General features: G+C 29.4%; 107 protein-coding genes and 1 pseudogene (2 of these 108 only partly in view). 95 read left to right on the forward strand and 13 right to left on the reverse strand.

Annotated elements, in window-relative coordinates:
- The 7 genes from L3B98_RS08380 to L3B98_RS08410 all read left to right on the forward strand — a co-directional run.
- Positions 1-616, forward strand: the 3' portion of a protein-coding gene (locus L3B98_RS08380) for a metalloregulator ArsR/SmtB family transcription factor (protein ID WP_238916282.1). The gene continues 335 nt to the left of window position 1, outside the view; the window shows 616 of its 951 coding nt (coding positions 336-951); its start codon lies beyond the left edge, outside the window; it ends in the stop codon at positions 614-616.
- Between the two features lie 243 nt (positions 617-859).
- Positions 860-1,606 (forward strand): MBL fold metallo-hydrolase, encoded by a 747-nt coding sequence (locus L3B98_RS08385; protein WP_238916283.1) that lies wholly within the window; start codon positions 860-862, stop codon positions 1,604-1,606.
- A gap of 544 nt (positions 1,607-2,150) precedes the next feature.
- Entirely contained in the window at positions 2,151-2,696 is a 546-nt protein-coding gene (locus tag L3B98_RS08390; protein WP_238916284.1) for a DUF5317 family protein, read from the forward strand.
- Positions 2,697-3,149, forward strand: a complete 453-nt coding sequence (locus tag L3B98_RS08395; protein ID WP_238916285.1) for a hypothetical protein — start codon at positions 2,697-2,699, stop codon at positions 3,147-3,149.
- 2 nt (positions 3,150-3,151) lie between these two features.
- Positions 3,152-3,772 carry an accessory gene regulator B family protein gene (locus tag L3B98_RS08400; protein ID WP_238916286.1) on the forward strand — a complete coding sequence of 207 codons (621 nt, stop codon included), beginning with the start codon at positions 3,152-3,154 and terminating at the stop codon, positions 3,770-3,772.
- A 31-nt stretch (positions 3,773-3,803) separates the two neighbouring features.
- Positions 3,804-3,929 carry a cyclic lactone autoinducer peptide gene (locus L3B98_RS08405; protein WP_015392343.1) on the forward strand — a complete coding sequence of 42 codons (126 nt, stop codon included), beginning with the start codon at positions 3,804-3,806 and terminating at the stop codon, positions 3,927-3,929.
- Between the two features lie 56 nt (positions 3,930-3,985).
- The gene (locus L3B98_RS08410; protein ID WP_238916287.1) at positions 3,986-5,701 is read left to right on the forward strand and encodes a diguanylate cyclase; all 1,716 of its coding nucleotides are present in this window, start codon (positions 3,986-3,988) and stop codon (positions 5,699-5,701) included.
- Between the two features lie 110 nt (positions 5,702-5,811).
- On the opposite strand, the gene L3B98_RS08415 is transcribed toward L3B98_RS08410, so the two are convergent.
- A complete protein-coding gene (locus L3B98_RS08415; RefSeq protein ID WP_238916288.1) occupies positions 5,812-7,200 on the reverse strand; it encodes a DUF4317 family protein in 1,389 nt (462 codons plus the stop codon).
- A 383-nt stretch (positions 7,201-7,583) separates the two neighbouring features.
- Here L3B98_RS08415 and L3B98_RS08420 point away from each other — a divergent pair, with 383 nt between their 5' ends.
- The 13 genes from L3B98_RS08420 to L3B98_RS08480 all read left to right on the forward strand — a co-directional run bounded on the left by L3B98_RS08420 (position 7,584) and on the right by L3B98_RS08480 (position 20,604).
- Positions 7,584-9,647 carry a methyl-accepting chemotaxis protein gene (locus tag L3B98_RS08420; protein WP_238916289.1) on the forward strand — a complete coding sequence of 688 codons (2,064 nt, stop codon included), beginning with the start codon at positions 7,584-7,586 and terminating at the stop codon, positions 9,645-9,647.
- A gap of 264 nt (positions 9,648-9,911) precedes the next feature.
- A complete protein-coding gene (locus tag L3B98_RS08425; protein WP_144053530.1) occupies positions 9,912-10,097 on the forward strand; it encodes a hypothetical protein in 186 nt (61 codons plus the stop codon).
- Positions 10,067-10,720 (forward strand): acetate CoA-transferase subunit alpha, encoded by a 654-nt coding sequence (gene atoD, locus L3B98_RS08430; RefSeq protein ID WP_015392347.1) that lies wholly within the window; start codon positions 10,067-10,069, stop codon positions 10,718-10,720. The genes L3B98_RS08425 and atoD overlap by 31 nt, the downstream gene beginning before the upstream one ends.
- Complete coding sequence (locus L3B98_RS08435) at positions 10,720-11,379, forward strand: 3-oxoacid CoA-transferase subunit B (RefSeq protein ID WP_015392348.1); 660 nt, start codon at positions 10,720-10,722, stop codon at positions 11,377-11,379. The genes atoD and L3B98_RS08435 overlap by 1 nt, the downstream gene beginning before the upstream one ends.
- A gap of 24 nt (positions 11,380-11,403) precedes the next feature.
- Positions 11,404-11,745 (forward strand): cupin domain-containing protein, encoded by a 342-nt coding sequence (locus tag L3B98_RS08440; protein WP_015392349.1) that lies wholly within the window; start codon positions 11,404-11,406, stop codon positions 11,743-11,745.
- 41 nt (positions 11,746-11,786) lie between these two features.
- Positions 11,787-12,572 (forward strand): SDR family oxidoreductase, encoded by a 786-nt coding sequence (locus L3B98_RS08445; protein ID WP_238916290.1) that lies wholly within the window; start codon positions 11,787-11,789, stop codon positions 12,570-12,572.
- 166 nt (positions 12,573-12,738) lie between these two features.
- Positions 12,739-13,674, forward strand: a complete 936-nt coding sequence (locus L3B98_RS08450; protein WP_238916291.1) for a cyclase family protein — start codon at positions 12,739-12,741, stop codon at positions 13,672-13,674.
- Between the two features lie 167 nt (positions 13,675-13,841).
- The gene (locus tag L3B98_RS08455) at positions 13,842-14,678 is read left to right on the forward strand and encodes a 3-keto-5-aminohexanoate cleavage protein (protein WP_238916292.1); all 837 of its coding nucleotides are present in this window, start codon (positions 13,842-13,844) and stop codon (positions 14,676-14,678) included.
- Positions 14,679-14,835: 157 nt separating this feature from the next.
- Positions 14,836-15,774 carry a 3-hydroxyacyl-CoA dehydrogenase NAD-binding domain-containing protein gene (locus tag L3B98_RS08460; protein ID WP_238916293.1) on the forward strand — a complete coding sequence of 313 codons (939 nt, stop codon included), beginning with the start codon at positions 14,836-14,838 and terminating at the stop codon, positions 15,772-15,774.
- Between the two features lie 590 nt (positions 15,775-16,364).
- A complete protein-coding gene (locus L3B98_RS08465) occupies positions 16,365-17,909 on the forward strand; it encodes a sigma 54-interacting transcriptional regulator (RefSeq protein WP_015392354.1) in 1,545 nt (514 codons plus the stop codon).
- Positions 17,910-17,976: 67 nt separating this feature from the next.
- Positions 17,977-18,798 carry a hypothetical protein gene (locus L3B98_RS08470; RefSeq protein WP_015392355.1) on the forward strand — a complete coding sequence of 274 codons (822 nt, stop codon included), beginning with the start codon at positions 17,977-17,979 and terminating at the stop codon, positions 18,796-18,798.
- A gap of 313 nt (positions 18,799-19,111) precedes the next feature.
- Complete coding sequence (locus tag L3B98_RS08475; RefSeq protein WP_015392356.1) at positions 19,112-19,783, forward strand: Mpv17/PMP22 family protein; 672 nt, start codon at positions 19,112-19,114, stop codon at positions 19,781-19,783.
- A 62-nt stretch (positions 19,784-19,845) separates the two neighbouring features.
- A complete protein-coding gene (locus L3B98_RS08480) occupies positions 19,846-20,604 on the forward strand; it encodes a sulfite exporter TauE/SafE family protein (protein WP_015392357.1) in 759 nt (252 codons plus the stop codon).
- 249 nt (positions 20,605-20,853) lie between these two features.
- Here L3B98_RS08480 and L3B98_RS08485 read toward each other — a convergent pair whose 3' ends face one another.
- Positions 20,854-21,189: a helix-turn-helix domain-containing protein gene (locus L3B98_RS08485; protein WP_015392358.1), complete on the reverse strand. Its 336-nt coding sequence runs from the start codon at positions 21,187-21,189 to the stop codon at positions 20,854-20,856.
- A gap of 144 nt (positions 21,190-21,333) precedes the next feature.
- Between L3B98_RS08485 and namA the strand changes: the two genes are divergently transcribed.
- The 21 genes from namA to L3B98_RS08590 all read left to right on the forward strand — a co-directional run bounded on the left by namA (position 21,334) and on the right by L3B98_RS08590 (position 39,903).
- A complete protein-coding gene (gene namA, locus L3B98_RS08490; protein ID WP_015392359.1) occupies positions 21,334-22,350 on the forward strand; it encodes an NADPH dehydrogenase NamA in 1,017 nt (338 codons plus the stop codon).
- Between the two features lie 536 nt (positions 22,351-22,886).
- A complete protein-coding gene (locus L3B98_RS08495; protein ID WP_015392360.1) occupies positions 22,887-23,804 on the forward strand; it encodes a LysR family transcriptional regulator in 918 nt (305 codons plus the stop codon).
- A gap of 80 nt (positions 23,805-23,884) precedes the next feature.
- Entirely contained in the window at positions 23,885-24,817 is a 933-nt protein-coding gene (locus L3B98_RS08500; RefSeq protein ID WP_015392361.1) for an NmrA family NAD(P)-binding protein, read from the forward strand.
- 232 nt (positions 24,818-25,049) lie between these two features.
- Positions 25,050-25,880: a methyl-accepting chemotaxis protein gene (locus L3B98_RS08505; RefSeq protein ID WP_015392362.1), complete on the forward strand. Its 831-nt coding sequence runs from the start codon at positions 25,050-25,052 to the stop codon at positions 25,878-25,880.
- 479 nt (positions 25,881-26,359) lie between these two features.
- Entirely contained in the window at positions 26,360-26,677 is a 318-nt protein-coding gene (locus L3B98_RS08510; RefSeq protein WP_015392363.1) for a metalloregulator ArsR/SmtB family transcription factor, read from the forward strand.
- 280 nt (positions 26,678-26,957) lie between these two features.
- Positions 26,958-27,953, forward strand: coding sequence for an NADH:flavin oxidoreductase (locus tag L3B98_RS08515; protein WP_238916294.1), 996 nt, complete (start codon positions 26,958-26,960; stop codon positions 27,951-27,953).
- A gap of 348 nt (positions 27,954-28,301) precedes the next feature.
- Positions 28,302-29,222, forward strand: coding sequence for an Rpn family recombination-promoting nuclease/putative transposase (locus L3B98_RS08520; protein ID WP_238916295.1), 921 nt, complete (start codon positions 28,302-28,304; stop codon positions 29,220-29,222).
- A 211-nt stretch (positions 29,223-29,433) separates the two neighbouring features.
- Complete coding sequence (locus L3B98_RS08525; protein WP_238916296.1) at positions 29,434-31,266, forward strand: sugar-binding protein; 1,833 nt, start codon at positions 29,434-29,436, stop codon at positions 31,264-31,266.
- 282 nt (positions 31,267-31,548) lie between these two features.
- Positions 31,549-31,722 (forward strand): hypothetical protein, encoded by a 174-nt coding sequence (locus L3B98_RS08530; RefSeq protein WP_238916297.1) that lies wholly within the window; start codon positions 31,549-31,551, stop codon positions 31,720-31,722.
- A 77-nt stretch (positions 31,723-31,799) separates the two neighbouring features.
- A complete protein-coding gene (locus L3B98_RS08535; RefSeq protein WP_238916298.1) occupies positions 31,800-31,937 on the forward strand; it encodes a hypothetical protein in 138 nt (45 codons plus the stop codon).
- 182 nt (positions 31,938-32,119) lie between these two features.
- Complete coding sequence (locus L3B98_RS08540) at positions 32,120-32,422, forward strand: hypothetical protein (RefSeq protein ID WP_238916299.1); 303 nt, start codon at positions 32,120-32,122, stop codon at positions 32,420-32,422.
- Between the two features lie 89 nt (positions 32,423-32,511).
- The gene (locus L3B98_RS08545; RefSeq protein WP_238916300.1) at positions 32,512-33,021 is read left to right on the forward strand and encodes an HTH domain-containing protein; all 510 of its coding nucleotides are present in this window, start codon (positions 32,512-32,514) and stop codon (positions 33,019-33,021) included.
- Between the two features lie 95 nt (positions 33,022-33,116).
- Positions 33,117-33,959, forward strand: a complete 843-nt coding sequence (locus L3B98_RS08550; protein ID WP_238916301.1) for a hypothetical protein — start codon at positions 33,117-33,119, stop codon at positions 33,957-33,959.
- A gap of 85 nt (positions 33,960-34,044) precedes the next feature.
- The gene (locus tag L3B98_RS08555) at positions 34,045-34,533 is read left to right on the forward strand and encodes a hypothetical protein (RefSeq protein WP_238916302.1); all 489 of its coding nucleotides are present in this window, start codon (positions 34,045-34,047) and stop codon (positions 34,531-34,533) included.
- Between the two features lie 330 nt (positions 34,534-34,863).
- The gene (locus L3B98_RS08560; protein ID WP_238916303.1) at positions 34,864-35,358 is read left to right on the forward strand and encodes a DUF4830 domain-containing protein; all 495 of its coding nucleotides are present in this window, start codon (positions 34,864-34,866) and stop codon (positions 35,356-35,358) included.
- Positions 35,359-35,460: 102 nt separating this feature from the next.
- Complete coding sequence (locus L3B98_RS08565; RefSeq protein WP_238916304.1) at positions 35,461-36,066, forward strand: DJ-1/PfpI family protein; 606 nt, start codon at positions 35,461-35,463, stop codon at positions 36,064-36,066.
- 97 nt (positions 36,067-36,163) lie between these two features.
- Positions 36,164-36,781 carry an HAD-IA family hydrolase gene (locus L3B98_RS08570; RefSeq protein WP_238916305.1) on the forward strand — a complete coding sequence of 206 codons (618 nt, stop codon included), beginning with the start codon at positions 36,164-36,166 and terminating at the stop codon, positions 36,779-36,781.
- A gap of 127 nt (positions 36,782-36,908) precedes the next feature.
- Positions 36,909-37,442 (forward strand): dihydrofolate reductase family protein, encoded by a 534-nt coding sequence (locus L3B98_RS08575; protein ID WP_238916306.1) that lies wholly within the window; start codon positions 36,909-36,911, stop codon positions 37,440-37,442.
- Positions 37,443-37,658: 216 nt separating this feature from the next.
- Positions 37,659-38,489 carry a 4Fe-4S binding protein gene (locus tag L3B98_RS08580; RefSeq protein WP_238916307.1) on the forward strand — a complete coding sequence of 277 codons (831 nt, stop codon included), beginning with the start codon at positions 37,659-37,661 and terminating at the stop codon, positions 38,487-38,489.
- 32 nt (positions 38,490-38,521) lie between these two features.
- The gene (locus L3B98_RS08585; RefSeq protein ID WP_238916308.1) at positions 38,522-39,100 is read left to right on the forward strand and encodes a DJ-1/PfpI family protein; all 579 of its coding nucleotides are present in this window, start codon (positions 38,522-38,524) and stop codon (positions 39,098-39,100) included.
- A 461-nt stretch (positions 39,101-39,561) separates the two neighbouring features.
- Positions 39,562-39,903, forward strand: coding sequence for a cupin domain-containing protein (locus L3B98_RS08590; RefSeq protein WP_238916309.1), 342 nt, complete (start codon positions 39,562-39,564; stop codon positions 39,901-39,903).
- Positions 39,904-40,092: 189 nt separating this feature from the next.
- Here the strand turns inward: L3B98_RS08590 and L3B98_RS08595 are convergent, their stop codons facing one another.
- A complete protein-coding gene (locus tag L3B98_RS08595; RefSeq protein ID WP_238916310.1) occupies positions 40,093-41,436 on the reverse strand; it encodes a PLP-dependent aminotransferase family protein in 1,344 nt (447 codons plus the stop codon).
- A 172-nt stretch (positions 41,437-41,608) separates the two neighbouring features.
- Here L3B98_RS08595 and L3B98_RS08600 point away from each other — a divergent pair, with 172 nt between their 5' ends.
- From L3B98_RS08600 to L3B98_RS08615, 4 genes are all read left to right on the forward strand, one after another.
- The gene (locus L3B98_RS08600) at positions 41,609-42,019 is read left to right on the forward strand and encodes a GNAT family N-acetyltransferase (RefSeq protein ID WP_077362319.1); all 411 of its coding nucleotides are present in this window, start codon (positions 41,609-41,611) and stop codon (positions 42,017-42,019) included.
- A gap of 140 nt (positions 42,020-42,159) precedes the next feature.
- On the forward strand, positions 42,160-43,119 hold the full coding sequence (locus tag L3B98_RS08605; protein ID WP_238916311.1) for an alpha/beta hydrolase: 960 nt from the start codon (positions 42,160-42,162) through the stop codon (positions 43,117-43,119).
- A 241-nt stretch (positions 43,120-43,360) separates the two neighbouring features.
- A complete protein-coding gene (locus L3B98_RS08610) occupies positions 43,361-43,639 on the forward strand; it encodes an autorepressor SdpR family transcription factor (protein WP_238916312.1) in 279 nt (92 codons plus the stop codon).
- Positions 43,626-44,036, forward strand: a complete 411-nt coding sequence (locus L3B98_RS08615; protein ID WP_238916313.1) for an SdpI family protein — start codon at positions 43,626-43,628, stop codon at positions 44,034-44,036. The genes L3B98_RS08610 and L3B98_RS08615 overlap by 14 nt, the downstream gene beginning before the upstream one ends.
- A 244-nt stretch (positions 44,037-44,280) precedes the next feature.
- Here L3B98_RS08615 and L3B98_RS08620 read toward each other — a convergent pair whose 3' ends face one another.
- Positions 44,281-45,105 carry a DMT family transporter gene (locus L3B98_RS08620; protein ID WP_238916314.1) on the reverse strand — a complete coding sequence of 275 codons (825 nt, stop codon included), beginning with the start codon at positions 45,103-45,105 and terminating at the stop codon, positions 44,281-44,283.
- A 210-nt stretch (positions 45,106-45,315) separates the two neighbouring features.
- On the opposite strand from L3B98_RS08620, the gene L3B98_RS08625 reads away from it, so the two are divergent.
- The 3 genes from L3B98_RS08625 (at position 45,316) to L3B98_RS08635 (ending at position 48,377) form a co-directional block, all read left to right on the forward strand.
- A complete protein-coding gene (locus L3B98_RS08625) occupies positions 45,316-46,650 on the forward strand; it encodes a PLP-dependent aminotransferase family protein (protein ID WP_238916315.1) in 1,335 nt (444 codons plus the stop codon).
- A gap of 168 nt (positions 46,651-46,818) precedes the next feature.
- The gene (locus tag L3B98_RS08630; RefSeq protein ID WP_238916316.1) at positions 46,819-47,742 is read left to right on the forward strand and encodes a YafY family protein; all 924 of its coding nucleotides are present in this window, start codon (positions 46,819-46,821) and stop codon (positions 47,740-47,742) included.
- 71 nt (positions 47,743-47,813) lie between these two features.
- Positions 47,814-48,377 carry an N-acetyltransferase gene (locus tag L3B98_RS08635; RefSeq protein WP_238916317.1) on the forward strand — a complete coding sequence of 188 codons (564 nt, stop codon included), beginning with the start codon at positions 47,814-47,816 and terminating at the stop codon, positions 48,375-48,377.
- A gap of 726 nt (positions 48,378-49,103) precedes the next feature.
- On the opposite strand, the gene L3B98_RS08640 is transcribed toward L3B98_RS08635, so the two are convergent.
- From L3B98_RS08640 to L3B98_RS08650, 3 genes are all read right to left on the reverse strand, one after another.
- Positions 49,104-50,099: an IS110 family transposase gene (locus tag L3B98_RS08640; RefSeq protein ID WP_238916318.1), complete on the reverse strand. Its 996-nt coding sequence runs from the start codon at positions 50,097-50,099 to the stop codon at positions 49,104-49,106.
- A complete protein-coding gene (locus L3B98_RS08645) occupies positions 50,100-50,318 on the reverse strand; it encodes an IS110 family transposase (RefSeq protein ID WP_238916319.1) in 219 nt (72 codons plus the stop codon).
- Positions 50,319-50,656: 338 nt separating this feature from the next.
- The gene (locus L3B98_RS08650; protein WP_238916320.1) at positions 50,657-51,511 is read right to left on the reverse strand and encodes an AraC family transcriptional regulator; all 855 of its coding nucleotides are present in this window, start codon (positions 51,509-51,511) and stop codon (positions 50,657-50,659) included.
- Between the two features lie 451 nt (positions 51,512-51,962).
- On the opposite strand from L3B98_RS08650, the gene L3B98_RS08655 reads away from it, so the two are divergent.
- From L3B98_RS08655 to L3B98_RS08710, 12 genes are all read left to right on the forward strand, one after another.
- Positions 51,963-53,255 (forward strand): sugar ABC transporter substrate-binding protein, encoded by a 1,293-nt coding sequence (locus L3B98_RS08655; protein WP_238916321.1) that lies wholly within the window; start codon positions 51,963-51,965, stop codon positions 53,253-53,255.
- Between the two features lie 76 nt (positions 53,256-53,331).
- Entirely contained in the window at positions 53,332-54,267 is a 936-nt protein-coding gene (locus L3B98_RS08660) for a sugar ABC transporter permease (RefSeq protein ID WP_238916322.1), read from the forward strand.
- A gap of 17 nt (positions 54,268-54,284) precedes the next feature.
- The gene (locus tag L3B98_RS08665) at positions 54,285-55,124 is read left to right on the forward strand and encodes a carbohydrate ABC transporter permease (RefSeq protein WP_238916323.1); all 840 of its coding nucleotides are present in this window, start codon (positions 54,285-54,287) and stop codon (positions 55,122-55,124) included.
- 42 nt (positions 55,125-55,166) lie between these two features.
- The gene (locus L3B98_RS08670) at positions 55,167-57,374 is read left to right on the forward strand and encodes an alpha-galactosidase (RefSeq protein ID WP_238916324.1); all 2,208 of its coding nucleotides are present in this window, start codon (positions 55,167-55,169) and stop codon (positions 57,372-57,374) included.
- A 554-nt stretch (positions 57,375-57,928) separates the two neighbouring features.
- Positions 57,929-59,227 carry a cellulase family glycosylhydrolase gene (locus L3B98_RS08675; RefSeq protein WP_238916325.1) on the forward strand — a complete coding sequence of 433 codons (1,299 nt, stop codon included), beginning with the start codon at positions 57,929-57,931 and terminating at the stop codon, positions 59,225-59,227.
- A 285-nt stretch (positions 59,228-59,512) separates the two neighbouring features.
- Positions 59,513-60,475 (forward strand): AraC family transcriptional regulator, encoded by a 963-nt coding sequence (locus tag L3B98_RS08680; RefSeq protein ID WP_238916326.1) that lies wholly within the window; start codon positions 59,513-59,515, stop codon positions 60,473-60,475.
- A 144-nt stretch (positions 60,476-60,619) separates the two neighbouring features.
- Positions 60,620-60,895, forward strand: a complete 276-nt coding sequence (locus tag L3B98_RS08685) for a hypothetical protein (RefSeq protein WP_238916327.1) — start codon at positions 60,620-60,622, stop codon at positions 60,893-60,895.
- Positions 60,896-61,150: 255 nt separating this feature from the next.
- Entirely contained in the window at positions 61,151-61,714 is a 564-nt protein-coding gene (locus tag L3B98_RS08690; protein WP_238916328.1) for a flavodoxin family protein, read from the forward strand.
- A gap of 253 nt (positions 61,715-61,967) precedes the next feature.
- Entirely contained in the window at positions 61,968-62,492 is a 525-nt protein-coding gene (locus L3B98_RS08695) for a GrpB family protein (RefSeq protein ID WP_238916329.1), read from the forward strand.
- 29 nt (positions 62,493-62,521) lie between these two features.
- Positions 62,522-62,812, forward strand: coding sequence for a hypothetical protein (locus tag L3B98_RS08700; protein ID WP_238916330.1), 291 nt, complete (start codon positions 62,522-62,524; stop codon positions 62,810-62,812).
- Between the two features lie 102 nt (positions 62,813-62,914).
- Entirely contained in the window at positions 62,915-63,154 is a 240-nt protein-coding gene (locus tag L3B98_RS08705; protein ID WP_077362357.1) for a hypothetical protein, read from the forward strand.
- Positions 63,155-63,285: 131 nt separating this feature from the next.
- Entirely contained in the window at positions 63,286-63,924 is a 639-nt protein-coding gene (locus L3B98_RS08710; RefSeq protein WP_077362359.1) for a hypothetical protein, read from the forward strand.
- A 23-nt stretch (positions 63,925-63,947) separates the two neighbouring features.
- On the opposite strand, the gene L3B98_RS08715 is transcribed toward L3B98_RS08710, so the two are convergent.
- Positions 63,948-64,796 (reverse strand): MurR/RpiR family transcriptional regulator, encoded by an 849-nt coding sequence (locus tag L3B98_RS08715; protein WP_238916331.1) that lies wholly within the window; start codon positions 64,794-64,796, stop codon positions 63,948-63,950.
- A gap of 54 nt (positions 64,797-64,850) precedes the next feature.
- Positions 64,851-65,702 carry a Cof-type HAD-IIB family hydrolase gene (locus L3B98_RS08720; RefSeq protein WP_238916332.1) on the reverse strand — a complete coding sequence of 284 codons (852 nt, stop codon included), beginning with the start codon at positions 65,700-65,702 and terminating at the stop codon, positions 64,851-64,853.
- 247 nt (positions 65,703-65,949) lie between these two features.
- On the opposite strand from L3B98_RS08720, the gene L3B98_RS08725 reads away from it, so the two are divergent.
- From L3B98_RS08725 to L3B98_RS08745, 5 genes are all read left to right on the forward strand, one after another.
- A complete protein-coding gene (locus tag L3B98_RS08725) occupies positions 65,950-66,951 on the forward strand; it encodes an ROK family protein (protein WP_238916333.1) in 1,002 nt (333 codons plus the stop codon).
- Positions 66,952-67,140: 189 nt separating this feature from the next.
- Positions 67,141-68,031, forward strand: a complete 891-nt coding sequence (locus L3B98_RS08730) for a PHP domain-containing protein (protein WP_238916334.1) — start codon at positions 67,141-67,143, stop codon at positions 68,029-68,031.
- A 142-nt stretch (positions 68,032-68,173) separates the two neighbouring features.
- The gene (locus L3B98_RS08735) at positions 68,174-69,412 is read left to right on the forward strand and encodes an MFS transporter (protein WP_238916335.1); all 1,239 of its coding nucleotides are present in this window, start codon (positions 68,174-68,176) and stop codon (positions 69,410-69,412) included.
- A 110-nt stretch (positions 69,413-69,522) separates the two neighbouring features.
- On the forward strand, positions 69,523-70,137 hold the full coding sequence (locus L3B98_RS08740) for a sugar O-acetyltransferase (protein ID WP_015392407.1): 615 nt from the start codon (positions 69,523-69,525) through the stop codon (positions 70,135-70,137).
- 242 nt (positions 70,138-70,379) lie between these two features.
- Positions 70,380-70,940 carry a nitroreductase gene (locus L3B98_RS08745; protein ID WP_238916336.1) on the forward strand — a complete coding sequence of 187 codons (561 nt, stop codon included), beginning with the start codon at positions 70,380-70,382 and terminating at the stop codon, positions 70,938-70,940.
- 92 nt (positions 70,941-71,032) lie between these two features.
- Here L3B98_RS08745 and L3B98_RS08750 read toward each other — a convergent pair whose 3' ends face one another.
- Positions 71,033-71,860 carry a MerR family transcriptional regulator gene (locus L3B98_RS08750; protein ID WP_238916337.1) on the reverse strand — a complete coding sequence of 276 codons (828 nt, stop codon included), beginning with the start codon at positions 71,858-71,860 and terminating at the stop codon, positions 71,033-71,035.
- 103 nt (positions 71,861-71,963) lie between these two features.
- Between L3B98_RS08750 and L3B98_RS08755 the strand changes: the two genes are divergently transcribed.
- The 7 genes and pseudogenes from L3B98_RS08755 to L3B98_RS08785 all read left to right on the forward strand — a co-directional run bounded on the left by L3B98_RS08755 (position 71,964) and on the right by L3B98_RS08785 (position 78,348).
- Positions 71,964-72,302: a multidrug efflux SMR transporter gene (locus L3B98_RS08755; RefSeq protein WP_238916338.1), complete on the forward strand. Its 339-nt coding sequence runs from the start codon at positions 71,964-71,966 to the stop codon at positions 72,300-72,302.
- A gap of 1 nt (position 72,303) precedes the next feature.
- Positions 72,304-72,618: a multidrug efflux SMR transporter gene (locus tag L3B98_RS08760; RefSeq protein WP_238916339.1), complete on the forward strand. Its 315-nt coding sequence runs from the start codon at positions 72,304-72,306 to the stop codon at positions 72,616-72,618.
- Between the two features lie 277 nt (positions 72,619-72,895).
- Positions 72,896-73,702, forward strand: a pseudogene (locus L3B98_RS08765) (zinc ABC transporter substrate-binding protein).
- Positions 73,703-73,844: 142 nt separating this feature from the next.
- Positions 73,845-75,473, forward strand: coding sequence for a permease (locus L3B98_RS08770; RefSeq protein WP_238916340.1), 1,629 nt, complete (start codon positions 73,845-73,847; stop codon positions 75,471-75,473).
- Positions 75,474-75,500: 27 nt separating this feature from the next.
- A complete protein-coding gene (locus tag L3B98_RS08775; RefSeq protein ID WP_015392414.1) occupies positions 75,501-76,283 on the forward strand; it encodes a TIGR03943 family protein in 783 nt (260 codons plus the stop codon).
- Positions 76,284-76,670: 387 nt separating this feature from the next.
- A complete protein-coding gene (locus L3B98_RS08780; protein WP_238916341.1) occupies positions 76,671-77,864 on the forward strand; it encodes a metallophosphoesterase in 1,194 nt (397 codons plus the stop codon).
- A gap of 160 nt (positions 77,865-78,024) precedes the next feature.
- The gene (locus L3B98_RS08785; protein ID WP_238916342.1) at positions 78,025-78,348 is read left to right on the forward strand and encodes a thioredoxin family protein; all 324 of its coding nucleotides are present in this window, start codon (positions 78,025-78,027) and stop codon (positions 78,346-78,348) included.
- Here the strand turns inward: L3B98_RS08785 and L3B98_RS08790 are convergent.
- Entirely contained in the window at positions 78,341-79,279 is a 939-nt protein-coding gene (locus L3B98_RS08790; RefSeq protein ID WP_238916343.1) for a DMT family transporter, read from the reverse strand. The two genes, L3B98_RS08785 and L3B98_RS08790, sit on opposite strands and share 8 nt — an antisense overlap.
- Before the next feature lie 589 nt (positions 79,280-79,868).
- Here L3B98_RS08790 and L3B98_RS08795 point away from each other — a divergent pair.
- The 4 genes from L3B98_RS08795 (at position 79,869) to L3B98_RS08810 (ending at position 85,931) form a co-directional block, all read left to right on the forward strand.
- Positions 79,869-81,737 (forward strand): beta-glucoside-specific PTS transporter subunit IIABC, encoded by a 1,869-nt coding sequence (locus tag L3B98_RS08795; protein WP_238916344.1) that lies wholly within the window; start codon positions 79,869-79,871, stop codon positions 81,735-81,737.
- Positions 81,738-81,820: 83 nt separating this feature from the next.
- Positions 81,821-83,227 (forward strand): glycoside hydrolase family 1 protein, encoded by a 1,407-nt coding sequence (locus L3B98_RS08800; protein WP_238916345.1) that lies wholly within the window; start codon positions 81,821-81,823, stop codon positions 83,225-83,227.
- A 250-nt stretch (positions 83,228-83,477) separates the two neighbouring features.
- On the forward strand, positions 83,478-84,326 hold the full coding sequence (locus tag L3B98_RS08805; protein WP_238916346.1) for a PRD domain-containing protein: 849 nt from the start codon (positions 83,478-83,480) through the stop codon (positions 84,324-84,326).
- Between the two features lie 69 nt (positions 84,327-84,395).
- Complete coding sequence (locus L3B98_RS08810; RefSeq protein WP_238916347.1) at positions 84,396-85,931, forward strand: FGGY-family carbohydrate kinase; 1,536 nt, start codon at positions 84,396-84,398, stop codon at positions 85,929-85,931.
- Positions 85,932-86,089: 158 nt separating this feature from the next.
- On the opposite strand, the gene L3B98_RS08815 is transcribed toward L3B98_RS08810, so the two are convergent.
- Positions 86,090-86,749, reverse strand: a complete 660-nt coding sequence (locus L3B98_RS08815; protein ID WP_238916348.1) for a FusB/FusC family EF-G-binding protein — start codon at positions 86,747-86,749, stop codon at positions 86,090-86,092.
- 288 nt (positions 86,750-87,037) lie between these two features.
- Positions 87,038-87,316 carry a CD3324 family protein gene (locus L3B98_RS08820; protein ID WP_238916349.1) on the reverse strand — a complete coding sequence of 93 codons (279 nt, stop codon included), beginning with the start codon at positions 87,314-87,316 and terminating at the stop codon, positions 87,038-87,040.
- A gap of 488 nt (positions 87,317-87,804) precedes the next feature.
- Here L3B98_RS08820 and L3B98_RS08825 point away from each other — a divergent pair, with 488 nt between their 5' ends.
- From L3B98_RS08825 to tkt, 19 genes are all read left to right on the forward strand, one after another.
- Complete coding sequence (locus L3B98_RS08825) at positions 87,805-90,177, forward strand: DMSO/selenate family reductase complex A subunit (RefSeq protein WP_238916350.1); 2,373 nt, start codon at positions 87,805-87,807, stop codon at positions 90,175-90,177.
- Positions 90,178-90,188: 11 nt separating this feature from the next.
- A complete protein-coding gene (locus tag L3B98_RS08830; protein WP_015392425.1) occupies positions 90,189-90,785 on the forward strand; it encodes a DMSO/selenate family reductase complex B subunit in 597 nt (198 codons plus the stop codon).
- Entirely contained in the window at positions 90,778-91,455 is a 678-nt protein-coding gene (locus L3B98_RS08835) for a molecular chaperone TorD family protein (RefSeq protein WP_015392426.1), read from the forward strand. Before L3B98_RS08830 ends, L3B98_RS08835 begins: the two co-directional genes overlap by 8 nt.
- Positions 91,456-91,725: 270 nt before the next feature.
- Positions 91,726-93,438 (forward strand): methyl-accepting chemotaxis protein, encoded by a 1,713-nt coding sequence (locus L3B98_RS08840; RefSeq protein WP_238916351.1) that lies wholly within the window; start codon positions 91,726-91,728, stop codon positions 93,436-93,438.
- Positions 93,439-93,911: 473 nt separating this feature from the next.
- The gene (locus tag L3B98_RS08845; RefSeq protein ID WP_238916352.1) at positions 93,912-95,048 is read left to right on the forward strand and encodes a deaminase domain-containing protein; all 1,137 of its coding nucleotides are present in this window, start codon (positions 93,912-93,914) and stop codon (positions 95,046-95,048) included.
- 372 nt (positions 95,049-95,420) lie between these two features.
- Positions 95,421-96,695, forward strand: coding sequence for a cation:dicarboxylase symporter family transporter (locus L3B98_RS08850; RefSeq protein WP_015392429.1), 1,275 nt, complete (start codon positions 95,421-95,423; stop codon positions 96,693-96,695).
- A 436-nt stretch (positions 96,696-97,131) separates the two neighbouring features.
- Complete coding sequence (locus L3B98_RS08855) at positions 97,132-98,112, forward strand: substrate-binding domain-containing protein (RefSeq protein ID WP_238916353.1); 981 nt, start codon at positions 97,132-97,134, stop codon at positions 98,110-98,112.
- Positions 98,102-99,598, forward strand: coding sequence for a sensor histidine kinase (locus L3B98_RS08860; protein WP_238916354.1), 1,497 nt, complete (start codon positions 98,102-98,104; stop codon positions 99,596-99,598). The genes L3B98_RS08855 and L3B98_RS08860 overlap by 11 nt, the downstream gene beginning before the upstream one ends.
- The gene (locus L3B98_RS08865; protein ID WP_238916355.1) at positions 99,576-100,913 is read left to right on the forward strand and encodes a response regulator; all 1,338 of its coding nucleotides are present in this window, start codon (positions 99,576-99,578) and stop codon (positions 100,911-100,913) included. Before L3B98_RS08860 ends, L3B98_RS08865 begins: the two co-directional genes overlap by 23 nt.
- 21 nt (positions 100,914-100,934) lie before the next feature.
- Entirely contained in the window at positions 100,935-101,942 is a 1,008-nt protein-coding gene (locus tag L3B98_RS29090) for a M28 family peptidase (RefSeq protein WP_238916356.1), read from the forward strand.
- 376 nt (positions 101,943-102,318) lie between these two features.
- A complete protein-coding gene (gene xylF / locus L3B98_RS08875; RefSeq protein WP_238916357.1) occupies positions 102,319-103,398 on the forward strand; it encodes a D-xylose ABC transporter substrate-binding protein in 1,080 nt (359 codons plus the stop codon).
- A 62-nt stretch (positions 103,399-103,460) separates the two neighbouring features.
- Positions 103,461-105,038, forward strand: a complete 1,578-nt coding sequence (locus L3B98_RS08880; protein WP_238916358.1) for a xylose ABC transporter ATP-binding protein — start codon at positions 103,461-103,463, stop codon at positions 105,036-105,038.
- A gap of 1 nt (position 105,039) precedes the next feature.
- Positions 105,040-106,221, forward strand: a complete 1,182-nt coding sequence (locus tag L3B98_RS08885; RefSeq protein ID WP_238916359.1) for a sugar ABC transporter permease — start codon at positions 105,040-105,042, stop codon at positions 106,219-106,221.
- Between the two features lie 293 nt (positions 106,222-106,514).
- Positions 106,515-108,236, forward strand: coding sequence for a methyl-accepting chemotaxis protein (locus L3B98_RS08890; protein ID WP_238916360.1), 1,722 nt, complete (start codon positions 106,515-106,517; stop codon positions 108,234-108,236).
- A gap of 125 nt (positions 108,237-108,361) precedes the next feature.
- Positions 108,362-109,681, forward strand: coding sequence for a xylose isomerase (xylA, locus tag L3B98_RS08895; RefSeq protein ID WP_238916361.1), 1,320 nt, complete (start codon positions 108,362-108,364; stop codon positions 109,679-109,681).
- Between the two features lie 236 nt (positions 109,682-109,917).
- Entirely contained in the window at positions 109,918-111,420 is a 1,503-nt protein-coding gene (gene xylB, locus L3B98_RS08900) for a xylulokinase (RefSeq protein WP_238916362.1), read from the forward strand.
- Positions 111,421-111,691: 271 nt separating this feature from the next.
- The gene (locus L3B98_RS08905) at positions 111,692-112,840 is read left to right on the forward strand and encodes an ROK family transcriptional regulator (protein WP_077362414.1); all 1,149 of its coding nucleotides are present in this window, start codon (positions 111,692-111,694) and stop codon (positions 112,838-112,840) included.
- A gap of 251 nt (positions 112,841-113,091) precedes the next feature.
- Positions 113,092-113,745 (forward strand): fructose-6-phosphate aldolase, encoded by a 654-nt coding sequence (gene fsa, locus L3B98_RS08910; RefSeq protein WP_015392441.1) that lies wholly within the window; start codon positions 113,092-113,094, stop codon positions 113,743-113,745.
- Positions 113,746-113,801: 56 nt separating this feature from the next.
- Positions 113,802-115,343, forward strand: the 5' portion of a protein-coding gene (tkt, locus tag L3B98_RS08915; protein ID WP_238916363.1) for a transketolase. The gene runs 450 nt beyond the window's last position; 1,542 of the gene's 1,992 nt are visible here — the first part of the coding sequence; its start codon is at positions 113,802-113,804; its stop codon lies beyond the right edge, outside the window.

The following is a 115,343-nucleotide window of genomic DNA, read 5'->3' on the forward strand; positions in this document are numbered from 1 at the left end:
AAGCCAATATAAGGACTTATTGGAATTGTTACAAAGGTTTTATATTGAAATATTTGCTGAAGAATTAAAATATATAGAACCGATGATAACTAGAATGTTAAAGAAAAAAGCCAAACTTGCAGAAGATATTGGAATCTTTAATTTTTTAGAAGCTATTCATGAAAGAATAAAGGTTGAAGAGGAAAAAATAAAATTCTATAAGAATAAAGAATATGTGGTAAAAAAAGCTGAAATCAAAACAATTACCATAAATCTATCAACTTTTATAAGTCCTCATTTAATGCTTGGAATAATAAATGATAATTTATATTTAACCTATTTAGTGGAACTAGATACTTATGAAAAAGAAAGTCCAAAGGATTTGGAAAGAACTTTAAAAGCTTTAGGAGATGGAACCAGATTACGAATTCTAAAAGAAATAAGCAGAAAAGGTAAGAGTACACAAGAATTAAGTACTTTACTAAATATATCAGAAGCAGCAGTATCTAAAGCTTTGAAACTTTTGCAGGAAGGTGAGCTAGTTAAAAAAGAAAGACAAGGAAATTATATAATATATACTGTTGATACAATTTCAATTGATTTTATTGCTTATAAAATATATGAATATATTTATTGAAGAGAGATAAGTGGCAATTATCTTTTGGAACATTGATTTTTATTTCAGAATTTAATAATTTGAGATATAATATTAATTAAAACTTATATAAAATGAATATATATATTGAAAAAGTATTACTTAAAATGTAAATATTTCCAAATGGAATGAAAATTCATTGATAATTGATGCCCTAAAAGGGTACCCCGTGGGGGATTGAACCTTGATAATTGCAATATATATATTTGAGAGGAGACTAAGTTCATGAAAATAGCAAATGGTGTTGAAATACTTGAATTAGCAGCTAGAAATATGCAAGGTGAACCTACTTCGATTTATCCAATACTAATATGTGATAAAGAAACAATTATTTTAGTTGATGCTGGATATCCAGGACAATTAGAGCAAATTCGTAAAGAAGTAGAAAAAACAGGAGTAAAATTTGAAACTGTGAATATAGTGCTAATTACACATCACGATATTGACCATATTGGAAGCCTTGCAAGCATTGTGAAGGAATTACCAGAAGTGAAAGTGCTTTGTCATGAGGAAGAAAAGGCATATGTTGAGGGTGAAAAGCAGCCACATAAATTGGCTATGCTAGAAGCTAATTTAGATAATTTATCACAAGAAATGAAAGGCTTTTATGAACATTTTAAGGTTGGCTTTGAAAAAGCGAGAACAAAAGTTGATAGAACCTTAAAAGATGGTGAAGAGTTACCTTATTGTGGTGGCATAACAATAATTTATACACCAGGACATACTATGGGACATAGCTGCTTATACTTTAAAGAAAGTAAAACTCTTATAGCGGGAGATCTTTTAATGGTTAAAGAAGGAGTTCTTGTTAAAGCTCCTGATTCAATTAATTTTGATGATGAGTTATGCTTAAAATCCCTAAAAAAGCTTATGCAATATGATATAGAAAATGTGGTTTGCTATCATGGAGGCATATATAACAGTAAAGTTAATGAACGTATAAAAGAATTAACAGATGCAGCAGTACAATAAAATAGGAAGGCTATTAGTAATATCTTGTCTAAATATAAACCTACAAAAATTTTTTGTAGGTTTATATTTTTAATTTAGTTATTATAATAGGTTATAATAACATTAATGTAAATTATAGTAAAAATATAATGATTAAATTACAGTTATATGTTATATTATATATAAAAATAATAGTTAAGATAAATGTGTGTAGGTGCTATTACCTTTTGGTGATTACTAAGATATGAAAAGTAGAAATGAAAACGTTAGAATATGTGGTTAAAAGTAAGTAGAATAAATGTATTTTTATTCAAATATTTAACAGCTGATTTAAATAAAAGGGAATTGATGGAGTATTCATCAGCATAGTACTTAAAGCTCCTGGTTTAAATTGATATGAGATCTCAATGGAATACCTTTTAGAGGTATAATATTATTTATTTGTAAGAAAAAAAGTGGATAAATATTATAAAAGATATTATAATGTATCATATTATGCATTTTTTACTATTATAGAATATATTCAAAGAATTTTAATAATTAATTGTGAATTTTAGGGGGAGACATGACAGAAACAATATTACTAGCATTACTATTTGCAAAAATAAGGAGATATGAAATAAAACCCCTTTTTAAAACATGGACGTTTTATCCTATAATCATCTTTGAAATAATTTTTTTGTTTGGACAGCTTAGTATTTTCTTAGGGCATTATGAATTTATTAGTTTTCTGAAAAGTTTGAATACATTTTATTTCTGCACATACTTATTATTAGTTTTTAAATATAGAATATACCTTCAATCAATAATAGGTTCTATTTTTATGCTTATAGGTGGAGGCTTAAATGATATTGTAATAAAAGCTAATGATGGTTTTATGCCAGTTTTTCCAACCTTATCCTATTTAACAGGATATGCTAAACCTGAAGCATTTGTTATAGTAAAAGACATTCACATGTTAGGAAATTCACAAACTAAACTAAAGATACTAACAGATTTTATTGATTTAGGTTATAGCATTCTTAGTATAGGAGACGTATTTATAAGAGCATTTGTATTTATAATAATCTACACTTCAATAAAGAAAATTAATAATCAAAGGAGAAAATAAATGTTAAGGTTAACAGTGTTTGAATTTATATTTAGGGGGATGCCAGAAGCATTTGTAGTAATGTTTGCAATGCTTATGTTATCAAATGAACGTATAGATCGTAATAGATACATAATTTCAAGTTTGTTATTGGGATTTGGTGAATATGGAATACGATTTCTACCTATAAGTTTTGGAGTGCATACTATATTAGGCATATTTATAATGATTATAATTATGTGGAGTATAGATAATGTAGATGTTATTTTTGCAATAAGATCTTCATTAATATTAACTATTACTATGTTCATAATAGAAGGGTTAAATATAATTGCACTAAAGCTTATTTTTAAGGATGGATTTGATACAATAATGCTAGATACCAAGTTAAGGACATTAACTGGAATTCCATCATTAATAATTTTAGTAATAATAAGTTATATTATTTATTATTTAAAAAAAAGGAAGAATTAGATATGTTTAAAATTGAAAGAATATGTGAAAAAATTTCAGGATATATTTCTCAAGAATTGAATTTTGATGATGATAAAAGGGCTGTAATCAATTATGGAATATTTGGTTTATTTCAAACAGGGATGTGTATTATTTTAGTTATTTTATTTGGGATGTTTTTTAATGTGACAATAGAAGCGCTTATAGTATCTTTTACTATAAGTATCTTAAGGAAAAGTTCAGGAGGGGTTCATGCAAAATCCCCAATGAGATGTGCAGTTATTGGTACAGCTTCAAGTATTGGTATGGCCCTATTAAGTAAAAATATTAATATGAGTTTGGTTATGGTTATATTAGTTGGAAGTGTAATTTTCATATGGTCATACTATATTATAAATAAAATTGCACCAGTAGATAGTATAGCAAAACCTATTAAAAATATTGAAAAGAGGAAAAGATTAAAAGGAACTTCAATTAAAACCTTGAGCTTTTATTTAATTACTATAATAACTATTATTTTAAGTTATCTATATTTAGAAAATCGAAATTTATTAAGTTACATATTATGTGTTTATATGGGTTTGTTATGGCAGGTATTTTCTTTAACTAAATGTGGACATATTGTATTAGGCAAGTTGGGATAATTAAAATTAATCACTGAGGGGAGGTGAAAAAATGAAGAGTAAAATTTTAATGGGTATAGCTACAATAGCAACTGTTTTTGCTTCAATTGTAGCTACTTCAGCATGTTGGTATGTTCATTATCAACCTGAAGAGCCAAAATGCTTGAGAGATGAATAAATTGAAAAATGAGACCAAATTATTGGTCTCATTATAGTAAGTATAAGGGGCAGTGTATGAAAAAAATAATAAATAATAAACAAAAACAAATTAATGATATAGTTTCAGTAGTTAAATTGTCTACACTTTTGCTTATTGGTATAATTTTATCTAAAACATTTGTTAAAAATAACTCGGCAATATGGGAATCTAGTACTTTTTATATTCTCATAATTTTATTTATACCATTAATGCTCTTCGTTTTAGTATACTTAGCATGGTCTTTTTCAGTTGAAAATAAAATTAAGAATAAATATAGAAATATTTTTAATATAATTGAAATAAATTTCTTTTTAATTGTATTTTCCGCAATTATATGGGTATGTGGAGTAAATGGAAGTCAATATAAAATTTTGTACTTATTTATAATTATAACGACAACAATTCAATACGGAATGAAGCGTGGATTAATAGTTTCAATCATATCGTCATTAATTATTTTAGGGATGGATATTATGGTTGTCCCAAATGCTTACTTAAATGATTTTTTTCAAGATGATTTAATTTTGGTAGGAATATTTATTTTAACAGCATGGCCCTTGGGGTTTTATGTAAAAATAGAAGGTGAACATATTAAAAGGTTAGAAGAACAAATAAATATCGATGGGCTCACTGAATTGTATAATCACAGATATTTTTGTGATACCTTAATTGAGAAAGTTAAAGCTGGAGAAAGGAATGATAAACCTGTATCCATGATTTTTATAGATATAGATTATTTTAAACAATATAATGATACATATGGGCATCAAAAAGGAGATTATGTACTTAGAAAAGTTGCAGAAATCATTAAAGGGAATATAAGGGAAGGAGATATTTCAGCTAGGTATGGAGGAGAAGAGTTTGCAGTGATTCTGCCTGATACTAATGAGAAGGAAGCCTTGAATCTTGCTGAGCATCTAAGAGAAAGAATAGAAAATACATATTTTGAAGGAGAAGATAGTCAGCCGAATGGTAAGATTACTGCTTCTATGGGAATATCTGTTTATCCTGATAAAGCAAAAGATGATATAGAATTAATAAAAAGTGCTGATGATGCTTTATACCGAGCAAAATTTATAAATAAGAATAAGGTTGAATCATATACTTCTATTTTAGATGAGATTAAAAGCAACATTGATGAAAAAGATGTTGAACTTGTTACATCTATAAAAACTTTAATTAGCGTTATTAATGCTAAAGATAAATATACATATGGACATGTAGAACGTGTGGTAATTTATAGTAGGCTTATTGCAGAAAAGCTTCAGCTAAGCAAAAGAAATAAAGAAATTTTGATTTATGGTGCATATATGCACGATATTGGAAAAATAAATACTAGGAAAGAAGTTCTAGTAAAAAAGATGAAGCTTACGGATGAGGAATGGGAAGAACTTAAGCAGCATCCTGCCAATGGGGCAGAGATAATCAAGTCTGTTGAATCTCTTAAAGAAATTACTCCATTAATAATAAGTCACCATGAAAGATATGATGGGAAAGGCTATCCTAATAAGTTAAAAGGTGATGAAATACCTTTCCTTGCAAGAATTCTTACAGTAGTAGATAGCTTCGATGCTATGACTTCAAATAGACCATATAATACAAGAAAGTCTTACGAAGATGGAATACAGGAACTTGAAAGATGCAGTGGAACACAATTTGATCCTGAGATTGTAAAAGCTTTTGTTGAAGTGGTTAGGAATGACATAGAAGTGTCAGATTTAAATGGTATGAACAGAAAGTATGCCAATTAAATGGTTATTTTTAAAATGATAATTGGCAATTAAACATTTATAATTTTAGCATATTATTAAAACCACCAGAAATAGCTTGTTTGCTATTTTGGTGGTTTTTAATATATAAACTAAAGTAAAGTATCAACACCATTTACATTAGCTTGTTCATTTTCATCAATTGGAATAACAATACATTTCTTTCCATCAATTATTTGTGATTTTATTTGAGCTACCTTTTGAGGTTTTACTTGAAGAATAATGTCATAATAAGAATTTGATTCTTCTTCAACAGCTAATTCATGATTAGAATTTTGTTCAAAAGTTCTATCTGAATCGTCATCTAATTTAATATCAGTCTTTGCTTCTAAAATTGTATCTGCTGCTGATTCTAAAGAACTCTCTTTTTCTATGCTTTCTTCTTTTTCTGAAACTAATTGAGAGCTTTGTTTTGTTTCTTCAAGTCGTTCTTCAAGAAATTTGACTTTCTTCTCAAGTCGTTCTTCTTTTTTTCTTTGCTCATTTGCTGTAAGTGCTTTTTTATCAATTAAATGATCAACTATAGGAGGGGTATCCCCAAATACGTCTATATAGGATTTTTCAATCTTAGCAGTGATTTCTTCTGAAATTCCACTTTCCATTAAAAGATCTTGAATATTATCATTTGATAGAAGTATAGGTTCAGCATTTTTGCCATTAACAGCAATGTGTTCTTCTGCCATGCTACTAAGAGTTTCTTGAATTTCCATAAATAAATGTTCTGATTTTTCCTCATCACAGCCAACAGCTTTACTAATAATAGTTTGGAATTTTTCCTTCTGTTCAGTTGCAGTTTCTTTTGAACTGCAGCCTAAAACTTCTTCCATTACTTCTGGATGTGAGTCTTTTGCGTTTTTTGCATAGTATATAATAGAATGAATATCAGTGCTTCGATCTATAAAAGCTGGAAATACAAATCCAAGGTCAGGAACTCCAACTATCCAGTCTCTAATACGTGCTCCGATTTTATGCTCATCTTCAAGATATCCAAGAGCTGGTTTTGCAAGTTCAACGGGACAAATTGCACATAAAATATATTCGTAAACTTCTTCGGATTCATCTAATTTAGAATTATCTGTAGTCTTTGTCATAACATCATAAGCATCGTGAAAAAGAAGTATTAGAAAATTACCAGTATAGTCATAGCTATCTATAATTGTATTGTAAAAGTCATCAAGCTTCGCATCATCTTTTAATCTGCTTTTTTTAAGCTCCATTAGAGAAAGTTGGTGGCTTCCCATACCTTCTTCCTCTAATGGGAAGTTAAGCTCTAAAAGATTATTGCCAATTGTTCCAGATAGGGTCTTTTTAGCAATTTCTAGATATTTATAAAATTCTTCATCTCTTAAATTTAAAAAAGTTTCCTTAAGCTTTAATACAATATTCTTTTGGCCATCTACATAGCAGCCACACATTCTGGTAAATGTACAATCATCCTTTTTTAAACGTCTCTTCAATTCTAATATGTCTTTTTTTCTCATATAGCGCCCTTCCATTTCGTGAATATTAATTTAGTACATAATAAGAATATGTTACCTAATATAGTATAGTTCGCAATTAAATAGCATGCAAGTATATAAATTAATTTCTAGTATTAATGCATTATATTGAATGTGAAAGAACATTTATATTTTAAAACTTTGAATAGTGATTTTTCTCCCAAACAATGTTTATTTTAAATTAAATTTTTATGTGAAAAGTTTTTTATGTATTACAAAATTAGATATATAATTCTATTGCGAAAAATAAATATATAATTATGTTTAAAAATTGTAAAAAACAAGTAAATATTAAAAGGAAAAATGTTGGAAGTGTCGAATTTTATTTATAGGAATATATATGGTAAAAGAGGAGAGGGTAATAGATGAAGAAGAGTTTTGGTGGGATAAAGGGTCGAATTTTAATAGCTACAGTTTTAGTTGTTTTAATAACTGTAGTAAGTATTAGTGGTATTTCAATTTATCAAGTCAATAAAAAGAATTACAATGATTATTTAATTAATTCTAAAGGACAAATGAATACAGTTTCACAGGCAATTAAAATTTTCTATGATCAAATAGATAAAAATCTTGATATGCTTGCAACAAATCCTTTAGTAATGTCGGCAGATAATAGTATAACAAGTTATAAAGGTACAACAGAAGAAACTCAAATGAAACCTTCTGTTAATGGAGAACTTGAAAAAGCAATTTACAAAGTATTTGAACAATATGGAAATAGTCATGAAGGAACAAACTATGTATATTTAGGAACTAAAGACGGAAGATACATACAATGGCCTGAAACTACAACCTTTGCAGGCTATGATCCAGTAATAAGACCTTGGTATGTTCAGGCTAAAGATAAAAATGGCAAAATTATTAGAACAGAGCCATATACTTTTAAGTCTGAAATGCTTACAAGTAATGCACGTTCATTTACAGATAAAGATGGGAACTTAATTGGAGCTATAGGTCTTGATGTTAAGCAATCTAAAATCAGTGAAATGTTAAATCAAATGAAGATTGGTGAAACTGGATTTTCAATGATAATACATACTACAGGTGCTATAATGGCAGACGGGAAAAATCCTGATAATAATTTTAAGAAAGTACAAGAAATTGGAATTGCTGGCTTGGATAGACTTTTAACTGATCAAACAAATGCATTTGAGGTTGTAATCAATGGTGAAAAATATCTTGTAAATCCTTATAAAGTAGAAGGTACCGATTGGATTTTAGCATCGCTCATAACTCAAAAAGAGTTAACAGGTAATGCAAGAGAAATAATGAAGGTGGTAATTATCTCAGCATTGATAATACTAGTATTAGTAAGTATTTTAATTAATTTTATTTCTAGCAGTATAACAAAACCTATAGTAGCCGTTACAGGAAGAGTAAAAGAATTTGCTAATTTAGATTTTTCATCAACTAATCAGTTAAGTTCTGCTTACATAAATAGAAAGGATGAAACTGGTGAGATGATAAGGGCTCTTAAAATTATGAGAGAAAATGTAGCAGACTTTATTCGAAAAGCAGCGGATACAACGGAACACATTGCTGCATCATCAGAAGAACTAACTGCTACTTCAGAGCAAGCAGCTACTGCATCAGAAGAAGTTGCAAAAACTATTGAAGAAATTGCAAAAGGAGCTTCGGATCAAGCTAAGGATACAGAAATAACAGCTAATAACATAGGGGAACTAGGAACTTTGTTAGAGAAGGAATTAAATTATACAAAAGAACTTAACGTGGCAGCAGTTCGAATTGAAAAGCAAAAAGAAGATGGTTTCTTGATTTTAAAAGAACTTATCAATAAGACACAGAAAAATAGTGATGCATCTAGTAATGTTTATAATATTATAATGAGCAATAATGATAGTGCAGAAAAAATTAATAGTGCCAGCACTATGATTCAAAGCATTGCAGAACAAACTAATCTTTTAGCTTTAAATGCTGCAATAGAAGCAGCAAGAGCAGGTGAAGCAGGGAAAGGCTTTGCAGTTGTTGCAGATGAAATAAGAAAACTTGCAGAGCAATCAAATAATTTTACAAATGATATTAAAACTATAATAAATGAGTTAAAAACTAAATCTCAAAATGCAGTTGATTTAATGCAGGAAACAAAATATGTTGTTGAGGAACAAGCTACTAGCGTTAAAGAAACTGAAGGAAAATTTAAAGGAATAGCCGAAGCAATAGATATAATAAAAAATATAATTGAAAAACTCAATCAGTCTACAAGTTTGATGGTTGAAAATAAAGATAAAATTATTGATTTAACACAAAATCTATCAGCAATTTCTGAAGAAAATGCTGCAGCAACGGAAGAAACAGCAGCATCTATGGAGGAACAATCAGCAACAATCCAAGAAATAGCTAGTGCAGGTGAAAGGTTAGCTACAATTGCAGAAGAGTTAAAGGTATCAATAGATAAATTTAAATTTTAGTTTCAAAGATAAATTATAAAATTAGTGAAAAAGCAAACTACTTAATCAACTAGTAGTTTGCTTTTTTAGTTCTAATAATTTAAGAAATGAATTATGGTTAATAAGATGTAATACAATATTGTATTAATCAATGCGATATTGTATTGATTAAGAAAACGTTTAAACAAGTTGATTAATAAGTTTTTTTATTAATTTTAATACATTTTTGTATTAAAAAATGTACTATTTCTAATAACGTTTTCAAAAAAGTAATGTTAATTAAAGTTGAAATTTAAATTTATTAGCAGCAAGAAAACAAGTGAAATAGGGGGACTTAGAGATAAAACAAAGAATAAAAAAGCTTCAATAATAAAAGTTGGCATGCTAATTGCTTTAAATATTAGTGTTGAAAGATACAGAGTAAGAAGAAGGTGTATTAAGTGGACAAGGTTAAAAGTATCGATGAAGTAATGGAATATATCAAAGATGGTATGACTATTATGGTAGGTGGTTTTATGGGAGTAGGTACTCCTGAAATGCTTATTGATGCAATTGTTAAGAAAAATGTTAAAGATTTAACTATAATTGCCAATGATACTGGACTTCCGGATAAGGGAGTTGGAAAGTTAGTTGTAAATAAGCAGGTTAAAAAAGTAGTAGCATCCCATATTGGATTAAATCCAGAAACAGGGAAGCAAATGAATACTGGAGAAATGGAAGTAGATTTAGTACCACAAGGTACTTTAGCTGAAAGAATTAGATGTGGTGGAGCTGGAATTGGAGGTTTTTTAACTGAAACAGGCATAGGAACAGCTGTTGAAGAAGGAAAACAAAAACTGAAATTAAATCACAAAGAATACATTTTAGAATTGCCTTTAAGAGCAGATATGGCACTAGTTGGAGGTTCAGTAGTAGATAAGAAGGGGAATATTTTCTATAATGCTTCAACAAGAAATTTCAACCCATTAATAGCAACTGCAGCAGATTTAGTTATTGTTGGAGCTGAAAAAATAGTTGAGGTTGGGGACTTAGATCCAAATCATGTTATGACACCAGGTATTTTTGTTGATTATATTGTTGGAGGTGACAATTAATGGATAGTAAAAATGCAAAGGAGTTTATTGCTAGGAGAATAGCAAAAGAACTTAAAGATGGGGATGTTGTAAATTTAGGAATTGGATTGCCGACCATGGTAGCAAATTATTTACCACATGGAATTGATGTGACATTTCAATCGGAAAATGGTTTTGTAGGATTAGGCAATGCGCCTGAAGAGGGAAAAGAAGACAAAGATATAGTTAATGCCGGAGCACAGTATGTGACTATTAACAATGGGGCAGCTTTTTTTGACAGTGCAACCTCTTTTGGAATAATTCGTGGTGGACATGTTGACGTTACTGTTCTTGGAGCCTTGGAGGTTGATGAAAAAGGTAATCTTGCAAATTATATGATACCAGGAAAGATGGTTCCAGGTATGGGTGGGGCTATGGATTTAGTAAGCGGTGCAAAGAAGGTAATAATTGCAATGCTTCACACTGCAAAAGGTGAATCAAAAATACTTAAAGAATGTAGACTTCCTCTTACAGCTGTAGGCAAGGTTAGTTTAATTGTTACAGATATGGCTGTTATGGAAGTCACGAAAGAAGGTCTTTTATTAAAGGAAATAGCAGAAGGTTTGACAGTTGAAGAAGTATTAAATGCAACAGAGGCTGAATTAATTATACCTGACGACTTAAGAGTCATAGCAGTTTAATAATATTTTAGGAGAGTGGTTTAAATGAAAAAAGTAGAATTAAAAAATGTAGCTCCATACAATGCTCCAAAGCATTTTGATATGAAGGCAATGAAATTACACGGAGAAGCAGAAACAGGTGCAAAGCAATTTTGGATGGGAATGTCATATTTCTTACCAGGTGGAGGAGCAGAATATGCTTATGAAGATTCTCCAACTGAAAAGATTTATTTCGTATTAGATGGTGAAATAACAGTAAAATCAAAAGATGAAACTTTTGTACTTAAAAAGGATGATTCTATCTTTATTGGACCAAATGAAGGAAGAGAAATGATTAATGAAACTAATAAAGTAGCTACTGTTTTAGTAGTTGTAAGCAATAATTAATATATTTCTAAAGACCCAATTAGCAGGAAGGTGGAGAAAAAATGGATTCTAAATTTATTAATAATTTATTTGATGTTAAAGGAAAAGTAGCAGTAATAACTGGTGCAACAGGTGCTTTAGGAAAAGCTGTTTCCTTTGGATATGGGTTAGCTGGCATGAAGGTTTTTGTTACAGGAAGAAGTGATAAAAAGTGCCAAGAACTTTGCAGTGAGTTAGAAGCTCAAGGAATTGAATGTGGATATTCTACAGGGGATCCAGCAGTTGAAGCTGATGTAAAAAAAGTTGTTAATGATGCAGTAGCTAAATTTGGTGAAATAAATGTGTTAGTAACAGCAGCAGGGTATAATAACCCTCAACCAATTGTTGAACAAGCTTTAGAGGAATGGAAGAAAATCATGGATTCAGATGTTCAAGGTACATGGTTATTCTGTAAATATGTTGGAGAGAAAATGATTGCTCAAGGTAAGGGTGGAAAAGTTATACTAGTATCTTCAGCTCGTTCTAAAATGGGAATGGCAAATTACACAGGTTATTGTACAGCAAAAGGTGGTATTGACCTTATGGCTCAATCTCTTGCTTGTGAATGGACAGCAAAATATAAGATCAATGTTAACACAATTAATCCAACAGTGTTCCGTTCAGATTTAACTGAATGGATGTTTGATCCAGAAAGTGCTGTTTATCAAAACTTCTTAAAACGTCTTCCAGTTGGTCGTCTTGGTGAACCAGAAGATTTCGTAGGTCCATGTATCTTCCTTGCATCAAGTGCTAGTGATTTTATGACAGGAGCTAATGTTGCTACTGAAGGTGGATATTGGGCTAACTAATAAGTATTTTATAAAATAATGTTTCCATAAGACAATTAAAATGACAGTAATGTGATTTTTATAAATTATTAATTTGAAAATTATTAATATACTCATAATCTTAAAAAAAGCAGCTATGCTGCATATAGAAATATTTAATAATAAATGATATTTGGAGGAATTTAAAATGGGAAAAAAAATATATGTAGACTTAACTCATCCTTTTAGTGCGGATATACCAAGATGGCCTTATTTCGTTAAGCCAGTAATTGATTCTATGCATACTTTAGCTAAAGGTGGAGTTCTTACACAAAGAATAGATTGTGTTCAACATACAGGAACACACTGTGATGCACCACGTCACGTTATGGAATATGAATTTGATGGTAGACGTGCTCGTTACACTCATGAAATGCCAGTAGATGCATATATGGGAGATGCAGTATGTTTAGAAATCAGCATTGAACCTTGGGGATTAATATTGCCAGAACATCTTGAAGATGCTTGCATACGCGCAAACATTAAGCCAGAAGAATTAGAAGGAATGGTAATTTGCTTAAATACAGGAATGCATCGTAAATTTGATGATTCAAAAGAATACTATCATTACTCATGTGGTACAGGTGTTGAAGCAGGAAAATGGTTTGTAAAACATAAAGTTAAATGTGTAGCTATGGATATGCAAGCTTTAGATCATCCACTTCATACTGCTATGGGTAATAATGGTGGTACTCGTATGAACTTAATAGGTAATTCAGGAAGATCTATTACAGAAGAATACAAAGAAAAATTCGGTGAAGAAGCATATGCTGAATTTGATAAAGATGAATACATCAGAATTCATGGTAAAGAAGCATATGATGCTAAATTTGGTGATTTAGAAGCAATTGGCTGCTGGGGAACATGGGAACCATGCCATAAGCAAATGTTAGGACATGGTATTGTTGGAGTTGAAAACCTTGGTGGAAATTTAGATAAAGTATCAGGAAAACGCTTCAGATTCTTATGTATGCCAATTAGATGGTACATGGGAGATGGATCAATGGTTCGTTGCGTTGCAGAAATCGATGAAGATGATGTAAATGATGTACCAGATAGAACTTACACTTACGGTGGATTTTAAGTAGTTTACAGTTCACAGTGTACAATTTACAGTTTGCGCGCTTGAGGGTAACATGTGAGCAGTTTACAGTTGGTAAACAATTTGATTATTAATAAAGTAATTTTGAGGATGCTTCTATGGAGTATCCTTGAAATTTAAAAATTCCAATAAAGAAAGAGGATATAGTTATGGCAAATTCAGAAAATAAAGTAATATTAACAGTTGCAACAACAGGAGCTTGGCCTACAAAAAATGAAACACCTTATGTTCCATTACAACCAGAGGAAATAGCTAATGAAGTTTATGAATGTTGGAAAGCTGGAGCTTCTGTTGCACATATTCATGTTAGAGATAATGAAGATAAAGCTTCAATGAGTTTCGAGAAGTTTGAAAAAACAGTAAAGCTTATTAGAGAAAAATGTGATATTGTAATAAATTTAACTACTTCAGGTGGAATTGGTTTAACGGATGAAGTTAGAATGAAACCATTCCAAGAATTAAAACCTGAAATAGCGTCTTATGACTGTGGAAGTATGAACTGGCAAAATACTACTGTATTTGAAAACAGTCCGAAGTTCTTAGAAAAATTAGGATTATCTATGCAAGAGCATAATGTTAAGCCTGAAATTGAAGTTTTTGATGCAGGTATGGTTTATAACGCATTATATTATTACAAAAAAGGAATTTTAAAAGGACCTCTTCATTTCCAATTTGTATTAGGAGCAGCAGGTGGAATGACTGCAACAGTTGAAAACTTAGTATACTTAAAGAGTTTAATTCCTGCTGATGCAACTTGGGGGGCTATTGGAATAGGTAAAGGGCACCTTCCAATATTATATGCGACTTTAGCTTTAGGTGGAAATGTAAGAGTAGGAATGGAAGATAATATTTTATATGCTAAGGGTCAATTAGCTAAATCTAATGTTGAGTTTGTTGAAAGAACTAAGAGAACTGTTGCTGAAATGGGCAAACAAATAGCAACTCCAGCTGAAGCTAGAGAAATCTTAGGACTTAAAAACTGCTAATTAACTTATTTAGAAGTTAACAGTTAGAAGTATAGTTACAAATAAAAAGCACAATTATGTGTTTTTTATTTGCACTTTAGTAATGCAATATTGTATTGAATAATACAAAAATATAGCAATGCAGAATTTTATGGAATAATTCAAGGAGGCTTAATAAATGGCTAATTCAATTAGAAATATAACAGTATTTGGACCTGGAATGATGGGGAGTGGAATCGCTCAAGTTTTTGCAGGAAATGAAGATTTAAAAGTAACAATTTTTATTAGAGAAAAATTTGAATATGAATGTATGGATAAAATAAAATCTAATCTTCAGGTATTAAAAGAAAATGGAGTGATAACTGAAGAAAAAATCAAAGGGATTTTGGATAGAATTGCTTTAACAGAGGATTTACAAGAAGCAGTTAAGGATGCTGATTTCATAGTAGAATGTATTCCAGAAAATATGGAATTAAAACAAGATTTATTTAAAAGATTAGAACCTATCTGCAAGGATACAACAATATTTGCAACAAATACTTCAGTAATGAGTATAACTGAAATTTCAGAAAAAGTGAAAGATAAATCAAGACTTGTAGGTACTCATTTTTGGAATCCTCCATATTTAATACCACTAGTAGAAGTTATTAAATCAGATTATACTTCAGATGAGATAATGGACAAGACAATGGAACTACTAAAGAAAGTAGAAAAACATCCAATAAGAGTAAATAAGGATGTACCAGGTTTTGTTGCAAATAGATTACAACATGCTCTTTGGAGAGAAGCAATTTCTATAGTTGAACATGATATAGCAGATGCAGCAACTGTTGATGAGGCAATAAAATATAGCTTTGGATTAAGACTTCCAGTACTTGGACCTATGGAGAATTCTGATATGGTTGGAACTGATTTGACTTTATCTATTCACAGTTATATATTGAAGCATTTAGAAAATTCAACAGAACCTTCACCTATATTAAAAGAAAAAGTGGAAGCAGGAGATTTAGGCTTTAAAACAGGAAAGGGCTTTCAAGAGTGGTCTGCCGATCAAGCTAAGAAATCAAATGAAGGACTTAGAGATTATTTAATTAAAGTCCTATATAAAAATAAATAATCATTAAATTATATAGATATCCAAAGCGGGAATTAGACTTATGTGAAACTTACCGAAATCCAATACATTTGTCTTCTGCAGGACTAGTGAAATTTTCGCTGGAAGGTTCTAAATAGGAGCTTATCGCCATTTTAGCGTGTTCCAGATGTAAAATCCCCAAGGAGAAAGTTCATGTTTCCGAATATAAAAGCTCCAGGGAGAAAGTTCGTGTTTCCAAATATAAAATTTGGACACTTACTTTTTGGACATTCACTTTTAGACAAGCTAAAATGGAACAAGCTCCAATTAAGAACCATCGTTAGCTCAATTTCACATGCCTGCTCCAGAAAAATGTATCGGATTTCTAGTGTAGTATTGTAATTTTAATTTCGTAAGAGTGTATACATATTCCATTTATAAGATTGATTATTAAGTTGGATATATATAGACTGATTATTGCAAAGTTGTACATTGTAAATTAACGTGAAACAGTTTGGTTATTTTCAGAATAAAAAATAATTGTCATTGAATCCTTAAAGTTACTTTGATATATTTATTTTATAACGATATTTTATAAAAAACTAAAATATTCTTGAATGGAGTTATTATTGATGAATAAGAATGTTTTTAAAATAGACAATGACATAATAAATGAATTGGATTTATTGATGGATGAGAAATCCATAGAGGTGGATGATGTAACTTTAGCTTTATTAAATTCCTTTAGGAAAACGATTAAAGAGCAAAAGGAAATAATAAGTGAGTTGAATTTTTATAAAGGAATACAATTAAGTCCATTTTCTATAGGAGATGCTATATCTGATGGTATATGTGTAGTTGATAATAAAGGCATTGTAGTCTCTATAAGTAAGGGCTATACAGATATAACAGGAATTACTGAAGAAGAAATACTTGGAAAAAATATAAGTATGTTAATTAAAGAAGAATATTTTAGTGAAGCTGTATCTTTGGAAGTAATAAAGAAAAAAAAGAAGGTTTCGTCTCTATCTGTTATTAGTAAAAACAATAAGAGAGTGTTAATAACAGGGACGCCATTTTTTGATGATGCTGGAAAGGTTTCTCATGTATTAACGGTAATGAGAGATTTAACAGAGCTTATTAAATTAAAGGATGAACTAGAAGAGGCGGAAAATAAAAGTAAAAGATATTTAGATGAATTAAAATCTCTTAAAAATAAATATAGAAAAACTGAAGGGATAATTGGAGAAAACGTAAAAATAAAAGAATTAAAAGAATTAATAAAATACGTCTCAAAAACAGATGCTACAGTGCTAATTACAGGTGAAACGGGAAGTGGTAAAGAAGTATTTGCAAAGCAGATTCACAATGAAAGTACTAGAAAAAATATGCCATACATAAAAGTAAATTGTGCTGCTATTCCTGATAGTCTTTTGGAATCAGAGTTATTTGGATATGAAAGGGGAGCTTTTACAGGTGCTCAAAATAAAGATAAATTAGGAATGTTTGAAATGGCTAATGGTGGAACTATATTACTGGATGAAATAGGAGAAATGCCTATGAATCTACAATCTAAATTATTGAGAGTTATTCAGGAAAAAGAACTAATGAGAGTTGGAGGTACAAAAACAATAAAATTGGATGTTAGAATAATTGCATCTACGAATGTAAATATAGGTGAATTGATTAAATCAGGGAAATTTAGAGAAGATTTATTTTACCGTCTAAATGTAGTACCTATAAAGATTCCGCCACTTAGAGAAAGAAAAGATGATATACCTTTTTTAGCTAGTAATTTTCTTGATAGGCTTAATATTAAGTATAATAAAAACAAGAAGTTTGAAGATATAGCACTTGCAAACTTTCAATATTATGATTGGCCTGGGAATGTAAGAGAACTAGAAAATGCTATTGAGAGATTAGTAGTAATAAATGATAATACTTATATTAATTCAACAGAAATAGCTAATATGGTAGGTATGGATAAAATTACACTTCCAGGTTTAGAAGGTGATATGCCTTTAAAAAAAGCAGTTGATATGTTAGAAAAAGAACTTATAGAAAATGCATTAAGAAAACATGGGAGTACTTATAAAGCAGCTAAAGTACTTGGGGTTACGCAGCCTACAGTATTTAGAAAAGCTAAAGCGTTAGGAATACCATTAAGCAATGCTTAATTTAGCAATTATTAATTAAACTTACGAAAAATTCACAAATTTAGTTATAGAAATCAAGGAGGATATTATGTTAAAAGATTTAAAAAAAGAACTAACTTCAGAGGAAGAAAAAAGACCTTATTCAAAATATTTTAATCAATCAATTGCCAATCCTAATGAAGAATTATTGGAAATATTAAAGAAGGGTCCAATGGATCCAAGTAAAGCTATTATGCCAGAAGATATAAGACATTTGCTTGAAGCAGGATATGATGAAGTTGAAACTGGTTATTGTATTCTTCCAAATGGGACTGGTTATGTAGCAGTTAATAATAAATTTCCAGGTGTAACTTTAGACATGATTAACTGGTGGTTTGCATGGCATGCCCTTGAAGATATGCGTTATATGTTATGGTTTAGAAAAGGCCATTTTGGCATTTCTGTAAGTGACGAAGATAGAGAAATAATACTAAATCCTAATACTCCTATGTTAGAAAAATTTCAAGGTCGTACTCATTATGTAATTGAAGATGCAGGTAATGGACCAGAAGATATTCAAATTTCATTTTTAAAACCAGAACAACTAGGTTTTACTGCTGATGAATTAAAAGAAAAAAAGGCAACTGTTGTTTCAGCAAATGGTTTATCACAAGCACGTGCAGGAGGGCCAAAGGCACCAGCTATAATGATTCATTATTTTAGAGAAACTCCAGATGGAGTTGAATCTCGTTCAAGATTTTGGATGGGCTATAATATGATTGATGGAAAGCCTTGCAAGCTTCTTCCAGATGGAATTCAAATTCCAGTTCAAGCACCAATGGGATTAGCTTTTCATAATGTTGAGGAATATAGCAATTTAGCTGTTATTTTACCTAGCCTTTATAAAGAAATGAACGGAGAAATTTCCTAGGAAATTTAATGCTTAATTTGATGATATAAAACAAAAATGTATTAGATATAATACATTTTTGTTTTGATAAATATTAATTAAATAAAGAGTTTTGGAAAGTTCTAATACATAATTGTATTACTATCAAATTTCACTAAATTTATTTTGAAGCAATTTTATATGGAAATTGTTATTAATATACATAGAAAGGAAGTGTTTAGAGGCTATAAGGAATTTTTAAAGAATAACTGTTTTGAATTAAAATAATGGCATGATAATTGCTATATAATATTTTAAGAAAAGAATTACGTAAACATTTAATGGGGGAATACTAATGAAGAATAAAAAGGGCGACTTTTTGTGGGGAGTTGTGTTGCTAATATGGATATTAATTTTAGCAATACCAGATACACGCACAGTTTTTTTAGAAGTCACAGATGCACATCCGTATATGGGAGGATTTTTTAAGTTTTTTATATTAGCGAGCATGGGAGATTGGCTTGGAATTAGAATTTTAAATGGACAGTGGATTGTACCAAAAGGTTTTATTTATAAAGCTATTGTATGGGGAATAATTGGAATGATGATAACACTTGTATTTACGGTGTTTACAGCAGGAGCTGGGGCAGCACAGGCTGCAGGAAGGCTTCCTTTTGCAGGATCAACATTAGCTCAAGCATTTTTTGGAAGTACTATTATGAATTTAACCTTTGGACCTATGATGTATATTTATCATAAGTTTGGAGATTTATTTGTTGATTTGAGTTATGAGAAAAAAATAAGTCAATTAACAGTAAAAGATTTTGTTGATAGAATTGACTGGTATACAATAGTAAGCTTTTCATGGCTTAAGACATGTACATGTGTTTGGATACCTTGTCATACAATAGTATTTTTATTACCACTAGAGTATAGAGTTCTAGCCTCAGCCTTTCTTTCAATTTTACTTGGCATTATAATTGCAGTTTCTAAAAAAGGCAATAGGCAAATTGAATTTGCCAAATAAAAGCAGCCAATATAAAAATGCATAAGTAGAAGTACAATATTAGTTAAAGAAGGGAAATTATAATGCAGTTAATTCAAGGATTAAATTTATTACAAGACCAATGGCTTTGGCTAATACTAGCGGCATTTTTCATTGGTTTTTCAAAGACAGGAATAAGCTCTTTTACGATGCCAGCTATTCCTATAGTAGCAAGTGTATTTGGAGGAAAGGATTCTACAGGAATTATATTACCTATGCTTATAGTTGGGGATATATTTGCTTTATATTATTATAACAGGCATGCAGAATGGAAAAATATAAGAAAATTACTTCCATGGACACTACTAGGCTTAATACTAGGAGTTATAGTTGGAATATATGTAAATGATAAAACGTTTAAAGCTTGTATAGCTGTTTCAGTTTTAATTTGTTTAGTAATATTAATTTATACTGAGAAAAAAGGTGAAAATTTTAAAGTGCCCCAAAGCACTTTATTGTATGCATTAACAGGCATTTTGTGTGGTTTTACATCAATGATAGGGAATGCAGCTGGGCCTATTTTTAGTGTTTATCTGTTAGCTAAAGGTTTTAAGAAAAATGATTTTATGGGGACAACAGCGTGGTTTTTCTTTATTATTAATTTAACGAAGGTACCATTGCAAATATTCTTTTGGAATAACATTCCTATAAAAACAATTTATTTAACAGGATTGATGATACCAGCCATAGCAGTTGGCGCATTTTTAGGAGTTGTTATAATTAAAAAGCTAAATGAAAGATTATTTCATCTAGTGATTTTAGGAGTTACAGCACTAGCAGCAATAAGACTTTTGATTCCTTAAATTAGATTCAAATATAAAAATGTATTGCAGAAGCCTTATAAATTGAAATAGTTCAACTATAAATGCTTAAAGTTGAAAAATAAACATAAAAAATGATAAATAATTTTGGTTAATCAAGTTATTCAATGATTAAATTTAATTAACAATATTCTATCTCTTAAGTTTTACCGAATCAAAGAATAACTTATTAATATACATAGTATTTTGTAATTCTCATCAAAAATACCTCCAGGTTTTCTGGAGGTATTTTTATTCTATAATTGTAAGTCCCCATTTTTTCAATTCTATAAATGCACCTTCTAAACTTTTACCTTTTTCGGTTAATTCATATTCAACTTTTGGTGGGATTTCTGGATAAACAATTCTTTTGACCAATCCAAATTTCTCTAATTCACGTAGTCTAAGGGATAAAGTTTTTGGACTTATTCCATCTAAAGAACGTAGAAAATCTCCAAATCTTATTGTTCCATCTATCAATAAATCTCTTATTATTAAAAAGGTCCATTTACTACCTATGATGTCTATTGCAGCCTCAATAGGACATTTTTCATTAGGGTTTCCTCGTTCAAGTTTAACTTCTGACATAAATAAAACTCCTTTCAAGCGTTGATTTATCACAATACTTACTTTTTTGAAATTATATGAAAAAAATATCACTACTTTCCTAAGTATATCATAGGTGCTATAATTTCAACAAGCAAGAAATATAATAAAAAGGAGATTAAAATTATGAAAACTTTTGAAAATTACAAATTAAAAAATATGAACTTAAAGAACAGGATAGTTATGCCACCAATGTGTATGTACTCATCTGACGAAACTGGTATAGCAAATGATTTTCACTACACCCATTATGTAACTAGAGCTATTGGTGCTGTAGGGCTTATAATTGTTGAATCAACAGGAGTAAGTGAAAATGGAAGAACAACAGACAGAGATTTAGGGATTTGGGATGATAAGCATATAGACAAGCTTAAGAAAATTGTTGATGGTGTCAATAATTATGGTTCTAAAATTGCAATACAATTAAATCATGCTGGAAGAAAATATACAGGAACTGCTAGCCAAGCTGTAGCTCCAAGTGCAATTAAATTTGATGAAAAAAGTACAGTTCCTAAGGAATTAACTAAAGATTATATTAAAGAAATCGTACTGAACTTTAAAGAAGCAGCTAAAAGAGCAGATAAAGCTGGCTTTGATGCTATTGAAATACATGGGGCTCATGGTTATTTAATACATCAATTCTTGTCTCCATTATCAAATTTGAGAGAAGATGAATATGGAGGAGATATAAAAAATAGAACTAGATTTCTTAAAGAAATACTAGAAGCCGTAAGGGAAGTATGGCCAAAGGAAAAAACAATTATGCTTAGAGTATCAGCTTATGATTATAAAGAGGGTGGAATTACTATAAATGATATGGTGGAAATTATAAATGAAATAAAAGAGTATATTGATATAGTGCATGTAAGTACTGGAGGTTTAATTCCAGTAGAAATAAGTGCATATCCAGGATATCAAGTTAATTTTGCTAGTACAATTAAAGAAAAATGTAACATTCCTACAATAGCTGTTGGATTAATTACAGATGTCAATATGGCAGAGGAAATAATATCTAATGGAAGAGCAGATTTAGTTGCAATAGGCAGGGAACTTTTAAGAAATCCATATTTTGTATTAAATGAAGCAAAGGATAGAAATTTAGATATCAATTATCCAGAACAATATAAAGCTGCTTTGAAATAATAGACGAAAGTAAAATTTCTAATTTATTGATATGATAAATTGGAGAGTAATTTATTAAAAATGAATATATAATTACAACATGGAACTTACCATATACAAATTAATATGGTAAGTTTTTTGTTAGGTATGTTTTAATAATATATAACTTTTGTTTTTAATTTGAATACACTTTTAAAGAATTTTCTGGTGCTTTTCTTTTTGCTAAGGAATAAACTAAATAAATCAATAATGATATTAAAAGGATAATCATATTTGATATAAATCCAATAACAACCTCTGTTATATCAAATGAATGATGCAATGAAGTAAAATACACACAAATACGCTTTTTGATAGGTCTCTTATAACTGCTAATGCAATAGAAAAAGCAAGAGTACCAATAAGAAAAGAATTAAAGTTCGTTTGAGATTGACTAGTAGCACCCATAAACCATAAAGGTAAATGCCAGACACCCCAAATTACGCTTACGTTAATTTGAACAAACTTCAATATATGGTATAATTAAGTGAGGAAATTTGGAATAAATAGGTGGGAAAATGTTAAATCGTAAGATAAATTTTTTTATTAGTGTTGTAGAAAATGGAAGTTTTTCTAAGGCAGCAAAGCAGTTCTATTTGTCTCAATCGGCAATTAGTCAGCAAATTAGCCAGCTTGAAGAGGATTTGGGAGTGTGTTTATTTAATCGTAGCGGGTATCGTCCGATTTTAACAGAACCAGGAAGATATTATTATAATGAATGTAAAAAAATATTAGAACAATATAAAAAAATAGTTGAAGCAACCAAGAAATATGATGTTTCGAAAAATAGAAAACTAAGAATTGGAATAACAGGTCCTCTTGAAAATAAACATTTACCAATTATTATTAAGGAATATAAAAGACAATATGGTGATTTAGTGATTGAGTTAAAGAAAATTAAGTTTGAAAGTGGAGTAAACCAGTTACTAGAAGAAAAATTGGATATTTGTTTTGGAATTACAAATGATTTTAAAGGAAAAGAAAATATAAATACTGTGAAGTTATTAAAACATAATGTATGTGTTGTTTGTTCAAAAGACCATCCTTGGGCAAATAGAAAATCGGTAAATAGTATAGAAATAGCTGAGCAGCCAATTGTATCTTTTTCAAAAAGCATGGGGAAAGGATTTTATTTGGATTTTATAAAGTCCTTTGAAGAAGATGGAATTATGCCTAATATAGTACAGGAAACTGATGAATTAGAAGAATTGCTATTGGCGGTTAAAATTAATCAGGGAATTGCTTTAACCTCTAGAGAAGTAGTTGACGAAGATAGTGGTATTTGTATACTTGATATTGATAATACACATCATAGTGCAGAGTTCTGTATGGGATATTTAAAAAAGAATGATAATGAATTTATAAAAGCACTAGTGGATATTACTGCAGATTATTTTAGAACTATTATAAGTAAAAATAATGGTGTTTATAAGTAAAAACTAACTATTTTCTTTATTATAGTTGTACTATTATATAAGCATAACAATTGTTAAGAATTTAACGTGGAGGGTATGCTATGTCAAAAATTATAGTAACAGGTGTAGATGGAAACTTTGGCGGAGAAGTGGTTAGGAATATAACTAAATTAGTAAAAAAAGAAGATCTTATATTAACATGTCCTTTTTCAAAAGGGTTAGAAGCATTTGAAAAAGAAGGGTTTGATACAAGAGTAGCAAACTTTAATACATATGAAGGCTTAGAAGCTGCCTTCAAAGGTGGAGATGTGATTTTAATTATTTCAGCTCCATTTGTAGGTGAAAAACGTCAAAATGCGCATAAAAATGCAATTGATGCTGCAAAAGCTGCTGGCGTAAAGAAAATAATATATACATCCCTTGTAAATGCAAGAGATCCAGAAAACCCAAGTGTTGAGAAAATAGATCATGCTTATACAGAAGAATATGTTTTAAGTTTAGGAACGGATTATATTTTCCTTAGAAATTCTCAATATGCTGAAGCGATGATTACTAGTTATTTAACTTCAAATGGAGTTATGGTAAGTTGTCAAGGTGATGGAAAGATGTCGTATATTTCTCGTAAAGATTGTGCATTAGCAGCAGCTTATGCCTTAACAAAAGACGACCTTCATAAAAAAATTCTTAATATAAATGGACCAGAATCTTTAACTTTACATGAATTTGTTGAAATTGGTAATAGAGAAACTGGTATGAAGGTTACTGTTAAGGATACTACTGAAGAAGAAGTTTACGCAGCCTTTGATGCAATTGGAGTTCCAAGAACTACAGGTGGTAAGTTCCTTGATGGCTCTCCAGCACCATATTCAAGTGATGGGATGGTAACCTTTGCTCGGGCAATACGTCTTAGCAAAATGGATGAATTTACAGATGATTTTGAAAAGTTAACTGGAACAAAGGCTAGAACAGTTGCAACCATGTTTGCAGCGCATGATGATTATCAAGTTGGAAGAAGAAATTCTACGGATAATTAATAAACAAGAATTTACAACAAACTTAATTACAAAGTTAAATTTGTTGTAAATATTTTTTTGTTCAAAAGAGTTAGGGATAAAATAAACCACGTATATATTCTTTTAGATACAAAATTTTATATAGAAATAATTATTAGTATATAAAATTCTTACATTAGTTAAAGCAGAGTTGTGATACATGTGAGAACCTAGTATAACAGCTTAAAATATAAATAGTTATGAGGAGAAAGTAATGATTGATGAAACTTTAGAAGAATTAATAAAAATGGCTCCGATGTTTCAGTCATTTTTAAATCAAGATATTGGTATAGCCATATCTGATACTACAAAATATCTTTTGGTTCTTAATGGAGATAAGGTGAGGTTTACCTTTAAAGAAGGTGATACAATGCTGAGCTTAGGCTTTCAGGATATGCTTGATGAAATAATAAGAACTAAGAAAACAACAACTACAATAGTCCCTAGAGAGGTTGCAGGTATCACACTGAGATCAGTTATTAATCCTGTGCTTAATTCTAAAAATGAAGTTGTGGGATTATTCAGTGTAACGCTAAATATAGATAAAGTAAGTCAAATTGAAGAGGTGTCAGAGGATCTTACAGCATCAATTGAGGAGACAAATGCTTCTATACAGGAAATTGCGGCAGGTGCAAAAAATCTAAATAATATGGTTAGTTCTATCAAAAATAATGCAGTTGTTGCAGAGGAGAGCATAAAGTCTGGAAGTAGCGCTATTGAATTAATACAAGCAATTTCAGCTCAATCTAATTTACTTGGTTTGAATGCAGCTATAGAAGCTGCAAGGGCTGGTGTCAATGGACAAGGATTTTCAGTTGTTGCTACTGAAATGAGAAAGCTTGCTGCTCAGAGTAAAGAAACGGCTATAAAAGTAGCTGATTCACTTCAGCAGATTGAAAAGACAGTAAAAGAAGTACTAGCTGATGTAAATGATGCTGGACAAATTTCTGATAATCAATATATAGCTACAAGTGAAATATCTAAATCTATTGAGGTAATAACTAATAGGGCAATGGATTTAGTTAAAATGTCAAAGTTTGATTAAAAATATATAAGTGGATTAAAATAGAATTAAAAACATAAGAAAGAGTAATAAATAAATTGGCGAACTAGCTGAAATTAAATTTATTACTCTTTTCGATTTTTATTATATAAGTTCTGATTAAGATTGTACATTTCAATGCAAGAAATCCTGAAGGAAAAGTGAGAATCGAAAAAGAGAATTAGTTCTTGGTTGCAGGAATGTTCCGTATTGTGGAAAAGCCACTCTTTTCAGATGTGCATAGCTGCTTTTGTGGGTGCGTAAAAAATGATCTTAATTGCAGATAAGTTCCGTATTGCAGCATAGCTGCCCTTTTTAGAAGTGTATAGCTGCTTCTTTTATATGTGTACATTTCGTTATTCGAACTTTCTCTGTGAGCTTCGCCATTAATTGATAATTTGAATATATATTGCATTTTACAAAAAGTATATGATAATATTAATTTAATTATATAAAGTAGAGTCATTAAAGGAATGAGAACAATGGATGCAGTAAAAATTTTTAAAGCATTAGGAAATGAAACAAGATTAAATATATTATTATGGTTAAAGGATCCAAAGAAAAATTTTGATCCACAGATACATTTATCAGTAATGGACGATTTTCCAGGTGGTGTGTGTGTAGGTTCCATAAGAAAGACTGCTGGCTTAAGTCAATCAACTATATCAGGGTTTTTATCAATTTTAGAAGATGCCCAGCTTATAGAATCAAGAAATATTGGGCAATATACATATTACAGAAGAAATGAAGAAACCATAAAGGAAATATCTAAGTGGATTAAAATTGAATTAGAAGTATAATGAAAGAGTAATAAATAAATTGGCAGAGTTTGCTAAATTTTTATTTATTACTCTTTTTAATTTCTATTGCATTAAAAGTTTGAATATGTTAATCTGTATTTAGCGATTTAATTAATCGGTAAATACAGATTAATTAAAATTCTAAATCTAGACTAGTCGAAACGAAATAAAACTATGTATTTTTTGAAAAATTATAGGAAGACTTATTACAAAGCATTTAAAAATTACATTGTAATTTGAGAATAGGTATTAAAATAAAGCATAAGGGAGAAGTGATAAAATGTCACATTTAAGTAAAGGCTTAGAAAACTGTAAATTAGAATTAACAAACAGATTGGTGTTTCCTCCAATGGCAACTGCAAAATCAGATAATGGAATGGTAAGTAAGGAAATGCTAGATTATTATGATGAAAAATCTAAAGGGGGTTATTTTTCTTTAATTATTATTGAACATAGTTATATAGCACCTCAAGGAAAGGCTAGCAAAGGCCAACTTTCTATAGCTGAGGATTGCAATATGGAAGGATTAAAAAAATTAGCTGAAGTTATTCACAAAAACGGTTCGAAAGCTATAATGCAAATTAATCACGCAGGGAGTGCAGCCAAAATGGAAGTGACAGGATATGAAAATGTAAGTCCTTCTGCGATAATTAATCCGCTTATAAAATCAGATCTTCCAAAAGAACTTACCAAAGAAGAAATTAAAGAAATAATTGGATATTTTAAAGCAGCAGCAAAACGCGTAAAAGAGGCTGGCTTTGATGGAGTAGAAATACACTCAGCTCATTCATATCTTTTGGATCAATTTTATTCACCAATAACAAATAAGAGAACTGATGAATATGGTGGGGATGTATTAGGCAGAATTAAAATTCATTTAGAAGTTATAAAAGCAGTGAAAGAAGCTGTAGGAAATGATTTCCCAATTCTTCTTAGACTGGGAGCTTGTGATTATAAAGAAGGCGGAACAACAATTGAAGATAGCAAAATAGCAGCTGTAGAATTCCAAAAAGCAGGAATAGATATATTGGATATCTCAGGTGGATTATGCGGTTATATGGTTCCTGATAAGGCTAACGAGCAAGGATATTTTTCAGAAATTACAGAAGCTATAAAAGAAGTTGCTTCAATGCCAGTTATATTAACTGGTGGAATAACTGAACCAGAAGCTGCAGAAGAATTAGTTGCTTCAGGAAAAACTGATCTTGTAGGTATTGGAAGAGCAGCTTTTAAGGATTCAATGTGGGCAAAAAATGCTATTGAAAGTCTTAAATAGTACAAAGTTTTAAGGATAATGTTGTAATAAAATATAGTTAGCTCAAGAGCTGTCTTAAAATAGAATTTATTTTAAGACAGCTTATTTTATTAATAAAAGTATTAAGGATTTATATTAATAATAATTCATAAGATCTTTAATTACGAAGAAATTAGTTAAAAATTAAAAGCAATATCGATGATATGAAATATATATTGTTAAAATAGAACTAAGATAATATTTAATAATTTCACATGCAAAGCTAATTCAATGAGTAATTTATTTTATTGATTAAAAGAATATTTGTTCGTATAAAAAAGATATAATGAGTCAATACTTTAAAAGAATTGATAAATGGAGGTATTGACTATGATTAAGATGTTAGATCCTAAAAATGATGTGGTTTTCCAAAAGTTATTTGGTATAAAAGCCCATAAACATATATTAATTAGTTTCTTAAATTCAATATTAAGGTTAGAAGGAAGAAATGCAATTAAGGATGTTGAATTTGAAGAAAAACACCTTGATATATCATTAATTGCAAGTGAAAAACTTAGCATACTAGATTTACATGTAACTACTGAAACTAATATGAGTATAAATGTAGAAATACAACTTATAAATCAGTATAATATGATTAAAAGAACAATTTTTTATATGTCTAAAATGTTACTAAGTCAGCTTAAAAAAGGTGAAGATTACTCTTGCTTAAATAGGACTGTAACTATAAATATATTGAATTTCAATTACTTAGATGGTGAAAGTTATATTAAGAGGTATGGATTATTTGAAAAAACAAGCAAGAAATCATTAACAGATTTACTTGAATATATTTTTATTGAATTGCCTAAATTTACAGAAGTAAATAAGGATTATAATAACAAGTTACATAAGTGGTTAATATTTTTATCAAATCCTACAGGAAAGGAGATTGAGAAATTTATGAAAACAGATGGAGAAATAAAAGAAGCAATGGATGTTCTGTATAAAATTAGTGGAGATAAAGAAGCGATAATGCTTGCAGAAATGAGAGAAAAGGCAATTATGGATGAGCAGAGTAGGTTAAATGGTGCAAGAAAAGAAGGGAAAGCAGAGGGGAAAATAGAAGGGTTAAAAGAAGCTATACTGGAAAATTTAAATGAAATTGGAAATGTGCCAGAAGATTTAATTGAGTGTATAAATAGACAAGATAGTATGGAGATCTTAAAGTATTGGAATAAAATCGCAGTAGTAACTGAAAGTTTAAAGGAGTTTGAAGAAAAAATAAAAAATTCAATGTTGAATATATAAGTTAGAGTCAAAAATAGTACTTGTTAAATAAATAATTAGAAAAGTTTTGTATGAAATTTGCTGATGGGTTAATTCTCATCAGTATTATTTTTTTAATGGAATATATTGACACATATGTAAACGTTATAGTATTCTATTGTTAGATAAACCATATAACAATTAAATTCTCTTATGGTAAACATTAAAAATATAAGAAGGAAGTAGATATTTTATGAAAAAAGAAAAAAAGAAGTTTCGAAAAAGTGTATTTATCATGCTGGTTGCATCTTTAGTATCTACAAATTTTCTCCTTTTACCTACTACTCGAGCCTCTGCAGCTACAATTAATCAAGATGGACTTGCTAAAGTAATTGTAGATGGGAAAGGCTTTGATCCTCAGGGAAGAATGGTGGCCAAATTCGGATCGCCTAAAATTGATGGCATAATTGATGATATATGGAATGCTGCACCAGTTGTTACGCCAAAATATATGTCAGGAAACCTTGATACATCAGCAGAATTTAGAGCTTTATGGGATGATAATGCTTTGTATATTCTTGCACAAGTTAAAGATAAAAATTTATCTGTGCAATCTGGAACTCCATATGCCCAGGATTCTTTAGAACTCTTTTTAGATGAGAATAACGACAAGACACATGATTATGGCATAGATGATTTACATTTTAGAGTGAATTATGAAAATACTCAATCTGTAGATGCTGGAAATATTGAGAGGTTGTATACAAAAACTCAAATGACTCAGGATGGATATGTAATAGAAGCAAGAATTGCACTTAAGTCTGTACCTCAAAATGGTAAGGTACTTGGACTTGAATTACAGGTTAATGATGCAAAGGGAGCAGATAGAGCAGGTACCATTAATGTTTTTGATTCAACAGGTACTGCATGGAATGATACAGCTAAGTTTGGTGGAATATTGTTAACAGGCAGGGATAATAATGCTGTAAGTGGTTTGAATCCATACGATTTATTGAGTTTAATTTACAGTACTAAAAAAGTTGATTTGACAAACTATAAAAATGCAAATATATTAACTGATAGTATAACAGCTACAAAAGAAGTACTTGCAAAGGAAAATGTTACTCAAAAGCAAATTGATGATCAATATACTGCTGTAAAGGCAGCAATGGATAAGCTTGTACTCACAGACGAAGCAGCAAATGCTAAACAATTCAAACCAGTTCCAAATGAATATAGGGTAAACAGTACAAAACCTGGTACAATTGAACAAATGGAATATACAGTGACTAATGAGGATAATAGTAAAACTGTTAAGAAGATGAATGTTTATCTTCCTAATGGATATAATCCTTCTGATAATACTAAGAAGTATAATATTTTATATCTAATGCATGGTGGCGGAGAGAATGAAACCACTATATTTGGTGGTCCAAGCGAGAGCAAGGATCTAAAGAAAATTCTAGATAACATGATTGCAAATGGTAATATTGAACCACTTATTGTTGTTACACCTTCATTTTATACTAACGGTAAAGATGCAGTAAAGGATACTTCCATTTTTAATAAGGAATTGATGAAGTATGTTGTACCTATGATAGAAACTAAATATCATACCTATGCTGCATCAGGAAGTTTAAATGACTTGAAAGCTTCCAGAAGCCACAGGGCATTTGGCGGATTCTCAATGGGCTCAGTAACTACTTGGTATACATTCATAAATTGCCTTGACTATTTTAAATATTATATGCCATTAAGCGGTGACTGCTGGTCATTAGGACAAGGAACTGGAGGAACAAAACCTGTTGAAACAGCGCAATACCTTGCAACAGTAGCGAAAAACTCTGGTTATAAACCAACTGATTATTATGTGTTCTGCGCTACAGGTGCTAATGATATCGCTTATCCTAATTTGAAACCTCAAGTTGATGCTATGATGAAATTAAAGGATAGTTTCATTTTTTCAGCGGATACAACTAAAGGAAATTTTTATTTTATAATAAGTCCTGATGGGACACATGCTTGGAATTGGGTAAATCAGTATATTTACGACATATTGCCAGATTTGTTTAAAAACTTAGGCTAGTAAAAATTTTATCTTAAATGTAGTTATAAATCATAAAAAATGCATCATAGAACTAAGATAATATTTATTATAATTATTGCAGGTACTATTTTTGCGTTAAAAGCGCAAAAGCATTATAAAAATATAAATTTTGAAATATATTTAAATCAAGAGCTGTCTTAAAATAGACTTTATTTTTCTATTTTAATACAGCTTATTTTATGTTTAGAATGCTGAAAAACTTAATTTATTAGACAGAAAATTCAGCAATGTAAGTTTTACAATATATGTTATAATTAGTATATGATAGTTATTGTATGTATAACATATATTTTGGGAGGAGGTCATTTTCATTATAACTTTATTGTATGGCCACCATTACCTGATGATCTTTCAGTAATTGAATTGACTTTTAAAGAATTTAACCCACCATCTAGAGATAAGCAAATATGGAATGACATTGTAATTAGGTTGTAATAATTAATTAAAAATTGACAAGTGAAGTATTTATAAATTATTTATTGGAACAGCTATAATGAATAGGAGGTATCTTAATGAATACAATGTCGTTTTTTGGACAATTTCTAGCTTCATTTTTTGTTATTATTCCAATAGTTTTAAGTGGTCTAAGTATATATGCACTTATTTTATTAATTAAAGTATTAAAGATTTATATTAATAAAAATTCATAATGTTCTTGTTAAATTCATTAAAAAAGGGTGGATTGCATGATTAAAAATAACTTAACAGCATTATCTGGATATATATTATTGAGATGTTTAACTTTCTTTTCTAATTTTGTATTGGGTTTAATTCTTCTGAAATTAAGTCAGAACAAGAATTAATACATAGAAGGAATTTTGAGGAAATAAAAATGTGTATTACGTTTATTTTGATGATAATTTTATATTGTATATTTGCAAGATTTATTCTTAAAGATCAAGGTAGTAGGATGAAAAATTTATTCTCTGTAAGCCTTATATCCGTAGTAGGTTTAATTCTTTGTGCTGGTTTGGCTTTAGGCTATCATGATTTTGAAGCGTTATATTTTTTATATACTTCAGCCTTCTCACCAATATTTCCTACTTATATTAAGGAAGGTGGATTACCGGTGCAATTACCATATGCGATAATTCCTTGCATACTTATGGGGTTATCAATACGAAAGATTGAGTAAACAACATAAATTAAACTTTTACATATGCTAGATTTTTGTAAATAAGTACGGAAGAGAATAAACTATAAATATTATAAAAGGAGACTATAATGGAGATTAATTCAATTAAGACTATTGTTTCTACAAATTTAAATCAAAGTGAAGACGTTATAAGAAAAGATATAGAAAATTTGCTTGAAAACTATAAAATTGAACTTAAATCTTTGAGTAAGATGATAGGAGTAGATTATGTTTGGTTGAAAGATTATATGGATGGGAAAAATAAATTACATGATTTCTTTACTAATATCATAAATTCTGGTGAGAATAAGGAAGAGCGTTTTAAAAACTCCAATATTCCGAACCCTTCTCATTTAAGCAACATGATTTTCATGCTATCTGAAGGAATAGTAATGATAAATGAAGATGACCGAGTTAAAGGAGTAATAGATGTGCTAATAGGTGAGTTTGAAATTAGCTATGAAACCTTAGCTATATATTCAGGACTTGAGCTAGGAGATTTGCAAAGTTTTATGAATGATACGAATTCCATTTCCTGTGAGAAAAAATATAAGTTAGCAGTGGCAAGTCTATTTTTGCATTATTTATGTAAAAAATAGCAAAATTAACTCACTCAATGAAATTATGCTTATACTTTCAAGAGAAGTATTAAGCAAAGTGATCGTAAGTAAGTGAAATAATGGGGGATAAATAGATGGCTATTAAATTAATAATCGTAGAGGGACTTCCAGGTTCAGGAAAGTCAACAGCATCTCGACAGGTATTTGACATTCTATCAAATAAAGGAATTAATTCGGAGCTTTATTCAGAAGGAGACTTTAACCATCCGGCAGATTTTGATGGAATAGCTTACTTCAATAATGAGGAATTCAACGTTCTTGTGAAAAATCATTCAGAGAGTAATGATATTCTGAATAAAATAAAAATTAAATATTTTAATGGATATTTAATACCATATAGGAAAGCTGTTGAAGGACAACAGATAATATTTGAAAATAAATTGTTTAGTGATATTACTAAAAATGATATTTATGAATTACCGATAGAACTTCATATAGAATTAATATTAAGCAGATGGAATGATTTTACAACAAATTATCTAAATAGGGACAGGGTTGTTATTTTTGAATGTTGTTTTATACAAAATCCAATAACTGTAACTATGATTAAAAATAATTGTCACAAAGATATTACTAAAAGTTATATAAATAATTTGACAAATATAATTATGCATTTGGAGCCTTTATTAATATATGTAGAGCAAGGCTCTATCAAAGAATCTTTTATGAAAGCTATATCTGAAAGACCAAAAGAATGGATTGATGGATTTACAGATTATTATACAAAGCAAGGATATGGTTTACACAATAATTTAAAAGGAGTAGAAGGGGTAATAGAAGTTCTTAAAGTAAGGAGCAATTTTGAAAAAGAGATTTATGATTCACTTAATATAATCAAATACAAAATTGATAATTCTGCATTTGACCTTGAATTGCTGAAGGAAAGAATAAACTCAATTATTGAGAAAAACTTTTAATACGTAAATTTTTTAAGAGATGTAATAGTAAAAAATCATGAATTAATTTGGGGAGAAATGTAAATTATATTTAGGATGTGATTATATGAGTAGTTATTCGTTTATAGCAACCGATTATGAAATACCAGAAGTAAAAAATTCAAAGGAAAGAATTATTACTGTACAAGAAGCCATTGAATTAGGGATAAAAGCACATAAATTTATGCCTTGGGAGAAAATGAATCCAGATGAAAAGATACTGTTATTTGAAAAAGAAAGTGATGTAGGTGAACTGGTTATTAAAAAAGGTACTAACTTTGAGAAAAATGTGAGATGGTATACTAATAAACCACTCATTTATTCAATATATTTTGATTATTCGGAATTAAGGGTAAAACAATTATTAGAATACCTAAAAGAAAATATCAGTGAAGGACACCAATTAGAACTTTGGTTAATATGGCTTGACGATAAGCAAAGTATTAAACCTAATATATTTAATTATGAAGAATTTTCTATAGGTAATCTAAAGCAAATGTATGATTATCAGGATAAAAAATATGTACATCATAATGGTATAATAATAGAAAGATAAAACTACATTTAATATGGTAGATAAGTTCACATATTTAATATAGTACTAAGAAATAAACAATAAATTGGAGTAAGTAAAAATGAAAAAATTAAACTCAAAACAATTTTTTTAGAATAAAAATTTGACTTAGAGAACAATATGTTTAAGCCACCTAATTTCTATATCGTTAATTAAGAGCACACTGCAAAAAATAGTGGAAACCTTTTATATAATGGTGGGAAATGGTTGGTGGTGGCAAAATGCACTTTCATATTATGAAGTATTTGATACTGAAACAATCTTTAAACTTTTATAAATAATTGAAGTGTATTGTTTGGAGGTAGGATTTTCATGAAAAAGCTATTATTTATATTATTTACTTTAATGACTTTTGCTTTTAATGGATGTACACCAAAAATTACAGGGGACGATAAGACAGCAGAAGATTTTATTATATTTAAAGGCTATACAATTACTGCTCAAAAAGGCCAAATACAAAAATATATATTAGAAAAAAATAAACTGTATGGAGGAACAGAAACAATTCCATATCAACAATCCTGGGGAGTACAAACGGTAGAGCCAGATAAGTATTTTGGGAAAGAAATAACGATATATGGCTTTACGGTAAAAAACCACCCTATGCAAAAAGAAGATAAAAATGCTAAAGATGGGGTTAATGTATATGTAATGTTATCTGAAGGTAATGTTATTGGAGGATATTCATATCCAAATGCTGATGTTGACGGAGCAGTCAGTTCAATAGATGGTAAAACATTAGAAGAAGTAACAGGATTGAGTTTTCAACAGTGGAGGGATAAATGGAAAAAGAAATATGGAGATTAGATATTTCCTGTAATTAACAATATTCTTTAGAGACGTAATAGTAAATTATTGTGAGTTAATATAAAAATATAATTAAAGTTGAAAATATTGGAGGATAAGAAAGTGTTAGAACAGAAAAAAATTGGTATTTTACTTTTTGATGAAGTTGAGGTATTAGATTTTGCTGGTCCATTTGAGGTGTTTTCAATTACTACATATATCGGATGTAATGAAAAACCGTTCAAAGTGAGTACAGTTGCTCAAACAAAAGACTTAATAAAGGGTCGTAATGGATTGAAAATTCAACCTGATTATGATTTCCGTGATGCTCCACAGTTTGATATTTTAATTATACCTGGAGGATATGGAGCAGAAGAAATTGAAATTCATAATCCAAAGATTATAAACTGGATTAAAAATAATATGAATCATGTTGATATAATGGCATCTGTATGTACTGGTGCATTTTTATTGGCTAAGGCTGGTCTATTAGACGGAAAACAAGCTACAACACATTGGATGGACATTGATAGATTAAAAAATGAATATAATAAAGTTAATGTTCAGCGTAATGTTAAGTTTATAGATGAATCTCCTATAATTACTTCAGGTGGCATATCTGCTGGAATTAACATGTCATTTTATATTATTAAAAAACTTTTAGGTGAAGAAATAGCTAATGCCACAGCTAAAAGGATGGAATACGATATTAATATCCAAAGTATTTAATTAACGATAGTAATACGGAATTCGTAAGATGGTTACTATATTTAAGTAAATTATGATGAAACAATGATTATTTATATAATGGGAAGTGGAGGCTAATATGATTAAAGCAATATTATTTGATTTTGATGGTGTACTAACGACTGATGCAACTGGTTCACTGTCGATATGTAATTACATTTGTAATAAAACGGGCTTAGATATAGAAAAATTTGAAAACGAGTATTATAAATATAATGATGACCTCTTATACGGGAAAATTAATCATGAAGAAATATGGGGAAAATTGTGTAAAGAACTAAATTCTAAAATTGATATAAATATATTATATGAATCCTTTATAAATACCCCTATAGATGTGAAAATGATAGCATTTATAGATGAACTGAAACAGCAAAATTATAAAATTGGCATGGTTACTGATAACAAGAAAGACCGTATAGATGACATTGTCAAATACTATGATTGGAATAAAATATTTGATTCAATCACTGTTTCAGCCGAAATTGGTTCAGGAAAAGATTATAATGAAATTTTTGTAAAAACTATAGAGTGCTTGAATGTAAGTGCTGATGAATGTGTATTCATTGACAATCAAGAAAAGAACCTTATTATTCCCAAAAGCATGGGAATGACCGTTGTTTATTTTGACCATGAAAAAAGAAATTATGAAAAACTCATTAAAGAATTTAAAAATTTATCAATCAATATTACATAAGACGAGCATAATATACGCAACATTCAGATGAGGTGTAGCAATAAAGCTTCGTATTTGCTACATTTTTATAGATAATTACAAATTGAGTGTTGTAAAATAATGAAAAATTAATCTGGAGGAAAAATTAATGGATGATAGAAAAGTTATACTTTATATAGCAATGAGTTTAGATGGATATATTGCTAGGGAAAACAGTGATATAAGTTGGCTATCTTTTGTAGAAAAAACAGGAGAGGACTATGGATATTCAAATTTTATTGATACTATTGATACCGTAATAATGGGAAGAAAAACATATGAAAAAGTAATGTCATTTGGGATTGAATTTCCACATAAGGATAAAAAATGTTATGTTATATCAAGAACAAAAGAAGGATTAGATGAAAATGTTGAGTACTATTCGTATAGTCTTGAAAAATTAATCACAAGGTTGAAGAATACAGAAGGTAAAAATATCTTTGTTGATGGTGGTGCAGAAGTAGTTAACGAATTATTAAAAATAGATAGGATAGATGAGCTTATAATATCTATAATTCCAATATTTTTAGGAAGTGGAATTAGGCTCTTTAAGGATGGACATCCTGAACAAAGGTTAAAATTAATAGAGTCTAAAAGTTTTTCAACAGGGCTTGTTCAGCTGAGGTATGAGAAATTAAAATAAATTATTAATAAACAATATTCTTTTGAGAGATAGCAATAAAGCTTTTATGTTTGCTGCATTTTTGTAAATAATCATGAATTAAGTTTGAAGAAACGTAAATTATATTTAGGAAGTGAGTATACGAGTAGTTATTCGTTTATAGCAACCTATTATGAAATACCAAAAGTAAAAAATCCAAAGGAAAGAATTATTACTTAAATTAGGAGGATAGAACAGATGGACAAACAATATTTAATAAAAACTGCTGAGGACTTTGTTGAGCATTCACAAGATAACTATATAACAAAGGAAATAGCCCTTTCCGAAAATGTTATAGGAATGAAAATTTTTGATGCTCCAATTTTTGCATTTGGTTCTGTGGATGATGAACACTTTACACTATTGAAACAACCATCAGCAATTGGGAAACACTTCATGCATCCGAAAGAATGGTTACAACAATCCAAGACTGTTATATCATTTTTTTTACCGTTTAGCGAAGCAGTTAAAAAAGGAAATAGAAGGAATATGTCATGGCCTACAGAAGAATGGCTTCATGGACGTATTGAAGGTCAGAGTTTCTTAAATAAGTTGTGTATACATTTAAAGTCTGAATTGACTAATGCAGGATATAATAGTGTCGTACCTAGTATAGATGAAAGATTCTGGTCAAATGCTAATAATCCAAATCACGAAGAAAAATTTACAAGCAACTGGTCTGAAAGACATGCTGCCTTTATATGTGGACTTGGAACCTTCGGGCTTTCTAAAGGACTTATAACCCACAAAGGTATATCAGGAAGATTTGGTAGTATCATCACAGAATTATATTTATCATTTGATAAGAGAGAATACGAAAATATATACGAATACTGTTCAATGTGTGGTAAGTGCGCAAAAAATTGTCCAGCCAATGCTATATCAATAGAAAATGGAAAAAATCATATTATATGTTCTGAATTTTTGGACAAAACAATGGAAAAACATAAGCCTAGATATGGTTGTGGAAAATGTCAGATAGATGTACCTTGTGAATCTAGAATACCTAAGCAACATAATATAAAATGAATATTGTAATATTAATAATATGGAGGTAGCAAATGAAAACACTGATTTTTTTAGCTAAAGGATTTGAAACAATGGAATTTAGCGTGTTTGTAGATGTTATGGGCTGGGCAAGAAATGATTATGGGTATGATGTTTCAGTTGTAACTTTTGGATTTCAAAAACAAGTTATAAGTACCTTTAATATTCCTGTAATGGTAGATAAAACAATTGATGAAATTAATGTTGATGAGTATGATGCACTAGCCATTCCTGGTGGCTTTGAAGAATTTGGGTTTTATGAAGAAGCTTATAATGAGCGTTTTCTAAATTTAATAAGAGAATTTAATTCAAAAGGGAAAATAATTGCTACTATTTGTGTTGGAGCTTTACCAGTAGGTAAAAGTGGAATTTTAAAGAATCGTAAAGCTACTACATATCATTTAAGAGGTGCATATAGGCAAAAACAGCTAAAGGAATTTGATGTTAATGTGGTAAATGAGCCTATTGTAGTTGATAAAAATATTATTACTTCATATTGTCCAGAAACAGCTTCTGGTGTGGCATTCAAACTTTTAGAGACGCTCACATCAGAGGAACAAATGAAAATTGTTAAAGCGGCTATGGGATTCTGATATGCTTATGAGAAGATAAAACTTAAAGATATCAAAATCGAAAATTAGACTTATGAAACAATTACCGAAATCAGATACATTTATCTTCCACAGGACTAGTGAAATTTTCGCTGGAAGTTTCTAAGTGGAAGGTTGCACCCATTTCTGCATGTTCCTAAAGTAAATTTATGACAAGCAGAAAATGAAACAACCTTCCACTAAGAACCATCATCAGCTCAATTTCATATGCCTGCTTCCAGAAAAATGTATCTGATTTCTAGTGTAGTGTTACGATTATAATTTCTCAATAATACATATATATTACATTTATAAGTTGAATTATTAATTTGGATATCTATATATTTTGAGAATTAGTAATTTTACAAAAGTTATAATAATATAATTAAAAGTTAGAACACAATATTCTTAAAGAAATGTAATAGTATATTATTTTTTTATATAAAAAATAGGAGGCAATAAAAATGAAGGATTTCCCAGAGTTTATGAAAAATGAAAAAAATCATATCAGTAGTAGTCAACAAAATACAGAAGATATTGATGGTTATTATTATGAGGGACAAGATGGTAGTCAAATGGCTTTTTGGACATGTTATTCAGATAGGGTTTCTAAAGAACATAAGCACGAATTTGATGAATATACTGTTGTTGTTGCTGGTCAGTATACAGCAATTATTGATGGAAAGGAAATCGTATTAAATCCAGGTGATGAGATATTTGTTCCTAAAGGAACTTTACAAGGTGGGCGTTATATTGCAGGAACACGAACAATTTCGGCTTTTGGTGGAAAAAGAATTCATAAGTAATTATTAATCATATAATTAAAAATATTGAAAATTATAAAAAGCAATCTAAAAAGCAACGTTAGATTGAAATTATGAACTCTAGAAATAGGGTTCATTTTTATTACAAATTAGATAAAGAAATGTAAATAATGAAAATGCAGAATGATCTATTCACCCTAGTAGATCATTCTTTTTATTTTCGAAAATTTATTAGAAAATTTGTTCCAAAATCTGTGAAATACCATCTTCAATATATTCCTCTTCCACATTTGAGATATTAAGTTTTAAGATAGAGTCTTTTTCATGGAAGGAACGTAAATAATTATTAGTTGTTCCATCAACAATAATTGATTTCCTTTCCAAACGCTGAATAACCCTTTCACATGATATTTGTTCATTCAATTGAATATAAGTATGAAAAGCAATGTTTTTTATAGGAGTATACTGGAAGAAAGTCTGATTACACATTTTTAGATTTTTTTCCAAGGCTGATATTAAACAGTTTGCTCTTGAATAATAAGTTGCTTTCATTTTTTCCTTATGTCTCTCAAACATGCCATTTTTAATATAGATTTCTAATGCTGCCTGAGAAAGCATAGAACTGTCTATATCAAGAATACGTTTATATTGGCTGAAGGTTTCAATCAATTTTTCAGGGATTACGGCAATACCTATTCTTAATCCAGGAAAGATGATTTTTGAATAACTCTTTAAATATATGACATGTGTAAAATTATCGTAGGAATAGATTGGGTCAGCTTTTGAATTTTGTTCAAAATCAGCTAAATAATCATCTTCTACAATAAATACATTATATTTTTTTGCTAGTTCTAAAATCCTCTTTTTCTCTTCTTGAGAGTAGGAGGTTCCAAGAGGGTTATGATACCTTGGCATGGTATAAAAAAATTTAATATTTTCTTCTCTAAATAACATCTCTAATTCTCCTAAATCGATTCCCTGACTAGTTCTTTTTATACCAATTATCGGTACCTCTAGTGTTTGTAAGGATTCGATGAATAAATGATAACTGGGTTGTTCTATTAATATAACTTTTTTATTATTTGGGAAAGGAATTGAAGCTAAGATGGATAATGCTTGTTGAATGCCAGAGGTTATAAAAATATTTTCTTTCTTGGCAAACACTTGATAATTGGTTAACTGTTTTTGCACCACATCGATTAATGAAGGCAATCCTCTAGGAGTACCATAGATAAATAAATCATTCTTATAGATATCAATTGCTTGATTTATGCAGTGCTGAAAATCCAAATATGGGAACACCATGGGATCAGGTGCAGAAGAGGAAAAGTTAAGTACAGTTTTTTCCCATTGGTTTAATTCGTTTTTTGATGTTACAACATAATATCCGCTTTTGGGAAGTGAATAAAGTACATGTTTTCTTTCTAATTCAGTCAAAGCACGAATAACAGTACTTTTATTGCAATTATATGATGCAGATAAGGTACGGATGGAAGGGATTTTCTCTCCTTGTTTATATATGCCGCTTTTCACCAGGTTTTCAATTTCGTTTAATAATGTTAAATATTTATACATACACACACCTCTATTTCTGTACCGGTACACATCGACTTTGTTTACATTGTAACATAACAATATATAAATTAAAATAATTTATAAGGGAAACAATACCTTTTAGTTTACATTCTTCTTTATAAAAATATGAATATAAAAACAATTGGAGAATTATAAAGGGAGGAATATGGAAATGAAATTGCTATATGAAAAACCAAAAGCAGAAGATTATGTTAGTTTGAGACTTCGTTCAGGAATGGGAAATAAGGACTTGGAAAGAAGTAGAAAAGCAATAACAAATTCTTTGTTTACAGTATCTATTTATGATAATGAAAAATTGATAGGATTTGGAAGGATTGTAGGTGATGGAGGAATCACTTATGTGGTAAGTGATATTATGGTAGATGAAAATTATCGAAGAAAAGGCTTTGCAGATAAAATAATGAATGAAATCAATAGGTACTTTGAAGAAAATACTTTTGAAGATAGTTTTATATGTTTGATAGCGAACAGTCCAGCGGATTTATTATATCATAAGTATCAATTTGAGTATTTGCCACCAAACAGGTGTGGCATGTTACGTAAGCAAAACAGAACAAAATGAGCATATTGTTCTTTATGTTTAGACAGATGGGTAACTGATATAGCTCAAATTAAAATAGCATTATAAAATTTAAAGTTAAATTAGGGTAAACAAAATGGGAAATAGCAATAAAACAAATGAAAATCATGGGGGAAAAATAGATGAAAAAGGTACTCAAAATAATCAATAAGACATTAATATGGATTATTGGAATTATAGTTGTATTAGTGATAATTTCAGCAGTAACGCATAACATTCTGAAACCAATTGAAAAGAGCAAATATAAAATTGGTCAGACAATAAATGTAGATGGTAAAAGTATGCAAGCTTATGTGACTGGCTCAGGGAGAAAAACAGTTGTGTTACTAAGCGGACTAGGAACCGCTTCACCAATTACAGATTTTATGCCACTGGCAGAAAGATTAAGTAAAGATTATAAAGTTGTAATTATTGAATATTTTGGATATGGCTTTAGCGATGAGACAAAAGAGAAGCGTTCTAATGAAAATATTGTAAATGAAATAAGAGCAGCACTAAAACAATTGAAAATTAGTGGACCATATATATTGATGCCTCACTCCATATCAGGAGTATATGCTATGCACTATACAATAAATTACCCAACTGAAGTGGAAGCAATTATTGGAATTGACGAGTCTGTACCTAATCAAACTAAGATTAATAAAGATGCTAATATGTCACAATATTTGACGCTGCTTAATACACTTGGAATTGTAAGGGATATAACATACCTTTTACCAAGTGTTGATGATGGTATGAGCAAAGGCAATTATTATACTGCTGAACAAGTTAAGATGAAAAAAATAGCAACAGCCTGGAATAGCTTAAATATCTCCGTGATAAATGAATATAATACGGTAAATACAAATACAAAAGAACTATATGACATGAAATATCCAAAGGATTTGCCTGTTTTATCATTTATATCGAAAGATTCAGTGGACACTGATAGTGAGTGGTTGCCGCTTCATGAAGAAATGATTTCAAACTTTGCTATACAAAAGGTTGAAACTCTTAATGGAGAACATTATTTACATTGGACAAATGCTGATAAAATTGCCGAAATGACAAAAGAGTTTATTTCCACACATCTAAAATAGCAGATTAAAAAAGGAAACTGTTAGAAATTCAGATGGTAGTGCTGAAACAGGTTATGAGGAAGTTGGGGAGGAAATTCTTCTTGATAAAACTATAAGCATAGAGTAAAGTATGTAAAATGCTAATGGAATAATTATCAGACCTATTTAGAAAAAAATCTAAATAGGTCTTGATTTTATATAAGGATTTTGATATATTCTATTTAGAAATATTTCTAAATAGAATATAAAAGGAGAGGATAGATTGGGATTTCCAGAAACGTTTAAAGCACTATCAGATCCAGTTAGACGAGAAATTTTAGTAATGCTGAAGAATGGTAAGAAATCAGCTGGGGAAATTTCAAAAGAATTTGATATGACAGGTGCAACAATTTCGTATCACATATCACAATTAAAAAAAGCAGGTTTAGTTTTAGAAACAAAATATAAAAATTTTATATATTACGAAATCAATTTATCAGTATTTGAAGAAGTAATGATTTGGTTTTCGCAATTTGGAGGTAATAAAGATGAAAAGAGATAGACTTTTATGGATTACAACTATTATTTGTTTTTTACCATTGATTCTTTCAGTAATATTGTTACCTATAATTTTATTTATTGCACTTGGATATAAAATTCCCATTCAAATTGTTTCATTAGGATTTGTAGGTGTTATTATTGTAGCAAGCGGAAACTATTCACCAAAATGTAAGCAAAATTATACGATTGGGATTAGATTACCATGGACACTAAACAGTGAAGTGAATTGGAACAAAACTCATCATATGGCAGGATATCTTTGGATATTAGGTGGTATTTCTATGATAATCTTAAGTTGTATACAGATGCAAGGTATTATAATAACTTTCATTATTTTATCAGTTATTATAATAGTTCCGTGTTATTATTCATATTGGTTATATAAAAAGGGTTTATAAGAAATCGGTATTTTTTTAAAAGGATAAATATAGTTATAAAAAATAACTTGATAAAGTGTCTATGTAAATGAGGAGAGCTAAATCCAGATGGAAGAGGTTCTCCTTATTATTTTGCTTCTAGAATAAGATTAATGATAAATCCTAAGAACATAAAAATATGTATATATCTAATTCAAAACACATAATTTTAGAAATCTAAAGTGACTCCTAGAGATAATAAATAATAGGTTAAACGGAATATTTACTATTTTTTTATACATAATTCTCTTACACTTATAGCGGTAAGTGCAATTAATCCTCCTATGAAGGCATAAGTTCCAGGGATTTCACCAGTGAATAAAAATACCCAGAAAGGATTAAGTAAGGGTTCTAGGACAGGAATTAAAATTGCTTCAATTGGAGAAACATATTTAACAGCTAATGTATAAAATATATAAGAAACTCCTAACTGGAATATTCCTAAAATTAATATTCCTAAAATGCTATTTAAGCTTGGAACTGATTGAAAGAAAAAAGGTATGGCTATAATAAATGTAATTATATTTCCAAGGAAAGTCATTTCTACTGGAGAACCATCTTTTATAAGTTTTAAGAATATTACAACTCCAGCCATTGAGATACCGCTGAGTATTGCAATGAAATTTCCTACAATAGTACCTTGTCCTAAATCTCCTATAAAGAATAAAGTCATTCCCAGCATAACAAAAACAATTACGACTAAATCAGATTTTTTGATTTTTTCCTTTAGGAAAATTTTTGAGAATAACACTACCCATATAGGTGCTGTAAATTGCAGAAGTATTGCATTTGCTGAGGTTGTAAGTTTATTAGCAGTAACAAAAAATATGAGGAGGGATGAATACGTGCATGCACCTAACAGTTTTGTCTTTCCTAAGTGCATTACTGGCTTTTTTAAGTATAAAAACATAACTATTGCAGCTATACCACTACGTGATCCAGCAATAGCCATAGGATTCCAGTTGACTAATTTGATAAATAAACCTCCGATGCTCCATAAAATTGATGCTGTTACTAGATATAATATTGCTTTTTTTCGATACTTTTCCATACTTGACTCCTTTAATATAATTTTATTGAAATTTAGATGAGATTTTATACGTTGAATTTAATTGATGAACTTACAACTTATACTTTATTAGTTGTATAATGACATTATATAAATTGAAATTATACAGTACAATAATTAAAAAAGTATTTTGTACCGGTATAAGATGACTAATATATTTTAAAAAATTGAGATAAATTAAAGGATAAGATTATGAAAAAGAAATATGAAATTATCATAGAACATATTGAAAAACTTGTAGAGAATAATGAATTAAAGCAAGGGCAAAGATTACCTACAATACGAGCTTTGGTTGATAAGTTTGAGTGCAATAAGTCTACAATAATAAGAGCTTATAAAGAACTCGAAATGAATCATAGAATATACTCTATTCCTAAAAGTGGATATTATTTGGTGGAAAAGAATAATGAAGAGAAGATTGAAAATGGGATCATTGATTTTTCTCTGGTAGTTCCTGATTCTAGATTACTTCCATATAAAGAATTTAATCATTGTATAAATAGAGCGATAGAATTATATAAAAATGACTTATTCATATATGGAGATGCTGAAGGTTTTAAATCCTTGAGAATATCACTAGTTAATTTCTTTTCAGAATATCAAATATTCACTTCTATGGAGAAAATATGTATTACTTCTGGTTCACAGCAAGCGATCAGTATTCTTTCTAAAATGACTTTTCCAAATAGAAAAAAGAATATTCTAGTTGAGCAACCAACCTATAGTCTTGTGCATAAATTAGTAGAAATGAATGGCGATAAGTTAATAGGAATAAATAGGGATTTTAGTGGCATAAATTTGGAGGAATTAGAGAATATCTTTAGAAATGAAGATATAAAGTTTTTCTATACAATTCCAAGGCTTCATAACCCATTAGGTACAAGCTATTCAGAAAAAGAAAAGAGATGCATTGCAGAATTGGCTGAAAGATATGATGTTTACATTGTTGAAGATGATTATTTAGCTGATTTAGATAAAAATAAAAAATCATTACCAATTTATTATTATGACATATGGGAACGAGTTGTATATTTAAAAAGCTTTTCTAAAACCTTTATGCCAGGAATAAGATTAGGAGCAGTTGTTCTTCAAGAAAAATTAAAAAGTGAATTTTTGAAACATAAGAGATATTACGATTTAAGCACTTCAGCATTAGAACAAGGAGCTTTAGAAATTTATATTAATAGCGGAATGTATAAAAAGCATATTAAAAAAATCCAATTTGCGTATATGAAAAAAATGAATTATTTAAAAGACTGCTTAAAAAATATAGATACAACGGGAATTCAATTATTTACTCCAGATACAGGATTTTTTATATGGATACAGTTTACTACTTATGTAAATATAGAAGAAATAAATAAAAAATTAAATGAAAAAGGTATTTATATAGCAGAGGGAAAGGAATTTTTTATAGGGAATAATTCAAGAATAAATGGTTTTAGGTTGTGTATATCTAAACTTACAAAAGATAAGATAAAGTTAGGTGTACAGATATTATTTGAAGAGATACATAAATTAATTTAGAATATTAGTAGTAGTATTTTATTAAAACAAAAAGTAATAGATGAAGATGTTGCTTTTTTGATGATGTTGAAAATGGAAAAGGACAGTTATATGTCCTTTTTATGAGTAAAGGCCATATTTGCACAGGATGTATAATATAAATTTTAATATATTGAGGTAGTAAAGATAATGAAGATAGAGCGATTACTTGGAATTGTTGTATATCTATTAAATCGTGATATTGTAAATGCCAGCGTATTAGCAGAAAAATTTGAGGTTTCAATTCGAACAATACAGCGAGATATTGAAACTTTGAACTTAGCAGGAATACCTGTAATGTCTATGTATGGGACAAATGGAGGATATGGCATTATAGATAGTTTTAAGCTGGATAAGCAGATAGCTAATATAGAGGATTATCAGTTTATTATTGCTGCGTTGACTGGTATGAATTCGGCATATGATAATAAAAAAATTGAAACAACTTTGGAAAAATTACTATATGTCGCTAAAAAGGAGCAGTTTGTTAAAGCTAAAGTGAAGCTTGATTTTAGTGTTTCACGAGAGGGTAAGAATATAGATGAGCATTTAAAGCTGCTTGAGGATGCGATTGGGAAGGAACAGATTATTGAATTTGAATATACAAACTCTTCCAGTGATAAAACATTGAGAAAAGTAGAACCAATTGGTGTAGTATATAAGTGGTATGCATGGTATTTACTTGGATATTGCTGTAGCAAGAAGGACTATAGGTTGTTTAAAGTTCTACGAATAAGAAATTTAAGAAAACTAGATAAATCAATCACAACAAGGCATGAAAGTCTTGAAGTCTTACTAGCACAACAGGAAAAGAATGATAATAGAAAATATATAGATGTAAAATTATTGTGTAAGGAAGAAATACGTATTTCAATTGAAGAATATTTTCCTAATGCAAGTATAACAACAAAGGAAAACGGAGATCTTATCATACAATTTCATGTACCAAATAATGAAATTGGATGGAAGGGATTAATTTTCACCTATGGTAATAAAATTAAAATACTAGAGCCAGAGGAATTAAGAAAAGAGTTTTTGTTAAAGGCACAAGAAATTATTAATACATACAAATAATCTACGTCATACAGTTGTCGTATATCCCCCTTTATAATATAACTTGAGTATATTTTGAAGGGGGATTTTTTATGAATAACGTATATAAATGTTGTCCAGAATTTGAAAGTGAGAGATTTAGATTAAGATTTATTTCTGTAGGGGATTGTGATGATTTGTTAAAAGTATATTCTGATAATAAAGCAGTAGCTTTATTTAATAGTGATAATTGTGATGGAGATGTTTTTTACTATACTACACACGAAAGAATGAAGCAGGCTCTTGATTATTGGAAATTTGAATATGATAGAAAGGGTTTTGTAAGATGGTCTATAATTGATAAAATAAATAACACTGTAATTGGAACTATAGAATTATTTCATAGAGATGCAAAAGATTATTTTACTAATTGCGGGCTTCTTCGCTTAGATTTGAGAAGTGATTATGAAAGAAAAGATACCGTAATAAATATCCTAAATTTAATTATTGATAAAACTTATTCGTTGTTTGAATGTAACATGATCGCAACAAAAGCAATTCCTATTGCAAAGGAAAGGATAAATGCTTTGAATACCTTAAAATTTTCATCTACTGAAAATAAGTTGATAGGTCATGATGGGACTGAATATTCATCATATTATTTTAAGAATAAATAAGGAAAGTTATAATTTATGATTTAGTTAATAGAACTTAATCACAGTGAAATCAAATAGTAGATTTCCAATTGTAAATCGGAACTACTATTTTTTGTATTATTACAGTATGTTTTCCAATAAGTATAATTTTATAAGATTATTATAGATATCTAATTCAATAATCAAACTTATAAATGGAATATACATGCGTCATTGAGAAATTATAATCACAACTCTATACTAGAAATTAGATACATTTTTCTGGAAGCAGGCATGTGAAATTGAGATGATGATGGTTCTTAAGCAGAGAACCCAAATCTGTGATTTGGTGTGAATCGCTTACTCCCTATATAAACTTAATTATTCTCCTGTTTTCTTGATATATCTTAATATTTTAAAAAAGTATTAGCTAGAATTATATTTTAGTGTAAATAATCCAACTTCATCTTAAAAAAGAGTATAATTAACAAACCAATGAGAATTGGCTATTTTTAAATATGAATGCTTATAGGAATCCATATACTACAGTAGTCAATCCTCCCATGTCTAACTGGATCTAAGTCCTAAATTCCTTTGTACCTCTTACTTGTAGTTGGATGGTGATTAATGCTCAGCGCCCTGGTCTTATGCCATAAAGTAAGTGTTGCATCACCTTAACCTAGCTATTATTTTTTTGTCAATAAGATTGTTTAGAATAATTATGCTGCTATTGATAATAACTGATTGTGTTCCAATACTATAGTAGGTTCATACTGACATTCCAAAGAAAACTCTTAAGAGTTTACAGCCTACTGCTATCAACGATTGCATACCTTTTAGTTGATTATTACTTCGTGTCGTATAATGCTTATGTAGTGTCTTAAATTCTTCATTACTATTAATGAAAGGTAGCAAATACTTAAATAGTATTGCACGGACTCGTGAATTGCCACGTTTAGATATTGTTGTCTTACCTTTCTTTTCCCCTGATTCACTTATTTTAAGATCTAAGCCTGCATAAGCTAATAATTGCTGTGGAACTTTGAAATTTTTCAAATCTCCGGTTTCCGCTAAAAGCGAACCTATAAACATCGAACTAACGCCTTTAATTTCAACAAGATTTTGAGCATAATCTATTCTCTTTAGTAATTCATTAACTTCATTTTCTATAAGAATTAACATTTGATTTATATTTAAATAATTTTCTAGATAATGTTTTAATATAATCTTCTGCATTTCAGAACATTTATCAAGTGCTATGGATTTTTCAGCTACCTCTTTTAAATGCTCTACATGACTTGATATATTCCCTGTTTTTACCTCCTCTTTTATAATACTTACTATTTTATTAGAATCCGTATTTAAAATCTCTCTCTGTGTTGGGAAATTCTTAAGAATAGCTATTGATGTTTTTGTATTCCATTTTTTAAACAATAATTTGTATTCTGGAAAATTAATATCAAGCCATCTTTGAATTTTATTATCAAGTCTAACTTTCTCTTTGATTTTTTCTTCTCTAAATCTTATTAGTTCCTTCAAATCGGTAAATCCACTATTTCTTTTGTTTATAGTTGAATATTTTTCAAATAAAATTGTTTTTGCAATGGCCATAGCATCAATATGATCAGTTTTTTTATTCTCCATTCCTAGCAAATCTCTCATAGACTTAACATCAGATGCTTCAACTAAAACTGCCATAGAATTTGATATTTTATCTGCAATATAATCTTCTATTCTTATCCAATAATGTCCTGTTGGTTCCATTCAAATGATTGAATCTTTTAATTTATAAGTAAATTTGACTTTATTTATCCACATATGAAATGAGTTTAACCCTTCATAGTCAGTAGCAAAGGTAATGGCTTTACTAAGTTCTTTACCTTCAGAATTAAACGCTCTCGCGACGGAGTTGTATTTAGCAACATCAATTCCTATAATTAAAGTTGACTTATTAGTGTGTTTAATGATATTATTTGTTTGCATTAAGATAGCCTCCTTGATAGTTATTTTAATATGATTGAGCTCATATTTTCATTCTAACAGGAGGCTATTTTTTTATCAATTTCTGTTTAAGTTTATTACAGGAATGCTCAGCGAACGAACGTGAGTCGAGTTTCCTCTATGGCTTGTTTTATTTACAGCTTGTCCAGATTTTACATCTGGAACACACTGAAATGACGACAAGCTGCCATTTAGAAGCTTCCAGCGAAAATTTCACTAGTCCTGTGGAAGATAAATGTATCTAATTTCGGTAAGTTTCGCGTAAGTCTAATTCTCGCATTGGATATCTATATTAGATCCTATTAATAAAGGTATAAGAATTATAATTTTGAGCTATTTTGATTTCTCCATTGCCTCGGTGGCATATTATAAATTTCCTTAAAAGCCCTAGAAAAATAAAATTGATTTGGATAGCCAGTCAGTTCAGCAATTTCTCTAATCGACATACTATCATCTTTAAGCATTTCGCATGCCTTAGTTAACCTGTATTTTATTAGAAATTCTTGTGGTGTAGTTTTCATAGTATTTTTAAATATTTTTCCTAAGTAACTCCTGTCTAAGTTACACCATCTCGAAATGTCTTCAACTGAAATATTATTATTATAATTCTTTTCTATAAAATTAATGGCCTCCCTTACATAAAACTCCTGAAGATTGCTAGCCTTTTTTGCGGTATAAAAACTTGAATTTTCTAGTAGTGCATAGAAAAATAAATAAACATGACCTAAAATTGCTGAATCAGGTGCCTCTGGATTGTTTATTAAAAACATTAAGTTTTCTACAATAGAGTTTTCAGAAGTATATTCTTTTGGAATAAAAATAGGATTTTTAGCTGAAAGTCCTATTTCATCTAAATATCGTTGCGCTTTTAATCCCTCAAATTCTATCCAAATATATTGCCAAGGGTCGTCCTTGTCTGCTTCATAAGTATTTATTATGTTTGGGGTTATTAAAAAGCCTTCTCCAGCTTTTACTGAATAGGCAGATTTTTTGTTTGTATTATCAATTACTGGATAAAGTTTTCCTTTTCCAGATAAAACATAGTGAAAAAGATAATGATTTTTAACGGTTGGACCAAAGGAATGCAAAGAATCGCAACGTTCAGAGCCAAATTGATAAAGGATAATATCTACATAATTAATATTATTAAAAACATAACTTTTAAAGTCAGACATAAATATTTATCACCTCCTAATTGTATTTATGTAAATGTTTAATATTACTATAACATAAAATATATACTTTTGCGTTCAATATTGCACAATAATTGAATAATGTAGCAAAAGTATATATTTTTAGCTTTGTTATTCTATGTATTTCGAATATTTTAGATGTTAGAATTTAGTCATGGAAAGAAAATAGACGCCTAAAAGCTATGAACTTACTAAGGTGATAAAAATATAGAATATCTATATTAAGCTTTTTTAGGTATTTCATGAAAAGCTTTACTTTTAATATGCTCTGTAAAGAAATATATATTTTTGCTGAGTACTATTAAATAAGGCGTAATCAAAAGATGGAAATTATAAAAGTAGATTTTTAATATTAGTGTAATAGAATACACGGCAATATTAAGGATAAAATTAAATTACAAAATTAATCTTTAAAAAAATGGAGGGTAATATAATGAAAAAGAAAATTGTTTCTTTATTATTAGCTAGTATGATGGCTATTACAGGGTTAGTTGGATGTGGTAATTCAAATACAGCAGCAACTAGTGGACAAGATACAACAAAAGCATCTGGTGGCGGAGATGTTCATATTACTTATGCTCTTTGGGATTCTAATCAAGCAAAAGGTATTAGAAAAATGGCAGATGAATTTGAAAGTAAAAATAAAGGTATAAAAATTGATTTACAAGTTGTTGGCTGGAGTGATTATTGGACAATGCTTGAAGCAGCGGCAACAGGGGGATCACTTCCAGATACTTTCTGGATGCATTCAAATGAAATTTATAGATATGCTTCTAATAACATGCTTATGGATTTGACAGACAAAATAAACAAGAGCAGCGAAGTTAAATTATCAAATTATCCAGAAGGATTAGATAAAATATACAATTTAAATAGTAAGCAATATGCTATTCCAAAAGACTACGACACTATAGGACTTTGGTATAACAAAACAATGTTTGATAAAGCAGGAATTTCTTATCCAGATGAAACTTGGACTTGGGATAAATTATATGAAGCAGCTAAAAAATTAACAACAGGAGATGGAAAGCAATATGGTTTCTTAGCTCCACTTCATAATCAAGAAGGGTATTACAATTTCGTTTATCAAAATGGAGGAACAATTATAACTGATAGTAAAGTATCAGGATATGATAATCCTAAGACAATAGAAGCAATGAAATTTTATGTGAAATTTGTACAAGATGGTTTGTCACCTAAAATTTTTGATGATGCAGCACGTGCACAAGCAATGCAAAATGGATTATGTGCAATGGGATTCTTTGGTTCATGGAATTTAAGTGGCTTTGCAGCAAATGATTATATGGCTAAAAACTTTAATGTTGCAGTATTACCTTCAGCAAATGATGGGAAGAGAGCAACCATATTTAATGGACTTGGAAATGCAATTTCAGCTAATACAAAGCATCCAGAAGAGGCTTGGAAATGGGTTGAATATTTAAGCTCAAAAGAAGGACAAACAAAACAAGCTGAGCTTGGAGTAGCAATTTCAGCATACAATGGAACAGCAGATGCATGGGTAAATTCTAATAAGACCTTTAATATTAAGTGTTTCATTGATATGGTTAAGTATGCACAAATAAGACCATATTCAAATACAACTGCAAAATGGGAAGATAAAGCTTATGAATTATTAAAAGGTGCATTTACTGGAGAAAAGACAGTAGATGATGCATGTAAGGATACAGCTAAGATGATGAATGATTGCTTAAAGGAAGAGAAATAAGAGTATTCATTGGGAATTACGGCAATAAAATATATGTTGCCGTAATTTTTAAAATGTCTTTATAGGAGATGAATTTATGGTAAAGGATATAACAATGCAAGATATAAAAATAAAAACAAAAAAACCATCTAAACAAACCGTAAATGAATGGAAATGGGGATATGCATTAGTTGCACCTACTATTATTGGACTTATAGTTTTAAATATCATTCCAATTGTTCAAACTTTGTATCTAAGTTTTTTTAAAAGTGGCGATTTTGGAAAAGGAAATATATTTGTTGGTTTAAGCAATTATACGAAGATGTTCGGTGATGTTCAAGTATGGCATGCAGTAGGAAATACTTTAAAATATACAATTATAGTTGTCCCAGTAACAGTAGTTATAGCAATGATATTAGCAGTATTATTAAATTCTAAAATTAAAGGAAAAGGCATGTACAGAACTATATATTTTATCCCAATGGTTGCAGCTCCAGCAGCAGTAACTATGGTTTGGAAATGGTTATATAATAGTCAATTTGGACTTATTAATTATATGCTTTCTAAAATTGGAATAGCTCCTTTAAATTGGATTGACGATCCTAGCATTGCTCTTTACTCTATAGCAATAATAGGAATATGGAGTACAGTTGGTTACAGTATGGTACTACTTATTGCAGGACTTCAAGAAATACCTAAAGATTATTATGAGGCATCTAGTATTGATGGAGCTAAACCAGTGAGACAATTTTTTGATATTACCTTGCCACTAGTATCGCCAACTTTATTTTTCGTTGTTGTTACTAGTATAATTCAAGCAATGCAGGTTTTTGATGTTATTTATATGATGATAGATGTAACCAGTCCTGCATATGATAAAACTGTTTCATTAGTTTACTTATTCTATAACAATTCATTTAAATATGCAGATAAAGGCTATGGGTCTGCAATTGTAATGTTGCTTCTTGCAATCATAATGATAATTACAGTATTTCAAATGAAAGCACAAAAGAAGTGGGTTAATTATATGTAGAAAGGGGAAATGGAATTATGACTAGTATAAATAGAAAAATGAACACGTCAAAATTATTTATACACTTATTTTTGATAGTTGGAGTAGTAATTATGATATTGCCATTTGTTTGGATGGTGTTAACATCCTTTAAAACGGTGTCTGAATCTACTTCAATGAATCCTTTTGTTATTTTTCCATCTGAGTGGAAGGTAGAAAATTATTTAGAAGCAATACGTCAAAATAATTTTATTATATTATATTTTAATACTTTTGCAATGATGGCTTTAAGAATTATTTGCTCTGTGGGCTTTAGTGCTATGGCAGCTTATGCTTTTGCAAGGTTAAAGTTTCCAGGAAGAGATTTTTTATTTGGAATAGTATTATTTCAAATGATGGTTCCAGTTCAGCTTTTTATAATACCACAATATTTGATGGTAGATAAAATTGGAATGAGAAATACAGTATTTGCACTTCTTTTTCCAGGACTTGTTAGTGCCTTTGGAACATTTTTGCTAAGGCAGTTCTTCATGGGGCTTCCAAAAGAACTAGAAGAATCAGCAAGATTAGATGGCTGCAATATAGGACAAACTTTTGTTAAGGTAATGTTGCCACTTACAAAATCAGGTTTGGTTGCACTTGGAATATTCACAGCATTATTTGCATTTAAAGATTTAATGTGGCCACTAATTGTTAACTCAGGTGCTGATGCAGCAACCTTATCTTCAGCTCTAGCAAAAATTCAAAGTGCATATTCAGTAAATTACCCTCAGCTTATGGCAGCATCAGTACTTGCTATTTGGCCAATGCTTGCAATTTATATTGTGTTCCAAAAGCAATTTATAGAAGGTATTGCAACGTCAGGAGGAAAACTATAGTTTTGAAATAATTGACAGAAATCCATGGGGAGGGAGAAAGTTATGGCAATTAAATACAGCGAAAAATCTAGAGAATTTCATTTATATAATAAAGAAATAAGCTATATTATAAAAATATTAGATAACAACCAATTGGGGAATTTGTATTATGGAAAAAGAATTCATCATAAAGAATCTTTTTCATATCTTTTAGAAGGGGGAATGCGTCCATTAGCAGCATATGTATTTGAAGGTGATACTAACTTTTCACTTCAACATACAAGACAAGAATATCCCTCTTATGGTACAACAGACTTTAGATATCCTGCCTTTGAAATAAAGCAAAAGAATGGAAGTAAGATAACTTGTTTTGAATTTGAGGCTTATAACATTTTTAAAGGTAAAAAGAAGCTGGAGAAACTTCCTGCGACTTACGTTGAAAATGAAATTGAAGCACAAACCTTAGAAATAATATTATACGATAAGCTTATAAAAACAAGATTAGTTTTAAGCTATACTATTTACAAGGATTTACCTGTGATAGCAAGGAATGCGAAATTTCTGCATGAAGGAAAAGAAGAAATTGTTTTGACAAAAGCAATGAGCTGTAGTTTAGATTTGCCAGATTATGATTATGAAATGTTACATTTAGCGGGAGCTTGGAGTAGGGAAAGACATGTGAAAATTAAAAGCTTAGAACAAGGAGTTCAATCGATTTATAGCTTGAGAGGTACAAGTAGTGCAGAACATAATCCTTTTATAGCCTTAAAAAGACCAAATACAACTGAATTTGAAGGTGAAGTTTATGGCTTTAGCTTAGTTTACAGTGGTAATTTTTTAGGCGAAGTATTGGTAGATACTCATGGCACCTCGAGAATTATGTTAGGAATTCATCCTAATATGTTTGAATGGAGATTAAAGGAAAATGAAAGATTTCAAACGCCAGAGGTTGTAATGGTGTATTCAGATAAAGGCTTAAATGGAATGAGTCAAATATATCATAAATTATATAGATCAAGACTAGCAAGGGGATTTTGGAGAGACAAGGTGCGTCCAATCTTAATAAATAACTGGGAGGCTACATCCTTTGATTTTAATGAAGAAAGAATACTTAAGATTGCTAAAGCTGCAAAAGACCTTGGAATAGAGTTATTTGTATTAGATGATGGATGGTTTGGAGAGCGTAATAATGATAAAGCTGGTCTAGGAGATTGGTATGTAAATACTAAAAAACTCCCTGCTGGAATAGTTGGACTTTCAAAGAAAATTGAAGAAATAGGAATGAAGTTCGGGCTTTGGTTTGAGCCTGAGATGGTTAATAAAGATAGTAATTTATATAGAAATCATCCTGATTGGATTATTCATACACCAAATAGAACAGCATCTCATTGTAGAAATCAATATATATTAGATTTTTCTAGAAAAGAAGTAATTGATTATATATATGAAGCTATGTCAAAGGTATTGCGTGAAGCGTCAATATCATATGTAAAATGGGATATGAATAGATATATGACTGAATGTTACAGCGTTGTTAAAACAGCAGAAAATCAAGGCAAAGTAATGCATGAATATATTTTAGGGGTGTATTCCTTATATGAAAAATTAACCTCTGAATTCCCATATATTTTATTTGAGTCATGTTCAAGTGGTGGTGCAAGATTTGATCCAGGAATACTTTATTATGCGCCACAAGGCTGGACAAGTGATAATACAGATGCAGTTGAAAGGATGAAAATACAATATGGAACTTCTTTTGTATATCCAATAAGTAGCATGGGAGCACATGTATCTGAAGTGCCAAATCAGCAGGTGTTTAGAACAACTCCTCTTGAAACTAGAGCAAAGGTAGCATACTTTGGTGCTTTTGGATATGAGCTGGATTTGAATAATTTATCAAAGAAAGAAAGAGAATTAGTAAAAAGGCAAGTTGAATTTATGAAAGCTAAAAGGGAACTAATTCAAAAAGGAATTTTTTATAGATTATTAAGTCCTTTTGAAAATAATATAAATTCTTGGATGGTTGTGGCAGAAGATAAATCTGAAGCAGTAGTAGGGTATTATAAAATACTGAATACAGCAAATGATGGGTTTAAGAGAATTAAATTGCAAGGGTTAGATTCAAACAAAAAATATTATATTAATGAAGATAAACAAAATGCATTTTTTGGCGATGAATTGATGTTTGCAGGAATACCAGTAAAGCAAGAAGAGCTTTGTAACAATGGTGGAGATTTTTCATCAATTATATATTATTTAAAAGAAGAGTAAATATTTAGCATGTATTTTGGATATATACATTCCAATTATCAATTGTAATTAGTCGCGAAGCTCACAGAGAAAGTTCGAATAGCGAAATGTACACCTATAAAAAGAGCAGCTATGCACTTATATAAAGAGCAGCTATGCTGCAATAAGGATCTATTCTGCAACAACGGAACTTAAATAAAAGAAGTAGCTATGCACATCTGAAAAGAGTGGCTTTGCCACAATACGGAACTTTTCTGCAACCAAGAACTAATTCACTTTCGATTCTCACTTTTCCATTCAGGATTTCTTAATGTGAGATGTAATACCTTAATTAGAACTTATATATAAATGGCTATAAATCAGAAATGCTTTTTATTAAAAAAATAATTGTTTCTTGAAGATGAATAATGGACAAGCTAAATATATAGAAAATGAAAAGCATTATTCTGTATTTATAAATAAAGTTTTAAAAAGAAAAGGGGTGATTTTGAAAAGAAAAGAGATATAGAAGGGTTTAAAAATCAAGTAAATTTCACTATTTTGTGAAAATAAAAAGTTTTGAGGAGGTTGGGTATATGAAAAAAGTTTTAGCAAAAATTTTATGTCTATCTATAATGGTAGTATTGGCGCCTACATCAGGAATAAAAGCGTCAGCAGCTAGTTCTATTAATGTTGACTGTGGAAGTGTACTTAGGAATGCAACGCATTGTGCAAGTGGATCTCTTTATGGAATGACTGAAACTAAACCAGCGGATGTTAGTGGTCTTGTAGCTCCACTTAATCCATATGTAATGAGAAATCCTGCTAGAGGGGGGTCTGGAAATCAGCATAGTTTTGGTGCTGCAATACCTGTTTCAGGAAAGCTTGCCTCAGTTCCAAGTGCTAAGGTATCAATTGATCTAGCAGATATGCTTCCAGGTTGGCCATATAAATGGCCAGGTATGACAAGTTGGATTAATCAAGTGAATTCCTTTATTTCTGATAAGAAAGCATCTGGTAGAAATAATTATTATGGTTATGAAATATGGAATGAACCTGATGGTACCTGGAACACAGCTAATGGAAGCTTTAATGATATGTGGAAACAAACTTATAATGCTATTCGTGCTAACGATCCAAGTGCTAAAATAATAGGTCCTTGTTACAGTTATTATAATCGTACTAGCCTTAGTAGCTTTCTAAGTTTCTGCAAAACAAATAATTGTCTCCCTGATATAATAAGTTGGCATGAACTTAGTGGAATAGAAGGAGTATCATCACATTTAAGAGATTATAGGAATTTAGAAAAATCATTAGGTATAGGAACATTACCAATTAGTATAAATGAATATTGTGATGCAAACCATAACCTTGAAGGACAACCAGGATCATCAGCTCGCTTTATAGGAAAATTTGAGCGTTATAAAGTTGATAGTGCATGTATAACATGGTGGTTTGTTCCATCACCAGGTAGATTGGGGAGTCTTCTTGCAACTGATACTCAAAAGGGTGCAGGTTGGTATTTCTATAAATGGTATGGAGATATGAATGGAAAAATGGTAAGTGTAACACCACCAAATGATGATAGCAATCTTGTTGATGGAGCTGCATGTGTTGATTCAACAAATAAGTCTATCAGTTTTATTTTCGGTGGACCAAATGATGGTACTATAAGCACAACAATAAAGAATCTTCCATCCTTTATTACATCTACAGCATCAGTTAAGATAGAGAAGATTGATTGGATAAGTAAAGATACTGTATCTTCGGGGCCTTCTACAATTTCAACTACTAATTATCCAGTGGTTAATGGACAGATCACAGTGAATCTAACAGGTTGCAACAATAGTTCAGGTTATCGTATTTATGTTACTCCAGCAACTAGTGGCAAATAATAATAGTAAAATAAACTTTTAAAAATATTATTTAGACTTTAGATAATTTTGCATACTTAATATATTTATCGTTAAAATATTACTGGAAATTTTGATTTCTAGTAATATTTTTTTGTTGTTTGACAGAGAAAAACACTTGCTAAATAGAGTTATCAATTCCAAAGTAGATAATTCAAAAAATACTTACAAGGAAATATTTTTTTACCTTATAGCAAAAATGGAACAGCAATAAATAAAAAAAAGGGTTATAGTATAATTACCACGTGGAATTAAGGAGTGAGAGCAGTGAAGCATGAGGAAATCATACTTTTGTGTATTCAATATATTGAAAATAATATTAAAGAAAGATTAACAGTAGAAGGTATCTCTAAAAAAATGGGATATTCAATATATCATTTTTCAAGACTATTTAGTGAACAGATGGGAATATCTCTTATGGAATATGTAAAGGAGAGAAGGCTCTTTAGAGCGACTAAAGATATTATGCAGGGGAAAAGGATACTTGATGTAGCAGTGGAGTATGGCTACCAAACTCATAGTGGATTTACAAAAGCTTTTCGAAGAAAGTATGGTTTTTCTCCTGCCTTTATTCATGCTATTTGCATTCAAAGCTTAGTTGAAGGAGGTAATTATTATATGAATGAAAATAAAGAATATGAAAACGCTAATATATTTTTAAAAGGAACTGAAAATTATAAAGCACCAAAAGAATTATACGGGTATTTAATTAAAAGTATTAAAAATAATAGAATATTTGATGATTTTGAAAGGTTGGAAAAAGCATATAACTTGGCTTGTTTGGCTCATAAAGGTCAAAAGAGAAAATCAGGTGAAGAGTATGTGACACATTCAATAAATGTAGCTATTATATTAGCTGAAATGGAGGCTGATGAAGAAACAATTATAGCAGGTTTATTACATGACATAATTGAAGAAAAAACTGGAGTAACCTTAGAAGAAGTAGAGGAAGGGTTCTCAACAAAGATTGCCAAAACAATAGCCGATGTGACTAATTTTAATGAAAGCTATTCAAAAAGGAATAAAGCTTTCTTGGATGACTGTGTTATCATGATAAAATTATCAGATCGTCTTCATAACATGAGAACAATAGAATTTATGGATGCAGAAAGATGGAAAGAAAAAGCTAAAGAAACTGTTGAGATATTTTCTCCAATAGCAGCTAAATTCAACAATTCAAAATTGAAAACGGAATTAGACAATTTAGCATTGAAATATATTAAAAATTAGTAATGCAATTTTTAAAATGACTTACCATATAAAAATGATATGGTAAGTTTTTCTTGTTATGTATATAATAAAATTATATAGGAAAATTGAAACTTTTAAAGGATTGTTTTTATAAAGAAATAGATATTTAATGGGGGGCTTGGAGTGAAGAGTTCAGAAAAATTTCATAAACGTGGTACATCAGCGATAGTCCTTTTTCCAATAATATATTATATAGTTTCTGATACTTTTCATGCTAATAAGTATATTAAATTTTTAATGGTTGTTTTGATTTTTATATATACCGTGGTATTAGATATAGGATATAGATTTACAAATAATCTTATAGGGAAAAAGAAAGATATAATAAAAATAATATTATGGATTTTATTTAACTTAGCCCTTGTTGTTTGGTGGTATTTCAAGTTTGTACACCTATAAAAAGAGCAGCTATGCTGCAATGCGGATCATTTATGCAGTACGGAACTTTTTACTCATATTTCTTAATTCTTAATTGATCGGCAAATTTCAATTTATCGAACAGTTAAGAATTTTAAATATGAAATGAGGAATAAGCAAAAAAATGTATAAAATAGATTGATATGTTATAATATGGTTGGTTATATGGAGTAATAACAAAAGGAATCCAAGATACGAATAATCAAAAAAACTTTATATTCAATGGAGGTAGATAAGATGTCAAAAGTAGTTATTTTTAATGGTAGTCCAAGAAAGAATGGATATACTTCAAAATTATTAAAACAAGTGGTAAAAGGAGCTGAATCTAAAGGAGCAGATGTAATTGAATTTGATTTAAATGATCCTGGAATTCGTGGATGTCAAGGTTGCTATTATTGCCGTACTTATGATGGATGTGCTGTTAAGGATTATTTACAACCAATGTATGAGGCTATTAATGAAGCAGATGCAATTGTATTTGGTTCCCCAATTTATTTTTATCAAATTACAGGTCAAGCAAGAGTTTGGTTAGATCGTACATTTCCAATGATCGAGATGAATGGACAAAACATTAAACCTAGACATCCAGATAAAAAGTTAATAACTGTATTTGCCCAAGGAAGTCCAGATCCTAAAGTAGGAGAAGCAGGGATAAAATTTGTAACTGATGTTCTTGTGAGATATGGCTGGAAGTTAGAGGATAATATCCATTATTGTGGAACTAGTTATAATCCAGATTTAGCAACGTTTGAGGAGTTATCTTTAAGGGCATTTAAAGATGGAGAAAATTTAGTTGGATAAATATTGGAAGTGATTGGAAACAAACAATCCAGAAGAATATGTAATTGGACTTAAGTTTCCTTCAGTATAACTTTATTGAAATTTTATATATAATTATTAGGAATGACTTACCGTATATAAGTAATATGGTAAGTTTTTTTTATTACGTATATAATATAGTTATATATAGAAATCAATTCTAGAGTAACTATAAAATAGTAATAATTTAATGTGTAAAGAAGGCTATTATTATAACTTAGTGGAGGGTTAGAAAATGAGAACAAAAAATGTGGTCGTGTTACCATATGATTTTAATTGGAGTCATGAATTTGAAAAAATAAAAATATGTATTGAAAAAGAGCTTGGTGATAATATTATTGGAATAGAACATGTAGGAAGTACTTCAATAGAAGGATTGGCAGCTAAACCGATTATAGATTTAGATGTTATTATAGAAAGTTATGATAATTTTGAAGAAGTTAAAGCTAAGTTAGAAACTTTAGGATATTATCATGAAGGGGATTTGGATGTAAGGGGTAGAGAGGCTTTTGCGTATGATGAAAATGAAAAAATGGAGTTTATGACTCATCATTTGTATGTTTGCCCTAAAAATTCTGATGAATTAAACAGACATATTACTTTTCGCAATTATATGAGAACTAGTAAAGAAGATGTAGAAAAATATAGTGCGATTAAATTACAGGCTGCAAAATTATATCCAAAAGATATAGATAGCTATTGTGAATATAAGTCACCATGCATTATTGAAATTTATAAGAAAATTGGATTAGAAAATTAAAAAAAGTCTATAGGAATTAAGGAGGAAAAATGAAATTTATTATACTTTTTATAATATTTTGTGTTTTTTATTCTATCTTTGATTGGATAATTAAGAAGACAGATATTCATAATAAATTATTTAATAAAGCAGGAATGAAAAAACATATAAAAATCATATTGACTATAATCATTGTTGTATTTGCATTTTTTATTGAATATGAAAAACAAGTATTAAAGGATGTATATGGTGATTACAGCTATATATGTATTGTGATAGGTGCATTTTTGAGTTCAATTTATATGAATTTTGTACCTCTTATATTTAGAAAAAACAAGTAATTATTCAGCTTAATGAACAAAAGGATAAAAATAATTTAAAGTGAAGATGGAAATGATAACTCATTATTTTAGGTATTCAAGAATATAAGGTGGTGTATATTAATGAAAGAAAAGTTTAACAGCATCTATCCTATAGTAAATTCAATACTTATTATAGGTACATTAATTTTTAAAAGTATCGATTATATACTTTGGATTCTAGTAATGATACTTAATATTGTTACATTAAGCATATCATTAAGGGATGATACAAAAGCTAAAGCTGGTACAAAGATATTTGTAGGAGCAACTATTGTTTTCACAATAGGTTGTATAATTTATAAACTTTATGAAATTAGTTAATAAATAAATGCAAACACATTTGATAAAAATGGAAGAAAAATAATATTATACTTAAATTATATTACTTGTCCAAACACATTAAGTTAAAATCTTCTAAGAGACTGATTAGATTAAGTTAAAGGAGTATAATAATGAAGATAAAAAGAATGTTAGTTTGTTTTTTTATGATTATATTAATATCATGTGGAGCTTCTTTAACACTTAAAGCAGCTATAGGGGTAGGTGCTTGGGATGCATTAGCTTTAACGGGAAGCTCAATTTCAGGAATTAAAGTTGGTACAGTAGGAATGCTGCTTAATTTTATATGCATTTTTATTGAGTTAATGATATTAAGAAAAAATTTTAAGATTAAACATGCTTTACAAATAGCGCTATGTATTATTGTTGGATATACAGTGAATTTCTTTTTTTATAATGTATTAGGCGGAATTGAGTTATCAAATTATTTTATTAGAGTAGTAATTTTGATAGTTGGATATATTATTAATGCATTTACAGTAGCAGTAATTATGCTGTTAGATGTAGTGACTTTTGCATTGGAAGGTGCCTGTATGGCTGTGTCAAATAAAGTAGGAATTAAATTTCATATTTTAAGACAAGGAGTAGATGTTGTATGCATTGTTGTTGCGAGTATTGTAGCTTTTACTAGCAACGTTCCTTTAGCAATTAGAGAGGGTACGGTAATTGGTATGGTTATTTTTGGACCAATTATGGGTCTATTCATGAAACAATTAAAACCAATATTCCAAAAATATGATTTAACTGATTAGTAGTATATTTTAATGATATATATCTATTTCCCAGATAATTGCTTATATGCATTAAGTTTATATTGTACATTTTTATCATAGTTAAATTCAAAATAGCAGGTATAGATGCAATCTAAAATATATAATAGAGATAGCCTAGTTGAAAAAGATGAAATTTTATTAAAGTGATTTTCATTTGAACTTAAATACAAATGATAATTTGCATATTTTGTAAGAGGGTTTTCGTTTGTAGAAGAAATCAATATAATAGGGGTCTTGTTTGTTTTCAGTATAGAAACTATTCTTTCTATTATTATTCCTCTGCCTTCAAAAGAGACTATTATTGCAACATGATTTTCATTACTGGTAGAGGCAGTTAAAAGTTGATGATATTCTTCTATAGGAACATTAATAAAGGTTCCTATTTCTTGCATTTGAAATTTGAAGTTTTCTGCAAAATAAATATTTCCAGCAGAAGTGTAAAAATCAATATGCTGTGTGTTCTTTAAAACATTAGAAATTAATTTTAATTGTTCAGGATCTATTAAATTTAAAGAGGAAACCAATGTTTGCTCATATAATTCTTTCATTTTTGAAATAATTTGGTTTTGAGTTTCATTTTGGTTAAATGGGTAATTATAATCTAAGGAACTATTTTCTTTTAAATATTCATTAATAGATGCAGATACCTGTACTTTTAATTCTGAAAGCCCTGTTAAATCTAATTTCTGGCATAGCCTATAAATTGTTGAGGTTGAAATAAAACAAGCTTCACTAATTTCAAGAGCGCTCATTTTCACAAAAGACTCAGGATTATCCTGCATATAGCTGACTAATGTTTTTTCGTTTTCGGTTAAGTTGGTTAATTTATTTAATTTGCTAAAAATGTTCATGAAGATCACCTCATGAACATTATACAATATTTTATTTAATTTTGGTTCTCTAAATTAAATAACTACATTGTCTATGTATTTATTAAGTGTATATGCTATACCATCTTCTTCATTAGATAAGGTAACTTCATCAGCAATAGCTTTTAAATCATCTACAGCATTAGCCATAGCTACACCTACACCAGCATATTTAACCATTGATGCATCATTATGTCCATCACCAAAAGCAATCATTTCTTCCTTTTTATATCCCATTGGAATTAATACAGTATCTAAAGCTTTAGCTTTATCAATTCCACTCGCAGTAAATTCAAAGTAGAAATCTGCTGTAAACATGCAGCTTAAGGTATCTTTAAAGGGCTCCATCATTTCTTTGTAATGAGCTGTTAAATAGTCAGGCTCACCAGCCGTTAATATTTTATTTAATGGATAGTTTGCAAAGGCTGCCAAGTCTTCTTTTTCACATAACTTAAACTTACCGCCTCTAGATTCATACTTAATTATGTTTATAATTGTATCTTTGTAATGAATCTCATTGTTGAATACATCATTAACATACATATAATCACCCTTATCAATCATTGGCTTAACGTCAAATTTTTTCATATGTTCTAGTACAGCTTGTCCTTCTTCAATACTCATGGTTTCATTAAATAGAACTTCATTAGTTTCACAATCAACAACTTTAGCACCATTAAAAGAAACTAAAAGTCCATGATTTTCATTCATCTTTAATTCTTTAGCAAAATCCATCAATCCAGAGGTAGGTCTACCTGATGCTAGAATTAATTTAACTCCATTTTCTTGAGCTTTAATTAAAATCTCTTTAGTCTTTTCTGTAACTAACTTTTTACTATTAGTTAAGGTACCATCTACATCCATGATAATTACTTTTATATTATTCATTTCACTTCACCTCAAGTTTTTTTATTTGATTATACTAATATTGGGTTTATAAATGAATAGAGTAATTGAAGAATGAAGAATATATGTCAAAAATAATAAAGTTATAAAGAAATAAATGAAACAAGTTTATCATTATCTAAAAGAGTATTTTTATTTAACATAAGCTTATTGACAGGTTGATATATATCATTTATATTATTTACAAAGAGACTTAATAAAGTATCTTTATAAAGGCGGTGGGAAATCAATGGCTAGTGTAAATGCCAATTTAGTGAAAGAAATTAATTTAAATAATCTAAGAAATACATTTAAATTAGTAAAAACAGCAACAAAGCCTCAATTAGCAGAATTAACAGGCTTAAGTGTAGTAACAATTAATTCTTTAGTTAAGGTCCTCGTTGAAAATGGAGAAGTAATAGAAGATGTGATATTGCCATCTAATGGGGGAAGACCAGCCACAGCTTATAGCTTTAATAGTGAATTTAGCTTAGCATTGGTTATCTATTTATATGAGCAAAGAGGAGAAGATACAGCATTTATATGTGTTTCAAACTTATATGGAGAGATTTTAGAAAGAATCGAAAAAACAATGGATAAAATTCAAAACAATAGTTTTGATAGTTTAATTGAGAAGATGCTTTCAAAATATCCTAATATAAAAGTAATAAGCTTTGGAATGCCTGGTGAAGAAATTGATGGAAGATTACTAATTAGCGACTATAAAGAACTTCAGGATAAATTATTCACAACATATATTAAAGAAAAATTTAAGTTACCCGTTATATTTGAAAATGATATTAATGCAGCCGTTGAAGGCTATTGCTATTCTAATGAAATAAAAGATAAGCAATGTGTTATAGGAATATATTTTCCAAGCAAGTATCCTCCAGGAGCGGGAATTTATATTAATGGAGGAATTTATAAAGGTCGAAATGGGCTTGCAGGTGAAATTAAATATCTTCCTTTTGAAGTAGATTGGGATAACTTTGATTTTAATAAGGAACAAATGAAAGAAATAATTATAAAAACAGTAGTAGCTTTTTGCTGTATGTATAATCCAGATATTATTGTTTTATATGGAGAAGGAATACCAGATGAAATTGTTGGGGAAGTTAAGCACAGATGTAATTCTGAAATTGAAAAAATTATGATTCCGGAGATAGTAATTTCTGAAGAATTGAATCATGATTTTGAAATTGGAATAAAACAGATTGCATTGAAGTCTTTAGATCCCATATTGAAGCTTTAAAAGAAAGTTTTAAGAGCATGAAAATATATTAAAGTTGTACTTAAATATGTAGTTTAATATATTTTTCGTGATAAATACTTTGTAAATAGACTTTATAAAGTTGGTTTAGGAATATTTGTATTAATATTTATTTTTGGAATTATAAAATTAGAAAAGAAGATATTAAAAATTAAAAAGGAGAGATTTATAATGAGTTATATTGATTTACACATGCATTCAAATTGTAGTGATGATGGTGAATTTAAGCCAAAGGAATTGGTTGATTTGTGTTTGAAAAATCAAATAAAATATTTTTCTATTGCAGATCATAATAGTGTTAATGGAATAAAGGAAGCAAAAGAATATTGCATTGGGAAGGATATTAAAATCATTCCAGCAATAGAATTAGATTGTACAATTGATAAAGTTAATTTACATGTTTTGGGATATGGAATAGATTATGATAAGAAGATATTTTATGAAATTGAAGAAAATATTATTAAGCAGGAACAAACTGCATCAAAAAAGCGTATGAAATTGATTCGTGAATTAGGTATAGAATTCTCAGATGAGGTTATAGCGACCTTATCTAGAAATGGAGTAGTTAATGGTGAGATGATTGCTGAAGCTGCTATGGAATTTGACAAGGAACATAAAAATCCACTGCTTATGCCTTATTATGAAAATGGATCAAGAAGTGATAATCCGTATGTTAATTTTTACTGGGATTATTGTGCTCAAGGTAAACCAGCGTATGCTGAAGTGAAATTTATTAACTTGCAGAAAGCAATTAAAATTATTGAAGAAAGTGGAGGAATACCCGTACTTGCGCACCCTGGAAACAATGTTAAAGAAAATATTAACTTATTAAAGGATATTATTTCATATGGTATTAAGGGGATAGAGGTTTATAGCAGTTATCACAGTAAAGAACAAGTGGCATTTTATAAGGAGTTTGCTTTAAAAAATAAACTGCTTTTAACTTGTGGAAGTGACTTTCATGGAAAAACTAAACCTAGCATCTCTATTGGTGGAACAGATTGTGAAAACAATGAGGAGCTTATTATATCCGAATTAAAAGAGTTAATACACTTATATTAGAATTAAAGATTAGCGAAGTAATATGCGCAGTATGTGTTATTTAAAATTAGGGGAAAAATGTATTATTTATAATTAATTTATTAATATGCTTTCATAAATAAATTTCGATATAGAATGAGTTTATAATAAAAGGCGGAAAAATATGAAAATAGAATTACTAAAGTTAAATAGAGTAAACATAGTGTTTATGGGGTTAGTCATCATAAATATATGTGTATCCTATATTGCTGGAAGTACAGGAATTTATGCAGTTACAGCATTTCGTGAATATGGTAGATTAGACTTGTTCAATGCAATGTTTATATTAGAGCCTTTAGCTAGAAGTTTTTCATTACTTATTTCAGGCAGAGCTGGAGAATATTTTGGTCGTAAACAATTATATATGTGGAGTGTGGGTGCTTTTGCTCTAAGCATAGCAATTAGTTCAGTAGCAACAAATGGAGTTACCTTTCTTTTAGCTAGAGGTGCTTCAGGTTTCTTTTGGGGACTATTCTTTGCAAATGTATTTACAATGATAAATGACATAATGTCAGAAGAATATCCAGTTAGAATTGGAATTATGCAGACGATCTATTCTTTAGTGCTTATTTTGGGCCCAATACTTTGTGGATTGCTTACTGAAAGTTGGAATTGGCGTGTATCAATCGCTATTTTGCTTCCTTTATTTGTAGTTGGAATGTTACTTGTGGGTTGTTTTATGCCGAAGAGTAAAATAAGAAAGAAAATTAATGTAAATATTGTAAAAGAAAATTCTAAAACTGAAAACTTAAATGAAGATAGAAAAAATAGAAGAGAATTACTAATTTTACAATTACTAAAGCAAAGGGGATATGGTGTAATTATTTTAATTACTTTCATAACTACATGTATTTCTTGCAGTGGTAATTATATACCACTTTATGCGCAAACTATTCTAGGTGCAAATACGGCTATTAGTGCTATTGTGCTTGCTCCGTGTAATATTTTCGTAATGGCCTTGTCAAGTGCAGCTGGTGTATATATTTCAAAGAAAGGTTGTACAAAGACTATTTTTATTCTAATGTCAGGAACCATCTTTATAGGAACATGTATTTATGTAGCAACATTATTTATCTCTAGTTACTTTGTTATTATACTATCAACGGCAATTATAGGAATTGGAGTTGGGATACATCAAGTTGTTCCATTTGCCTTTGCACAGAGGCATTTAGAGGATAAACTAATAGCAGAAGGAATATCATTCATTAGTTTTGTGCAAGGAGTTGCAGGAGTTATTGCTGGAATGATATATTCGGCAACCATGAAGAATGGAATTGCATTTTCGTTAGCATTTACAGTAGTTTATAGTTTTACATTAATTTTAATTACTATATTAAAATATAAAGAACCTCAAGTTGAGTAGAATACAAGAAAGAACAATACGTTAATAGGATAATACGCAAATATTTATTTAAAGATACAAAAAACCAAAATAATTATATTAATTAAGGTAAATAAAAGGAGTGGAAAGAAATGAATCAAAAAGAAAGAATGTTAGCAGGATTACCATATAAGGCTTGGCTAGATGGCCTAAGTGAAGAAAGAAGAGAAAATAAGTTGAAAATATATGAATATAACTTACTTAGACCAGATGAAAAAGACAGGATGAGTGAACTGATTGAAGATATACTTGGGAAGGCTGGCGATAATATTTGTATAGAACAGCCCTTTCACTGTGACTATGGAAAAAACATTGAAGTAGGCAAAAACTTTTTTGCTAATTATAATTGCACAATATTAGATGTTGGAAAGGTGAAAATAGGGGATAATGTTATGTTTGCACCTAATGTATCAATTTATACAGCAGGACATCCTATTCATCCAGATTCCAGAAATTCAGGGTATGAATATGGAATAGGAATAACCATAGGAGATAATGTTTGGGTAGGGGGAAGCGTTGTTATAAACCCTGGAATTCATATTGGAAACAATGTTGTAATAGGTTCAGGAAGTGTAGTTACTAAAGATATTCCAGATAACGTGATAGTAGTAGGAAACCCAGCTAAAGTTATTCGTGAGATTACAGAAGAAGATCGTAAATATTACTATAAAAACAAGGAATTTGACGTAGAAGATTTCAACGTTTAAAGCAATTTTGTGTATTCATATATCAAAATAAAAGACTTAAGAAATAGAGAGCCAATGTATGTGTGATATTTTGTAAATTATGTTATAATGAGTGTTATTAATAACTATAGTTTAATAAACAATAGTAAGATATGATGAATTAAATATTGTAAGGAGTAATAAATACTTAATGATTTAATTTTTAAAATAAAATTCTGTAATATAAAAAATACGATTAATCATACTAGAGGGGATGAATAAAAATGGAAATTTTAGAATGTATTAATAGCAAAAGAAGTATTAGAGCATATACAGATGAAATAATACCTGAAGAAGTTCTAAATAATCTAATTGAACTTGGTACAAAATCATCAACCGGTTCAGGTCTTGAACCATGGGGATTTGTAATTATTCAAGATAAAAATGAAATAAATTCATTATCTGAAATGACAAAACAATATTTATTAGATAATTTTGAAAAATATCCTTATTTACATCAATATGAAAATTGGTTAAAGAACCCACAATATAGTATTTTCAATCACGCAAGTACATTGCTGATTATTTATGGAAATGTAGAATCTCATTGGCATGTTTATGATTGCAGTCTTGTAGCAGGAAATATTATGTTGGCAGCTCATAGTATAGGAATTGGAACTTGTTGGATTGGATTTGCAGAGCATACTTTAAACACAAAGGAATTTAAAGAAAAGTATGGTGTTCCAGAACAATATGAATTGGTTTGCCCTATGAGTATTGGATATATGAAAACTAAATTGACACCACCAAAAAGAAAAAAAACAATAATATTTAATAAAAAATAAAAGATACAATATTCATATATTGAGTATTATAGGTGGACAATCCCACCTATAATTTTTATGGCCATATTTCAACATTGTATTAAAACATAGCCTTATTTTTTTATTAAAATAGAAGTTTTTATAACAAAGTTTTCGTAACCAGATACAGACAATTCATCTAAAATCACATCTTCAAAAAAATACTCACCTAAATTTAAATTATTTTCATTAGCAAAGTCAAGAATTTTTAAATAGGTTTCTCCTATAGAGTCATATCCAGTTGTATGATAAGCAGTTAAATAGTTACCTGCTTCTTTTTTATATAAATTATTTTCTGCTAATGGTGCTGAAATTTTTGTATAAAAAAAGCTATATAAATTATAATTGGCTGTTTTTACATTTTCTAAGCTAAGCATTTGTCCAACAGTAAATGGAGAGATAATATTATTTTCAGTACAATATCTCATATGGTTTGCAAAAGATAGTGGGATATTTCCATAGTCTGAATTTGGAAGTGCATTTGAAATGAAGAATAATTCCATTTCCTCCTTTGATATAAAAATTTTTTCATCATTTATATTGAATATTGATTGAGTTGTTTTTACTTTTTGAGAAATTAAATTTTTTATAGCTAAGAGTCTATTAATTTCTGCATCTATTTTATTATTTTGATTATTTAAAAGAGCTATCAATTCATTTGGAGTTCTTATATCTAAATATGCTTTGATTTCTTTAAGCGGCATTCCTAATTCTTTTAAAGCTGATATAACAAAAAAAGGTTCAACTTGAAAAGCAGAATAATATCTATATTCATTTTCTCCTTTAATTTCTGGTGAAAATATTCCTAATTTATCATAATGAAAAAGCGTATGTTTAGTAACGCCAACAATTTTGGCAAATTCACCGGTTGAGAAATAAATTTTTTGATTTTTATTCATCATAAGAAGACCTCCTATTGACTATCGTGTAACACTATACTTTATTATATGAAATATAAAATTAGACTTCAAGGAGAAGTGAATATATTTTAAGGAGCGAAATTTAATGAATAGAAATTGGATATTTATAATAATTTCTGGAATTATAGAAGTACTTTGGGCTACAGGATTAAAATACTCAAATGGTGTAATTACTTGGATAGGAGTAGTAATGCTTATAGTTTTATCCTTCTGGTTATTGTTTGAAGCAACAAAAGAAGTTCCAGTTGCAACAGTTTATGCTGTTTTTACAGGAATAGGGACAGTGGGGACAGTTTTAACTGGGATGTTTTTTTTTAATGAAGCTTTTAGCTGGAACAAAATATTATTTATTACTGTACTTTTAATAGGAATATTAGGTTTGAAAATTGTTACACCAAATTCAGATACGAAAGGAGAAATTTAATATGGGGTGGATATTTTTAATTTTAGCTGGCTGCTGTGAAGTATTTGGTGTTGATAGTATGAATAGAGTAATGAAATATAAAAATATACAGTCTTATTTAAGAGTATTTGTTGGATTTGCATTCAGTTTAACTTTTTTATCCATGGCAATGAAAACTCTTCCTATGGGAATTTCTTATGCAGTTTGGACAGGAATCGGAACAGTGGGAGGAACCCTTGTGGGTATGATATTTTATGGTGAATCGAGGGATTATAAAAGGATTTTATTTATAGGTATGATTTTAGTTGGAGTAATAGGTTTGAAATTGGTAGCATAAATAATATTGATTTATTTTGGTTCAACTTAAATCTTTGATAAATTTAAAAGTTAAAAAATTAGAATAATATTTGAGGTTAAAACTTACCATAAAAATATAGATGGTAAGTTTTTATTTTTAATCCTACTATAATATGGATTTGCTATTTTAATGATTGGTTGAGAATTGTAAATTAAAATAGCTATTGTTAAATTTTAATATTGTTGACATATTTAAATATTAATAGTAGTATTATTAAATGCAAATGCAAATCATATGCATGTGGGGGGGTGCAAATATGAAAAAGAAAATTATTTCAGGAGTTTTAGCTTTAATGACAGGTATTTTACTAATAGGCTGTGGGACTAATACCTAAACAACATCAGATAACGCTTAAAAAGCAAAAGCTGATAAATTGAAAATTACAGTGTCAATTTATCCATTACAAGAATTCACAGAAGAGATTGCAGGAGATAAAGCAGAAGTTACCTGTTTAGTCCCTAAAAACGTTGAACCACATGATTATGAGCCCAAAGCGCAAGATCTTGAAGTGCTAACTAAAAGTGATGCTTTTATTTATAATGGACTTGGGATGGAGAGTTGGGTTGATAAAGTTAACGACGTAATAAAAGATAAAAAAATACCTATTGTAGGGCCAACTAAAGGAGTAGAAGCAAGAAAAGAAGAAAATGCCATCGATCCTCATAGTTGGTTAAGTTTAAAAAATGCAGAAATACAGTCTGAGAATATAAAAAATACCCTTGTAAAATTAGATGAAAAGAATTTTGTAACAGGACATGCTGCCTTTGGTTACTTGTGCAGAGATTTTGGTTTAACACAAAAGTCAGTAGAAAATCTATTTGGAGAAGGTGAACCTACGCCTAAACAATTAGAAGATTTAGTTAAGTTTTGTAGAGAAAGCAATATAAAAACTGTTTTTTCAGAATCCCTTGCAAGTCCTAAGGTATCAGAAACATTAGCGAATGAAGTAGGTGCAAAGGTGGTTCCGATCTTAACATTAGAATCGAAGGAAGATGATAAGAGCTATAGTGAATCAATGAGATATAATTTAGATGAAATTTATAAATGTTTAGAAAATGAATAAATGAATTAGTGTAGGAATATTTATAAGTTAACATAAAACATTAATACTAAGTTTCTTTTGAGAATATTTAAGAGGTTGTAATTTTTATCAGCTGGTAATATAATTCTTTTATGAAAAATGATTACAATAGGGAGAGTGAAGGATGAAAACTAAAATAAATATTGTTTTGGGTTTTATTGGATCTGGAAAAACTAGTTTTATAAATTCTATGTTAAAGACAGATGAATTGGCAAATGAAAAAATTGTAATTATCCAAAATGAATTTGGAGAAACCGATATTAATGATAAACTATATAATTCCAATAAATTAATGAATATTATTAATTTAAAAAATGATTCAAATGAAGATATTACTGATATGTATATAAGAAATATTTTATTAAAGTATTCTCCGGATAGAATATTCATTGAAGAAAATAGCATGAAAAATCCTAATTCTATTATTAATATTTTTAATGACAAGTCCGTCAAAAAATTATGTAAAATTGATGATATTGTAGCTATAATTAACGCAAAACAATTTTTCATACTTTTGAAAAATCTAAAAAATATTATAAGTAATCAAATTTTTAATAGCGATAGCATAGTATTAAATAGTATAAATGAATTAGATAAAAATGAATTTAAAAGTATACAAAAAGAAATTAAGAAGATTAATGAAACAGCTAGTCTTATAGAATATGTCCCTAACTTAAATATAAAAGAAATTTTTCAAGAGGAGTTTAGAGAAATAAGAAATAGAAGTGATTTTTCTATTATGAAAAACTTGTTTTATATAGGGGGACTATTATTACTATTTACTTGTTTAGTATCTCTTTATACGTGTGATTCTATTAGCTATAATGGTTATTTAGTTATGTTTCAAAAATTATATATTACATTTTTAAGTATTTTAATTCAAGGATTACCATTCATTTTAGTAGGAAGCTTTGTGTCTGCAATAATACAAATTTATGTTTCTAAAGATACATTTATAAAAATATTTCCCAAAAATATTTTTTTATCATGCATATTAGCAGCTTTTGCTGGTTTATTATTTCCTATATGTGACTGCGGGACAATCCCGGTTGTTAAAGGATTTATGAAAAAGAAAATACCTATAGGTGCTGGAATTACTTTTATGTTAGCTGCACCTATAGTAAATCCAATAGCTATTATTTCAACAATGTATGCTTTTCAAGGCATGAAATCAGTAGTAATTTATAGAGTTTGTTCAGGAATAATTATTGCAATAGTGGTAGGCTTAATTATGCAACTTTCAATTAAAAAAGGGGAAGAAATATTAAAGGATAATACTAATTTAACAAGCTGTAATTGCGGGCTATGTGATAATGAAGATAATACTTCAGAAAATAAGTTTGAGAAAATTAGATCGGTGTTTATTCACGCTGGGGAGGAATTTTTTAATACAGGTAAATATATGATAATAGGTACAGTTCTTTCTACCATTTTTCAAAATGTAATATCATTAAATAACAAGGGTTACCTTCCTAATGATAATAGACTTTCACTTATATTTATGATATTAATATCTTTTTTACTTTCAATTTGTTCAACATCAGATGCATTTGTTGCAAAAGGTTTTTTGACACAGTTTTCTATAAACTCTGTAATGGGGTTCCTAGTAGTTGGACCAATGCTTGATATAAAAAATGCAATTATGCTTTTTGGTAATTTTAAAAATAAATTCGTTTTAAAGTTAATGTTTTTTGTTTTTCTAGTATCATATTGTGTTTTAATAAACATTGGGTTAATTTACTTATCATATTAAATCTTATATATTATTGAGGTGAAAAATATGAAAAAATTAGATATGGATGTAATATTAAAAATGCTGATATTATTAGGTTTTTCAATATTTTATCTTGTGATTATTTTAAATAATCAAATATTAATTTATGTACATCCAAGAATTGTTCCATTTGCAATATTTGGAATGATATCGATGTTTATAATTGCATTATTTTTTATTCCAGATAGTATTAATAATAGAAAAAGAAAAATTAAGCTGAAAAATTATGTTGTCTTTGCAATTCCATTAATCCTAGTATTCTTTATGCAAAGTACTAATGCAAATTCATATACTGCTTCTAATAAAGATAAAAATACTGATATTACAGATAATTTGGATTCTGCTGGTTCAACATATGAAATATATAGTGGTAAAACTGAAAGCAATGGACAAGGTGTAGTTAATAAAAAACAATTAGATATTAGAAATAATATTATTGAAGTAAATCAAAGAAATTTTGTATTTTCCATTGATGAAATTATAGATAATATTGATAAATATGAAGGAAAAGAAATAGAAATAGCAGGATTTGTTTATAGAAATAAAGAACTAAAAGAAAATGAGTTTATATTAGGAAGGTTTATGATGGTATGCTGTGCTGCTGACATGCAAATTGCTGGACTTAGATGTGATAATAATAGTTTAGAATCTTACAGGAATGATACTTGGGTTAAAGTTAAAGGAAAAATTAAAAAAGATACTTATGATGGTGCAGTAGATCCGATTATAGTATTAGAACATATAGAAAAAGATAATAATCCAGATACTTCATATGTATATCCATTTTAATTGAAATTCATACTAGAATATAAATAAAATTATTAATATAAAAATATACAGATAGTTGAAGCTATTTAAGTTTTTGCTTAAAGTAGATCCAACTATTTTTTGTTATAGCTTATTGCATATTTAGATTAAAAATAATTTGTTCTTTAATAGAATAATCAAAGAAATTTTAACAATTAAAGTCGAGGAAATAATTATAATTCCTAAAACATAAATTATACTTTTTCATGAAAAAGAGCCTAATTCGATACAAATAATACATAAATATAGTATGAATGGCTGTGGTAATTTTGTTAGGATAAATATGGAGATGCAAATATATTGACATTAATAGCGTTAAGAATTATATATTAAATATAGATTCACTTAATTAATACCATATTAGAAATTATGGAATTGGAAATTTTAAAAAATTTATCAAAAGAAGAAAAGAGGTTAGTTATGCTAGTTGCTGTAGTTATTCTTAGTGTATTTATTATTTATGGTCTTACTAATTTAATGATTGCTAAAGAGGCAATGACGTGGATTCTTATAATGTGGCCAAGTTTACCTCACTATATTTTTTATATAATTTATTCAATTTGTGCTTTATCAGTTTTTATTATGCTTTCTTTGCCTGCCAGATATAAAGTGCGAAAGTATATAGCTTGTTTATCATATTATTGGATGGGGAGTTATTTCTATCTGCTGTTAACAACTTTAATTTCAATTATAATAGTGTTTCTTTGCTTCCGGTTTGGTCCAGTTAGTCCAGATTTTCAACGGCAAGTAGTTTTGATTAAAGGTTGGCTTGTATTTATGACTGTTTTAGGTACATTAATCTATGGAAGGATTAATGCGAAAAATATAAAACTTAAATCTTATAATGTAAGGATTAATAAGAAAGCTGAAATTAGTGAATTGAAAATAGCCTTAATAAGTGATATTCATTTGAGTGGCATAAACAATTACGAGCATTTTAGTAAAGTAATTAAGAAAATAAATAGTACAAGTCCAGATATTGTATGCTTTTCTGGGGATATTTTTGATAGTGATTATTATGCAATGGAAAATCCAGAAAGGATACAAGAATTGTTGAAGGAGATCAAATCTAAACATGGAATATATGCTTGTATGGGGAATCATGACGCAGGTAAAACTTATAAGGAAATAATTGAGTTTCTTGAAAAATCACCCGTCAAGGTTTTAAATGATGATTACATTAATATTGAAAATGAATTTGTAATAGCTGGAAGGAGGGATTCAAGTCCTATTGGATATCATGGTGAAGCAAGAGGACAACTTCTTGATTTAGATGAGAAATCTAAGGAGTTACCCGTTATTGTACTAGATCATCAGCCTTCAAATATTAAGGAATATAATTCAAATATAGATCTTGTTTTATGTGGCCATACTCATAGAGGACAAATTTTTCCTCTTAATTATATTACAAATGCTATATTTGATGTTGATTATGGATATTATAGAAAAGACAAAGATAGTCCTCATGTGATTGTATCCTCTGGGGTAGGTACTTGGGGTCCTCCATTTAGAATTGGTACTAATAATGAAGTGGTTAGCATAAATGTGCTTTTTAGGAAATAATTTTTGGTAAGTTGTAAAATGATGTGAAATTTTCTGAACTTGCTAAATTTGGTAAGTAACTATTATAAGATTAATAATAAAGTAATGCTCAGCAGTAGGTTGATGTATAATGCTTAGAGTTCAATTAATTACATATATGTAATTGAGAGGTGGGATTTGTTTGGAAGAAGTAACATATCAGGATAGAATTGATGACAAGATTAATAATAGTAAAATGCTTATTTTATATTTTAGCAATAAAGCATGTGGAGCTTGCGAAGTCATTAGGAGCAAGGTTGAGAAGCTTTTAGAATTATATCCTGAAATTAATATTATAGATATAGATGGTGAAAAGGAAATGGAATTTGCAGCAATGAAAAGTGTTTTCTCCTTTCCTTTATTAATACTCTATATTGAAGGTAAAGAGATAATTAGAATCGGAAGAAATATTGATTTTCTTGAATTTGAAAAAAGTATTGATAGATACTATAAATATCTTAGTTAGTATTATTTTGAGTTGATAATCCAGGTAAAATAGATGAAAGTGAACCCAAAAGTATAAATAAAATACCAATAAGCATATTATATGGAATAACTTCATGTAATAAAATTAATGCAAGAATTGGTGCTAATATTGGTTTAAAGAAGAAAACTAAAGAAGTAACTTGTGCTGAAGTTTCTTCCATTGATTTAAAATAACAAGCAAATCCAACACCAGTATTAATTATACAAATATACGATACAATAGGAAGAGTGCTTAAAGTGTAGCCTGTAAATAAAGGTATATTTGAGAATATTTCAAGGTTATTAGAATAAAACAAGTTTGCAATAGGAGATATATGACTTAAACCAATTAAAGCTAACATTTCAAGACTTCCAAATAAAAAACCAAAGCAAGTAACTACGATACCTCCATATTTAGCGCATTTCTTTTTACCGGAAACTCCATAAAAAGCAAAAGTTAATGTAGATGCAATTGTAAGTATGGTGCCAAGTACACTAAGTTGTGTATTTAATGGATTTATTATGATTATTGTTCCAACAACTTCAAGAATTAAAGCAAGAACATTGTTTTTGTGAATAGCTTCTTTCAATAGAAAGAAAGCCAAGATTGTAACAAAGACTGGATTGCAGCTAAATAAAACAGCAACAACAGAAGCCTTTGAGTTTTGGACTGCCAATTGATATAACACCATACTCACAACAGTACCTAAGAAACCTAAAAAAGCAAAATAGCGCAAATCTTTAGCTGAAATAGAAGAATGTTTTTTATGAAGTGCATTTAAAGCAAAGGGAATTAAAAATAACCCACCTATAAAAAATCTAGTAAAAGTAAGCTGTATAGGATTAAATACTCCAGAAATAAACTTTAGTACGATTTCCATTGTACTAAAAATAATAGTTGTCAAAGCTATACATAAATATCCCTTTTTCATGATAACACCTCCAAATTTGATCTGTATTGGTTAAAAAATACTTAGTAACTTAAAGGAAACTTTAAATATTATCTAGCTTTAGTATATAATCACAGCACATGTAATGTTAATACATATTTTATATATTTTTTAATAGGAGATCCTAAAATTACAACTAAACGTTTAGCGTTGTAAAGAAAGAATAGTTGTTTGCCACAATATTTACAAGATTATATTGATATTGTGAGAGAAGCGTTATAAAAAAGAACTCACAATATTTAGAGATACTTGTTAGATAAGCTTATCTGTGATATTACAGAAGAATTCCTTCATTATATTACTATTATTATAAAACAACGAATTTGATGTGGAGGATTACCGTTAATTTTTATAAATAATTAAAACTTGACTTTGTGAAAACGTTTATGGTAGTATATAAACATAAAATGAAATATATCATAGTAGACGTGCTACTGGTAATGCAGGCAAGATCGAATCAATCGTTTAGATTATTTTTATATAATCTAGCTATTTGATTTGGTCTTTTTTTGTTGAATGGCCATGAAACAAAAAGCTAAAAATTGTGTAAATATTTTAGGAGGAATTAATTATGGATTATGCAAAAATAGCACAAGATATTTTGAAAAATTTAGGTGGAAGGGATAATGTAAAAGAATTATCTCATTGTATGACACGCCTCAGATTTAAATTAAATAATTCATCTAAAGTAAATAAAGACGTAATTTCCAAAATCGAAGGGGTTATTTCAGTTGTTGAAGGTATGGGACAATTTCAAGTTGTAATAGGAAACAAGGTTACAAAGGTTTATGATGAAATGATTAAATTAGTACCGGAATCAGGTGTTTCAACTTCAGATTCTGCTGAAAGACAAAGTATTGGGAATGCACTTTTATCTGGTTTATCAGGCATCTTTGTTCCTATAGTTCCTGCTATTGCTGGATCTGGTATGGTTAAAGGAATTTTAGCAATTTGGGTACTATTTTATTCAAATAAATATGGAATTGATGTAAAACAATATCAAAGCTATATTATTTTAAATGCATTATCTGATGCTGTATTTTATTTCTTACCTATATTTTTAGCATTTACAGCAGCTAAAGTATTTAAAACTAGTCAAGTATTATCAATGATTATTGCAGCAACTTTATGTTATCCTGCTTTCACTGCACTTATGACAGGAAAGGATGCAGTTGATTTTTTAGGACTTTCTGTGACAAAAGCGCCTTATACCTCTTCTGTAATTCCAATTATCATTGCAGTATGGGTACTATCTTATGTAGAAAGATTCTTTGAAAAACATATACCAGAAGTATTAAAAATTATTATGGTTCCAACCTGTGTCTTGCTTGTGATGCTTCCTGCTACAATTTTACTATTTGGCCCTATTGGAATATATTTAGGAAATGCTATTAATTTTGCTTATAAAGCTATTTACACATTTAGTCCAGTTTTATGTGGAGCTTTTATTGGAGGATTATGGTGTGTGTTGGTTATATTTGGAGCACATAAAGCTTTAGTTCCTATTGGTATTAATGATGTTGCACAAACTGGAAGACAAAATCTTTTGGCTTTTGCAGGTGCAGCTAATTTTTCACAAGCTGGTTCTGCACTTGGAGTATTCTTCAAGACAAAAAATAAGCAATTAAAAACAATTTCTATGTCTGCTAGTATTACTGCTCTTTTTGGAATTACAGAACCTGCTATCTATGGTGCAAATCTTAGATTAAAAAAACCAATGGTATGTGCTGTAATCTGTGGTGCTATTGGTGGTGGAATTATGGGAATTGGAGGATCTTATGGAAATGCCTTTGCAAACCAAGGTATTTTAACAATACCTGTTTATGCTTCAGCTGGATTAGTACCATTTCTAAGTTACTTAGGTGGCTGTGCTATTGCATTCTTTGGTTCTGCTATTTTAACTTATATAGTTGGATTTGAGGATATAGAAAACGATGAGGAAGAAGATAAAATTGATAATTTAGCTAAAAATTCATTTTTTAGTGATGACCTTGAAATTACTTCTCCATTAAAAGGAAATATCATTCCATTAGCTGAGGTGAATGACAATGTGTTTTCATCAAAGGTTATAGGTAACGGTGTAGCTTTAATTCCAGCTGATGGAATAATAAAAGCTCCTGCTGATTGTAAAGTTGTTTCACTATTTCCTACGTTACATGCTATAGGCTTAAAATTAAATAATGGAGCTGAACTATTAATTCATATTGGAATTAATACAGTAGAATTAAGAGGAAAACATTTTGAAGCATATGTAAAACAAGGTGATTACGTAAAAAAGGGAAATAAACTAATATCATTTGATATGGATAAGCTTAAAGAAGCTGGATATGATATTACAACACCAGTAATAGTGAGTAATACAGGAGATTTTGCAGATGTGAGTCCATGTGAAAGTAAGTATGTATCAGATAACGATATAATTATTTCCCTAGCAAAATGAAATTAAACATACTAATATTAACTGTTTTAATTTAAAGCACAAAAAGAAATAAAAAGTCTATGTGATTAACGAGGAGGATTTACATGAATAAAATATTTCCAAAAGATTTCTTATGGGGTGCATCATCTTCTGCCTTTCAAATTGAAGGTGCATGGGATGAAGATGGTAAAAAAATGACTGTAGCTGATTATAATTCTTTTAAGAAATCTGACATACAAGCTGATACAAAAGTAGCTTCTGATTTTTATCATAATTTTGAAGAAGATATAGATTTAATGAAAGAATTAGGAATGAAAACTTACAGATTTTCTATATCATGGGCAAGAATTATTCCAGATGGTGAGGGCGAAATTAATCAAAAAGGAATAGATTTTTATAATAAAGTAATCAATAAATTAATTGAATTCAACATTGTGCCTTTTGTAACTTTATATCATTTTGATTTACCTTTTGCTTTAGTTGAAAAATATAATGGATGGGAAGGTAGAGAAACTGTACAAGCGTATGAAAGATTTGCCAAAATTTGTTTTAAGGAATTTGGAGATAGAGTTAAGTACTGGCAGCCTCATAATGAACAAAATTTAATTGTCAGAGTGGAAGAAAGAATCAATATTTATGATGAAAAAGATCCATTAAAAATTGATAAAATGCGTGCTCAAATGGATTATAACATGTGTTTAGCACATGCTCTTGCAGTTAATGCATGTCATGAAATGATAAGTAATAGTAAAATTGGGGCAGCTGTATCATCATCTGTAACCTATCCACTTACATGCAAGCCAGAAGATGTTTATGCTTCACGCATGAATGATAATTTTAAGGTTTATTATATGCTTGATATGCATTGTTATGGTGAATATCCAGGCTATTATTCAAAATATCTCAAAGAACGAGATATAATGCCTTATATTGAACCAGAAGATAAGGACATCTTAAAAAGAGCAAAAATGGATTTTATAGCAGTGAATTATTATAGAACAAATTGTGCGGAAGCTTTACCAGTTGATGATAATCATCCGTATGGAACTAGAGAAGGTACTGTAGACTTTAATCTATATGGATTATTTAAAATGTCCATGAATCCTAGATTGAAAGCTTCTGAATATGGTGCTTCAATCGATCCGTCAGGTTTGCGTGTTGCATTAAATGAGTATTGGCAAAGATATCATCTGCCTATTATAATAACGGAAAATGGATTAGGAACTCCTGATGTTTTAGAAGATGGAAAAGTTCATGATGACTATCGTATTGACTATTTAAGAGAACATATAAATGCTTGTGCCTTAGCTATAGAAGATGGTGTTGAAATGCTTGGTTACTGTCCATGGTCATTTATGGATCTTTTAAGTTCTGCACAGGGCTTTAGAAAACGTTATGGTTTAGTTTATACGAACAGAACTGATCATGATATATTGGGATTAGAGAGAATAAAAAAAGATAGTTTTTATTGGTATAAAAAAGTTATAGAAACTAATGGAGAATTAGAATAAAGTACTAGAATTACTAAATTATTTAATCATATCGATGAAAATCCTCGAGAGTCTCATATATTTTATAGAACATTGAGTATATGCATCTTGTAGTTACATATACTCAAATGACAATAAAGTGAAACTTTTCATATGGAGTTTTACAGATGTTAGTTATCAGATAAAGCAAAATACATTATTGAACTTTTCTAAACTCACTTAAATTAACTCTATTTATTTAGAATACAATGATGAGATTGGAGTGCTAAGTATGCATATTACAAAAATATTAAATAATTCCTTGGTACTTGCAAAGGATACAACAGAGAATGAAATGATTTTAATGGGAAAGGGGATAGGACATAAACATACTATAGGCTATGAATTAAAAAAAGAAGAGATTGAAAAAATTTTTGTTCTTCATGATGAAACTATGAAAAGAAATATTATACAGCTAGCTGCTGAAATTGACGAGGTTTATTTCAATATTGCACAAACTATTATTGATTACGCAATAACAAAATATAATATGAAATTAATGAATCATATATATTTAGCATTAACTGACCATATTGCATTTGCTGTAAAGCGGTTTAAATCTAATATTGTAATAGAAAATAATTATTTGTTAGAAATTAAAGATTTTAATCCTAATGAATATGATATTGGAATATATGCACTAAGAATAATTAATGAAAGCTTAAATTTGGAACTTCCACAAGAAGAATGTATAAATATTGCTGGTCATTTCATTAATGCTCAGCAGGATAACCCTTATAGTGAAAAAAACAAGAAAATTTCTAAAATAATAAAAGATATACTGGGGATTGTTCACTATCACTTTGCAATTATATACGATGAAAATTCATTTTACTATAAACGCTTTATAACACACCTGAAGGCTTTTTCTCAAAGATTTCTTGATAATCAGCCTAGTAAAGAACAAGTAGATTTTATTTATGAACAAATAAGGACTAATTGTAGTGCAGAATACGAATGTGTAAAAAAAATTAATACTTATATTTATAATGAATATTCTAGAACTCTTCCTATTCAAGAAGAATTGTACTTAATGATACATATACATAAAATTTTAGGAGAATTGCAGGAGAATATTTAAAATGTCCTTATTGCCACTACTTCAATATTATAAAAAATTAAAAAAATAATTAGATAAGGAGATTTATATATGGGGATCATTTTGGTAATTGATGTAGGAACTTCGAGTATGCGTGGTGTATTATATTCCAAAAGTGGAAAGGTACACAAGATTATTCAAGAAAAATATTCTCCAGAATATCTTATTGATAATAAGGTTGAGCAAGATCCGTTTACATTTAAAGAAGCTCTTGTTAATATAGTAAAACAATCTGTTGATATTGTAAAAGCTTTATCTGATGAAATCATTGGTATTTCACTTACATCCCAACGTTCTTCTATGATTGCATTAGATTCTGAATATAATCCATTACGTAAAGCTATAATGTGGCAAGACAGGCGAACACTTGAAATATGTTCAAATTTATCTCAACACGAAAATTATATTTATGAACGAACAGGTTTAAAATTGAGTCCGGTTTTTTTAGCTCCTAAGATAGCATGGTTAAAGCAAAATGAAGAAGAGATATACAAAAAATCGTTTAAGATTGTTACTATAGCAGATTATCTAATGTGCATAATGACTAATGAGTTAAGAACTGATTATACTTATGGCAGTAGAACTCTATTAATGAATTTACATACTCTTAAGTGGGATGCTGATTTACTTAACTTATTTGATATAGATGAAGATAAATTATGTACTTTGGGTGGACAAGGTTCCATTGTGGGATATACAACTGATGATTTTTCAAAACTATCTGGATTAAAAACAGGGATTCCTGTAATTTCAGCTGGTGGTGATCAGCAATGTAGTGCAATGGGAAATGGTGTGATTAATGAAGGTGATACTCAAGTGACCACAGGAACAGGATCATTTGTTATTACTTCTTCTGACAAGATTCATATTGATCCAGTTAGTAAAGTTATTTGTAGTGTTTCTGCGGTTCCTGATAAATATATTCTTGAAGCTAGCATATTAACATCTGGAACTATTTATAATTGGTTTAATAATAATTTTTATTGTAGTGATGAAACTGCTGAATATAACTATGATAAAATAAATTTCGATGCAGAAAGTTCTGAGCCAGGTTCTAATGGTATTATTTTATTGCCATATTTTCAAGGCAGTGGTTCACCCAATTGGAATCCAAATGCTACAGGTTTATTTCATGGTGTTTCACTTGGTACTAGAAGAGGGGACTTTTCACGTAGTATATTAGAAGGAATAGCAGCAGAAATAGGTGAAAATCTAGATATACTACGCTCATATGTAGGAAAGATAGCTAGAATTAATATTTCTGGTGGGCTTACTAAAAATCCCCTTTTTAATCAGATACAAGCTGATATGTATGGAGAATCTGTAAATTTACCATCTGATTTTGAAACTACTGCTCTCGGTGCATTTGCAAGTGCAGCTGTAGCTTTAGGTCTACATAAATCTATAGCTGAAGCATTAGAATGCTCAAATAAATATAAGGAAAACACAGTTTATAAGCCTATTTTAAATAATATTGAAATTTATTATAATATAAAAATTCGTAGAAAAGCTGTTTATAATGATTTATATAATGGAAATAATCAATTGAATTATTCAGATTCTAAGAAGGTTTCTATTGTCAGATAAACCTAGTAGTAAGAAAAAAAGTATATTAAAGATTAATAAAATAGGATTATAAAAAAGCTTAGTTTTATGTTACTAGGCTTTTATATTATTTGAACTAATTATAAAAACAAATACTATTCTTAAGTAAAATAAGGAGGGAATTTATTTTTATAAAGCTATCACTTTAAATTGTTAACTTCCTTTAAAATTTCTTCAAGCTTTTTAGTAGAGGTAATTCGTTCGTTGCATTTCTCACTATCTAAACATACGTCAAAACCTATTGATTTATAAGCACCTTCACCAGTATAATTCGTTTTACAAATAGCAGAGACAAATGCTATTTCATCTTCCTTACCCATTCTATTACAAAGTGCACACATATGAGTGTTGTTTGAACTATGACTTGTTAGTGTACATGTCATACCAACAAGCTTATCCATCATATTATAAGCTATAAATAATTTTCTAGTTGAGTCATCAAACCAGCCTAAATAAACTTTCTTTGAAGTTTCTTTATCTAGATTTGGTAATTTAAGTTTCTTTTCTTTTTTAAATAACTTGCTGAGTTGAGCAGTTGTTGGGATTTGCATTCCATATACATATTCCTTCAAACTAGACAAATATGAATCAATATATAAAGGATCATTTATTTTAGTGATGTCTAATAATTCTTTTTCTTCCTCTGATAAGTTTGGAAAAATATTTAATATCTTATCACATATATAAGACTTAGTAGCCTCAATAATATTAGTGTCGGAAGTTCCTTTATAAGCGTTATTTAAATCCTCCATACATTTCTTAATATAATTGTATTCATGTTTTTTTATGAAAGCGTTCATAAAATATAGCACCTCTTTTCTATTGTTATCATTCATAAGTCCGCTGTAATAAATATGTGTTTAATTTCGGTAAGTTTTGCATAAGTCTAATTCTTGGTTTGGACATCTATAGTTGTAAACAAAAGATGATTACTACCACTTAAGTTTAAAGCAATAATAATCATCTTTTATATAAAATATAATATATATTCACAATCATTTTACTTTTGATAGCCTTATTGATTTCTTCAATAAAATCATAACATGATTTTAAATAAGGCTTCAATCTAATAAACAGTTCTGTAATGATTATGAGCATATGAGTTTTTCTTTACTAATTATTCGTCTTATACTCTTTTCTGAAAGGTAATACTCATTAGTTAATTCATTAATAGTAGCACCACTAATGTACTTTTTATAAATTTCATTGTTTCTTACCTTAAGACTACTTTTTATACCACTTTTTTCTCCCCAGGCTTTATGATTTTCATCTTTCCTAGGAATATAAAGATATTTTCCATCCACATATTTTTGTATAATTTGAACAATTTCCTCTGGTAACACATCTTGTGCTTTTGCATATTTCATTTCCTTACTCCTCCACTTTTTAGAAAGTATTAAAGCAAAGAATACAAAAAAGCTATGTGTCACAGAGCCTAAAACATGTACGCATTCCAGCTAACTTAACAGCTTAGGCTCCAAACAAAGCATAGCCGACTTTGTATAGTCTTTGCAAGGAGCAAACTGATTTAAAGCTGAATGTATCACAGACCTTCATAAAAAAACACCCCCAATACGGTTAAGTTATGTTTATTATATCATAATATTCTGATTCAAAAAAACATGATATAATGCAATTACTAGGAATCAATGAGCAATTGTCACTTCTAAGAAATTATTTCAGGATTTCTTAGAGTTATAAGGAGAGATTACTTAGAATTTTATATGCATTACAAAAAAGAATTGTTCAAAGTTCTAAGATTTCCAAAGGGAATCACCCTAAATTGACCATTGATCATCGATTATTGAAAATTTACAATTGAGTTGATCATTTGTTTAAAGAAAGGAAAATCAAAATGAGTGATGAAAAGAGTAACTTTAATAATTACATACCAAGAAGCAGCTTTCTTAATATAGAAAATTTAATAAGTGGAGATAATTCAATTAAAGATACATATGGCGATGGATTTTTTAAATTTAAAAATAAAAATAATTTAGATACAAGTGAAAAAATTATTAGAACTTCAGGCTCTCATAATTGTGGTGGACGTTGTGTAATTAAGGCGCATGTGAAAAACAATAGAGTTGTAAAGATATCCACTGAAGATGATATTGAAGATACCTTTGAAAAGCCACAGCTAAGGGGTTGCTTAAGATGCAGAGGCTATCGTAATCGCCTATATAATTATAATAGATTAAAATATCCTATGAAGCGAGTTGGAAAGCGTGGAGAAGGAAAGTTTGAACGTATTAGCTGGGATGAAGCTCTTGATATCATTGCAGATAATATTAAAAGGATTAGGTTAAAGTATGGATCTGATTCTATTTATATGAATTATGCCACAGGAAATGCAGGGAAGACTGCTGAAAGAAAATGGATGGGTAGACTTCTTAGTTTGAATGGAGGATATTTATCTTATTATGGTTCATATAGCTCAGCATGTACTCAAATAGCTACTCCCTATACTTATGGAACAGCCTATACTGGGAATAGTCGTGAGGATTGGTGTAATTCTAAGTTAATAATTTTACTTGGCTTTAATCCTTGTGAAACGGTTCATGATACTAATACTGCCTATTATCTTAAAATGGCAAAGAAAGCTGGAGCAAAGATTATCTGCATAGATCCAATGTATTCAAGTACTGCAGCAGCCCTTGCAGATGAGTGGATTCCAATACGTCCAACTACAGATAGCGCATTATTAGATGCAATGGCTCATGTTATAATTAGCGAAAACCTTCAAGACCAAAAATTCTTGGATAAATATTGTTTAGGCTTTGATGAAGAGCATATGCCTGAAGGAATACCGAAGGGGAACTCTTTTAAAAGCTATATCTTAGGGGAAGGTGAGGATAAAACGCCAAAGACTCCAGAATGGGCTGAAAATATTACAGGGATTCCAAGAGAAACAATTATTAAGTTAGCACGAGAATATGCAATGAATAAGCCTGGTGCATTAATACAAGGTTTTGGACCACAAAGACATGCTTATGGGGAACAAGTGGTAAGAAGTGGGACAGTGCTTGCAGCTATGACAGGTAATGTTGGTGTTAGTGGAGGCTGGGCATCTGGAACTGGCTATATAGCTAGGCAGCAATATGTAGCTTCAATACCTAATGATAATCCTAATAAAGCTGAAATTTCTGTATTTTCTTGGCCTGACGCCATAACTCATGGTAAAGGAATGGGAGCAGATTACAGTGTTGTAGGGGTGGATAAATTAACCTCAAATATTAAACTTATTTTTAATTTAGGTGGAAATTGTCTTATAAATCAACACGGAGATTCTACTGCTACAGGAAAGCTATTAGAAGATGAAAGTCAAGTTGAATTTATCCTTGTATCAGAGCAGTTTTTAACAGCAAGTGCTAAATATGCAGATATACTTCTTCCAGCAGATAATATGATGGAACGAGATGATATAGTTACTCCTTGGGTTGATGGAGATTATGTACTTTATATGAATAAAGCTATAGATACAGTTTATGAATGTAGAAATGGCTATGACTGGATAAGTGCTTTAGCAGAGAGATTAGGCTTAAAGGAAGAATTTACTGAAGGTAAAAACTTAGAAGATTGGTTAAGATATATAACTCACGAAACAGCAAAGAAAAATCCAGGGTTCCCGTCTTATGAAGAATTTAAAGAAAAAGGGATATACAGATGGGAATATGATGAACCAAGTATTGCATTTAAAGAACAAATAGAGGATATTGAAAATAATCCATTTCCCACGCCTTCGGGTAAAATAGAAATTTTCTCTAAGGCTTTATGGAATAAGAATAATCTAAAAGAAATACCAGCTGTACCTAAATATGTTTCAGCTTGGGAAGGTCCAGAAGATTCATTAAAGGAAAAATATCCGCTTCAATGTATCGGTCATCATACAAAAAGAAGAGTTCATTCGATCTTTGATAATATGAATTGGATGGAAGAGGTGGAGCCACATTCAGTTTGGATTAATACTTTAGATGCAGAAGAGCGTGGATTTAAGGATGGGGAATTAGTTAAAGTTTTTAATGACAGGGGAACTATCATAATACCTGTTAAGGTCACTCCTAAGATTATGCCTGGAGTTGTATCTATACCTCAAGGAGCTTGGTATTCTCCAGATAAAGAAGGAATTGATAGAAGAGGCTGTATTAACACCTTGACTAAATATAAACCTACACCATTAGCCTTTGGAAATCCAAGCCATACTGCACTGGTGGAAATAACAAAAGCATAGGGGGAGAAGAAATGATGAAACAATTGGCCTTTTATTTTGAGCAGGAGCACTGCACAGGATGTTCTACTTGTCAAATTGCTTGTAAAGATAAAAATAACCTAGAGGTAGGAGAACAATTTAGAAAAGTATATGAAACTACTGGTGGCAATTATGTGAAAAAGGGAAATGTAGTTATACAGGATATATATGCTTTTTGGACATCTATAAGCTGCAATCACTGTATTGAGCCTGCATGTGTAAAAAAATGCAGAACAGGAGCATTATATAAGAGAGTTGAAGATGGAATAGTGGTTATAGATAAGGATAAATGTATTGGCTGCAGGGCATGTGTAAATAGTTGTCCTTATAAAGTGATTCAATATGACGCAGTTTCTAAGAAAGCTAGAAAATGTGATTTTTGTTTAGATTTAATAGAAGGTGGAAAAGACCCAGTATGCGTTTCAGCATGTCCAATGAGAGCTTTGGATTACGGGAATTTAGAAGAGCTGCAAGAAAAGTACGGTACTGTAAATGAAACTGATGGACTACCAAGCTCTGATATTACAAAACCAGCCTTGGTGATTACTCCACACAAAAATGCAAAGGGGTGTGCAAATAAAAATGGATAATATAAATCAATGGTTTTCTGAAAGAAAAGCAATATATTATATATTATCACTTTTCTATGCTGGAAAAGTAAATGAAGGCTTAGAGCTTTTAAATAAAAGTAATTTGTTGAATAATTTTAAAAACTATGAACACAATAAAAAGCTTTCTAAGGGAGCTTTGGAAATCATTAATGAATTAAATGAAAGTGATAATTTTGATTATAAGAAAGCTATTTTAGAAGAGCATCAAAGATTATTTGTGGGGCCTAATGAGCTTTTAGCACCACTTTGGAAATCTGTATATAAAACAAAAGATAAATTACTTTTTGGAGATATAGAACTAGAGGTTAGAAGCTATTATAATAGTGTAGGGTTAGACGTTAAGCCGAGTGAGGCGGCTGATTATCTTCCTTTACAATTATCATTTATGTCACAACTATGCAGTATTGGGCAAGAATATAATTTAGAAGGATTGAATGCGGATGAATTAGAAAAATTAAGTGAAAACTTATCAATGCAAAAGGAGTTTTTAAATAAGCATTTGCTGTCTTGGGTGCCTCTGTGGGTAGAAGTTGTAAATAAAAATGCAGGAGGACAATTTTGGAAAGGATTTGCCGAGCTTACTGAAGGCTGGCTTGAAAATGATTTGATAGAAATAGAAAGGATATATATAAACTATAGGAATTTTTAAAGTAATTTAAAAAATGGTAGCACTTTAAAGTTGAGTTGCCATTTTTTTATGCTTTTTTTGAAAAAAATTCAATTATCGGAGGAATTTTTGTATTTATACAGAATATATTAAGTAAAAGTAATTTTGTTTTATAGAAAATTGTCGAATTTAGAAGAAATGTTTTTGCTTTGATTATATATTGGGTTTGGGAATCTGAAATGAAATTTTTAATTCTTTCATGAAGTATATAAATAAAATTTCTTTTTTAATAAACTGTGGGAGGGGTTACATATGTTTTCTTTAGGGAATGTAAGAGTAAGAACAAAACTTATTGGAGGCTTTATAATTGTTTCACTATTGATAGGTTTGGTTGGAGGGGTAGGAGTTATATCACTAAAAAATGTTGGTAAAAAGGCTGAAGGTATATATAGTCAAAATCTTAGGGTTGTATACATACTAACTGATATGCAAGCTAACTTAGAACGTGTTCGAGGTAATATGGCTGAATTGATATATGTAAAGGATCAAGCTCAAAAAGATGAATTGAAAAAAAGTATAGCAAATGATAAGGAAGAGAACACTAATTATATGAGCGAATTTGAAAGTATTAATATTAGTGATGGGGAAAAGAAGGTATATGAAGAATTTCAAAAAAATATAACTCAGTATAGAAGTTTAAGAGAAAATGTTATTAAACTTGTAGATGAAGGAAATTTTGAAGAGGCTGAAAAACAATATGTACCAATACGTAAAGTAACTGAGCCAATGTTTATTTCTTTAGATAAGTTAATTAATATCAATGTGGATAGTGCAAAGTCAGCAAATGATAATATCAAGGCAATTAATGCATCATCTAACATGATTATGATGGCTTTAAGTATCATTGGCCTTATATTAGCAATTTTACTAGGAGTAATTCTATCTCGTGATATAAATAAACCACTTCAAAAAATAAAGATGTTTGGTGAAAAACTTGCAAATTATGATTTGTCTTTTGATTTTGAAGTTACTAGAAAAGATGAATTTGGACAAACGGGAGGTTCTTTAGTTATAGCACAAAATAACATAAAAGAACTTGTTAAAACAATAATTGAAAATTCTCAAAGTATGAGTGCTGCATCAGAAGAACTTTCAGCTACAGTTGAGCAAATATCATCAAAAGCTATAAACATAGATGAGGCAGTTAATACAATTGCAAGTAATATGCAGGAAGCTAGTGCTGAAACAGAAGAAATAGGAGCATCAATTGAAGAAGTAGATTCTAGTGTAATTGTACTATCTCAGAAAGCTATGGAAGGAAGTAATAATTCCAATGAATCTAAAGTTAGAGCAAAAGAAGTTAAAGATAGTAGTAAAAAAGCAATTGAAGAATCTCAAATAATATTCAATGAAAAGAAAAATAGGATGTTGAAAGCTATTGAAGATGAGAAGGTAGTGGAAAATATTAAAGTTATGGCTGGCACAATAGCTAGTATAGCAGAACAAACTAATTTGCTTGCACTAAATGCTGCAATCGAAGCTGCAAGAGCAGGGGAACAAGGAAAAGGCTTTGCAGTTGTTGCAGAAGAAGTTAGAACCCTTGCTGAACAATCAGCAGAAGCTGTAAAAAATATTCAAGAAACTATAGAAGAAGTACAAAAAGCCTTTAAAAATAGTATTGATACTGGAAATGATATATTGGAATTTATTAATACAGACGTACATAAGCAATTTACTGAATATGAAAAAACAGGCAATCAGTATTATAGTGATGCTGATTTTGTCAGCACAATGTCAGAAAATATTGCTGCAATGTCAGAGGAAATCACTGCCACAGTAGGACAAGTAAGTGAAGCTATGCAGAATATGGCACAAAATACACAAAAATCAAGTGAGCAAGCTGAAGAAATAAGAGAAAGTATGAATGAGACAACTCAAGCCTTAGAGCATGTAGCTTTAACAGCTCAAAATCAGGCTGAACTTGCTCAGAAGCTTAATGAAGTAATTCAAAAATTTAATATTTAATTATAGATATCCAAAGCAAGAATTAGACATATGCGGAACGTACCGAAATTAAACACATATTTATTACAGCGGACTAATGAAATTTTCGCTGGATGGGTTCTAAGTGGAAGGTTGCACCCATTTCTGCATGTTCCTAAAGTAAATTTATGACAAGCAGAAAGTGGAACAACCTTCCACAAATAACCATCACAGCTTAATCTCATATGCCGCTTGCACAAATATGTATCTAATTTCTAGTGTAGTGTTACGATTATAATTTCTCAATGATGCATGTATATTCCATTTATAAGTTTGATTATTCATTTGGATATATATAAAGGATAGTAGCTTTTTAGAGAAGCTACTATTTTTAATGTGGAATACATACACTTAATCCGTCTGAGAAAAACAAATGCAAATAAAAAATGTTGACTATGAAATAGAACAAATATAGAATAACATTATTAAATTTATTAAAGAGTTAAGAGGTTAGAATGACACAAGAAAATTCTCAGTTAAAAAAGAAAATTAAAAAGGAAAGAATAAGAATTAATAATTTAAGTGATTTTAGAGCGGCATTAAAACAAGAGGGATATGACGTAAATGGATTAGAGGAAGAGAAATTCATAGATAAAATTATAGATATTTTAAAACTAGATAGAAGTGTGGCGAAGAAAATTTTTACCTCTTTTAAAGATACAGCGGTTACTTATAGAGCAAATGATATTATGGACTTTATAGATTATATGAAAAAAATAAGCTTATTTGAAAATGAACATAATAAGTTATGCGAGAAGATAAGAAAAATAAAAAAGCTGAGTATAGCTAGAGTTGAGTATGAAAGAGAATTGAAAGCTAAGGATGATGTTGAGCATATAATAACTAGAATAGAAGAAATAAAAAGGGATATATCTGAAATAGCAAATCATGAAGAAAAAGAAAAATTATATAGTTTAGAAAAAGAAATAGAGAAAGAATATCTTTATGCAAAGGATATTGAGCTATTAAAAAAAATGCTTATTACTAGAAAAGAATGCTCAAGAGAAAAATATAATGAGGAAATAAAAATTAAAGTAGTATCTATAGAAATACCTAAAGACATAGATTACAGATATATTCCAGCCAAAATAGGTACTATAGAATATCATCAACATTTAAGTAATAATATACCTAGAATGCAACGTTTAACGAAGAATATAAATAAATATATGAAGGTTCATGAAAATGAAAAAACAACCTTTAAAATAAATCAAAGCAAGGCCTTGCAGGATTCTATAAATATAGCATTAGCAACATATGATAATAAAGAATTTAAGGCGATAAGTGGAAGTAACAATATAGCTGATTATTGTGTTGCACCTAAAGAAGAGGAGGCTGTTTTTAAAAGTAATAAGGTTAATAAATTAGGAGAATTAGGTATAGGATATAACAGAGTTAATGATAGTGAAAAGAAGATATTAGAGGAAATACATAAACAAATTGAAGAAAAAACATTGAAGGATGAGGGGAATCTAATCATATTAAGCAAATGGGAGCCTTGTCCAAGTTGCTATTTTGTAATAAGCCAGTTTTGCAAAATGCATCCACAAATAAAAGTTCAAGTGAAATACAGTAAAAAATATGGAGAATAAATATAGAAGCAGTTTTTGCAATAGTACTTTTTTAGTATTATTGCAAAAGCTGCTTTTTATTTATTATGAAAGATATGTTATAAATTTTATGCATATTTTAATAAGAATACTATCATAATAATATGTAAATATTAATTGAATACGTTGAAAAGAAAGGCCTAATAGCATTTGTCAAAAATCTGAATTTTCAAACAAAGGGGTAAAATAATTATTTGTGCTATAATGTATCTGTAAATTTGATTTTTATATAAAACTTTTAAAAATTACTAATTGGACCAATGTCTAATTATGATGAACAAATAAATTTATTAGTAGTTATTATTTTGTAAAACATTAATAGTTAAATTATTGACTACTGGGAGGGGCTATGAAATGAAAAAAATAGGACTAGCAATTCAAATTCTTATTGGACTTATATTAGGTATTACTGTAGGAGCGATTTTTTATGGTAATCCTGCTGTTGTAGCGTATTTACAACCATTTGGTGATATTTTCATCAGATTAATTAAAATGATTGTCGTTCCAATTGTATTTTCATCACTTGTCGTTGGAGTTGCAGGTGTAGGAGATATTAAACAAGTAGGTAAAATAGGTGGGAAAACAATACTTTATTTTGAAATAGTAACAACAGTTGCTATAGTAATTGGGTTGCTTTTAGCGAATTTGGTGCATCCAGGAGCAGGAATAAATATTCAAGAATTGTCATCAGTAAGTATTGATAAATATATGAGTACAGCAGATGCAGCATCTAAACATAGTTTTGCGGATACAATTATTAATATTGTTCCAACAAATGTTTTCGATTCTTTTGCTAAAGGAGACTTGCTTCCAGTAATATTCTTTTCTGTTATGTTTGGATTAGGTGTTGCTGCAATTGGTGAAAAAGGAAAACCAGTTCTTTCTATTTGCCAAGGAATAGCTGATGCAATGTTTTGGGTAACTAACCAGATTATGAAACTTGCTCCACTAGGGGTTTTTGGTCTAATAGGTGTAACTGTTTCAAAATTTGGAGTAGCGTCACTAATTCCATTAGGTAAATTAGTTATTACTGTATATATAGCAATGTTTTTCTTTGTATTTGTTGTTCTTGGCTTAGTAGCTAAATTTGCTGGGACAAGTATAATAACACTTATAAAGATTTTAAAAGATGAAATCATCTTAGCTTATACAACTGCAAGTTCAGAAGCAGTTTTACCAAAGCTTATGGAGAAGATGGAGAAGTTTGGTTGTCCAAAGGCTATCACATCCTTTGTTATACCAACAGGATATTCCTTTAATTTAGATGGATCAACCCTATATCAAGCAATTGCAGCACTTTTTATTGCGCAGATATATGGAATTCATTTACCACTTGCAACACAAATTAATTTAGTGCTTGTATTAATGTTAACTTCAAAGGGAATGGCAGGCGTTCCAGGTGCTTCTTTCGTGGTTTTATTAGCTACAGTAGGTTCTGTAGGAATACCAGTAGAAGGGGTAGCATTTATCGCTGGAATTGATCGTATTGTTGATATGGCAAGAACTACTGTTAATGTAATAGGAAACTCATTGGCTGTAGTGGTTATATCTAAGTGGGAAGGAAAATACGACGTTGAAGAAGGAAACAAATATTTTAAAACAATTACAAAGACAGCAGAGTTAATGTAATTAAAGAAGTTATTAATTACCTGCTTAAGCTGGAGAAAAAATATGTATTTTAATTTTTACATATCAAAATAAATATTTGAGGGGCAGCATTCAAAGTGTTGCCCCTTCTTCATGTCTTTTTAGTTTTTTTGTTTACAACTAGATGGATTTTTGGATTGCTACTAAAATTTTTTGAAGCATTGTTTGAAATATTATGAAATAAAGAAATCATAATAAAATATAGTCGGTAAAACCAATGGAATAATGCTATTTATTTGATTAAAATAAAAAAATAATATATAAATTTGGAATAATTAACAAGTAAACCTATACAAAAAGTGTTGACTATAGGATAGAACGAATATAGAATAACATTATTGAATTAAACTTTGAGTTCAATTCAGATACTCTAAAAAAATAATATTCTAGGTGCCTATATTAAAAGGAGTTGACAATAATGAGAGATTTAAAAAAGATTATAATTATCCCATTAGTTGTAATTTTTTTTTGCAGTAATTTATTTTTTATTTATTTGTTAAAAGAAAAGAAAGTAGACCAAGAACCAATTAAGCCTAAAATAGTTTTAATTTCACACATTAAAACTAATCCTTATTGGCTCAGTATAAAGGCAGGAGCAGAAAGGGCTGCAAAAGAAAGGGGAGCAGTAGTAGAATTTTTAGGACCTATGACTGCAAGTACAGAGGATGGGCTAAATATTTTTGAAATGGCAACCTCGGCAAAAGTTAGTGGAATAATAACTTATGTTCAGGAGGAAGGAAAATATAAACAAAAAATCAATAGTGCAATAGAAAAGGGAATACCAGTAGTTACAATAGATGCAGATGAAGAAGATAGCGATAGACTGGCATATGTTGGTACTGATAACAATTTAGCTGGACAAGTTGCTGGGGAAGCTATGGTGAAACAAATAGGAAAAGAAGGTAATGTAGCTATAGTAATGGGAGGTAAAAATGTTAAAAATCAAAAGGAAAGGGTAGAAAGTTTTACAAAATATATAACTTCAAATTCTAATTTGAAAATTGTTGACACAGATTCTTCTGATGCAATGCTGCTTGAAGCTGAAATTATAACGAGAAAAATATTAAATAGAAATAATAAAATAGATGCTTTATTTTGCACTTCAGCACTTGATGGAATAGGAGCAGCTAAAGCAGTAAAAGATTTAAATTATAAAGACAGGGTGAAAATTATATGTTTCGATGATTTAGAAGAGACCTTGAAAAATATTAAAAATGACTTGGTTTCAGCAACTATAGTTCAAAAAAGCGATGAAATGGGGTATAGAGCAGTTAATATTGTCATGGATAAAATTCAAGGAAACAATATTAAGAATTTTAAATCTTTAATAGATGTAGATGTCGTTGATAAAAATAATGTAGATGCTTATATGCAGGGAGGTAATAAATTTGAAAACTAAGAGTTTAAACAGCAAATTTATTATGTTTGTTATATGTTTAATAATTCCTATAGGCATATGCAATATAATATCCTTAGGTATGAGTAAAAAGATTGAAGCTAGATATTCTACTATGCTTAATAATATGCTTATGACAAATGAAATTAGGCAGCATGTAGATAATTCTTTAGATGATTTTAATCAATACATATTAAATGGCAGTAGAGATAAGAAAGCTAATTATGATATTGAAATAACGCTTGCCAAACAGAAAATTAATACACTTAAAATAAATTCTGATAATGTAAATCAGTATATATTAAGAGATTTAGATAATACACTGGAATCATATATAGAAAAATCTAATAATACAATCACAGCTTATGAAAATAGAGAGGGATATATTTTTTATTATGATGATTTTATAGCAGCTAAAAATATAGCATCTTATTGCGATACCCATGCGGCTACCTTAATGCAGAATCTTTTAGAAACCAGTAGCATAACTTATAAAGAATTAAATAGAAACAGTAATGTAATTTATGTTGCTCTAACAATATATCTTATAGTAATTTTAGCTTTATGTGTATTATATGCTTTAGTTTTTATAAGGAATATATCTGGAGGTTTAAAAGGAATAGTTGAAACTTCAAATAAGGTATCTAAGGGACAGTTTGAATATTATGAAGGAAATAAAACAGATATATACGAACTTGACATACTTATAGAAACTTTTAATACTATGGTTAAAGACATAAAAGAGCTTATAAGTTCCATAAATGAAAAGCTTTTACTAGAAAAAAAGCTTAAAGAAGAGGAAATGAAAAATCTTCAATATGAGAATGCTTTAAAAGAATTTGACTTAAAAGTACTGCAATCTCAGATAAATCCTCACTTTTTGTTTAATACTCTAAATTGTATAAATTCTACGGCTATGATGGAAAATGCTACAACTACAAGTAAATTAATAAAATCAGTGTCTAATATTTTAAGATATTCTTTAAGGAGTACAAGCACAAATGCATTATTAGAAGATGAAATTAAGATTGTAGAAGACTATATTTATATTCAAGAATGCAGATTTGACGATAGAATTAAATTTAATTTAAGCGCAAATATGGATATGAGAAAAGTAAAGGTACCGGGAATGACCATACAGCCACTAGTTGAAAATGCCTTTATACATGGTATTGAAGGAAAGGAAGAAGGAGGATATATAAATATTGCTATATATGCAGAAAATGATGAATGCAATATTGTAATTGAAGATAATGGAGTAGGTATTTCAAAAGAAATTTTAGATAAGATTAATAATTATGATTACAACACAAAACACACTGGTCATACAACTGGTTTAGGAATAAATATGGTAGAGAAAAGACTGAGATACCTATACAATAAAAATAATATGTTTAAAATGGAAAGTGAAGAGGGGAAAGGGACAAGGGTTTATTTGAAAATACCTATAATGGAGGATGAGAGTAATGATGAAGATATTAATTGCTGATGATGAAAGGTATGACAGAGAAACGGTTAAACATATAATAAAAGATAATTTTTTAGAAGAACTAGAGATATATGAAGCGAAAAACGGAAGAGAAGCAATTGAAATATCTGAAAGGATTAGACCTGATATAGCTATAATTGATATAAAAATGCCTGGGATAGATGGGATACAGGCATTAAAGGAAATGCTTGCTACCTCACCTAATCTTTATAGCATAATTTTGACAGCGTATGATTATTTTGATTTTGCATTAGAGGCGGTTAAGATCAATGTTAAAGAATACCTTTTGAAGCCTTTTGCAAAAGATGAAATAATAGATAAAATTTCATTAGGAATAAAATGGGTTAAAAAGGAGCAAGATAAGAGAAAAAGTGAAATTGAAGATAAAGAAAAAATATATACTTTATTGCCTGTTCTTGAAAATCAATTAAGTGATCTTATTATAAATGATAAGCTGGCAGGGGTAGATTATAGAATGTACTTACAATGTTTAGATATGAGTTTTATAAATAGTTATGCAATGGTTATTTCAATAAAAGATAAATATGATTATAAAGATATTAACAGAAATGAAAAGGATCAAATTAAAATTAAAATAGGTGAGTATATTAAAGAATACGTTAATAGAAGATATAAATGTATAGGAAATTATGTATTCTATGAAGAATTAACATATTTTATACAAATAGAAAATGAAAAAACTAGTGATTTTAAAAATCTAGAAATTGATCTTGCTTTTAATTTAAGACAAGAGATAAAAAGGCGCTTTAATGTATCCATAAGAGCAGGGCTTGGAAAGGCCTTTGATTCCGTAGAGGAAATAGTTGAATCATATAGACAAGCTACTAAATGTTTGGTGTATAATTCTGATAATGTAAATATAATATATATTGATGATGTTGATGGAAAGATAAGTAATGATGGATTTAGTGAAGAACCTTCAACTAATATTAAAAACAATAAAAATAAAAGCATGAATAAAATGAAAATGAAGTTGTTTGAAAATGTAAAAGGCTTCATTAAAGAAAATATTGAGACGGAATTAGAACTGGAAAAAGTTGCTGGTAATTTTGGCTTAAGTGTATATTATTTTAGCAGAACCTTTAAAGAAGTAACTGGAATTAATTTTTCGGAATATGTAAATAAATGCAGAATAGATATGGCTAAGGAACTTCTTTCAAATGGAGAAATGAATGTAAAAGAGGTCTGTTATAAGATTGGCTACAATGACCCCAATTATTTTAGCAAGGTATTTAAAAAATATGAAGGTGTGAGTCCAGTTAATTTTAAAGCTGCTATAGAAGAAAGAGCGTAGTTATTAATTATTTTAGAAAGAGTGATAGTTATCAAGAACAAGTTTAGTATTCTTATCTCTATATTAATAGTATTAAATCTTACAGGATGTTCAGTCAGTAGAAATATTCATGCATCGGAGAGAAAAGAAGATAGTTTATCTAAAGAAGTAGTTGAAGAAGAAAAGAGTACACATATACCAGATACAAAAGAAATTATATACACCCTATGTTCAGATGACTTCGGAGGGCGTTTAGTTGGTTCAGAGGGCAACAAAAAAGCTGAAAATTATATTATAGGGATACTAAAAGATTTAAAACTGGAATCATTATTTTCAGGAGAATATTATGAACCATATACCCAAGAAGTTTATAAAAAATATGGGTTAATTAATGATAATGATAAACCAGAAACAAAAGAAATTCATAATTTGGTAGGAATTATTAAAGGTATGGATAGTACAAAGGCACTAGTTATTTCAGCACATTTTGACCATATTGGATATCAAGATGGGAAGATAATTAGCGGAGCACTAGATAATGCCTCTGGTGTAGCTACATTAGTGAGAATAACTGATAACTTAAAGAAGAGGTCACAAAATAAAATTTTTAGCCAAGATGTGATCATTGCGTTTTTTAATGGTGAAGAAGAAGCACAACAAGGAAGCAAAGCCTTTGTTAAAGAAGTAAAAGACAAGTATTCAAGTTTATATGATATAAATATAGACTGTGTTGGTGGAAAAAATGCGGGAAAAATATCTTTAAATAACAGTAGTAATTTATCCAGCAAGTTAACAGAAGCAATGAAAGTTACCTTTAAAAGTAATGGGATGGATTTTTCAGAAGTCAAATTGAAAAATGATACAAGTGATCAAAAAAGTTTTGAAAAAAAGGGAATCCCTAATATCTATATAGGCCAGGATAATTTACAACCATGTATCCATAATCCAAGTGATAATCCAGACACTTTAGATTATAATCAAATAGACAAAGTTGCAGATGTATTAAGTGATTTTATACAGATAAATGATGGGAAGACTTTTGAAAAATAAGTTATAAGTAATTAGTATAAAAAATATCGGTATTTAAAGAGCAATATATTACTATAATCATTAAATAATTCAAGTTAATTCTTATTTTAAAGAGTTAATTTGGATTTTTTTTATGCTTTAGTGTTCAGAAAATCACCTGCTAAGCAAGTGTCTTGGCTTTATTGTAGAGACACAGCAAATGCAGATCACAGAAATTATATAAAGGAAGTATAGTTAATAATGAATTAATCCAAGTGTTTTTCTAGTAAAAATTTGCTATATAAATACAGCAATATAAAATTATAACTCAGCCAATTAGTCTATTTGAAACGTTTACTTAAAACTATATAATTAGCATTGTAAAAGAACTTAATTATAAAAAAAGGGGAGAAATAACATGAAATCTAAAAAAATGATTAAAGTATTAGGCTTAGCATTAAGTGGGGTATTAATATTTTCAGCCCTAACAGGATGTGGAGCAAAAAAAGATGGTCAAGCTGCAAGCAATGGAAATAAGAAAATAAAAATTGGTGTAAGTATGGATGACTTAAGACTTGAAAGATGGCAGCATGATAAAGAAATTTTTGAATCAGAAGCAAAAAAATTAGGAGCTGATGTTGTTTTCCAATCTGCTAATGGAGATGATCCAACTCAAATGTCTCAAGCAGAAAATCTTATATCTCAAGGTGTAGACGTTTTAGTAATCATACCACATAATGGGGAATCGATTGCACCTATAGTTGATGAAGCACATCAAAATAAAATAAAAGTTTTAGCTTATGACAGACTAATAACAAACAGTGATTTAGATTATTATGTATCTTTTGATAATGTAAAAGTTGGGGAATTACAAGGAAAAGCAATAGTAGATAAAACTCCAAAAGGAAATTACTTTATGATGGGTGGATCTCCTACTGATAATAATGCAAAGTTATTTAGACAAGGACAAATGAATATAGTAAAACCTTTAGTTGATAAGGGTGATATAAAAATAGTTGGAGACCAATGGGCAAAAGACTGGTCAGCAGAAGAAGCTTTAAAGATTATGGAAAATGCTTTAACTGCAAATAACAATAAAATAGATGCAGTAGTTGCTTCAAATGATAGTACTGCAGGTGGAGCTGTTCAAGCTTTACAAGCACAAGGTTTAGCAGGAAAAGTTTCTATTTCGGGACAAGATGCTGATTTAGCTGGATGCCAAAGAGTTGTTGAGGGAACTCAAACAATGACAGTATATAAACCTATAAAGGATATTGCTGCAAAAGCAGCTGAAATGGCAGTAAAGATGGCTAAAGGTGAAGAGATTCAAACAAATGGAACAGTAACTAATAATGGTAAGAAGGATGTACCTTCAGTATTACTTACTCCAATAGCAGTTACAGCTGACAATATGATGGCTACAGTTGTAAAAGATGGCTTCCAAAAGTTTGAAGATGTATATAAGAATGTTCCAGCAGATAAAAGACCAAGTAAATAAATAGTATCTTGAGGTTTGAAGGTGACTTCAAACCTCAGTATTAGAGAGGAGACAGGCATTTCATGAGTGAGTATATTTTAGAAATGAAGGATATAGTCAAAGAATTCTTTGGAGTTAAAGCATTAGATGGAGTTAATCTAAAAGTTAAAAAAGGTGAAATTCATGCACTTTGTGGTGAAAATGGTGCTGGAAAGTCTACCCTTATGAAAGTTTTAAGCGGAGAGCATCCAACAGGCTCTTATTCAGGACAAATAATCTTTGAAGGTAATGAATTAAATCAAACAGGGATAAAAGATTCTGAACGTGTTGGGATAGCAATAATTCACCAAGAATTAGCACTTATTAAACAATTGTCCATAGCAGAAAATATCTTTTTGGGAAATGAAATTGGTGAACGTGGCTTAGTGAACTTTAGTGAACAGTTAAATAAGACAAATGAATTATTGAACAGAGTTAAATTAAATGTTAGTCCTCTTACTAGAGCAGGAGACTTAGGTATTGGACATCAGCAATTAGTTGAAATTGCAAAAGCTTTATCAAAAAATGCAAAATTGTTGATTCTTGATGAACCTTCAGCTTCTTTAAGTGAAGGAGAAGTAGAAGTTCTAATGGGAATATTAGATGATCTAAGAAGAGATGGCGTTACATGTATATATATTTCACATAAACTTAATGAAGTTACAAGAATTTGTGATAATGTTACTGTAATTAGAGATGGGTCAACAATAGGACAAGTTCCTATTAAAGAGATAGATCAAGATAAATTGGTTCAAATGATGGTTGGAAGGGAAATGAAAAACTTATTTCCAAGAGAAGATCATGAAATTGGTGAAGAATTTTTTGAGGTAAAAAATTTAAATGTTTTTGATCCTTTCAACAAGAGTATTAAAAGGGTAAAAGATGCAAATTTTACATTAAGACGTGGAGAAATACTTGGGATTTCAGGATTAGTTGGGTCAGGCAGAACTGAAATGGTTGCAAGTATATATGGAAGTTTTCAAGGTGTAAATAATGGTGAAATATATCTTGAAGGTAAAAAAGTTAGCATAAAAAATCCAAGTGAGGCATTGAGTAAAGGGATAGCAATGGTTCCAGAAGATAGAAAAAAAGATGGAATAATTGCAGGTATGAGTGTTGCTAAAAATATGACAATGAGTAACCTTTTGAAATATAAAAAGGGACTTAATGTAATAGATAATGATAAAGAAATGATGGATGTTTTAAAACTTATTGATGATATAAAAATTAAGACTGCAACTACTGAACTTGCTATAAAAAATTTAAGTGGAGGAAATCAGCAAAAAGTAATACTTGCAAAAAACCTTTTAGCTGAACCACAAATATTAATACTTGATGAACCTACTAGAGGAATTGACGTTGGAGCTAAATATGAAATTTATAAATTGATTTTTAAATTAGCTAAACAAGGAATATCAATAATAATGGTTTCGTCAGAATTGCCAGAAGTACTTGGAATTAGTGATAGAGTTCTGGTAATGAATGAAGGTGAAATAAAGGCAAGTCTTGATAATAATGGTCTAACTCAAGAAATGATTATGAAATATTCAGTAGGAAAGAAAAGTGAAAATGTAGATGAAAATCATAACGAAGAAGTTGTATCTTCTATAGGAGGGGTATAAAATGCAAATAAGTAAAAATAAAAGTATGAGTGTAGCTTCAGAAAAAGGAAACAAATTTGGCTTAAATACTATATTTAAGTCTAAGATGACAACAATATTAATAGCAACAGCAGCAATATGGGTGTTATTTACCTTTTTAACAGATGGAAATTTTTTAACAACTAGAAATTTATCAAACTTATTTAGGCAAATGTCTATTACAGGAGTACTTGCTATAGGAATGGTATTTGTAATAATTTTGGGTGAAATAGATCTTTCAGCTGGGTCAACTCTTGGGTTGTTAGGTGGTATTGCAGCAATTTTAAATGTTTGGTTAGGTTTTTCAGCTATTCCAACAGTAGTTATAACTTTAATACTTGGTGTAATTATGGGAGCATGGAATGGATATTGGATAGCATTTAGAAATGTACCATCCTTTATAGTTACCTTGGCAAGTATGCTTGTTTTTAGAGGTATATTAATAGGTATTACTGGTGGTAACACTGTAGCGCCATTAACTCCAGACTTTAAAGCAATAGGGCAAGCTTACCTTCCAACAGCTTTTGGATATGTATTAGTTGTATTAGCAGTAGCAGGTGCAGCATATTTAATATTAAATAATAGAAAAAATAAACTTAAATATAATATAGAAGTTAAACCAATGGGAGTTGATATCGCAACTATTGTGGGAATTGGAGTAGTATCTTTAGGATTAGTATTAATTCTTAATGATTATCAAGGCTTTCCAATACCAGCCTTTATAATGTTAGTTCTAGCGTTAATACTAGGGTTTGTAGGAACAAAAACTATCTTTGGTAGAAGAGTATATGGAATTGGTGGTAATAGAGATGCCGCAAGATTATCAGGTATAAATGTTAAAAAACATATCATAGTTGTTTATTCAGTATTAGGCTTACTTTGCGCAGTAGCAGGTATATTACTTACAACAAGATTAAATGCAGGTTCAGTATCAGCAGGACAAAATGCAGAAATGGATGCTATAGCATCATGTGTTATTGGAGGTGCAAGTTTAGCTGGTGGTAGTGGTACAGTTGTAGGAGCATTAGTTGGAGCTCTTGTAATGGCAAGTATAGATAATGGTATGAGCATGATGAACACACCAACCTTCTGGCAATATATCGTTAAAGGTTTCATATTACTAATTGCAGTATGGATGGATATATCATCTAAAAATAAAAAATAATTTAGGTTGAAATTATATTAATCATTAATTTCTATAGATAATAAATCAATTTTATAGATATTCAAAGCGAGAATTAAAATTATGTGGTTACTTACCGAAATATGATACATTTATCTTTCACATGCCTGCTTCCAGAAAAATGTATCTAATTTCTAGTGTAGTGTTACGATTATAATTACTCAATGATGTATGTATATTCAATTTATAAGTTTGATTCTTAAATTGGATATCTATAATTTAGAAAATTAGTGGAGTTTATTTGATTATAAGCTAAAAAATAAGGAGATGTACTTATGTGCTGGTTTAGGCATTTAAAGATATCACAAAAATTAATATCAGCTTTTATGGTAATTGCAATTTTAATGGGTGTTGTTGGATACATTGGAATATATAATATGAATAAGATCAATTCTAATGCTGTTACTATGCATGATTATAATTTAGAAAAAATAAAATATTTAACAACAATCAAGCAAAATTTTACAGATATTAGAGCTGGCTTATTAGAGCTTGTGTATCAAGACAAATATGAAAAAAAAGATGTTTTAGAAAAGGAGATATATTCATTTATTAATGAAAACTATATCCAAATTGATAAATATGAAAGTTCATTACTTTCAAAGGCAGACGAAGCTACATTTTCAGAATTGAAGGAAAATGTAAGTGTTTATTTAACCGCATGTAATAAAGTAATTAATTATGTAAATGAAAATAATTATAAGGATGCAGAAGCTAGTATAGTTGGTGTTACTGAAGCTAGGAAAAAGATATATACAAATTTGAGTGATTTAATAGAAAAAAATAATCTGGAAGCAGATAGTTTTAATGAAGCAAACAATTCAACTTACACAACATCATTCTATCTTGCAATTTGTATAGTGATATTGGGCTTTATAAGTGCAGTTTCTTTAGGATCATTAATATCAATATTTCTTTCAAGGCAAGTTAATAAAGTATTAGCATTTGCTGAAGCACTTGAAGGTGGGGATTTAACCAAAGGAATACAAATTAATTCAAGAGATGAAATAGGAAAACTTTCAAAAGGCTTAAATAATGCTAATGAAAGTATAAAAAAATTGATTGTTAAAGTAATTAACAGAGCTAAAGATATAAATTCAGCTACTGAGGAATTATCTGCAACAACAGAAGAAATATCACTTAAAATGGGAAATGTTAATAAATCAGTTGAACAAATATCTAATGGAACACAAGAATTAAGTACTACCGCTAAAGAAGTAACAGCTTCAACGAAAGAAATAAGTGTTACTACAAATATACTTGCACAAAATGCAAACGAAGCAGAAATATCTATAAAAGAAATACATAAGAGTGCTATTAATATAAAAGAAAAAGCATTAAATAATATTGAAAAAAGTAATGTTATTTATAATGAAAATCGTATAAGCATTATGAAAGCTATAGAAGATTCAAAAATAGTTGAAGAAGTTAAAATGATGACTATTTCTATTGGAGAGATAGCAGAGCAAACTAATTTACTTGCATTGAACGCAGCAATAGAGGCTGCAAGAGCAGGCGATCAAGGTAAAGGGTTTGCAGTAGTCGCAGAAGAAGTTAAAAAATTAGCAGAACAATCCTCAAAAGCAGTTGCCAAAATTCATGATATGGTTTTACAAGTTCAAGCTGCTTTTAAAAGTCTGTCCAAAAGTGGACAAGATGTACTTGAGTTTATGTCTGCAGATGTTAAACCTACTTATGAACTGCTTATGAATATAGGACTTAAATATGAGAAGGATGCTGAATTCATGCATAACCTGATAGGGAATTTTGCTGAGTCATCAAAACAAATTGATGATGTAGTGATGCAAGTAAGAAGTTCAATAGAAAATTTATTCGGAGTTGCTCAAGAATCAAAAATTAGTACTGAGGAAATATCTAATAATATTAATGAAATCACAATAGCTATAGCAGATGTTGCAAAATCATCTGAAGATCAATTAGAGCTTTCATATGAACTTAATAAAATGGTTCAAAAATTTAAAATAAATTTATTATGAAAAAGTTTACTTAAATATATTGACTTAAGATAAAAATGGAAGTAAAATAAACTTATTAAAATACATTTAAAAAGTTATTTAAAAATATTTTTAATTATAAATTATAAAATGAGGAGGCTATTACAATGAAAGAATATTTTGGAAATGTTTCAAAAATAAATTACGAAGGACCTGGTTCTAAAAACCCTTATTCATTTAAATATTATAATCCAGATGAAGTAATTGGCGGCAAGACTATGAAGGAACATCTAAGATTCTCCTTATCTTATTGGCACACATTAACTGCTAATGGAGCAGATCCATTTGGAGCTGGAACTATGCTTCGTCCATGGGATGATATAACAAATGAAATGGATTTAGCTAAAGCCAGAATGGAAGCAGCCTTCGAGTTGATGGATAAATTGAATATAGAATATTTTTGTTTTCATGATAGAGATATTGCTCCAGAAGGAAAAACTCTACAAGAAACTAATGAAAATTTAGATGAAATAGTTGCATATTGTAAAGAGTTAATGAAGAAATACAATAAAAAACTTTTATGGGGAACAGCAAATTGCTTCACAAACCCAAGATATGTTCATGGCGCAGGAACTAGCTGTAATGCAGATGTATTTGCTTATGCGGCAGCACAAATTAAGAAAGCTCTTGAAGTAACAAAAGAATTAGACGGAGAAAATTATGTTTTCTGGGGCGGACGTGAAGGTTATGAAACATTATTAAATACTGATATGGGCTTAGAATTAGATAATTTTGCTAGATTACTTCAAATGGCAGTTGATTATGCTAAAGAAATAGGATTTACAGGTCAATTCTTAATAGAACCAAAACCAAAGGAACCAACAAAACATCAATATGATTTTGACACTGCAACAGTTTTAGGATTCCTTAAAAAGTATAATCTTGATAAATATTTTAAAGTTAATATAGAAGCAAACCATGCTACTTTAGCACAACATACTTTCCAACATGAACTTAATTTTGCAAGAATTAATAATTTCTTAGGAAGTATAGATGCTAACCAAGGAGATCCAATGCTTGGATGGGATACAGATCAATTTCCTACAAACATATATGATTCAACTTTAGCTATGTATGAAATACTTAAGAATGGTGGACTTGCTCCAGGTGGAGTTAACTTTGATGCAAAAGTTAGAAGAGCATCTTTTGAAAAAGAAGATTTATTCTTAGCTTATATAGCTGGAATGGACACTTTTGCTAAAGGCTTAAAAGTAGCTCACAAGCTATTAGAAAATGGTGAATTAGAGAACTTTATAAAGGATAAATATGCAAGCTTTAGCGAAGGAATTGGTAAAGAAATAGTTGAAGGTAAAGTTGGTCTTAAAGAATTAGAAGCATATGCATTGAAAAACAATGAAATTACTAATAAATCAGGAAGACAAGAATTACTAGAAGCTATAGTTAATCAATATATATTTGAAGATTAATACAATTAAAAGTTGTAAATTTTAATTTAAGAAAATTTGTAAGGATTTCTTGATTAATTGAGAATTAATATTTGAAAATTATTACTTAGAACTTATTTATAAGTTCTAAGTAATCTTACACATCTCAATTCAAGAAATCCTGAACGGATTTCCACATTAATTGGTAATTGACAATTGAATATTGATAATTGGAAGAAATACTAAATAAATTATTTATAAATTAGGAGAGATTTTCTATGAGATATTTACTTGGCTTAGATATTGGTACATCCGGGACTAAAACAGCTTTATTTGATGAAGCAGGAAATACAATAAAGACAGCTACCTTTGGTTATGATTTATTTCAGCCACAAGTAGGCTGGGCAGAGCAAAATCCAGATGACTGGTGGGAAGCTTGTGTTAAAGGAATAAAGGCAGTTATTGAAAAAAGTGGTGTACAAGCCTCTGATATTAAAGGTATTGGCTTAAGTGGCCAAATGCATGGACTTGTCCTTGTAGATAAGGATCACAAGGTAATAAGAAATTCTATAATTTGGTGTGATCAAAGAACAGAAAAAGAGTGCGATTACATGACAGAAGTTATAGGTAAAGAAAGATTGATTAAAATAACAGGAAATCCTGCCTTAACTGGATTTACCCTTTCAAAATTATTATGGGTTAGAAATAATGAACCTGAAAATTATGAAAAGATATATAAAATTCTTTTACCAAAGGATTATATTAGACTTAAATTAACAAATGTTTTTGCAACAGAAGTTTCTGATGCCAGTGGAATGCAGATGTTAGATATCAATACTAGAAATTGGAGTGATGAACTGCTTAAAGATTTAAATATTGATAAGAATATTTTAGCAGACGTTTATGAATCAGTAGTGGTTAGTGGAAAAGTTACAGAAGAAGTAGCTAAGTTAACTAACTTAGCAGTGGATACTCCAGTAGTTGGTGGTGCAGGTGACCAAGCAGCAGGAGCTATAGGAAATGGAATAGTAAGTGAAGGAATAATATCAACTACTATAGGTACTTCAGGAGTAGTATTTGCAGCAACAGATACACCAAGATTTGATAAGGAAGGAAGAGTTCATACTTTATGTCATGCAGTACCAGGAAAATGGCATGTAATGGGAGTAACTCAAGGAGCAGGACTATCCTTAAACTGGTTTAAAAGAACTTTCTGTGCTAAAGAAGTAGAAGAAAGTGAAAAAGCTGGAGTTGATATATATGATTTATTAACAGAAAAGGCGGCAAAATCAAAACCAGGTTCAAATGGAATTGTTTATTTACCATATTTAATGGGAGAGAGAACACCCCATATTGATCCAAATGTTAAGGGTGCATTTTTAGGAGTTTCCTTAATAAACAATCATGATGATTTTGTTCGTAGTATCTTAGAAGGAGTTAGTTTTAGTTTAAAGAATTGTCTTGATCTTATTGAGGATATGAAGGTAAATATTGAAGAAATAAGAGTAAGTGGTGGTGGTGCAGAAAGCAGTGTATGGAGACAAATATTAGCTGATATTTTTGGTTATGCATTAACTACAGTAAAAGCTTCAGAAGGTGGAGCTCTTGGAGTAGCAATACTTGCAGGAGTTGGTGCTGGAATATATGATTCAGTAGAAGATGCCTGCAGTAAGATCGTAAAAGGAAACTTGAAGGTAGAACCAAATGCAGATTTAAAAGAAGTATATGCTAAGGTTTATGAAGTATATAATTCAGCTTATCCAAGAATTAAAGATATTTAAATAACATTAAGGGCACATTTGATTCAATATCGAATTTAGATGTTGATATTAAAATATAAATACTTTTATCATTACAATAATAATGATATTATTTAAGAAAGCTACTGTCATTGAGGCACATTCGAAAAAATAAGAAGTTCATTTATTGGCTTTTCTTTAAGCTCAATCAGCAAAATGGCCTAATGGATTAACTAGAATATTCAGGGTGACGTTTGAGTTGTTACTTATTTTCATGTGCCTTATATGATAGATGAGAGGAGTATTGTAAAATTTGATAGAAGTAAATCACAGTAAAATAAAAGAAACGAATAGAAAAAAAATAATAACATTATTGTTAGAAAAAAATGAAATTACTAAATTAGATATTTCAAGAATTTTAGATATAAGTATAACCACAGTATCTACTAATATTACTGAATTGAAAAATGAAGGTATAGTAGAAGATGTAAGGCATTTAGAATCTACTGGTGGTAGAAAAGCTATTGCTGTAAAGCTAAGTGAGAATTGTAAATTTTCAATTGGAATTGCATTAACACCTAATAATATTAAAATAGCTTTGGTAAATTTAAAAAAAGAAATTATTGAAAAATTAAAGATAAGACATAAAAATAATGGGATAGAAAATTTAATTGAAATAATCAATGAAAATATAGCTTTACTTATGGAAAAGCATAATTTAGATTCTGAAAAAATATTAGGAATAGGTATTTCATTACCTGGAACTGTAGATTTTGAAAATGGAATAATAAAATATTCATATTTGCTTGGGATTAAAGATTTTAATTTGAAGGAGAAATTTGAATATTTAAATGTACCTATTTATGTGGACAATGAAGCTAATTTATCAGCATATTATGAATTTTTAAATAGAAAGAATATTTTAAAAAACTTATTATATGTATCTATAACTGATGGATTAGGTCTTGGAATAATTATAGATGGCAAAATATATAGAGGCGATAATGATTCATCAGGTGAATTTGGACATATAAAAGTAGCTCTAAATGGTAAAAAGTGCAAATGTGGAGCTAGAGGATGTTTAGAAGCATACACATCTATGAATTCTTTAGTAGATGGTTATAATGAAGTTTCGTTAGAGGCAATATCAGACGTAGAAGAGTTTGAAGAATTGTATCTTAAAGGTGAAGAAGCAACAAAAAAAGTTTTAGATAAATACTTAAAAATATTAGGAATGGGAATATCAAATTTAATTATGTTATTAGATCCTAATACTGTAATAATAGGTGGGGATATAAATAATTTGTTAAATGATAAAATAGATATTTTGAAAAAGAATATATATAAGGATAATTTATTTACAGATGAAAATAATTGCACTATAAGTGTAGCAAGTTACAAAGAAGCTTATTTATTAGGTGCAGCAATGATGCCTATAGAAGAATTTTTAGAAATTAAATAATGAGTAGTTTTTACTACTCTTTTAAATTAAAAACTTATTAAACTAATTTTAAAAACCTGTTTTTAAAATTACATTTTGAAAGTAATGTACTAAATGTATTTACTTAAATATTACCAATAGTCAAAAATAAAAAACAATAGTAACAGTTGATAATACAAGTAACAACTATTAAAGAGACCCCGTAGGGGATTTCCAACATAACTGTAACCTGTAAATTGAAAACTGTAAACTAAAAGGAAAGGTTGAGTAAAATGAAGTTTTTTTTAGACACAGCAAATGTAGACCACATTAAAGAAGCAAATGAAATGGGAGTAATCTGTGGAGTAACAACAAATCCATCACTAGTAGCAAAAGAAGGCAGAGACTTCAATGAAGTAATTAAAGAAATAACAGAAATAGTTGATGGACCAATAAGTGGAGAAGTAATAAGTGAAGATGCAGCAGGAATGATTAAAGAAGGAAGAGAAATTGCAGCAATTCATAAAAATATGATAGTAAAAATTCCAATGACAGCTGAAGGCTTAAAAGCAACAAAGGTATTATCTAGTGAAGGAATAAAGACAAATGTAACTTTAATATTCTCAGCAACACAAGCACTACTTGCAGCAAATGCAGGAGCAACTTATGTAAGTCCATTTTTAGGAAGAGTAGATGATATATCAATGATAGGAATGGATTTAGTAAGAGATATAGCAGAAATATTTGCAGTACATGGAATAGAAACAGAAATAATAGCAGCAAGTGTAAGAAATCCAATTCATGTAATTGAAGCAGCTAAGGCTGGAGCTAATATAGCAACAATACCATTTAATTTAGTAATGCAAATGCTAAAGCATCCATTAACAGATCAAGGATTAGAAAAATTTAAAGCAGACTGGGCAGCAGCGTTTCCAGTTAACAGTTAACAATTTACAGTTTACAGCATAATTGAAATATATTTATTATAAAAGTGAGGTAAAAAATGAGTAGAGAATTAGATAAGTTATCTATTAATGCAATAAGAGTATTATCAGCAGATGCTATAGAAAAATCAAAATCTGGACATCCTGGGTTACCACTTGGTTCAGCAACAATGGCATTTACATTATGGGCAAAAATGAATCATAATGGAAAAAATCCTGAATGGGATAATAGAGATAGGTTTGTATTATCAGCAGGACATGGTTCAATGCTTGAATATTCATTACTACATTTATTTGGATATGGATTAACCGTTGAAGATTTAAAGAATTTTAGACAAGTAGGAAGTTTAACACCAGGACATCCTGAATATGGTCATACTAAAGGCGTTGAAATAACAACAGGACCGCTTGGACAAGGTATTTGTAATGCAGTAGGTATGGCAATAGCAGAAGCTCATTTAGCTGAAAAGTTTAACAAGCCAGAGTATAGCATAGTTGATCACCATACATATGCTATAGTTGGTGATGGATGTCTTATGGAAGGAATTTCAGGAGAAGCATCATCACTAGCAGGAACTTTAGAGCTTGGAAAATTAATTGTGTTATATGATTCAAATAATATTTCAATAGAAGGAAATACAGATATAGCTTTTAGAGAAGACACCGCAAAGAGATATGAAGCTTATGGCTGGCAAGTATTAAAGGTTGCAGATGGAAATGATATAGATGCAATCGAAAAGGCAATAGCAGAAGCTAAAACAGAAACTAAAAAGCCATCAATGATAATAGTTAAAAATCAAATAGGTTTTGGATGCCCAGCAAAACAAGGAAAAGCATCAGCTCATGGAGAACCTTTAGGAGCAGACAATGTAAAAGCTATGAAGGAAAACTTAGGCTGGAAAGCTGAACCTGCTTTCTATGTTCCAGACGAAGTTTACACAAATATGAACGAACATATAGCAAAAGGTGAAAAGACTGAGACAGCTTGGAATGAATTATTTAAAGCTTATTCAGCAGCTTATCCAGAATTAGCAGCAGAATATACAAAATGGATGAGTGGAGAAATTGATAAAGATGCATTATTAAATAATGAAGAACTTTGGAGTTTTGATAAAGAAATGGCTACAAGAGAATCTTCAGGAATAATGATAAATAGATTAGCTAAGCTTATTCCTAATTTTATAGGTGGATCAGCAGATTTAGCACCATCTAATAAAACTCATATGAATGATAGAGGAGATTTCTCAGCAGAAGATAGAAGTGGATCTAACCTTCACTTTGGAGTTAGAGAACATGCTATGGCAGCTATAGCTAATGGTATGTATGCTCATGGAGGACTAAAGGTATTCTGTGCAACCTTCTTTGTATTCAGTGATTACATGAAAGGTGCTATGAGATTATCGGCTCTTATGAAGCTTCCAGTAACTTATGTATTAACTCATGATAGTATTGGAGTAGGGGAAGATGGTCCAACTCATGAACCAATAGAACATTTAGCAGCACTTAGAAGTATGCCAAATATGACAGTGTTTAGACCAGCAGACTCAAAAGAAACAGCAGCAGCTTGGTATTATGCTGTAACAAATGGAACTACACCAACT

The organism is Clostridium sp. YIM B02555 (assembly GCF_022320955.1).
Taxonomy (GTDB): Bacteria; Bacillota; Clostridia; order Clostridiales; family Clostridiaceae; genus Clostridium; species Clostridium saccharoperbutylacetonicum.

Bases quoted from the DNA above. Each gene is read 5' to 3' on its own strand.
- L3B98_RS08385 (WP_238916283.1), top strand. From the start codon at position 860: ATGAAAATAGCAAATGGTGTTGAAATACTTGAATTAGCAGCTAGAAAT.
- L3B98_RS08390 (WP_238916284.1), top strand. From the start codon at position 2,151: ATGACAGAAACAATATTACTAGCATTACTATTTGCAAAAATAAGGAGA.
- L3B98_RS08395 (WP_238916285.1), top strand. From the start codon at position 2,697: ATGTTAAGGTTAACAGTGTTTGAATTTATATTTAGGGGGATGCCAGAA.
- L3B98_RS08400 (WP_238916286.1), top strand. From the start codon at position 3,152: ATGTTTAAAATTGAAAGAATATGTGAAAAAATTTCAGGATATATTTCT.
- L3B98_RS08405 (WP_015392343.1), top strand. From the start codon at position 3,804: ATGAAGAGTAAAATTTTAATGGGTATAGCTACAATAGCAACTGTTTTT.
- L3B98_RS08410 (WP_238916287.1), top strand. From the start codon at position 3,986: ATGAAAAAAATAATAAATAATAAACAAAAACAAATTAATGATATAGTT.
- L3B98_RS08415 (WP_238916288.1), bottom strand. From the start codon at position 7,200: ATGAGAAAAAAAGACATATTAGAATTGAAGAGACGTTTAAAAAAGGAT.
- L3B98_RS08420 (WP_238916289.1), top strand. From the start codon at position 7,584: ATGAAGAAGAGTTTTGGTGGGATAAAGGGTCGAATTTTAATAGCTACA.
- L3B98_RS08435 (WP_015392348.1), top strand. From the start codon at position 10,720: ATGGATAGTAAAAATGCAAAGGAGTTTATTGCTAGGAGAATAGCAAAA.
- L3B98_RS08440 (WP_015392349.1), top strand. From the start codon at position 11,404: ATGAAAAAAGTAGAATTAAAAAATGTAGCTCCATACAATGCTCCAAAG.
- L3B98_RS08445 (WP_238916290.1), top strand. From the start codon at position 11,787: ATGGATTCTAAATTTATTAATAATTTATTTGATGTTAAAGGAAAAGTA.
- L3B98_RS08450 (WP_238916291.1), top strand. From the start codon at position 12,739: ATGGGAAAAAAAATATATGTAGACTTAACTCATCCTTTTAGTGCGGAT.
- L3B98_RS08455 (WP_238916292.1), top strand. From the start codon at position 13,842: ATGGCAAATTCAGAAAATAAAGTAATATTAACAGTTGCAACAACAGGA.
- L3B98_RS08460 (WP_238916293.1), top strand. From the start codon at position 14,836: ATGGCTAATTCAATTAGAAATATAACAGTATTTGGACCTGGAATGATG.
- L3B98_RS08465 (WP_015392354.1), top strand. From the start codon at position 16,365: ATGAATAAGAATGTTTTTAAAATAGACAATGACATAATAAATGAATTG.
- L3B98_RS08470 (WP_015392355.1), top strand. From the start codon at position 17,977: ATGTTAAAAGATTTAAAAAAAGAACTAACTTCAGAGGAAGAAAAAAGA.
- L3B98_RS08475 (WP_015392356.1), top strand. From the start codon at position 19,112: ATGAAGAATAAAAAGGGCGACTTTTTGTGGGGAGTTGTGTTGCTAATA.
- L3B98_RS08480 (WP_015392357.1), top strand. From the start codon at position 19,846: ATGCAGTTAATTCAAGGATTAAATTTATTACAAGACCAATGGCTTTGG.
- L3B98_RS08485 (WP_015392358.1), bottom strand. From the start codon at position 21,189: ATGTCAGAAGTTAAACTTGAACGAGGAAACCCTAATGAAAAATGTCCT.
- namA (WP_015392359.1), top strand. From the start codon at position 21,334: ATGAAAACTTTTGAAAATTACAAATTAAAAAATATGAACTTAAAGAAC.
- L3B98_RS08495 (WP_015392360.1), top strand. From the start codon at position 22,887: ATGTTAAATCGTAAGATAAATTTTTTTATTAGTGTTGTAGAAAATGGA.
- L3B98_RS08500 (WP_015392361.1), top strand. From the start codon at position 23,885: ATGTCAAAAATTATAGTAACAGGTGTAGATGGAAACTTTGGCGGAGAA.
- L3B98_RS08505 (WP_015392362.1), top strand. From the start codon at position 25,050: ATGATTGATGAAACTTTAGAAGAATTAATAAAAATGGCTCCGATGTTT.
- L3B98_RS08510 (WP_015392363.1), top strand. From the start codon at position 26,360: ATGGATGCAGTAAAAATTTTTAAAGCATTAGGAAATGAAACAAGATTA.
- L3B98_RS08515 (WP_238916294.1), top strand. From the start codon at position 26,958: ATGTCACATTTAAGTAAAGGCTTAGAAAACTGTAAATTAGAATTAACA.
- L3B98_RS08520 (WP_238916295.1), top strand. From the start codon at position 28,302: ATGATTAAGATGTTAGATCCTAAAAATGATGTGGTTTTCCAAAAGTTA.
- L3B98_RS08525 (WP_238916296.1), top strand. From the start codon at position 29,434: ATGAAAAAAGAAAAAAAGAAGTTTCGAAAAAGTGTATTTATCATGCTG.
- L3B98_RS08530 (WP_238916297.1), top strand. From the start codon at position 31,549: ATGATAGTTATTGTATGTATAACATATATTTTGGGAGGAGGTCATTTT.
- L3B98_RS08535 (WP_238916298.1), top strand. From the start codon at position 31,800: ATGAATACAATGTCGTTTTTTGGACAATTTCTAGCTTCATTTTTTGTT.
- L3B98_RS08540 (WP_238916299.1), top strand. From the start codon at position 32,120: ATGTGTATTACGTTTATTTTGATGATAATTTTATATTGTATATTTGCA.
- L3B98_RS08545 (WP_238916300.1), top strand. From the start codon at position 32,512: ATGGAGATTAATTCAATTAAGACTATTGTTTCTACAAATTTAAATCAA.
- L3B98_RS08550 (WP_238916301.1), top strand. From the start codon at position 33,117: ATGGCTATTAAATTAATAATCGTAGAGGGACTTCCAGGTTCAGGAAAG.
- L3B98_RS08555 (WP_238916302.1), top strand. From the start codon at position 34,045: ATGAGTAGTTATTCGTTTATAGCAACCGATTATGAAATACCAGAAGTA.
- L3B98_RS08560 (WP_238916303.1), top strand. From the start codon at position 34,864: ATGAAAAAGCTATTATTTATATTATTTACTTTAATGACTTTTGCTTTT.
- L3B98_RS08570 (WP_238916305.1), top strand. From the start codon at position 36,164: ATGATTAAAGCAATATTATTTGATTTTGATGGTGTACTAACGACTGAT.
- L3B98_RS08575 (WP_238916306.1), top strand. From the start codon at position 36,909: ATGGATGATAGAAAAGTTATACTTTATATAGCAATGAGTTTAGATGGA.
- L3B98_RS08580 (WP_238916307.1), top strand. From the start codon at position 37,659: ATGGACAAACAATATTTAATAAAAACTGCTGAGGACTTTGTTGAGCAT.
- L3B98_RS08585 (WP_238916308.1), top strand. From the start codon at position 38,522: ATGAAAACACTGATTTTTTTAGCTAAAGGATTTGAAACAATGGAATTT.
- L3B98_RS08590 (WP_238916309.1), top strand. From the start codon at position 39,562: ATGAAGGATTTCCCAGAGTTTATGAAAAATGAAAAAAATCATATCAGT.
- L3B98_RS08595 (WP_238916310.1), bottom strand. From the start codon at position 41,436: ATGTATAAATATTTAACATTATTAAACGAAATTGAAAACCTGGTGAAA.
- L3B98_RS08600 (WP_077362319.1), top strand. From the start codon at position 41,609: ATGAAATTGCTATATGAAAAACCAAAAGCAGAAGATTATGTTAGTTTG.
- L3B98_RS08605 (WP_238916311.1), top strand. From the start codon at position 42,160: ATGAAAAAGGTACTCAAAATAATCAATAAGACATTAATATGGATTATT.
- L3B98_RS08615 (WP_238916313.1), top strand. From the start codon at position 43,626: ATGAAAAGAGATAGACTTTTATGGATTACAACTATTATTTGTTTTTTA.
- L3B98_RS08620 (WP_238916314.1), bottom strand. From the start codon at position 45,105: ATGGAAAAGTATCGAAAAAAAGCAATATTATATCTAGTAACAGCATCA.
- L3B98_RS08625 (WP_238916315.1), top strand. From the start codon at position 45,316: ATGAAAAAGAAATATGAAATTATCATAGAACATATTGAAAAACTTGTA.
- L3B98_RS08630 (WP_238916316.1), top strand. From the start codon at position 46,819: ATGAAGATAGAGCGATTACTTGGAATTGTTGTATATCTATTAAATCGT.
- L3B98_RS08635 (WP_238916317.1), top strand. From the start codon at position 47,814: ATGAATAACGTATATAAATGTTGTCCAGAATTTGAAAGTGAGAGATTT.
- L3B98_RS08640 (WP_238916318.1), bottom strand. From the start codon at position 50,099: ATGGAACCAACAGGACATTATTGGATAAGAATAGAAGATTATATTGCA.
- L3B98_RS08645 (WP_238916319.1), bottom strand. From the start codon at position 50,318: ATGCAAACAAATAATATCATTAAACACACTAATAAGTCAACTTTAATT.
- L3B98_RS08650 (WP_238916320.1), bottom strand. From the start codon at position 51,511: ATGTCTGACTTTAAAAGTTATGTTTTTAATAATATTAATTATGTAGAT.
- L3B98_RS08655 (WP_238916321.1), top strand. From the start codon at position 51,963: ATGAAAAAGAAAATTGTTTCTTTATTATTAGCTAGTATGATGGCTATT.
- L3B98_RS08660 (WP_238916322.1), top strand. From the start codon at position 53,332: ATGGTAAAGGATATAACAATGCAAGATATAAAAATAAAAACAAAAAAA.
- L3B98_RS08665 (WP_238916323.1), top strand. From the start codon at position 54,285: ATGACTAGTATAAATAGAAAAATGAACACGTCAAAATTATTTATACAC.
- L3B98_RS08670 (WP_238916324.1), top strand. From the start codon at position 55,167: ATGGCAATTAAATACAGCGAAAAATCTAGAGAATTTCATTTATATAAT.
- L3B98_RS08675 (WP_238916325.1), top strand. From the start codon at position 57,929: ATGAAAAAAGTTTTAGCAAAAATTTTATGTCTATCTATAATGGTAGTA.
- L3B98_RS08690 (WP_238916328.1), top strand. From the start codon at position 61,151: ATGTCAAAAGTAGTTATTTTTAATGGTAGTCCAAGAAAGAATGGATAT.
- L3B98_RS08695 (WP_238916329.1), top strand. From the start codon at position 61,968: ATGAGAACAAAAAATGTGGTCGTGTTACCATATGATTTTAATTGGAGT.
- L3B98_RS08700 (WP_238916330.1), top strand. From the start codon at position 62,522: ATGAAATTTATTATACTTTTTATAATATTTTGTGTTTTTTATTCTATC.
- L3B98_RS08705 (WP_077362357.1), top strand. From the start codon at position 62,915: ATGAAAGAAAAGTTTAACAGCATCTATCCTATAGTAAATTCAATACTT.
- L3B98_RS08710 (WP_077362359.1), top strand. From the start codon at position 63,286: ATGAAGATAAAAAGAATGTTAGTTTGTTTTTTTATGATTATATTAATA.
- L3B98_RS08715 (WP_238916331.1), bottom strand. From the start codon at position 64,796: ATGAACATTTTTAGCAAATTAAATAAATTAACCAACTTAACCGAAAAC.
- L3B98_RS08720 (WP_238916332.1), bottom strand. From the start codon at position 65,702: ATGAATAATATAAAAGTAATTATCATGGATGTAGATGGTACCTTAACT.
- L3B98_RS08725 (WP_238916333.1), top strand. From the start codon at position 65,950: ATGGCTAGTGTAAATGCCAATTTAGTGAAAGAAATTAATTTAAATAAT.
- L3B98_RS08730 (WP_238916334.1), top strand. From the start codon at position 67,141: ATGAGTTATATTGATTTACACATGCATTCAAATTGTAGTGATGATGGT.
- L3B98_RS08735 (WP_238916335.1), top strand. From the start codon at position 68,174: ATGAAAATAGAATTACTAAAGTTAAATAGAGTAAACATAGTGTTTATG.
- L3B98_RS08740 (WP_015392407.1), top strand. From the start codon at position 69,523: ATGAATCAAAAAGAAAGAATGTTAGCAGGATTACCATATAAGGCTTGG.
- L3B98_RS08745 (WP_238916336.1), top strand. From the start codon at position 70,380: ATGGAAATTTTAGAATGTATTAATAGCAAAAGAAGTATTAGAGCATAT.
- L3B98_RS08750 (WP_238916337.1), bottom strand. From the start codon at position 71,860: ATGATGAATAAAAATCAAAAAATTTATTTCTCAACCGGTGAATTTGCC.
- L3B98_RS08755 (WP_238916338.1), top strand. From the start codon at position 71,964: ATGAATAGAAATTGGATATTTATAATAATTTCTGGAATTATAGAAGTA.
- L3B98_RS08760 (WP_238916339.1), top strand. From the start codon at position 72,304: ATGGGGTGGATATTTTTAATTTTAGCTGGCTGCTGTGAAGTATTTGGT.
- L3B98_RS08770 (WP_238916340.1), top strand. From the start codon at position 73,845: ATGAAAACTAAAATAAATATTGTTTTGGGTTTTATTGGATCTGGAAAA.
- L3B98_RS08775 (WP_015392414.1), top strand. From the start codon at position 75,501: ATGAAAAAATTAGATATGGATGTAATATTAAAAATGCTGATATTATTA.
- L3B98_RS08780 (WP_238916341.1), top strand. From the start codon at position 76,671: ATGGAATTGGAAATTTTAAAAAATTTATCAAAAGAAGAAAAGAGGTTA.
- L3B98_RS08790 (WP_238916343.1), bottom strand. From the start codon at position 79,279: ATGAAAAAGGGATATTTATGTATAGCTTTGACAACTATTATTTTTAGT.
- L3B98_RS08795 (WP_238916344.1), top strand. From the start codon at position 79,869: ATGGATTATGCAAAAATAGCACAAGATATTTTGAAAAATTTAGGTGGA.
- L3B98_RS08800 (WP_238916345.1), top strand. From the start codon at position 81,821: ATGAATAAAATATTTCCAAAAGATTTCTTATGGGGTGCATCATCTTCT.
- L3B98_RS08805 (WP_238916346.1), top strand. From the start codon at position 83,478: ATGCATATTACAAAAATATTAAATAATTCCTTGGTACTTGCAAAGGAT.
- L3B98_RS08810 (WP_238916347.1), top strand. From the start codon at position 84,396: ATGGGGATCATTTTGGTAATTGATGTAGGAACTTCGAGTATGCGTGGT.
- L3B98_RS08815 (WP_238916348.1), bottom strand. From the start codon at position 86,749: ATGAACGCTTTCATAAAAAAACATGAATACAATTATATTAAGAAATGT.
- L3B98_RS08820 (WP_238916349.1), bottom strand. From the start codon at position 87,316: ATGAAATATGCAAAAGCACAAGATGTGTTACCAGAGGAAATTGTTCAA.
- L3B98_RS08825 (WP_238916350.1), top strand. From the start codon at position 87,805: ATGAGTGATGAAAAGAGTAACTTTAATAATTACATACCAAGAAGCAGC.
- L3B98_RS08830 (WP_015392425.1), top strand. From the start codon at position 90,189: ATGATGAAACAATTGGCCTTTTATTTTGAGCAGGAGCACTGCACAGGA.
- L3B98_RS08835 (WP_015392426.1), top strand. From the start codon at position 90,778: ATGGATAATATAAATCAATGGTTTTCTGAAAGAAAAGCAATATATTAT.
- L3B98_RS08840 (WP_238916351.1), top strand. From the start codon at position 91,726: ATGTTTTCTTTAGGGAATGTAAGAGTAAGAACAAAACTTATTGGAGGC.
- L3B98_RS08845 (WP_238916352.1), top strand. From the start codon at position 93,912: ATGACACAAGAAAATTCTCAGTTAAAAAAGAAAATTAAAAAGGAAAGA.
- L3B98_RS08850 (WP_015392429.1), top strand. From the start codon at position 95,421: ATGAAAAAAATAGGACTAGCAATTCAAATTCTTATTGGACTTATATTA.
- L3B98_RS08855 (WP_238916353.1), top strand. From the start codon at position 97,132: ATGAGAGATTTAAAAAAGATTATAATTATCCCATTAGTTGTAATTTTT.
- L3B98_RS08865 (WP_238916355.1), top strand. From the start codon at position 99,576: ATGATGAAGATATTAATTGCTGATGATGAAAGGTATGACAGAGAAACG.
- xylF (WP_238916357.1), top strand. From the start codon at position 102,319: ATGAAATCTAAAAAAATGATTAAAGTATTAGGCTTAGCATTAAGTGGG.
- L3B98_RS08880 (WP_238916358.1), top strand. From the start codon at position 103,461: ATGAGTGAGTATATTTTAGAAATGAAGGATATAGTCAAAGAATTCTTT.
- L3B98_RS08885 (WP_238916359.1), top strand. From the start codon at position 105,040: ATGCAAATAAGTAAAAATAAAAGTATGAGTGTAGCTTCAGAAAAAGGA.
- L3B98_RS08890 (WP_238916360.1), top strand. From the start codon at position 106,515: ATGTGCTGGTTTAGGCATTTAAAGATATCACAAAAATTAATATCAGCT.
- xylA (WP_238916361.1), top strand. From the start codon at position 108,362: ATGAAAGAATATTTTGGAAATGTTTCAAAAATAAATTACGAAGGACCT.
- xylB (WP_238916362.1), top strand. From the start codon at position 109,918: ATGAGATATTTACTTGGCTTAGATATTGGTACATCCGGGACTAAAACA.
- fsa (WP_015392441.1), top strand. From the start codon at position 113,092: ATGAAGTTTTTTTTAGACACAGCAAATGTAGACCACATTAAAGAAGCA.